Origin of the sequence: Rhodoferax sp. PAMC 29310, assembly GCF_017948265.1 — a bacterium.
Taxonomy (GTDB): Bacteria; Pseudomonadota; Gammaproteobacteria; order Burkholderiales; family Burkholderiaceae_C; genus Rhodoferax.
This window is the reverse complement of the sequence record NZ_CP072852.1, coordinates 2,347,170-2,459,371: the sequence shown is the minus strand read 5'-3', so window position 1 is coordinate 2,459,371 and position 112,202 is coordinate 2,347,170. Positions and strand designations below refer to the sequence as shown.

Sequence of the window (112,202 nt, the reverse complement as noted above, 5' to 3'; positions counted from 1 at the left end):
CCTACCTGGACGAGACCTTCCGCATTGACGAGGGTTTGCGCATTGCCCGGCAGTTGCTGATCGAGATCAATCGCATTGGCTTGCCTGCCGGCAGTGAATTCCTGGACGTGATTTCTCCCCAGTATTTGGGTGATTTGATCTCCTGGGGGGCGATTGGCGCACGCACGACCGAGAGCCAGGTTCACCGTGAACTGGCTTCGGGTCTGTCCGCCCCGATTGGCTTCAAAAATGGCACCGACGGCAATATCAAGATCGCCACCGACGCCATTCAGGCGGCGGCGGGTGGCCACCACTTTTTGTCGGTGCACAAAAACGGCCAGGTTGCCATCGTGCAAACCAACGGCAACCCGGATTGTCATGTGATTCTGCGGGGTGGCAAGGCGCCCAATTACGATGCCGCCAGTGTCGCTGCCGCTTGCAAAGACCTGGAGAAAGCCAAACTGCCCGCCACGTTGATGGTGGATTGCAGCCATGCCAACAGCAGCAAGCAGCACGAAAAGCAACTCGAAGTGGCCCGTGACATCGCCGGACAAATCGCCGGTGGGTCTACCAGCGTGTTCGGCGTGATGGTGGAGAGCCATTTGAATGCGGGTGCGCAGAAGTTCACACCGGGCAAGGATGATTCAGCCCAGTTGACCTATGGCCAGAGCATCACCGATGCTTGTTTGGGCTGGGAAGACTCCCTGGCCTCGCTGGATGTCCTGTCCGAAGCGGTGAAAACGCGCCGCGTCCGGTAAGCAAAGAACCCCGAAGGTGGGGCAGGTTCTACAAGGATTTCAGCCCTGTAGCGCATGCCCTTAATCCGTAAGTAGCTATTCTTTTTGTAGTGAAAGAAGCAGTTTTTGGTGAATGCCACCAAAGCCGCCGTTGCTCATACAAACGATGTGATCACCCGCTCGCGCCTGTGCCGTGACTGAAACCACCAAGTCGTTAATGTTGCCGGACACCACGGCCCGGGCACCTAGGGGCGTGAGCGCCTCGGTGGCGTCCCAGTCCAAGCCGCCACTGTGGCAAAAGGCCATGTCGGCCTGCTCTAGGCTCCAGGGCAACTGGGCTTTCATGGCACCGAGCTTCATGGTGTTGGAGCGGGGCTCGAACACCGCCAAGATACGCTCGTTGGCTTGAAGCCGGCGCTTCAATCCGTCCAACGTGGTTCGAATGGCGGTCGGGTGATGGGCAAAGTCGTCGTACACGGTGATCTGGCCACCTGCTACGGCCACGGTGCCACGCACCTCCATGCGACGCTTCACGTTTTCGAACGATCCCAGGGCCAAACCAGCCGCTTCGGGTGACACCCCCACGTGCTCGGCAGCGGCCACCGCGGCCAGGGCGTTGAGCTGGTTGTGCACTCCGGTCAGCGCCCATTGAACATGCCCTGCTTTTTTGCCGTGCATCAGGATGTCAAAGTCATGCGGCTCGCCAACAGCGGTGAAATCGCTCACCGTGGCGCCAAAGCTGCGCACCTCGCTCCAGCAGCCGACGTGCAATACCCGGGTGAGGCTCTCCTCCAGGCCATTGACGACGATGCGCCCCGTCCCCGGCACGGTGCGAATCAGGTGATGGAACTGCCGCTCAATGGCCGCAAGGTTGTCAAAAATATCGGCATGGTCGAACTCCAGGTTGTTGAGAACCGCCGTACGAGGGCGGTAATGCACAAATTTGCTGCGCTTGTCGAAAAAAGCGGTGTCGTATTCGTCCGCCTCGATGACAAAGGTCTTGCCTTGACCCAGTCGGGCGGAGACGCCAAAGTTCATGGGCACGCCACCGACCAAAAAGCCCGGTTGCAGGCCCGCTTTCTCCAAAATCCAGGCCGTCATGGCGGTGGTGGTGGTTTTGCCATGGGTGCCGGCGATGGCAATCACGTGGCGTCCCTGCAAGACATGCTCGGCCAGCCATTGCGGACCACTGGTATGGGGAAGGCCACCTTCCAGAATGGCCTCCATCAGGGGGAATTTGGCGCTGCCATCGGCCAGGCGGGCCCGGCTGACCACGTTGCCCACCACGAACATATCCGGTTGCAAAGACAGCTGGTCTGCGCCGAAACCCTCCATCAAGTCAATGCCTAGCGCGCGGAGCTGGTCGCTCATGGGGGGGTAGACGCCTGTGTCGCAGCCGGTGACTTTGTGTCCGGCCTCGCGCGCCAGCGCCGCCAAGCCGCCCATGAAGGTGCCGCAAATACCGAGTATGTGAATATGCATGCCCAGATTCTAGGCGGCTGTATTAAAGGCAAAATAGGACGCTATGGAGAGCTTGAAATCGGAGATCGCCGCTGTCGCGGCGCGCATGGTGGTCGAAGAGGGACTGGATTTTGGCGCGGCCAAGCGACGTGCCATCAAGCAAATGGGCTTGCCTGGGCGCACAGCGCTGCCTGGCAATGAGGAGGTTGAAGACGAGGTCATGGCCTACATCGCCTTGTTTTGTGCCGACACCCAGCCGGGCGAGTTGGTGGCCTTGCGCCGCTTGGCACTGGTCTGGATGGAGCGTATGTCGGCCTTCAAGCCTTACTTGGGGGGATCAGTCTGGCATGGCTCGGCGACCCGTTTGTCTGACATTTACTTGCAGTTGTTTTGCGAAGACAGCAAATCAGCGGAAATCGCACTGATTGACCATGGGGTGAACTACATACCCCGCACGGTGACAGGTTTCAACGGGGAATCGGTCGAGGCGTTGAGCGTGCATGCGTTTTGCCCGGAGTTGCGGGAGGAGGTGGGTGTTCACTTGTTGATTTACGACTGGGATGATCTGCGGGGTGCGCCGCGCGTGGATGCCAAGGGACGCACACCCCGCGGTGATGTGACGGCAGTGCGGTGCTTGTTAATCGAATCGGAAGCAGGAAAAACATGACAGAGAAAAATCGCAACGCTGATGTTGACCTTGTTGCAAGCGGGCGCCGCTCTTGGCTGATGGGTGCCGTAGCGGGTGCGGCAGCAATAAGTGGTGCAGGTGTTGCCTGGTGGGTTCATTCACCCGGTGAGGTTGAACCGAGTGCTGAAGAGGCTCTGTGGCTGCTAGACTTCGCCCTCCCCACCGAAGGCTCTCGTTTGGCCATGGCGAGCTTTCGTGGCAAGCCACTGGTGCTGAATTTTTGGGCAACATGGTGCCCTCCTTGTGTAGAAGAGCTTCCCATGTTGAGCGACTTCTATTCAAAGAATGCAGCCAAAGGCTGGCAGGTGCTGGGTTTGGCGGTGGATCAGGCCACGCCCGTGAATCGTTTTCTGGCCAAAGCGCCCGTATCCTTTCCGGTGGCGCTGGCGGGGGTGCCTGGAATGGAGATTGGAAAATTGCTGGGCAATCAGAGCGGCGGCCTGCCGTTCACGGTAGTTTTGGGAGTGGATGGCAAAGTGGCCCATCGTAAAATTGGCCAAATTGCACCTGAAGATTTGCTCGCCTGGGAGGCCGAGACCTAGTGTGGGTTCGTGCCTGGTGGGCAGAGTTCGGTGACTCTACTTTTAAAGTCTTGTAAAATAAGAGAAGATGACTGTGTTTTGGATGAATTTAAAGTAAATTCAGCAGTTGTTGTATAAAAATTCATTGGAGTCCTCATGGATCTGAGAAAGTTGAAGACGTTGATTGACCTCGTGTCTGAGTCCAACGTGTCTGAGCTGGAAATTACCGAGGCGGAAGGCAAAGTGCGCATCGTCAAGGGTGGCGTGCCTATGGTTCAACATTACGCGCCTCAGATGGCAATGATGGCCCCAGCAGCCATGCCGGCCCAAGCCCCCGCAGCGGTGGCTGAGGTCGCCGAACCCGTCGCCAGCGGCCATTTTGTGAAATCTCCCATGGTTGGCACGTTTTACCGCTCTTCTTCGCCAGGTGCCAAGTCGTTTGTCGAAGTCGGAGACGAGATCAAGGCCGGTGAAACTATTTGCATCATCGAAGCCATGAAGATCCTCAATGAAATTGAGGCCGACAAGTCAGGCACGGTCACCAAGGTGATGTGCGACAACGGTCAAGCCGTTGAATACGGACAGCCCCTGTTCGTGATTGAGTGAGGTTGAACCGCAACGCCTATGTTCAAAAAAATTCTGGTTGCCAATCGCGGCGAAATCGCTCTTAGGATTCAACGCGCCTGCAGCGAACTCGGAATCAAGGCCGTCATGGTCTATTCCGAAGCGGATCGGGACGCGAAATACGTCAAACTGGCTGAGGAAGCCGTGTGCATTGGCCCGGCGCCCTCGGGCTTGAGTTATCTGCACATGCCGGCCATTATTTCGGCGGCGGAAGTGACAGACGCTGAAGCGATTCATCCTGGCTATGGGTTTTTGAGTGAAAACGCCGACTTCGCTGAGCGAGTTGAGAAAAGCGGGTTCCAGTTCATCGGGCCTACGCCGGAATCCATTCGAATCATGGGCGACAAGGTCTCCGCCAAACAGGCCATGATCAAAGCAGGCGTGCCTTGCGTTCCCGGATCAGAAGGCGAGTTGCCGGATGATCCGGCGGAGATTCGCCGCGTGGCCAAGTCCGTTGGCTACCCCGTGATCATCAAAGCTGCCGGCGGCGGCGGCGGGCGCGGAATGCGGGTGGTGCACACCGAAGCAGCCTTGATCAACGCGGTGGCCATGACCAAGGCCGAGGCTGGCGCTGCGTTTGGCAACCCGGCCGTGTACATGGAGAAGTTTCTCCAAAACCCGCGTCATATCGAAATTCAAATTCTTGCAGACAAGCACAAGAACGCGGTTTATTTGGGCGAGCGAGATTGCTCGATGCAGCGCCGTCATCAGAAAGTGCTGGAAGAGGCGCCCGCGCCGGGCATTCCTCGCAAGTTGATTGATCGTGTCGGCGAGCGTTGTGTGGCCGCCTGTAAAAAAATTGGCTACCGCGGCGCAGGCACGTTTGAGTTTCTATACGAAGACGGCGAGTTCTATTTCATCGAGATGAATACGCGTGTTCAGGTGGAGCACCCCGTTACTGAGATGGTCACCGGTATTGACATTGTCAAAACCCAAATCATGGTGGCCGCGGGTGAGCGTCTGCCTTTCACGCAGAGACAGATTGAAATTCGTGGCCATGCCATCGAATGCCGGATAAATGCGGAAGACGCCTTCAAGTTCACGCCCTCGCCGGGGCGGATCACCATGTGGCATCCCCCCGGTGGTCCTGGTGTGCGGGTGGACTCCCATGTCTACACCAACTACTTTGTTCCCCCTAACTATGACTCCATGATTGGAAAAATTATTGTGCATGGAGACACCCGGGAGCAGGCTTTGGCACGCATGAGAACCGCGCTGGGAGAAACAGTGATTGAAGGCATTAGTACCAACATTCCACTGCACCGGGAGTTGGTTGTGGATGCGAAGTTTGTGTTGGGTGGCACCAATATTCACTACCTGGAACATTGGCTGGAACAGCATAAGCGTTAAATCAAAAACTGCATGTTTGAACTAAAACTGATGTGCCCGGAGAGTCGGGTCGAAATCGTGAGCGATGCCTTGGACGTGCTGGATGCATTGAGCGTCAGCGTCGAAGACGCAGATGCTCAGACCGACGCCGAGCAGGCACTGTTTGGCGAGCCGGGCATGCCACCGCCCAAAGAGGGCTGGCAGCGCTCCCGCATGATTGCCCTTTACCCGACAGAGGCATCAGCCCGAGAAGCACTTTCACTTTTGAACGCGCAGGATTTCTTTGCTGAATGTGAGTTTCTTGGGGTGCACGAGCTTGCAGAGCAAGATTGGGTGCGCTTGACGCAATCCCAATTTGCGCCGGTGGACATCACTCCCACATTCTGGATTGTCCCGACCTGGCACGAGCCCCCGGCTGAGGCCCAGATTGTTATTCGACTGGATCCCGGACTGGCGTTTGGCACGGGCACGCACCCGACGACCCGCATGTGTCTTCGTTGGTTGGCGCGCCAAGGCGAAGCCAGCCAGTTCCTGGGCCGAGTATTGGACTATGGATGCGGATCCGGTATTTTGGCCATTGGCGCCGCCAAACACGGCGCGGTCGATGTTGACGCCGTTGACATCGACGAGGCTGCGGTTGAGTCGACCGTTCTCAACGCACAGGCGAACGATGTCGCGGTCAATGCAGGCTTGCCGGACGCTGCCTCGGGCCAATACCAAACGGTGCTGGCGAACATTCTGGCAACCCCTTTGAAAGTTCTGGCGCCGCTGTTGTGGTCTCGAGTTGCACCTGGGGGTGCCTTGGTTTTGTCCGGCATTCTCGAGCGACAGGCCGAAGAGCTGAAGTTGGCCTACGCTCCGTATTGCAAGTTGACAGTCTCCGACCAGGAGGACGGCTGGATCCTGATGACCTCCGCGACCTGAGGAGCCGCTCGACGTTGACCATATGAGCATGATCACCCGTTGTCCCGCCTGCGAGACTCTGTTCAGGGTGGTCCCTGATCAACTTCGAATCTCGGCCGGATGGGTTAGATGCGGTCAGTGTGACGAAATATTCGATGCCTCTGCGCATTTGGTGAGTGAGTCGCCAGTGGCCGATTCGACTATGGCGACGACGGAGAGTACCGTTCAGTCAGTCGAAGTGTCGGAAAATGCACCACCTGCACCACCTGCACCACCTGCACCACCTGATCTAGATGGATCGCTCCAGTTGCCTGAGCCATCGGAGATGCCGGCAGGCTATTTGTCTGACTTCTCCGTGGTTGACCTGAACCTGGGGGAGGGGGCAGCAGGCCTTGTTCCAACGGAAGAGCATGGGGCTGTCGCTGACGATGCAGAACCAGGAACGGTTGAGAGTGAAGAACTTGATTCCAACTGGCCAATCAGCGAGCCGCCCCAGGACTTCGAGGAAACCGCGCAGAAAGGCTTTCCAGATGTAGCTGACTCATTCGACCAGGTCTCATTTTTATCAAAAGAGAAAGTCACCCTCAAGCGAGACCGCCCTGCACTGCGCTGGTTGCTGGGGATGCTGAGCTTGGTGTTGTCAATGGGCCTATTCTTCCAGGTGGCTTATCGAGAGCGCAATCAATTGGCGGCATGGGAGCCAGCTTTCACGCCTTGGTTGGAGCGGGCCTGTGAGCTGATCGCTTGCAAGATAGACCCGATTCGGCGTATTGAGTCTATAAGTGTTGAAACATCAACGTTCACCAGGCTACGTGGTGACACCTATCGATTGAGTTTTTTGCTGAAAAGTAGTTCATTGACTCCCATCGCCTTTCCGGCTGTGGAGCTGACATTGACAGATGCCATGGATCAACCGTTTTTGAAGCGAGTATTGCTGGCCTCGGACGTTGGGCCAGCGAGCGGCGTCTTGGCTGCATCCTCGGAATGGCCAGCATCGATTGATATCTCCGTCCAGTCGGCGGCAACACCCGAGCGTGTCGCCGGTTACCGCCTCGTTGCGTTTTACCCATGAATCTGAAGGCCGAGTCGATGGGGCTTGTGCAAGCGCGATAAAAAAGCCCGAATGCGGTGAACATCGGGCTTGTGATCGGGGTAATTCGATCGATTAGGGTTTGTTGCCAGTCGGAAAAGGCCAGGCCGCTTGTGGATTCAATGTGGTTTGCGCCCCAGATGCGGACTTGGCAGCGACTGTTTTTCCAGCAGGTGCTTTTTTGGCTGGCGCTGGTTTCTTTGCCGGTGCAGTGGCTTTCACAGCGGCCTTCTTTGCAGGAGCTGCTTTTTTGGCAGCGACGTCTTTCTTCGCAGGCGCAGCGGCTTTCACAGCGACCTTCTTTGCGGGAGCTGCTTTTTTGGCAGCGACGTCTTTCTTCGCCGGTGCAGCGGCTTTCACAGCGACCTTCTTTGCGGGAGCTGCTTTTTTGGCCGCGACGGCTTTCTTCGCCGGTGCAGCGGCTTTCACAGCGAGCTTCTTTGCGGGAGCTGCTTTTTTGGCCGCGACGGCTTTCTTCGCCGGTGCAGCGGCTTTCACAGCAACCTTCTTTGCGGGAGCTGCTTTTTTGGCCGCGACGGTTTTCTTTGCGGGTGCAGTGGCTTTCACAGCGGCCTTATTTGCCGGAGCTGCTTTTTTGGCAGCAACGGCTTTATTTACGGGTGCAGACGCTTTGACAGCGACCTTTTTGGTTGATTCAGTCTTTTTCACGGGAGCCGCCTTTTTCGGGGCTGATTTTTTTGCAGTTGCCATTGATGTATCTCCTTGATTAATTTGCAAAGAGCACTTCTTGCGCGACGGATGGCAGGAAGCGATGCATGGTGTTGGACCTATTGCCCAGCACCATGAATTCGGAACACAAACCGTCGCCAACAGCGTGTGCTGCGGGCAGCGGTCGTGAGCAGGGAGTCGTCATGTATGACTTAATCCCAAGACAGTGCGCCGCCCGATTGATATTCAATCACTCGGGTTTCAAAGAAGTTTCTTTCCTTCTTCAGGTCAATCATTTCGCTCATCCACGGGAAGGGGTTTTCCTCGTTGGGATACAGCGCTTCCAGTCCAATTTGTGTAGCCCGGCGATTGGCTATGTAACGCAGGTAGCCTTTGAACATCGACGCATTCATGCCCAGTACACCGCGAGGCATGGTGTCCTCGGCGTAGCGGTACTCCAACTCAACCGCCTGCTCGAACAGGGCACGAATTTCTAGTTTGAATTCGGCCGTCCAAAGCTGAGGGTTTTCCAGTTTAAGCTGATTGATCAGGTCAATGCCGAAGTTGCAGTGCATGGACTCATCGCGCAGGATGTACTGGTACTGCTCGGCCGCACCTGTCATCTTGTTTTGACGTCCCAGCGCCAGAATCTGCGTGAATCCGACGTAGAAAAAAAGGCCTTCCATTAAGCAAGCGAAAACAATCAGCGACTTCAAAAGCGTCTGATCAGTTTCTGGTGTGCCCGTCTTGAAGTTGGGGTCCATGATCGCCTCAATATAGGGGATCAGGAACTGGTCTTTGTCGCGAATGGATTGGACTTCGTTGTAGGCGCTGAAGATCTCGCTTTCGTCCAAGCCCAGTGACTCCACAATGTACTGATAGGCGTGAGTGTGAATGGCTTCCTCAAAGGCTTGGCGAAGCAGGAACTGCCGGCATTCCGGCGCAGTAATGTGGCGGTAGGTACCCAACACGATATTGTTGGCAGCCAATGAGTCGGCCGTGACAAAGAATCCCAAATTTCGTTTGATGATGCGACGCTCGTCTTCGGTTAACCCGTTAGGGTCTTTCCACAAAGCAATGTCCCGCGTCATGTTGACTTCTTGGGGCATCCAATGATTGGCGCAGCTGGACAGGTATTTTTCCCAAGCCCATTTGTACTTGAATGGGACGAGTTGATTGACGTCTGTCTTACCGTTGATGATGCGCTTGTCTGCAGCATTGACGCGGCGTGGCGTGGCCGGCGGAGCGTCTGTCGCGGTAGATGTACTCACGGACGGCAGTGAAACCGCTGCCGAGCGACTTGCATTCGAGTCGCTGGACTGAGGTGTTTGCGATGAGGGATTGACTTCTTCGTCCCAGTTCAACATAGGTAATTCCAATCAGCAGATTATGAGAGTAGCGAGGTGAATTGAAAAGGGTTCATCGACTTCGCTCCTCCATTGAGGGGTGTGAGTGTGGTGAATGAACATCGACTCGATGCGAGGCGATGTTCATGGCCTTATTGGCAGGATTCACAGGTGGGGTCGTCGACCCCGCAGAACTTCACGTCTGTTGCCGGTCCCGATGCCATTTGTTCACGGGCGGCGGCGGCTGCGGCGTCAAGGGCGCTCATGCCAGACTGGCTGGAAGGTGATGACTCGCTCCCCGATGAAACAGCATTCATGCGACCCGCAGTCACCGTTGACTTCTCCACGTGGGTGGCAGACATGGTGCGCAAATAGTAGGTGGTTTTCAAGCCACGAATCCAGGCCAGCTTGTACGTGTCGTCCAGCTTCTTGCCTGACGCGCCCGCCATGTAGATGTTGAGTGACTGTGCTTGGTCAATCCATTTTTGGCGGCGGGATGCGGCCTCGACCAACCAGCGGGTTTCCACTTCAAACGCGGTGGCGTAGAGCAGCTTGATATCTGCGGGAACACGATCGATTGGTTTGAGAGAACCATCGAAGTGCTTCAGGTCCATGACCATGACATCGTCCCAAAGTCCCAGACGTTTGAGGTCTTGAACCAGGTAGTTGTTGATAATGGTGAACTCGCCAGACAGGTTGGACTTGACGGACAGATTGCCAAAACAAGGCTCAATTGAGGCGTCGACTCCGATGATGTTTGAAATGGTTGCTGTCGGTGCAATGGCCGTACAATTAGAGTTGCGCATGCCGTCGGTTGCAATTTTCTTGCGCAGCGAATCCCAATCCATGGTCGACGAGCGGTCGACCTCGACATAGCCGCCGCGCTCGCGAGCCAACATGTCTAACGTGTCGATGGGCAAGATGCCTTTGTCCCACAGCGAGCCTTTGTAGCTGGAGTACTGGCCGCGCTCTTTCGCCAGCTCTGTCGATGCCCAGTAAGCGTAGTAGCAAATGGCCTCCATGGAGGTGTCGGCAAACGCGACTGCTGCGTCACTGGCGTAGGGGATACGCAGCTCATACAGGCTGTCCTGGAACGCCATCACACCCAAGCCCACAGGGCGGTGACGCAGGTTGGAGTCGCGGGCTTTCTTGACGGCGTAGTAATTGATGTCAATCACGTTGTCCAGCATGCGCATCGCTGTGGTGATGGTCTTTTGCAGCTTGACGTGATCCACCGCCCCATTCTTCAAGTGTTGCAACAGATTGACCGAACCCAGGTTGCACACGGCGGTTTCTGTGTCGCTGGTGTTGAGCGTGATCTCGGTGCACAAGTTGCTTGAGTGAACGACACCCGCGTGTTGTTGGGGCGAACGCACATTGCAGGCGTCCTTGAACGTGATCCAGGGATGACCGGTTTCAAACAGCATGGTGAGCATTTTTCGCCACAGATCGGCGGCGGGCAGCGCACGGGCTGGCTTGAGTTCGCCGCGTGCAGCCTGCGCCTCATAGGCCACATAGGCTGTCTCGAATTCGGCGCCAAATTTGTCATGCAAATCAGGCACGTTGTTCGGCGAGAACAGGGTCCACTGGCCTTTTTCCATGACCCGACGCATGAACAGATCCGGAATCCAGTTCGCGGTATTCATGTCATGGGTACGGCGGCGATCATCGCCCGTGTTTTTGCGAAGCTCCAGAAACTCTTCGATGTCCAAGTGCCAGGTTTCCAGGTAGGTGCATACGGCACCCTTGCGCTTGCCGCCTTGGTTGACGGCGACTGCAGTGTCGTTGACGACCTTCAGAAACGGAACCACGCCCTGGGATTCGCCGTTCGTGCCCTTGATGTGAGAGCCCAGTGCGCGCACGCGTGTCCAATCGTTGCCCAAACCACCTGCGAACTTGGACAGCAGTGCGTTTTCCTTGATGGATTCATAGATTCCATCCAGATCGTCTGGCACAGTGGTCAGATAGCAGCTCGACAATTGTGAGCGCAAGGTGCCGCTGTTGAACAGCGTTGGCGTGCTGGACATGAAGTCAAATGACGACAGGATTTCGTAAAACTCGATGGCCCGCGCCTCGCGGTCGGATTCGTTGAGCGACAAGCCCATGGCCACCCGCATGAAGAAAGCCTGTGGCAGTTCAATCCGTGTTTTCCCAATGTGCAGGAAATAACGGTCGTACAGGGTCTGGATGCCAAGGTAGTCAAAGTTCAGGTCGCGGTCGGCCTTGAGGGCTGCACCCAGGCGAACCAAGTCAAACTCGAGCAGCTTGGCGTCGAGCAGTTCATTGTCCACACCCTTTTGGATGAACTGAGGGAAGTACTCGACGTAGGCCTGTGCCATGTCAGCCTGCACCACGTCTTTGCCCAATGCTTCTCTGGCCATTGTGTGGAACAGCAGTCGGGCGGTGGCGTAGGTGTAATCAGGGTCTTTTTCGATCAAAGTGCGTGCAGCAAGCACCGATGCTTTGTAGACCTCGTCCATGGGGACGCCGTCATACAGATTTCGCATGGTCTCAGCCATGATCGGTTCGGGTTTGACGTCAGCGCCCAGACCGGCGCAGGCAGCCTCAATCAGCCCCTTGAGGCGGTCAAGGTCAAGCACAATGCGCTGACCGTTGTCCAGCGCGTGCAACTGCGGCGCTTTGGGTGTCGACTGCGTGATCTGTTGAGCGCGCTCTTGTGCATGTTTTTCCCGATACAAGACATAGGCTCGGGCCACCTCGTGGTGACCGTCACGCATCAGTCCCAATTCGACCTGATCTTGAACATCTTCAATGTGAAAGGTCCCGCCGCCCGGGCGCGAGCGCATCAGGGCGCGAATCACGCCTTGCGTCAATCCATCTACTGTTTCGCGGACGCTGGCCGATGCGGCTCCGTGGGTGCCGGTGACAGCCAGAAAGGCCTTCATCATGGCGACCGCGATCTTGGCCGGTTCGAATGGCACGACGGCGCCATTGCGGCGAATGACTTGATACTGGCTCACGCCATTGGCGGTGGTTTGAATCGAGTCATCCCCTAAAGCGGATGTGGACGGACTGGACTGGCGCTCTGAAGGCGTGTTTAAAGCAGTTTGCATGGGGCTCCTCGTCTATGCTGCGTGAAATAGAGTGTCAATGGCGCTGAGCACAAGCCTGGGGCCATAAGATGGCTGGGCTCGGTGGAAAGGCAGGACGCACTATATATGGGGTGTCTGGCTACTGCAAGCCACTACAGGTAGTGTATGTCGAAGGCAGGGTCTTTGTGCCGCCAACGTGTGTTCTGGGGGCCAAATTTTACCCGGGGATTGACCCAGTCAAACTGACGACAGGGCGAAATACGGAGGAATCGAGGCCGGAAAATCTACAACCGTAGCGCTCAAACCAGTGATGGCGGGCGTTTCCGGCGTGTCAATTGATTCACGGTTTATTTTTAAAACTGTCTCATTTACGAAAGTCCGCCTGGCGTGTTGATCTCGACCGCCATAGGGTGAATCCGTTATGTTGACTAAATTAGTCGGGTATTGGGGTGCGAGGCAAATATCGACTGCTCAATCCCAGAGAGTGCTGCAGGCTTGGCCAATCAAACCCGGCACCGGGATCGGCCTTGCGACCCGGTGCAATGTGTTCATGCCCCGCGATGTGTGCAATGGGGTAGTTCGCCATCAGCGCGGCGCATAGGCTGGTCAGCGTTTCGTATTGTTCGGGCTCAAACAGGTCTCCTTCAAGCCCCTCCATCTCGATGCCGATGGAGTCGTCGTTGCAATTGGAGCGGCCACGGTAGCGGGAGGCGCCTGCATGCCAGGCGCGATCATCGCAACTGACGAATTGCGACAGGTCGCCATTGCGTCGAATGTAGAAGTGCGAAGACACCTGCATGCCTTCGATGGTTTTGAAGTAGTGGTGTGCGTCCCAATCAAGCTGGTTGGTGAAAAGTTGCTCAACTTTGTCACCACCGAATTGGCCCGGCGGTAGGCTAATGGAGTGAATGACCAGTAAATCAACGCGGGCGTCCCGGGGACGCACGCCAAAGTTGGGTGAGGCTAGATGGGCGGCAAACCGGTACCAACCCCCTCGCCAAAGTGCATCGTGCACGACGGGGTCAGAACGGGTCATCTGAGTTCTCTCCGCCTTGGGGGGCATCAATATTGAGCCGCGCAATGCGGTAGCGCATTTGTCGCAGGCTGATGCCAAGCCTGGCGGCAGCCGCAGTACGATTGAATCCGGTCTCTTGCAGCGCTTGAATCAGAATCTCCCGCTCCTGGTTGTCCAGGTGGCCCTGAAGGTCGCTGGGAATGGCGTTGGGTTCGCTGTCCAAAGTGCCCCCACCACTGTGGGCGAACGCCGGCTCGTGAGCCAAGGGGCTTGGAGTGGAGGTTTCAATCTGCAGCTCGTCTTCATCGCAAAGGGCGACGGCGCGGTGCAGCAGGTTCTCCAGTTCCCGAACGTTGCCGTGCAATGGATCTTGGGCTAGCTGACTCAATACTGATGCGGGCAAAACCGGAGTGGGCATGCCGGAATCATGGGCAATGCGGTCGAGCAGCGCGTTGCAAAGGGCAGGCAGGTCCTCACGTCGATCGCGCAGCGGTGGGATGGCGATTTCAATCACATTGAGGCGGTAGTAGAGGTCTTGGCGAAAGCGACCTGCTTTCACCTCCTCTGCGAGGTTTTTGTGGGTGGCGCTGACGATGCGCACATCAACGGCCAACTCCTGCGTCGCGCCAAGGGGGCGTACACGCCGCTCCTGGATGGCTCGCAGCAGCTTGGACTGCATGGCCAGAGGGAGATCCCCAATTTCATCCAGAAACAAGGTGCCCCCGGCAGCGGCCTGAAAAAATCCGTCCCGATCCTGCGTTGAGCCGGTGAATGAGCCCTTTTTGGAGCCAAAAAACTCGGCCTCCAACAAGGCCTCCGGAATGGCACTGCAATTGACGGCCACCCAAGGTCCCTCGGCTCGGTGGCTGTTGGCGTGAAGGGCCTGAGCAACCAGTTCCTTGCCGGTTCCAGACTCACCGTTCACCAACACCGGCGCCATGCTTCGCGCCACTTTGACCACGCGCTCCTTGACCAGGCGGAGTCCGCTGGAGTTGCCCACCAGTCGATCAATCGCCTGCTTGCCGCCCAAAATCGGCGTGTCTGGGCTGCCCGGGCGTCCAGCGGCATCAGGGGGCTGGCTGCCAGCGGGTGCAGGAGTGCTCGTGTCACGAACGGCCGATGCCACCACGCTTCGGAATTGTTTCAAATCGACCGGCTTGGTCAGGTAGTCAAACGCGCCAGCTTTCAGGGACTCAACTGCATTCTCAGCGGATCCGTAGGCGGTGATGACGATACAGCGTTCTTTGCGTTTTTCGGCCTTGAGTTGCTGAATTAAGGTCAAACCCAATCCGTCGGGCAGGCGCATGTCGGTAATGAGGACGTCAAAGCGGTGGGCTGCGAGTTGCTGCTGAGCATCCATCACATTTTCGGCGGTTTCCACCTGATACCCGGCACGCAGCAGGGTGAGCTCATAAAGAGTCCTCAGGTCAGGTTCATCGTCAACCACCAGTATTCGAGTCGTGGTCGGCAGGTGCGTTGAGGTCATGGTTGAGGGGAGTCCTTCTGCGATAGCGCGGGGCCACCCTCTCGGGTCACAAAACCGTGAAATGAGACCAGAAACTCATTGCCGTCCACCGGACTGTCGTTGCCATGGCCGGTGTTGCGCTGGTGAATGATAGTCGCGCCGTGCCGCTCACACAATTCCCGGCAGATGTACAGTCCCAGTCCGCTTGAGCGGCTTTCAGACGAGAAAAAGGGTTCGAAAAGGTGGCGTTCCACTGATTTGTCCATGGGTTGCCCGTCGCTCCAGACACTGACAAAGGCCCGCCCGCCCGGGTTCTGACCGACTGACACCTGAATGGCGTTCGGGTTCTGGCTGGCATAGCGCCTCGCGTTGTCCAGCAGGTTGATCAGAACCCGGCGCAGGTGCTCAGGTTCAAACCTTACCTCGGTGGCCCCTTCGGCCTGTGACAGGCACAGCAGATTCTTGCTCCCCGTCTGCGCTTGCCAGTCCCGGCAAGTTTGCATCACCAGTTCATTCAGGCGGATGGCATCAGCCACACCCTGCTCTTCGTGGTGAGTGCGCGCAATGTCCAGGACTTCATCAACAATTCGCTCCAGTCGGCGGGCATTTTGTTGCACCATTTGAGACAACTGTTTGTGGCCCGGTTCGGTCAGGTCCTCGTCCAACAAAGCGTTGGCCTGCGCAATTGCAGCCAAAGGGTTTCGTATTTCATGGGCCACGGCGGCAGACATGCGCCCCATGCTGGCCAGCTTTTCTGTTCGCACCCGGGCTTCCATTTCACGCTGGTCTTGCAAAAACAACACGCAGAGGGCGTCGTTTGCATTGTTGATAGACGTCATTTGGGTCTGTGCGCGCAACCGCCGGGGACCTTGTCCGCTGTGGCGGAGAATAACTTCAGCCTGTTGCGAAGTGAGCTTGTCAAAGCTCAGTTTCATCAGAGCCACCAGACTTTGCCAGCCTGGCTTGGACCGGAGGTTGAAGAACTCGGCATCCAGAAAGCGCTCCGGACCCAGCAAACGTCGAGCCGCCGGGTTGGCGGAGCGCACGGTGCCAGTCCGGTCGATCACCATGATGCCGTCGCTGAGGGATTCGACCACCAGTTCATTGACTTGCCGTTGTACGTCGGCTGCCAGTTGGTTGCGTTCAGCCCGAAGCTCGACGTGCGCCATTCGTGTGGCGAACTGGTTGGCTAAAAACGACAGGGCAAAGCAGCCCGCCCCAGTGAGGGCAGCCTGCAAAAAGTGTGGGGCAGCGTCCCCCGCGCCATGGAGCACAACCCACCCGGCGTACAGAAACAAAAACAAGGTGACCGAGGCAGCGGCCCCCATGGCCAGCAACATCGAGCCGAGAATGGAGGTCATCAGGACCGGCAGGGCAAACAACGGTGCGTAATTGATGCTGGTGTCTTGCGACATCTGCAACAAGGCAAACGCCACCACGTCCACGCCGACGGTGCCAAACCACTGGGCATCGAACGTTTTGCCCATCGGCCGTGGTCGAACCATCAGGCGAACCACCAGCGCGGCAATAAAGTAGGTGGCGCAAATTAGCAGCGGCCCCAAGTCCTTGGTCGAAGACAAAGCAAAGAACACGCTTTGCAAAAGAACCAAAACCAAGCCCAAGGTTACACGGGCAGTCATGAACCCGTGCCAGATGCGGTTGAACTCGTCCGGTCGATCGGCTTGTTCTATGCCGGGCTCAAACAGGTTGGGCCCAAACCAGGAGGGTGCAGCGTCCGGGGGCTGCTTCACTCACGGCTCCGCGATTTGGCGATGATCCACGCTGCAATAGGAGCCGTTTTTTCCCTGAATGGCGTCGTCTGCGGGCACATGCACTGAGCACAAGGTACAACGGACCATGTTGGAAGGCTCATTGCTCTCCGTTTCAGGGTCATCCGGGGCTGATGGGTTTGCCGGCTGGCGATTGCGCCACAACAGAACGCCGATCAAGACCAGCAACACCAACAACGCAAACTTCATGTCGACACCCCCAGGATGATTTCCATCACAAAGCGTGATCCCACGTAGGCTAACAGCAGTAAACCAGAACCCACATAAAGAATGCGCATCGCGCGCTTGCCACGCCAACCAAAGCGGGCGCGCCCAATCAGCAGCAGGGCGAAACACAGCCACGACAGAATGGAAAACGCTGTTTTATGGTCCCAGTGAACCGCTGCCGCCGGCCCATACAAGGATTTCCCAAAAAGAATGCCCACCAGCAGGGTGGCGGTCAGGAGGGCGAAGCCCGCGCCCACAAATCGGAACGTCAGCCGCTCCATGGTTAGCAGTGGCATGCCGCTATGCGACTCAGTGGCGTGGCGAATCTGGTTCTCAGCGCGGTTCATGAACCAGGCATGTACCACTGCCACCCCAAACAGGCCATAAGACGCAATCCCCAGTGCCCAATGCAGGGGGAGCCAAGGTGATGCGTTGGCGTGAAGCCGATTGCCCGGAAAGACCAGCGCCAACAGCACCGCTGCTGCGCCTAAAAAGGACAAGGTCCAGCGGGTTTTCAGTGCCGGGTAAATGTGACTCTCCACCGCGTAGACGGCTGCGATCAGCCAAGCCGTGACAGACAGCGCAGGGGCAAAGCCAAAGCGTGGCTCGTGCCCCAGAAGGCTCCAGGCCAGCAAAGTGCCATGCAAAAGCCAAGCCAGCCAGACCGCTGACCGGGTCATTTTGTCGCCCAGTCGCGAGGCGAAAAGAGCTGATCCCGCATAGGTCACAGCGGCGCCCAACGCCAAGGCGAGACTGAGTGGGGTAGCACTGGCTAAAATCATGACTACAGTTTAGCGTTTTGCTCGTCTCCACAGCCTGTTGGCTCCAACCTGGGTTCCGTTCACCGGAATACTCCCTATGGCATCCGCCCTTACCGACAAACTCTCCCGCCTCGTCAAGGAAATACGTGGCCAGGCCCGTATCACCGAAACCAACGTCACCGAGATGTTGCGCGAGGTCCGCATGGCGCTGCTGGAGGCCGACGTGGCCCTGCCGGTGGTGCGCGACTTTATCGCCCGCGTGAAAGAAAAGGCGCTGGGGCAAGAGGTACTGGGCTCCTTGACCCCGGGCCAGGCGCTGGTCAGCATCGTCAACAAGGAGCTGGCCGCCACCATGGGCCAGGGGGTGAGTGATATCAACTTGGCGGCTCAGCCGCCGGCGGTCATTCTGATGGCCGGCTTGCAGGGCGCCGGCAAGACCACCACCACGGCCAAGCTGGCCAAACACCTGATCGAGAAGCGCAAGAAGAAGGTGTTGACCGTGTCCGCTGACGTCTACCGTCCGGCGGCCATTGAGCAGCTGAAAACCGTGACGGCGCAGGCGGGTGCCGAATGGTTCCCCAGTGCGCCAGATCAAAAACCGGTGGATATCGGCTTGGCCGCCTTGGACTACGCCCGCAAACACTTTTTTGATGTTCTGCTGGTGGATACCGCTGGCCGCCTGGCCATTGACGAAGCGTTGATGCTGGAAATCAAGAGCCTGCACGCTGCCCTCAACCCCATTGAAACCCTGTTCGTGGTCGACGCCATGCAGGGTCAGGATGCGATCAACACCGCCAAGGCCTTCAAGGAAGCGCTGCCGCTAACCGGCATCATCCTGACCAAGACGGATGGTGATTCCCGTGGCGGCGCGGCCTTGTCCGTGCGCCAAGTCACCGGTGCGCCCATCAAGTTTGCCGGCACCAGCGAGAAGATTGACGGGCTGGAAGTGTTTGATGCCGAGCGTCATGCCGGGCGCGTGTTGGGCATGGGCGACATTCTGGCGCTGGTCGAGCAGGTCACCGCCGGGGTGGACATGGCCGCCGCGCAAAAGCTGGCCGCCAAGGTCAAGAGCGGTGCGTCGTTTGATTTGAACGACTTTCTGGCCCAGATTCAGCAAATGAAACAAATGGGCGGACTGTCCAGCCTGATGGATAAATTGCCGGCCTCCATGGCGGCCAAAGCCGGCCAGATGGACATGGGGAAGGTCGAGAAAGACATCAAGCGCAAAGAGGGCATCATCTACAGCATGACGCCTCTGGAGCGCCGCAAGCCCGAACTCATCAAAGCCACCCGCAAGCGCCGCATTGCCGCGGGCTCCGGCGTTCAGGTTCAGGAAGTGAACCGCATGCTCAAGGAGTTTGAGCAGATGCAGGACATGATGAAGAAGATGAAGGGCGGCGGCATGATGAAGATGATGAAGCGCATGGGTGGCATGAAAGGCATGCCCAAAATGCCGTTCTAATTACACCAAAAATTAGTGATTTTTGTGCCTCTGGCGCCTGTATTGTCTGCGGAAGTAGCTATCAATTAAATAGTGTTTTGACCGCTGCTTGGCCTCCTCTGGTGGAAGGCCGGTTCAAAGCAGTTCGGGCGATTGCACCGTGACCACTACGGTTTGCTGGCGCTGACGATTGCGCAGCCACCAGACCGCGCCTTTTTTCACCGAACATGCCGATTCATTCAAGTTCAGCAACTGGGCAATGGTTTGCCCCAGCGTCGGCTGATGCCCAATCACCATCACCACGCCTTTTGCGTCGGGCCACTGGACCAGTTCCAGAAGCTGGGCCACGTTGGCGTCCGGGGCGAGTTCGGGTCTGATTTTGTATTTTCGACTCAGGGCGTCGGCTGTTTGAACCGTGCGCCTGGCCGGACTGGCGAGTATTCGGGTGCCTTCGGGGATCTGGCGGTCCAGCCAGGCGGCCATGCGCGTCGCCTGCTTCTCCCCCCGGGCGGTGAGGGTGCGGGCCAGATCGTCGCACCCATTCACCCACTCCTGGGCTTCCGCGTGGCGCCACAAGATCAGGTCCATGTCAGACGTTCCTCTCGTTGACGTGCCCCGCATAACGAACCATCAACGCCGCTTGTGCTCCATGGGCGGCTTGCGGATTCCCAGGTTTGACCCGCTCGTAGCTGCCGTCTGGCAACAAATCCCAGCCGTCCACACCGTCGTGCAAATAGGCCACCAAGCATTCATCCATGATGCGCTGGCGCTGGACCGGGTCTGTCACTGGCCAGGCCAGCTCAACCCGGCGCATCATGTTGCGATTCATCCAGTCGGCGCTGGACAGAAAGAGTTCCTCCTCCTCATCGCGACCGAAATAGAACACCCGCGAGTGCTCCAGAAACCGGCCAATGACGGAGCGCACCCGAATGTTGTGGGTCACGCCCGGCACTTGAGCGGGCAGCATGCAAGCGCCTCGCACAATGAGGTCAATCTTCACGCCTTGTTGGCCGGCCTTGATCAGGGCGTGCACCAAGGCCTCGTCCGTCAGGGCGTTCATTTTGGCCACAATGCGGCCGCGTCCGCCAGCAGCGGCGCAGGCGGCCGTTTCATTGATCTTGGCAATCAGCTTGCGATGCAGGTAAAACGGCGCCAGCAGGACCCGGTTGAGTCGTGGCAACCGGCTGTGGCTGGCCAGGTGCACAAATACTTTTTCCATGTCCGAAGTCAACAAACGGTCGGCTGTCAGGTGGCTCCAGTCCGTGTACAAGGCCGCGGTTCTCGGGTTGTAATTGCCTGTGGACAAGTGCCCGTAGTGCTTGAGGTGGCGGCCTTCACGGCGCGTGACCAACATCATCTTGGCGTGGGTCTTGAGCCCGACCACGCCATACAACACCTGCGCGCCGATGGATTCCAGCATTTCCGACCAGTTGATGTTGGCTTCCTCATCAAACCGGGCCTTCAGCTCCACCACCACGGTGACTTCCTTGCCGCGCCGCACGCCCTCGCGCAATAAATCCATTAGCTCAGAGTCACTCCCCGTGCGGTAAATGGTCTGTTTGATCGCCAATACATCGGGGTCGTGCACCGCCTCCCTTAAAAACGCCAAAACGCCGCCAAAGCTCTCAAATGGCTGATGAATCAGTACATCACGTTTTTTAAGCTGGTCAAAGAACGACTCGCCAGGGATTAACTGCGTGGGAAAGCACGGGGAATAAGATGGAAAGCACAATTCGGGCGCATCCACCAAGTCCAATAACTGGGTCAGCCGCGCCAGATTCACTGGCCCCGGCACGCTGTACAAGGCCCGAGCGGGCAAATCAAACTGCTTAAGCAGAAACGTCGACAAAAATTCAGAGCAGCCGGCCGCCACTTCCAGCCGAACAGCCTGGCCAAAATGGCGTTGCTCCAGACCCTGGCGCAACGCCGTACGCAGGTTGGTGACATCGTCTTCGTCCACTGCCAGATCGGAGTGCCGTGTCACGCGGAACTGGGAGAACTGGCCCACGTCCCGCCCCGGAAACAACTCGGGCAAGTGAGCGCGCATCACGCTTGAAATAGAGACAAACAGCTGTCCGTCACCGGCCAGCTTGTCGGGTAGGCGAATCATGCGCGGCAGCACGCGAGGAATTTTTACAATGGCAATTTCGTTTTCCCGGCCAAAAGCGTCCTGCCCACCCAACCGGACGATGAAGTTCAGCGATTTATTGGCTACCTGGGGAAACGGGTGCGATGGGTCCAACCCGACGGGTATCAGCAAGGGGCGCACTTCGCGCTCAAAATATTGCCTCACCCATCGATGTTGCTCAGGGGTGCGGTCACCATGCGACACGACCTTGATGCCTTGCTGCGCCAAGGCAGGAATCAGCTCCTCGTTGTACAGGGCGTACTGGCGCGCCACCAGTGCGTGCGCCGCGCTGGCCAGTCGCTCGAAGGATTGAACGGTGAATTGGCCCTGATCCGCTTGGCGCTGGCTGGCGTTCAGGTGGGGTTCGGCCCGTACCTCAAAGAACTCGTCCAGATTGGAGGACACGATGCACAAAAACCGCAGACGCTCCAGCAAGGGCACGTCGGGGCGGCAAGCGCAGTCAAACACTCGCTCATTGAAGGCCAAAATGCTGTGGTCGCGGTCCAGCAGGGTCAGTCCGGGTGGCGTTTGCGCCGTCTCAGGCGGGTGAAAAGGTGAAAGCATGGCGTTTCGCACTAGTTTGTGACAAGGGGGTGACACATTGTTGACCATTCAAATGACAGTCCCGTGACAGGCAAAGCCCCATCCCTTCTAATCAGCGGGACACCAGAGCCGGTCGCTCCGCTGGGGCTGTCTTAATCGCTGGCGCCCAATGTACCAGTTCAAGTCGCCCATCGAGGTGCTCGACCAGGGCTGTGCGGCTTTCCACCCAATCGCCATCGTTGCAATAAAGCGTCCCCTGAATCTCTCGCATCTCTGCGCGGTGGATGTGGCCGCACACCACGCCGTCTTGGCCCCGTCGCCTCGCCTCGGCGGCTACCGCCATCTCAAAGTCAGAGACGTAGGAGACGGCCTTTTTCACTTTGTGCTTCAAATAGGCCGAAAGCGACCAATAGGGCAAGCCCAGCCGGCCGCGCCAATGGTTGAGGTGCCGGTTCAGCCTCAGGGTCAGTTCATACAGGTAGTCCCCCAGGTACGCCAGCCACTTGGCGCATTGGATCACGCCGTCAAAGTGGTCGCCATGGGTCACCCACAGGCTGCGTCCATCGGCGGTGGTGTGCACGGTGTCATGCCGCACGTCAATGCCGCCAAACTGATGGCCAACAAACTCACGGGCAAACTCGTCGTGGTTGCCCGGCACATAGACCACGGCGCAACCCTTGCGTGCGCGGCGCAGCAGTTTCTGAATGACGTCGTTGTGGGATTGGGGCCAAAACCATTTGCGGTGCAGTTGCCAGCCGTCCACGATGTCGCCCACCAGGTAGAGCGAATCGCTGGGGTAAGACTTGAGTAAGTCCAGCAGGGCTTCGGCCTGGCAGCCGGGCGTTCCCAGATGCAGGTCAGAGATAAAAATGGCCCGGTAACGCACCGCACCTGGCTCGTCGTCCGCGTCGTCTTGGGCCTGCGGCGTGCCAGGGGTCCAGGCACCCGTGGCGTCAAAGGCCGCTCGCATCAAGCCCCCAGAAAGTGCTTGCGATAGCGCGGTGGCAAGTCCTGGATGCGCAGCATCATCAGTAAGTCGGCCGAGTTGAAGTCGGGGTCCCAGGCCGGAGCGCCCAAAATTTTGGCACCCAGGCGCAAATACCCCTTGATCAGCGCCGGCGGTGCGACCTCGAGCGAGCCGTCGAGTTGATCAATTGGCAGCGGCAGGCGGGGCCGCACATGGTGCTCGATGGGGGCCAAGTGGGTTTGTTTAAGTTGCTGCCAGATGCTGGCTGCGGCATCGCCACTCACGATGCCGTTGTGCAGCATGGGAATGCTGGCACAACCAATCATGGTGTCGAGCTGATTGCGCGCCATGAACTCGGCCAAGGCTCCCCACAAGGCCATGATCACCCCCCCCCCCCCCATGGCGGTAGTCTTTGTGCACGCAACTGCGCCCCAGCTCCACCATGCGTTCGCGCATGCTGCGCAAACGGGTCAGGTCAAACTCCAGATCGCTGTAGGTGCTGCCAACACGTTTGGCCTGAGCGGGGGTGAGCACCCGGTAGGTTCCCACCACTTCGCGGGTGTGCGCGTCTCGCACCAGCAAGTGCTCGCAATAGTTGTCAAACAGGTCAATGTCGTGGCCTGGCACCTTGGTGGTCAGGCGCGCACCCATTTCGTCGGCAAACACCTTGTAGCGCAAATGCTGGGCCAAGCGAACTTCGTCGTTGTGCTTTGCCCAGGACACCGTGAGCTCAGCGCGCTCCGGCTGAGGGGCGGGCGCCGAGATCACCCTCGCATGGCGGGTATGAATGCGATCCAAAAATCCCTTGGGCAAGGCCAGGGGGGACAGTGGAAACGTTGGGCTGGGCAATTCTTTCATGGGGTTCTCCTTCAGAGGTTCAAAAAGTTCTGAATGGCTGAGATCTTGGGCGCCGTCACCAGTGGTCTCGGCCCGTGTCTTGCCTCTTCTTTTTAGCTAGCCCCTGAATGTTGGCGGGGTGGCGTGACACCTCTATGGCAGATTGATGGCGTTTGTGTAACAGATGCCCGGTGGGCGCGGATGTCGTTGTTTCCTACCTGTCGAATATTGATAAACTGAATTCAATGAGTCGCTCCCCCCGCCATAACCGCTTACGCCAATGGGCTTTGGTGATTGGCGTCTTTTTGCTCGCCTGCAGCGCTGGCGGGTGGATGATCTGGAATGCCCAGCAGGATCAATTGAGGCACGATCGTGCCCGCGCGTCAGAGTTGGCCAATGACCAGGCGCAGGCACTGCAGCGCGGTATCGATCGCTCCTTGTCTGCTTCATACGCGCTGGCGGCCCTGGTTCGACGAGCACGGGGCAGTGTGCCGGATTTTGCGGCCTTGGGCACTGAAATGTTGCCCTTTTACCCCGGTATTGCTGCGTTGGGGCTATCGCCAGCTGGCATTGTCAAAGATGTGGTTCCATTGGCAGGCAATGAAAAACTGATTGGTTTCAATCAGCTGGGCAATGCAGCGCAGGCGTTTGAGTCCTCCAAAGCCCGGGATTCTGGCAAGCTGACGTTGGCTGGGCCGCTTGATCTGGTGCAAGGCGGGTTGGGTGTGGTGGGGCGATTGCCCATTTTTCTGACCAACAGCCAGGGCGGTTCCACGTTTTGGGGATTTTCGTTTGTCACACTGCGTTTTCCCCAAGCGCTGGAGGCCGCCAACCTGGGGCTGATCAATGCGCGTGGCTACGCCTACGAGCTGTGGCGCAAAGTGCCCGAGTCGGGCAAGCGCCAGTCGATTGATTCCTCCAATGCACAAATGTTGACCGACCCTGTCAATGCCGTCCTGGAACTGCCTAACGGGCAATGGACACTGAGTGTGTCGCCCCTTGGCAGGCTGGAATGCCACGCATGACATGGGGTTGCAGGTGGCTGTGGCGCTGCTTTTCAGTCTGTTGGTGACCTATCTGGCTTGGTTGCTGTTTGAAATGCAAATGCGGGATCAACAGCTGGAGATCGAGGTCAGCGACAGAACGGCTGAGATTCTGGTTGCCCAACGGCACCTGGAGGCCACCATGGCCGCCATTCCTGACGCCCTGTTTGAAATGGACTTGGAGGGGCGGCACCTCACTTGCCAAACACCTGTTGATGAGTATCTGGCGCGGCCGGCTGATGTTTTGCTTGGCAAGACGGCGGCTGAGGTGATGCCGCCGGAATCTGCCGCCATCGTGATGTCTGCACTGCAAGAGGCCAATGTGAACGCCCGTTCGACCGGCAAGCAGTTCAAGCTGCCGCTGGCCTCGGGGGAGCACTGGTTCGAGTTGTCCATTTCCCGCAAGGCGGGCGGGGCGAATGACGAGCCGCGATTCGTGGTCTTGTCACGCAACATCACCCAGAACAAGCTGGCGGAGGAACGCATCCGCATGCTGGCGCATTTCGACCCCTTGACCGGCCTGCCCAATCGCTCCATGTTGTCTGACCGCTGCAAACAGGCCCTGGCGACAGCGCATCGCAAGCAGCAGTCGCTGGCGTTGCTGTTTCTGGATTTGGACCATTTCAAAAACATCAATGACTCGCTGGGGCACTTAGTGGGCGACCAACTGCTGATTGCCTTCGCTGATCGCCTGCAATCCGAGGTCCGGGAGCAAGACACGGTGTCTCGCCTGGGTGGGGATGAGTTTGTGCTGATTCTTCCGGACACCGACGCAAAAGGCGCCGCTCACATGGCCGAGAAGCTGCTGAAGTCCTCCATGCAAGCCTTGCAACTGGCGCAGCATGAGCTGACGGTCTCGCCCAGCATCGGGATTTCGATGTTTCCTGTGGATGGCGCTGACCTGGATGACCTGTCTCGCTGTGCCGATGCGGCCATGTGCCGTGCCAAGCAAGAGGGACGAAACGGCTACCGTTTCTTCACCCCTGAAATGCAGTCGCAATCCGAGCGGATACTGGCCATTGAGAACGGCTTGAGAAAAGCGCTGGAGCGCCAACAGTTGAGCCTGTGTTACCAGCCGCAAGTCTGTCTGAACAAACGCACTGTGAGCGGTGCCGAGGTGCTGTTGCGCTGGACGCACCCTGAATTGGGTTCGGTGTCCCCGGCCGAGTTCATTTCCATCGCCGAAAGCAGTGGCCTGATTTTGCCGATTGGAGAGTGGGTGCTGCGCACGGCCGCGCAGCAGTGGACGAACTGGATGGCCGCTGGCATGGCCCCGATCACCCTGTCAGTCAACCTCTCTTCGGTGCAGTTTCGCCATGCTGATTTGCCTGAGATGGTGAGTACGGTCTTGCGGGAAACGGGTCTGGCCCCGCACCTGTTGGAGCTGGAGTTGACCGAGGGCGTGACGATGGACAAGCCCGACTTAGCCGTTGCGGTGATGAACGATTTGCATGGTCGCGGTATCCGGATGTCCATTGATGACTTTGGCACAGGCTACTCCTCGCTGAGCTACCTCAAGAAGTTCAAAATCAGCAAGATCAAGATTGACCAGTCCTTCGTGCGCGACATCACCGTGGACCCGGACGACAAGGCCATCGTCGGTGCCATCATCAAGATGGCAGACAACCTGAGCATGTCCGCCATTGCTGAAGGGGTTGAGACCCAGGCCCAGCTTGACTATCTGCGGGAGCAGGGCTGTGACCAAGTTCAGGGCTACTTTTTCAGCCGGCCCTTGGTGCCCGATCAATTCATCGAGTTCATCGACGAGCATCAAAACCCGGCCTGAGGCCTTTTGTACGTGTCGCGTCCCGTGAGATCATGTTCCCGTCCGCAGCTGGCCCTTATTCAAAGCTCGCCAGTTGATGCGGGGCGTGATTGCGTCCTTACAAGGAGAGAAGACGTCATGAGTCAAGTCCATCCCTGCGCCCGAACCACCCCTCGCACACGCGCTGAGATAAGGACCTCGCCCGCTGGTGCCAGTGCGCTGGCCGACCGATACAACATCACGCCCGCCACCGCTCGCAAGTGGAAAGAGCGCGAAGATTCAGAGGATCGCTCCCACCGCCCGCGTACGCTGAAGACGACGCTCAGTCCAGCGCAGGAGCAACTTGTTGTCGAGCTTCGGCGCACAGTTCTACTGCCCCTGGACGACCTGCTGGCGATCACCCGCGAGTTCATCAATGCCGCTGTTTCACGCTCAGGCTTGGACCGTTGTTTGCGCCGCCATGGCGTCTCCGATCTGAAAGGCCTGCTGCCACAAGTTGAGGGGGAGCCTGCGCCACTGAAAACCTTCAAGGACTACGAGCCTGGATTCATACACATTGACAGCAAGTACCTGCCGCAGATGCCTGATGAGACGAAGAGGCGCTACCTCTTTGTGGCCATTGATCGAGCGACACGGTGGGTCTATTTCCACATTTACAACGACCAGACTGACGTCAGCAGTACCGATTTTTTGTGCCGGTTGAGAAAAGTCTCGCCCATGAGAATTCAAAAGATTCTGACTGACAACGGAAGTCAATTTACCGACCGTTTTACAGCCAAGAGCAAACAAGCCACGGGCAAGCATACGTTCGACATCAGCTGTGCCGAGATGGGTATCGTGCATCGCCTGTCGCCCCCACGCCATCCGCAAACCAATGGCATGGTGGAGCGCTTCAATGGGCGCATCAGCGACTTGGTTAAGCAAACACGTTTCTCATCAGCGGCTGAGCTGGAGACGACTCTGACGCTCTATTTAAAGACCTACAACCACCATATCCCGCAGCGGGCTTTGAAGCACCAAACACCTATTCAAGCTTTGCAGAAATGGCGCGCAGAAAAACCTGATTTGTTTGTCAAGCGAGTTTATGAACAGGCGGGACTTGACATGTACGGACTCAGACCGCCAAAGGCTGCCCTTGAGTGACCACCTCGCCGCGCAGCGAAAACGTGCGTGTCTCGGTGATGTTCACATCCACCATCTGCCCAATCAAGCGCGGCTGGCCGGCAAAGTTAACCACCCGGTTGCATTCGGTGCGGCCCATCAGTTCGCTGCCATCGCGTTTGGACGGACCTTCGACCAGCAGGCGCTGCATCGTGCCCAAGCGGCTCTCGCTGATGCGTTTGATGCTGTCGTTGATGACGCCTTGCAGGTGCTGCAGGCGGCGCAGCTTTACCTCGTGTGGAGTGTCGTCATGCAAGTTGGCCGCAGGCGTGCCGGGGCGGGGGCTGAAGATGAAACTGAAGGAGTTATCGAACCCCACATCGTCAATCAGCTTCATCATCTTTCCAAAGTCTTCTTCCGTCTCGCCGGGAAAGCCCACGATGAAGTCACTGCTCATGGCCATGTCGGGCCGGATCGCGCGTAATTTGCGAACAGTGGATTTGTATTCCATGGCGGTGTAACCGCGTTTCATGGCCATCAAAATGCGGTCCGAGCCGTGCTGCACGGGCAGGTGCAAGTGGCTGACCAGCTTGGGCAGCTTGTCGTACGCGGCGATCAGGGACGGGGTGAACTCGTTGGGGTGGCTGGTGGTGTAGCGAATGCGCTCAATGCCGGGAATGTCAGACACATATTCCAACAGCGTGGCAAAGTCCGCCATCTCAGCGCTCAGCGCCAACTCATCACCAATCATCCGGGCGCGGTAGGCGTTCACGTTCTGCCCCAGCAGCGTGACTTCTTTCACGCCCTGGTCGGCCAGCCCGGCCACCTCCACCAGCACGTCTTCAAACGGGCGCGACACTTCTTCGCCCCGGGTGTAAGGCACCACGCAGTAGCTGCAGTACTTGGAGCAGCCTTCCATGATGCTCACAAAAGCCGAGGCCCCATCCACCTTGGCGGGCGGCAGGTGGTCAAATTTTTCGATCTCGGGGAAGCTGATATCCACCTGCGGGCGGTTGAGCCGCTCGCGCTCGGCCAACAGCTGCGGCAGGCGGTGCAGGGTTTGCGGGCCAAACACCACGTCCACATAGGGCGCGCGCTCGATGATGGCCGCCCCTTCCTGGCTGGCCACGCAGCCGCCCACGCCAATCAGCACGCCTTTTTTCTTCAGGTGCTTGACGCGGCCCAGGTCGGAGAACACTTTTTCCTGGGCTTTCTCGCGCACCGAACAGGTGTTGAACAAGATCAGGTCAGCCTCGTCAACGTTGGTGGTGGGCTCGTAGCCTTGGGCCGCTTTCAGGACGTCGCTCATCTTGTCCGAGTCGTACTCGTTCATCTGGCAGCCGAAGGTTTTGATAAAGACTTTTTTGCTCATGCTTGTGCTCGAAAAAATGCTATGGAATAAATAGCTTCCTGCGCCCTGTTTGTTGAGGCTAGACCGCTATTTGTCATGTTTTTTGGCGCCATGCGCCGCGCTCTGGTGTCAGGGCTTGGAGAACGAGGGAAGTTGGTTGAACGGGGTTTTACCGTCGTCCGTTTTTGGCTTGTCTGCTTCGAAGCCAAAGGTGAAGTTGGTCACCGATTCCATGCCTTTGCGCTCGGCCCGAGCTTCCTGCTCGGTCAAGATCCAGACCTCGTGAATCAAGCCCTGCACGTCGCGCACATAGTTCACCAGCACCGTGCTGCCCACCAGCGAACCCGACATCACCAAGGTGTTGGTCGTGCCTTTGATGCGCGCGCCAGGGGACAGGCGCGCGGCTTGGCCGTTGAGAAGCACATTGGGAGGCGTAATCACTTGCAGCGAGCCGCGCTGGGCCTTGGCGGGAAACTCACGCTCGCCTGGTTGCAGCGCAGTTTGTGCCTGACTGAGCGCGGGCAGCAGGCTGAGGGCGCCCAGAAAACTCAGGGCCAGGGCCGGCAAAAATGACTGGCGGGAGCGGGGGAGGCAGCGGTTCATGGTGTGTGTCCAGAGGCTGTGTTGAAAGTAAAGTGATTGTAGATCAATCACTTAGCGCATCGCCGGGGCTTTGTTGCCGCCGCCATGGGCATAGCCCAACAGGGCGTAAGCTGCTTGCAGTATCTGGCCGCTTGGGTCACGATCAACCCTCTGTCACCCGCAAGGAGCCCTCATGAATTCACCGACCCATCCTTTTTCAGAACTATTTCTGCAGTTGGGCCTGCCCGCCGGCGAGGTCGACATTCAGCAGTTCCTGGCCAGCCATACCCCACTGGCGGCGGACGTGTTATTGCCCAACGCCCCGTTCTGGACGCCTACCCAGTCCGCCTTGCTGCGCGAAGAGGCCTTGAAAGACGCGGACTGGGCCGCTGTTATTGACCAGCTCAACCTCGCCTTGCGCGCCAAGCGCGAATAAGCGAGCGCACTTGAAGCGTGGCTGCCTTGGAGGTGGGGCGGCGCGTGGCTTTACATCGCCTTTGCAAAAAAGGCGGTCGACCCTAGGCACAAAAACAGCAGGCAGAACGTATGCTTCACGGCTTGAAAAACTACCTCGTGCAGGCCATGCCACGGCCCCTGTTCTTGCCGCTCACCGCCATTGAAATCCCCTTTGACCGCTCTGGTGAGCACCGGAGTGGTTTGGTGTGCCCGACCCGACTTTCCCTCTCTTCATATAGACGTCATCCATGAACAAGTTGCCCCTTCTCTCCGTTACGGTGTGCTGTCTGGCCGTGGCCGCTTTGCTGAGTACTTCAGTCGGTGCACAAAACGCGCCTGCCACACCTGCTTCACCGGTTGCCGCCGGGGGTGGGTCGTCATCGGGGGCCCCGGTGTCAGTGACCACCGTGAAGGCCAAAAAAATCGATATGCCTTTGCTGTTGCGGGCGACCGGCACCGTGACGCCGCTGACCAGTGTGGACGTGCGCGCCCAGGTGTCCAGCTTGGTGAGCAGAGTTCATATCAAGGAAGGGCAGTTCGTCAAAGCCGGTGAGCTGCTGTTCACCCTGGACGCCCGTACCGACGAGGCCAATGTAGGCAAGGTGCGCGCCCAACTGGCCAAGGACAACGTCGCTTTGGCAGACGCCCGCCGGCAGTTCGCTCGCTCGCAGCAGTTGTTCTCCCAAAACTTCATTTCCCAAGGCGCACTGGATGCCAGCCAGACCGTGGTCGAGTCGCAATTGGCTGCCGTAGCGGCCTCGCAGGCGTCCGTGTCGGCCAGCCAGGTGGCTTTGTCATACGCCCGCATCGTGGCTCCGCACGCGGGGCGCGTCGGGGCCATCAATGTGTTTCCAGGCAGTGCCGTGCAGGCCAATGTCACCCCGCTGGTCACCGTCACCCAGTTGGACCCGGTGGCGGTCGCTTACAGCATTCCCCAGCGCAATTTGAGCGACGCGCTGGCCGCGCTCAAAGAAGGGGGCTCACCCGTGACGGCCACGCTGGCTGACGGCGCGGGCACGTTTGAAGGGCGCCTCAAGTTTGTGGACAGCGTGGTGGACGCCAGCTCCGGTGCGGTTAAAGCCAAAGCCGTGTTTGCCAACAGCGACCACAAGCTTTGGCCGGGTGCCTTTGTGGAGGTGTCGCAGACCGTGGGCGTGATCAAAGACGCCGTGGTGGTGCCCCAAGCCGCCATCGTGCAAAACGCGCGTGGCACGCTGGTTTACGCCATGGTGGACGGCAAGGCGGAGTCCATGCCCGTCAAAGTGCTGTATTCGCAGGGCGCCGATGCCGCTGTAGAAGGCATCAAACCCGGTTCGGTACTGGTACTGGACGGCAAACAAAACGTGCGTCCCGGCAGCACGTTGGTCGAACGCACCAAAGACGGTGGCAATGGCGGCCGTGACAAAGGTGAAAAAGGCGAAAAGGGCGACAAATCCCCTGGCGCCGACAAAGGCGACAAAGGTGAGAAGGGCGACAAAACCGAGAAAACTGACAAAACCGCTGCCGACGCAGGTGCTGAGCCCAAACGCAAGAGCGCACCATGAACCTGTCTGAACTCTTTATCCGCCGTCCGGTGATGACGGTGCTGCTCAACATTGCCATCGTCGTCGCCGGTGTCATTGGCTTTCGTAGCATTCCGGTGGCGGCGCTACCCAGCTACGACACGCCGGTCATCAACGTGTCTGCCAACCTGGCGGGCGCCAACCCCGAGACCATGGCCAGCTCGGTCGCCTTGCCGCTCGAAAAACAATTTCAGACCGTGCCCGGCCTGAAAACCATCAGCTCCACCAGCACCCAGGGCAGCACCTCGCTCACGCTGGAATTTGAAGAAGGCCGCAACATTGACGCCGCCGCCGTGGACGTTCAAGCCGCGCTGCTGCGCGCCCAGCGCTCCTTGCCGGCCGACATGACCAACACCCCGGCCTACCGCAAGGTGAATCCGGCCGATGCGCCTATTTTGCTGATTGCGCTGACCTCGCCCTCGATGGCGCCTTCCGAGTTGCAGGACTATGCCGGGCATCTGATTTCCCCCACGTTGTCCACCATCGACGGCGTGGCGCAGGTCAACATCTTTGGCCAGAAACGCTACGCGGTGCGGGTTCAGGTCAAGCCGGATTTGCTGGCTGCCCGCAACATGGGCCTGGACGAATTGAGCGCCGCGCTGCGCTCGGCCAACGTGAACACGCCGCTGGGCACGTTTGACGGCCCCCGCCAAACTCTGACCCTGCAGGCCAACCGCCAGCTTAAAAACGCTGCTGACTTTGCGGAGATCATCGTCAGCAACAAAGGCGGCAATGCAGTTCGCCTCAAAGACGTGGCGCGGGTGGAAGACAGCCTGGAAACCCTCAAAAGCTGGGCCACCCTGAATGGGGAAAACTCCATCACCATTGCTATTCAGCGCCAACCCGGTGCCAATACGGTACGCGTGGTGGATGCCGTACGCGCCGCCTTGCCCCAGTTGCAAAGCCAGCTGCCCGACTCCATCACCATGACGGCAGTGAACGACCGCTCCGTGTCCGTGCGCGAAGCCCTGCATGACGTCAGTTTGACTCTGATCGGCACCATCGTGCTGGTCGTCCTGGTCATTTTCTTGTTTCTGCGCCGCTTTGTGGCCACCGTCATTCCGGCGCTGTCCCTGCCCGTCTCGCTGATGGGCGCCGTCGCCTTGCTGTGGGGCATGTCTTACAGCCTCGACAACATTTCCCTGCTGGGCCTGACTCTGGCCGTGGGGCTGGTGGTGGACGACGCTATCGTCGTGTTGGAAAACATCATCCGCCACATCGAAAAAGGCGTGCCGCCGTTTCAGGCTGCCTTGAAGGGCGCGCGCGAGGTGGGCTTCACCATCATCTCCATCTCTACCTCGCTCATCGCGGTGTTCATTCCCATCTTCTTTATGCCAGGCGTCATAGGTCTGCTGTTTCATGAGTTTGCCGTGGTGGTGGCGCTGGCGATTGTGGTCTCGGCCTTCGTGTCTTTGACGCTGGTGCCCATGCTGGCCAGCCGATTTCTGACCGACGAATCTCACAAAAAACCGCCGGGCGTCGTGGTGCGCTCGTTTGAACGCGGCTTTGACGCCGTGCTGGGCGCCTATGCCCGCTGGCTGGACAGGGCTCTTGCCCACCGAAAAACCGTGTTAATGATCGCCCTGGCCACCTTCATCGCCACCGCCTGGTTGTTCATCGTCATTCCCAAAGGGTTTTTCCCTGAAGAAGACATTGGCCAGATTCAGGTCTCCACCGAGGCGTCTGAAGACACCTCCTTCCCCGAGATGGTCAAGCTGCAAGAACGGGCTGCCGCCATCATTCGCCAAGACCCCAATGTCGCGGCGGTGAGCTCCTTTAACGGCGGCACCGGTGCCCAAAACTCGGGCCGCATGTTTGTCACCCTCAAACCTACGGGCGAGCGCTTGCCCATGAAAAAAGTGGTGGAAGGTCTGCGTGGCAAGCTCAAGAGCGTGGCAGGCATCAACGTGTTCCTGCGTCCCACCCAAAACCTGCAATTGGGAGGACGGGCTAGCAAGGCGCAGTACCAGTACATCCTGCAAAGTGTCACCTCTGACGAACTCAATACCTGGGTGGGCAAGCTGCAAGCCAAGCTGCGCGATGACCCGGCCTTTCGGGATGTGAACAGTGACGCCCAGCTCAAAGGCCTGCAAGCGCAACTGAAGATTGACCGCGACCGCGCCAACACCCTGGGCGTGTCCATTGAGGGCATTCGCACCGCCTTGTTCAACGCCTTTGGCGAACGTCAGGTGTCCACCATCTACCTGCCCACCGACAGCTACCAGGTGATCATGGAAGTGGTGCCCGAGGCCAAACAAGACGAAAGCGCGTTGGCCGGCATTTATGTGCGATCGTCCACCGGCGGTCTGGTGCCCCTGTCCAGCTTCACCACCGTGGAGCGTACTGTGGGCGCCACGTCGATCAACCACGTGGGCCAGTTGCAAGCCGTGACCGTGTCCTTCAACCTGGCGCCCGGTGTGGCGCTGGGCGATGCCACTGCCAAGATCGACGCCGCTCGCGAGAGTATTCGCATGCCGTCCTCCATCATTGCCACCTATGGTGGCGACGCAGCGGTGTTTAAAAGCTCGCAGGGCAGCCAGGCGGCGCTGATCATCTCCGCGCTGCTGGTGATTTACGTGTTGCTGGGCGTGCTGTATGAAAGCTTCATCCACCCCATCACCATTCTGGCGGGCTTGCCATCGGCCGCCGTGGGCGCGCTGGCCACGCTGATGCTGTTTGGCCAGGACCTCACCTTGATTGCCACTATTGGCATCGTGCTGCTCATAGGTGTCGTCAAAAAGAACGCCATCATGATGATCGACTTCGCGCTGGATGCGCAGCGCCATGAGGGCATGACGCCCGCTGCCGCCATCCGGGAGGCCTGCCTCATGCGTTTTCGCCCGATCATGATGACCACGCTGGCCGCCCTCATGGGCGCCTTGCCCATCGCCGTGGGTATTGGTGCTGGCGCCGAGCTGCGCCAACCGTTGGGTCTCGCTGTGGTGGGCGGCCTAGTGTTCTCTCAGGCCATTACGCTCTTCATCACCCCCGTGATTTACCTCGCGCTGGACCGTTTCAGCGGCAAAGGCCCGGTGACGACGCCGGAGGTGTTGGCGCCTGTGTGATCGGGGATTCCCGCCTTTTGGAGTTCTCGAGAGGAGCCCCTTCAGGATGGGGCGTCCAAGCTTGCTCACGCTACGTGAATCCCTCAACAACTAGCCACCAATCCGTGTTGCCAGGGCTTCACCCATCGCTGTCGTCGATGCAGTTCCCCCTAAATCAGGCGTCTTCGGCCCTTGCTTCAGGGTGTCCTCGATGGCCCGCACAATGGCATCGTGGGCCTCGCGAAACCTGCCTTGGCCATGCCCGAGAAAATCCAGCATCAGCGCGCCTGACCAGACCATGGCGACTGGATTGGCAATATTTTTGCCGTAGATGTCGGGTGCCGAGCCGTGAACCGGCTCGAACAGTGAGGGGAATTTTCGCTCCGGATTGAGGTTGGAAGAGGGCGCAAGTCCGATGGTGCCCGTTGTTGCTGGCCCCAAATCGGACAAGATATCGCCAAACAGATTGGTGGCCGCAACGACATCAAAACGCCCGGGCTGCAAAACGAATCGGGCAGTCAGGATGTCGATGTGCTGTTTGTCCACCGTCACCTCAGGGTAGGCGCTTCCGACGGCATCTGCCCGACTGTCCCACCAGGGCATGCTGATGGCGATGCCATTTGACTTGGTCGCCAGCGTCAGGTGTTTTCGGGGACGGCTTTGAGCCATTTCAAACGCATACTTAAGCAGCCGGTCTGCTCCGTGGCGAGAAAAGACAGACTCCTGGATCACGATCTCCCGGTCAGTGCCCTCGTACATGATGCCGCCCAGCGACGTGTATTCGCCCTCGGTGTTCTCGCGCACCACCAAGTAGTCGATGTCGCCGGGTTGGCGTCCAGCCAGAGGGCAGGGCACACCCTCAAACAGGCGCACGGGTCGCAAGTTGATGTACTGGTCAAACTCGCGGCGAAACTTCAATAGTGAGCCCCAGAGCGAAATGTGGTCTGGCACCGTTGCTGGCCAGCCGACTGCACCGAAATAAATGGCATCGAAGTCGGACAGTTGCTGCTTCCAGTCGTCGGGCATCATCTTGCCGTGTGCCAGGTAATAGTCACAGTGCGCCCAGTCGAAATGCGTGAACTCCAGTCCCAGATCGAAGCGCTGGTTGGCTGCCTGCAATGCGCGCAGGCCTTCGGGCATGACTTCTTTGCCAATGCCGTCACCGGGGATGCAAGCAATCTTGTAAGTTTTCATCGAGCAGCCTATCGTGTTGGTTAGGCTTGAAATATACCTATTGCCGATTTGGCGGATTCAAACACCTTAACCAGCTCTCAGCGGTCATAACTTTGATTGGGTCACTTTTTCAATGACCTTGCCCCTGGAATCCGTATCCCATAACCGAGATCATGAGTTGGCTTGCTTGGGCTGATTAGCAAGCCAGTTTTGCTCGAACCGCACCGGGCTGACGTAGGCCAGTGTCGAATGCAGTCGAGTCCGGTTATACCAAAGCATCCAAGCAATCGTTTCATCCTTTGCCTCCCGCTGAGTCTTGAACTTCTGTCCGTATAACCGTTCCACCTTCAATGATCCAAACAGCGTCTCGCTGCAGGCGTTGTCCCAACAGTTGCCGCGCCGGCTCATTGAACTGGTGATGTCGTACTCCTTGAGCACTTCCCGGAAGTCCTTGCTGGCGTACTGACTGCCGCGGTCGCTATGGAACATCAGGCCAGCCTGCTTGCCCGGATGCCGCTTGAACCATGCCATGCGCAGCGCATCAATGACGATGTCCCGCGTCATTTCCTCTCGTAACGACCAGCCCACTACTTGGCGGCTGAACAGGTCAATCACCACGGCCAGAAACAACCAGCCTTCGTCCGTGGCGATGTACGTGATGTCACCCACCCAGACCTTGTCGGGTGCTGCCACATCGAACTCCCGGTTGAGCAGGTTGGGTGAGATCGCTAGATCGTGATTGCTATCGGTGGTGACCTTGAAGCGCCGCTTTCCCTTGGCACGGATGCCGTGCAACTGCATGAGCTTTTGCACGCGCTCTTTGCCCACACGGATGCCACGGGCAAGCAGCTCCTTCCAGGTGCGTGGCCAGCCGTAGCCGCCTCGCGTCTCGGCATGGATGGCCTTGATGTGCACCAGCAAGGCGTCATCGCTCAGGTGGCGGAGCTGGGCCGGACTGGCCAGTCGCACAAAGTGTTCGTGGTACCCGGCGATGCTCACCCCCAGTACGCGGCACTGTACCGAGATCGGCCATGTGCTGCGGTGGCGCTGGATGAAGGCGTACTTCAAATCGATCCCTTTGCGAAGTACGCCGTCGCTTTTCCCAGAATGTCGCGCTCCATCTTCACACGCGCCAGCTCGGCCCGCAACCGGCTGATCTCCATCTGCTCGGCGCTGACCAATACCTTGCTGTCAGCTCCCTTGAGCTGGCCCTGGCGCTGCGCCTTGACCCAATTGAACAACGTCTGGTCGACCACTCCCAGCGTGCGTGCCGCGGCTGCAATGCTCTGGCCACCTTCGACCAGTCGAACTGCTTCTTGCTTGAATTCGAGCGTGTAGCGCGCTCTTGCTGTCTTCGTCATTTCCGTTCTCCTTGCGTGAATTTACACACTCAGCAAGAGATACGTTTTTCGAGGGCAAGGTCACAATCTGTTTTCAAGGGTGCCTCTTCTCCCGCTCGCAAAGGGTTTGATAAAGAACCTTGACTGCTCCGTCACTCGTCGCTACTCATCTCGCAAGGGACGCGAAAATTACAACGCCAGCGCTCCCCAGCCTTCATTCGCAGTGAAAATCATCCGCCATGAGCCGACTCTCTTTGACCCGCGACAAAATTTACAAAACTGTGGCGCGCCAGTTGCATGGCGTGGTGCCTTGCTGGGTGTGTGGCGAGCATGTGTTGCCCCATGCGGCCACGCTGGAGCATATTCAGCCGCGCAGCGAGGGCGGTAGCAGCCACCTGGAGAACTTTGCCATCAGCCATGACTTGTGCAACAACCAGCGCCACGCAACAGGGGTGGTGACGCCTTCTGCCACTTTGGCGGGCAAGGTGCAGCGGGGGAGTGAATCCCCGGCGGCAATTCAAAGTGTTTGAGCGGTGAGTCAGCCACCCAAACGCGCGCTGTGCGCCCAGTGTCTTCGCCCCCAGTCCAGCTGTATTTGCCGGTGGGTTAGTCCCATCGCGCACCAGGTGCAGGTGCTGGTGTTGCAACACCCGCTGGAGGTGGCCAATGCCAAGGGCAGTGCGCGGCTCTTGTGCATGAGCCTATCGCACAGCCGCTTGGTCACCGGCGAAGCCTTTGACGAGGATGTGCTGAACGCCTTGTTGAACAAGCCATGGCCGGGTGAAACGGCTGAAGCGCCGTGGCGCCATGTCGTGCTGCTGTACCCGGCCACGCCCTTGAATCCCGCGCCGAATTGGCCGTTAGCTGGCGACGAAGCGCCCACGGATCCGCGCCAATTGCGGCTGGTGGTGTTGGATGGCACTTGGCGCAAAAGCCGAAAAATGCTTCACTTGAACCCGGTGTTGCAGGCGCTGCCGCGGTTGGCCTTGCGCGACAGGCCGCCGTCCAACTACCGCATCCGCAAAGCCCACCTGCCCGACCAGCTCTCGACGCTGGAGGCCACTTGTGCGGCACTGGGGCAGCTTGAGGGCGGCGACACCCCGTTTGAGCCGCTGCTTCAGGCCTTTGACGGTTTTGTGGCGCAGCAAATGGCTTACCGGTCTTTGTGACGATTTTTATAAGCTTTTTAGGCCTCTAGCGCTAGTGCAGGCTGCGCAAGAAGCTATTAAATAAAGAGCATTTTGACCGGAGGGTTTGGTCTGAATGGCCAGCGAGCTAGCGCATTGCGCGCTGCCTGTGGGGCGCGGTGTGGCAATCTCATGACCGCAGGGGGGCTATCGCGCCCATGGCGGGCGCCGCCGCCCCATGGCGCGTATCCTGACGGCCGGCCCCAGACGGGGTGAACGCGGGTGGTCAGCAGGCCACTGGCGACACAACATACATTGGAGATTGAGATGAGCAAAACTGAAACCAGTATTCTGGCCGGCGGGTGTTTTTGGGGCATGCAGGATCTGATTCGCAAGATGCCCGGCGTGGTCTCCACCCGCGTGGGCTATACCGGCGGCGACACGCCCAACGCCACTTATGCCACCGTCAAACAAGGCCAAAGCGGCCACGCGGAGTCGCTGGAGGTGGTGTTTGACCCCGAGCACTTGAGTTACCGCGATCTGTTGGCGGCGTTTTTTCAGATTCACAACCCCAGCACCACAAACCGCCAAGGCAACGACGTGGGCAGCCAGTACCGCTCGGTGATTTTCTACACCAGTGATGCCCAGCGCGACATGGCCTTGGCCACCATTGAAGATGTCAACGCCTCCGGCCTGTGGCCCGGCAAGGCGGTGACCCAGGTGGTGCCCGCCGGTGACTTCTGGCCCGCCGAGCGCGAGCACCAGGACTACCTGGAGCGCATTCCAGAGGGCTATACCTGTCACTTCCCGCGCGCCGACTGGGTCCTGCCCAAAAAGGCCTGAGCCTTTTCGTTCCACCCAACCTGCACGCCCCCCAGAAAGTAAATCGCCGATGACCACAGCTTCTTCCCGCGCCGGTGCCGGATTTATCTTCGACAACAGCTACGCCCGTGACTTGGAGGGCGGCTATGCCCCCTGGCAGGCGGCGCAGGTGCCCACGCCCGTGCTGGTGAAGCTGAACCGCGAACTGGCCACCGAGTTGGGGTTGGACGCGGACGCCTTGGACGGCGATTTAGGCGCCGCCATCTTTTCCGGCAACCAGGCGCCTGAGGGCGCCAAGCCGCTGGCGCAAGCCTACGCGGGCCATCAGTTTGGCGGCTTTTCTCCCCAGCTGGGGGACGGCCGGGCCTTGCTGCTGGGCGAGGTGCTGGACCGCCAGGGGCGGCGGCGCGACATCGCCTTCAAGGGCTCGGGGCGCACCCCGTTTTCCCGCAGTGGCGACGGCAAGGCGGCGCTGGGCCCGGTGCTGCGCGAGTACCTGATTGGCGAGGCCATGTATGCGCTGGGCATTCCCACCACCCGCGCGTTGGCGGTGGCCACCACCGGCGAGTCGGTGCGCCGCGACACGGGCGCCTTGCCCGGTGCGGTGTTGACCCGCGTGGCAGCCAGCCACATTCGAGTCGGTACCTTTCAATTTTTCGCATCCCGCCAAGAGGAAGCCCTGTTGCGCCGCCTGGCCGACCATGTGATTGAGCGCCATGACCCGGCGCTCAAAGGCCAGCCGAACCCTTACCTCGGCTTGCTACAAGCCGTGAGCGAGCGCCAGGCCGCCCTGATCGCCCGCTGGATGGGCGTGGGCTTCATCCACGGGGTGATGAATACCGACAACATGACCGTGTCGGGCGAGACCATTGACTACGGCCCCTGCGCCTTCATGGACCACTATGACCCCAGCACAGTGTTCAGCTCCATCGACACCGGCGGCCGATACGCCTACTCCCAGCAGCCCTTGATCGCCCGCTGGAACCTGGCCCGCCTGGCCGAAACCCTGCTGCCGCTGTTGCATGACGACCCTCAAAGCGCAGTGGATTTGGTGATGCCGATCATTGACGGCTTTCCCGCCCGTTACGAGCACTTTTGGTTGGCAGAGATGCGCGCCAAACTGGGGCTGGAAGGTGAAGAGGCCGGTGACTTGGCGCTGGCGCAAGACTTTCTGGGCAGCATGCAAGGGCAGGGCGTGGACTTCACCCAGGCGTTTCGGGCGCTGGCGAGCGCCGCAAAAGGTCAGCCCGAGAGTCTGCGGGCGCTGTACTTGGATGCGCAGGCGTTGGACGCCTGGTTGCCGCGCTGGCAAGAACGTGCGGTCACATCAAACCGAACCCTGGCGGCACGCGCGCAAGCCATGAACGCCGTCAACCCCGCCTACATTCCCCGCAACCACCGGGTTGAAGAGGCACTGGACGCCGCCGTGAAACGCGGCGACTTCACCCCGTTTGAGCGCTTGCTGGCCGTGTTGCAACACCCATTTGACGAACGTCCAGAGTTCAGCGACTACGCCCAGTCCGCACCTGCTGAGGTGGCAGTCGGGTACCGCACTTTTTGCGGTACTTGAGTGACTTTTGTGCCGCTATCACCCGTGAAATATGGGGGAGCAGCTATTGAATTTGTAGTGCTTAAACCGGCCGCTTGCCGCTCGCATCAAGCACCACTTCACCGTCTTCCTTGGTAAACGCCGCCAGTGGCGCGTCGGGCAACAGCTCCAGCACAGCTTCTGACGGGCGGAACAGGCGCGTGCCTTTGGGGGTGACCACGATGGGGCGGTTGATCAGAATGGGGTGGGCGAGCATGGCGTCGATCAACGCGTCGTCGCTCCATTTGGCGTTGTCCAAATCCAGCTCTTTGTAAACCGCTTCTTTGGCGCGGATGGCCTCGCGCACGGGGGTGCCCATGGCTGCCAGCAGCGCCAGCAGTTCAGCGCGGGTGGGTGTTTGCTCCAAGTAGTGCACCACGCGCGGCTCAATGCCGGCGTGGCGAATCAGCGCCAGGGTGTTGCGGGAGGTGCCGCACTTTGGGTTGTGATAAATCGTGATGTCGGTCATGGCGGTGGCTTTCAGGTCAAACGGTTTGAGGCGGGGAACCAGTGCGTGGTGCGGTTGACGATGGCCACCAGCGACAGCATCACCGGCACCTCCACCAGCACGCCCACCACGGTGGCCAGCGCCGCGCCCGAGTGCAGGCCAAACAGCGAGATGGCCACGGCCACGGCCAGTTCAAAGAAGTTGGAGGTGCCAATCAAACAGGCCGGGCCGGCCACGTTATGCGGCAGTTTCAGCAGACGCGCCGCACCGTAGGCAATGACGAAAATGCCGTAGCTCTGCACAATCAGCGGCACGGCAATCATCGCAATCACCAGCGGCTTGGCAACGATGGTCTCCGCCTGAAAGCCAAACAGCAGCACCACGGTGGCAATAAGGCCGACGATGGACCAAGGCTTGAGGCGGGCCACAAAGTCGGTCACGGCGTGGTCAGAGCGGCGTTGCAGCACCGCACGGGTGGCCATGCCAGCGGCCAGCGGCAGTACCACATACAACACGGTGGAGAGCACCAGCGTCTCCCAGGGCACGGTAATGTTGGTCACGCCCAGCAAAAAGGCGGCAATGGGCGCAAAGGCCACCACCATGATCAGGTCGTTCACCGACACCTGCACCAGCGTGTAATTGGCGTCGCCTTTCACCAGCTGGCTCCAGACAAACACCATGGCCGTGCAGGGTGCCACGCCCAGCAAAATCATGCCGGCGATGTACTCATTGGCCGTCTGCGGATCCACCCACGGGTCAAAAACGTACTTAAAAAACAGCACGCCCAGCGCGGCCATGGTGAAGGGCTTGATCAGCCAGTTGACCACCAGCGTCAAAAAGAGGCCGCGCGGCTTCTTGCCCACATCCTTCACGGCTGACCAGTCAATCTGGATCATCATCGGGTAAATCATCACCCAGATGAACACCGCTACCACCAGATTGACGTGCGCAATCTCCAGCCCGGCAATGGCCTGAAAACCGCTGGGCAGAGCCAGTCCCAAGCCCACGCCAGCGGCAATGCCCAAGGCCACCCAGACGGTGAGGTAGCGTTCAAATAATCCCATGTTCTGCTTTCTGCGAGTTGTGTATTGGTGTGCAAATCTCGGGGCATTGCTCGGGTTGTCCGGCGCAGCACTCTTCGGTCAAATAGGCGATCAACGTCTGCATCAGGGCCAGGTTGGCGCGGTAGCGCTGAAAGCGCCCCTCTTGCACCACCGACACCAGTTGGGCATGCGTCAAAGCTTTGAGGTGAAAAGACAGATTGGTCGGCGGCACAGCCAGCGCACTCCCAATCTCCCCGGCCACCAGGCCCTCAGGCCCGGTTTTGACCAGCAAGCGGTAAATGTCCAAACGCACCGCCGAGGCGAGTGATTCAAAGACGGTGGTGGCAGATAAAGTGTTCATACTTCAATCATACAATATTTATTGAAATATTGATGTGTAATGTTCGTTGCTTGGCCGAGGATGCAGGGGCACGCGCCAGAATTCCTACAATGACCTTCCACTTTGCACCGAAACGAGGGCTGATCCATCGAACCCACTGCCAACACTTCTCCCGCTGTTTTGAGCGTCGACGGCCTGACCTTTAACCACCCCGGTCGCCCGCTGTGGACTCACTTCGACGTGAGCATTCCGCCTGGTGTGACGCTGGTGTGCGGCGGCGACGGTTGCGGCAAAAGCACGCTGCTGCGTCTGCTGGCCGGCGAGTTGCGGGCGCAGGCCGGGCGCTTTGTGCTGAATGGTGCGCCGGTGGCTCCCTCTCACGCCACCTACCAACAACAGGTGTTCTGGACCGACATGCGATCCGAGGCCTTTGAGCAGATCACGCCCCTGGCCTATTTCGACTCTCTGCGCCCGCGCTACCCAAATTGGGATGAAGCCGCTGTGGCGGGCCTGGCCGAAGGCCTGTCGCTCACGCCCCACCTGCACAAACCCATCTACATGTTGTCCACCGGCTCCAAACGCAAAGTCTGGCTCGCCGCCGCCTTGGCCGCGGGCACCCAAGTCACCTTGATTGATGACCCGTTTTCTGCCCTGGACAAGTCGTCGACTCAATTCCTGCTGGCGCGTTTTTTTGAGGCCGCCAGCCACCCCACCCGCGCCTGGGTGCTGGCTGACTACCAAGCGCCGGGGGGTGTGCCATTGGCGGAGTGGATAGATTTGCCGGATTGAGCCTATGGCCAGGGAAGCAGGCCGGTGGCTCAACAATCTCGGCTATAAATCAAACACTTAAAAACGCGGGAGCTGTTGAATGACTCAGGCGACAGATATTGATCCGATAGGCTTAACAAATAGAACTTGTGCTGCTCCATGAGCAAGCTTCCAACCGACCGCCGGGTTCTCCGGTGTATCTATGAGATGTACGAGGCCTCTTATCCAGGGGTTCAGTCGGGAGAGGTTCGAGGTGAGAACGACCCCTATCTGCCAATTGACCTCCAGGCTGTTGCTAAGCGGCTTGGCTGCAAGCCTGAGTTGCTCTTTGGGAGGTTGTATTACTACCTTGATGCCAAGTATCGTTACAAGCAAGATAGCGGCTCACACGTTTCCTTGTTTCACATAAATCTGAACGGGAGGGGGCACTGTGTTCATTTCCCGTATCTTGCTTCGATCCTGGCAGGACACGACTATGATTTTAGGAATCATTCATGGTCGCTGGCTGTTTCAATGCTTGCGCTAGGCCTGTCAGTGGCCTCGATCCTGGTTCAAGTATTGATGGCAAAGTGATCTTGTCGTTGAGTCAAAAAAACGGCATTTTTGTTTGCAGGCGCTCGACGTGGCCGCTGATTGAGTGGCAAGCCGAGGCGCCTCCGTCTGAGGCAGGGCCAAACTTGCGGCAAGTGCGGTGCCGCTTCCAGCCCTGTCAGTGATGACATTCAAAAAAGCGCATCATCCCGTGAAAGAAATTCCACCGGCACACGACAAATCCTCATGAACACATCACTCAAATCCCCCCTTCTTCGCGTGACTGAGCTGGCTGCTGGCGTGTTGGCGCTGACGCTTGGCACATTGTCAATGTCTAATGCGGCCGACAAGGCCGCACCAGCGGCCAAGGCGGCTGTCACGGCCGGGCCAACAGCCAAAGCCATCTTTGCAGGCGGCTGCTTCTGGTGCGTGGAGTCTGACTTTGACAAGATACCAGGGGTACTTTCCACTACCTCGGGTTACACGGGGGGCAAAACGGCCAACCCGACTTACGAAGAGGTATCCGGCCACACCACAGGGCATGCTGAGGCGGTTGAGGTGGTTTATGACCCAGCCAAGGTCAGTTATGAGCGGCTGGTGTCCTATTTCTGGCACACGATTGATCCCACGGTCAAGGACAGGCAGTTTTGCGACATCGGCACGCCCTACCGCACCGCCATTTTTGCAGTGAACGACGAGCAGATGAAAATCGCCCTGGCTTCACGAGCGGCTGTTGAAAAGACCAAGCCTTTTGCTGCACCCATCGTGACCCCGGTTGAGAAAGCCAGCGACTTCTACCCGGCTGAAAGCTACCACCAAGACTATTACCAAAAGAACCCCATTCGCTACAAGTACTACCGCACCAGTTGCGGGCGTGAGGCCCGTCTTGAACAGTTGTGGGGCGATCAGGCCGGCAAGTAGTGCTGGTGGGCCAGGGGCGCGGCGCGCCCGCGGCACTAATCCAGGTCAAATTGCTGTTTGAAGGCGTCGCAAAACTGCGGTGTGCCGCTAATTGAGAGAATGAAGGTGTGCCGGGGTGGCCCGTGCGGGGTGATGTCCAGGTGCTCTTGCAGGTCATAGTCCCACTCGCCCCCGTCGTCCAGCGGGGCTTGCTGATGCGGGAAGGTGGCGTGGGCCCAGTTCAGCATGTGGGCCAGTTCAGCCTGAAGGGCCGGGCGCTGCTGTAGCAACACCGAGGCCATGGCGTCAAAGTTGCCCCAACCTAGCTCGTCTTCACTGTAGTCGAAGTCCAGGTAGCTCAGGGCGGTAGTCAAATCAGGCTTTGTCGGCCTCTTCTTCATCTTCTTCATCGTCGCCGTCTTCAGCAGCAGCAGCGGCTGCGGCCGCCGCTTCGGCGGCTTTCATGTCCGCTGGCTTGGACGAGCGTACGCCGTCTTTGGCCAGCAATTCCAGATAGAACGTCTCGCCACCTGCTTGGACGACGGCGTCAATCTTTTCGGTCAGTTCGGCAAAGTGAATGGTGGCCGCGTTGTCGGCGCTGGTGCCAAATTTGCAGTCGAAATCCCAGAAGTCCACGCCCTCTGGCAGAGGCACGCGGCGCTGGCGTTTCACGTACTTGCGGATCTCGTGCTTGGTGGCTTCGAGGACGCGGTCCCGGTTTTTGCCTTCGATGTTGAGGTTGAATGTCTTGCGCATGGGAGCCCTTAAGTCGGTCATGAATCACGCCTCTTATTCCGTTTCTAAATCATCCGCGTCGTTGTTGCTTCGCCTTGTCGTGCGTCTGCACTGCCTGCGGCTTCGCGCCTAGACACAATTGATTTGGAAACGGAAATAGCCGTGATCGGAAAGCGCTCGATTATGAGGCTTGGGGGCCTAGCGCTTAAACTGCCCCTTCTTTCATCTTATAAAAAGCAGTCGTTCATGCCATTTTCTTCACTGGGTTTGTCGCCCGCTCTCCTGCGCGCGGTCACTGCCAAAGCCTGGCCCACGCCCACGCCGATTCAGGCCGAGGCCATTCCGGCGGCCCTGCAAGGGCGGGATGTGCTGGGCTCGGCGCAAACTGGTTCGGGGAAAACGGCTGCTTTTGCCTTGCCTTTGTTGCAAGCCATTGAAAACACAACGGCAACCCGCCCCCGGCGCCCCCGCGCGTTGGTGCTGGTGCCCACACGTGAGTTGGCCGCCCAGGTGGCGGAGTCGATTAACAGTCTGGCCGAAGGCCTGACACCAACCCCAAAGGTCACCGTGGTGTTTGGTGGCGTGTCCATCAATCCGCAAATGATGGGCCTGCGAAGCGGCACCGACATTGTGGTGGCCACGCCAGGGCGTTTGATTGATCTGGTGGAGCACAACGCCTTGAACCTGGGTGCGGTGAGTACGCTGGTGCTGGACGAGGCGGATCGTCTGCTCGATCTGGGGTTTTCTGAAGAGTTGAACCGCATCCTGGCCTTGTTGCCAGAGCAACGCCAAAACCTGTTTTTCTCAGCCACCTTCCCGCCAGCCGTGACGGCCTTGGCCACTGCCATGCTGCGCGACCCGGTGCGGGTGGATGTGTTGCCCGAAACCAATGGTGAGCCCGACATAGAACAACGAGCCATTGCCGTGGACGTGAGCCGGCGCACCCAACTGTTGAGGCATTTGATTCAGCAAAACAAATGGAGCCGGGTGCTGGTGTTTGTGGCGACCAAATTTGCCGCCGAAATCGTGGCCGACAAGCTGCGCAAAGCCGAAATCAACGCCGAGCCTTTTCATGGTGAGCTGAGTCAAGGCAAGCGCACCCAGGTGCTGGGTGATTTCAAGGCGTCTCGTTTGAGCGTGGTGGTCGCCACCGACGTGGCCTCACGCGGTATCGACATTGCGCAGTTGCCGGTGGTGGTGAACTTTGATTTGCCACGCTCTGCCGTGGACTACACCCACCGCGTGGGCCGCACCGGCCGTGCTGGAGAGCGAGGGCTGGCGGTGAGCTTTGTGAGCGCCAGCACGGAAGCCCATTTCCGTTTGATTGAAAAGCGCCACGGTTTGGCGTTGACGCTGGAGCAGGTGCCCGGATTCGAGCCCGTTGAAACTGCGCCGCCCGCCGCTGAGGGCGCCGTGGCTGGGCCAAACAATGGCGGCGTGAAGGGTCTGCGCCCCAGCAAAAAAGACAAACTCCGCGCCGCTGCGGCAGCCGCTGCTCGCGGGGAATAGGCAAGCGCGGCAAGTTTGCCGCCCCGGGCCACTCAGCGGCGTTGGGCCACGAAACGGGTCAGGTAGGCCGGGCCTTGGTGGCCAGGGCCTTCGCTGAGTTGGTCTGCGCCTTCCCAGGTCAGCACCTCGCTCAGATCAATCTCCAGTGCGGCATGCAGGTCAGCCCGCAAGGTGTGCAGTGAGTACAGCATGGATTCCACCTTGGGTCCGCCACTGCTAAAGCTCAGCTGACGGGGGTGAAACGCCTCCAGAATGAACAGCCCGCCAGGCCACAGCGCTGCCACCAGCCGATGGCGAACGCTGGCACGCAGCGTTTCCGGCAGGTGAACAAAGGTCAGCACCACCGCGTCCACGCTGGAAGGCGCCGGCACCCAGTCCACCAGATCGGCATGTACCACCTCAATCTCGACACCCTTCTGCTGGGCCAAGCGCTGCGCTTTGTCCAGGCCCACTTGGGAGCCGTCCATGGCGGTGACCTGAAAACCTTGTTCGGCCAACCAGACGCTGTTGCGCCCTTCACCGTCGCCGGGCAGCAGCACTCGAGCACCCGCTGGCAATTGCACCGCCTGCTGGCGCAAAAACTGGTTGACCTCGGTGCCGTACTTGAACTCAGCGGCAGCGAACTGTTGGTCCCAAAAATTCATGTGCTGATCCACCCAAAAGCTCTGGCGAGCATCAGCAACGCGACAAGCACGGTGAACCAGGCGAAGGCCTGTTGAAGCCGCGCGGCATCCAGCCGGCTGGCCAGCAGTCGCCCAACTAACAAGGCCACCGCTGCGCCACCCGCAAATGGAATGGCCACCGGCCAAGGCACGGACCCATGCAGGGCCGCCGCTGAGACACCGCTGACCGACACCAGGGCAATCACTGCCAGCGAGGTGACCTGAATGCTGCGCACGTCCAGATCGGTGTAGCGGGTGAGCGCGGGCACGATGACGAAACCGCCGCCCACGCCGAGCAAACCACTGAGCAAACCCGACAGCAAGCCGGTGCCGCCCAGTGCGCGGGCGCAGGGCAGTGTCCAGGCAATGCGGTGGTCGGCGTCGCTGACATGGCAGGGAACGCCCGTCAGGTGAGCCTTGGCGCCTGATTTTTTGCGCAGCAGGCGCCAGGCGGTGTACAGCAGGACCAGCGAAAACGCACCGAGCAAGGGTCGATTGGGCAAGTGTTGGGCCAGCCAGACGCCCAGCGGGGCGACGATCATGCCCGCCACGCCAATCAAGGCCGCTGCGCGATACCGAACAATGCCCTCTTTAAGCCCCAGCGCGGCGCCCAAGGCGGCCGCCAGCCCGACGGCGACCAGCCCAACCGGTGCGGCTTGTTGCAACGGCAGGTGCAAGCCGAACACCAGCAGCGGAATGGCCAGCACGCCACCTCCCGCGCCGGTGAGCGCCAGCACCAAACCAATTAAGGCACCTAAGCCAACAGCCAGAAGCGTGGGGTCCATCGGGCGTGCCGTTGCCGTGGCTTATTCGAACGAAGGCAAGCTGGGCTTGACGACAGGCTTGCCAGCGGCGGCCCAGGCGTCAAATCCGCCTGCAATAGACTGAACCTGCAGGTAGCCCATGTCTTGAAGGGCGCAGGCGGCCAGTGCGGCGCGGCCACTGGTTTTGCAATACAGCACGATCTTTATGTCGCGCGCGCTGAGCTCGGGGTTGTTGCTCAGCTTGAATTCCAGCATGCCGCGCGAGGCGTGAATGGCGCCGGGGAGGTGGCCGGCCGCAAATTCCTCGGCTTCACGCACGTCGATCACGACGTTGGCGGTCTGAATGGCGCGGTCGGCGTCGGCCAGGGCGACTTCATGAATGCGGGTTTTGGCGGCGGCGACGAGATCATGTGCAGTTTTCATGGGAAAGCTCCTTTTGGGTGATTGATTGGGTGACGGGTTGGTGGTGGCCGTGCGCTCAAGGGTGCGGCGCCTCATCGGTGTTGATCATGTGGCTGGCCATCTGCGCAAAGGTGTCGATCAGACTGTCCCTGAAGGCCTCGTCTTCGACCTGCTCGGTCAAAGCCTGAGTCATGCACAGCATCCATTCGTCTCGCACGGAGGTGCCCACAGCATACGGGGCGTGGCGCATGCGCAGCCGTGGGTGGCCTTTTTTGGCGATGTACAAGGAGGGCCCACCAAACCAGCCGGACAAAAACTCAAACAGGCTGGTGGCGCTGCCTTCCAGGCTTTCGGGGTGCATTTGGCGCACCGCGTGCGCCTCGGGCAGTTCGTCCATCAGGGCATAAAAGCGCTGCACCAGGCGGTGCACGCCGGCTTCGCCGCCCAACAGTTCATAGGGAGTGGATGGAGTGCTCATGGTGAATGTGGGGTCGTCAGAAGACAGGCTTTAGACATCCTAATCCGTCGTGATGTTGTTATAAAAATGATAGCTGTTTGCGCAGTTTTAATGGGGGCTAGAGGGTGATTTGGTATGTAATTCAGGGGTTGGTATGCAGTTTGGCGTGAATGCGCCGGGTTGTGCGCCACACCCCCCACAGTACCACTGGCACCAGCGCGCCGGCGGCCATTTCAGGGTTCACGGGCAAGCCGGCGGCTTTCAGCGCTTTGCCTGCATACAGTAACAAACTGATGACGTAATACGAGATGGCGGCAATCGACAGCCCCTCCACCGTGGTCTGCAGGCGCAACTGCATGTCCTGCCCCCGGGTGAGCTTTTCCAGCAGCTGCTGGTTCTGGATTTCGGTGGCAATGTCCACCCGTGTGCGCAGCAGCGCACTGGTGCGTGCCACCCGCTCGGACAGAGAAGTCAGGCGCTGGGCGGTGGCCGCCACCGTGGCCATGGCCGGGGACAAGCGCCTTTGCATGAATTCATCCATGGTCTGGGTGCCGGGAATCGGGCGCTCGCGCAACTCCTTGCTGCGCTGACCCACCAGCGTGTCGTAGGCCCGTGTGGCGGCAAAACGGTAGCTGTGCTCAGCCGTGGCGCGCTCAATGCCCGCTGCCAGCGACACCAGTGTGTCCAGCAATTCCTGGTCAAGGGCTGACTTGCTTTCCAGGCGCGCCGTAATAAGCGCCAGGGACTCTTCGGACTCCGACAGCATGGCGCCCAACTGCTTGGCCACGGGCAGGCCCCGCAGGGCCATCAGGCGGTAGGTTTCCAGCTCCAGCAGGCGTTGGGCAATACGACCCGCGCGGGGCTTGCTGGTGTGGGTGGGCGCAATGACCAGAATGCGCTCGAAACCGTCTGAGCGGATTCGAAAATCCGTAATCGCCACCGAGTGACCCGTGGTTTTGTTGGGGGCGTTGCCCAACTGCGACGCAATCAGCGTGCTGGGCCCGAACCAGGCTTGGGCGTCAGTGATGACGGCGGGGAGGTCATTGAGATCACCGTGCACCATGGCCAATTGAATGGCGGCCACGGTGCGCCCCGGCAGGTTTCGCAACCACTCAGGGGTGACAGCCAGGTTCTTTAGTAAATCGGGCTCTGGCGTCCCCAAAACCACCTCGTCCGGCAAATCTTGCAGAACGGAGTAGCGGGTGAACTCGGTATGCCGCTCCCACTTGATGCTGTAGCCCTCAAAGCGCAAGCGCAGAAAACTGCTCTGAAGGCTGTCCAGCGGCAAGTCGGCCTGGCCTGGCAACAGGCGCAAATGGGCACATTCCTGCTCCCGCGTCACGCCGGCGTTGAGGACCGCCACATAGATAACCATCGCCGGCAATCGCACGCGGGCAGAGGGGCGGGCGTGGACCTCGTTGTGCAGCGTGGCGCGCAGCGGGTCATCGGGCGGCAGCAGAGACAAAGTGCTTGCCGTTGCGGAATGAAGCGATTCGTCGGAAAAGAAAAGGGCGGTCATGCCCGCTATTTTGCAAGGGATTCGCCACAGCTACATTGCGGATGGGCAAGAAAAAACCCGCAAGAGCCGAAGCCGTTGCGGGTTTTTAAATTTTGGTGGTGATAGGTGGATTTGAACCACCGACATCAGCATTATGAATGCTGCGCTCTAACCAACTGAGCTATATCACCAACGAGGCAAGATTATAGCCTTCAGAAATCGTGGTTTTCAGCGGTTGGTGAAAATTGCTTGGCGCTTGTTCACAAAAGCGTCCATGCCTTCCTTCTGGTCAGCCGTGGCAAACAAGGCGTGGAACAGGCGGCGCTCAAAGGTCACGCCGTCGCTCAAGGTGCCTTCAAAGGCACGGTTCACGGATTCTTTGGCGGCCATGGTGGCAATTTGTGAGTACTCACTGATCATGAGGGCGGCGCCCAGGGCTTCGTCCATCAATTTGTCCAGTGCCACCACGCGGCTGACCAATCCGGCGCGCTCGGCCTCGGTGGCGTCCATCATGCGGCCAGTCAAAGCCATGTCCATGGCCTTGGCCTTGCCGACAGCGCGGGGCAGGCGCTGCGTACCGCCGGCGCCGGGAATGATGCCGAGTTTGATTTCGGGCTGGCCAAATTTGGCGTTGTCGGCGGCAATGATGAAGTCGCACATCATGGCCAGTTCACAGCCGCCACCCAGTGCAAAGCCGCTCACGGCCGCGATCACGGGCTTGCGAATGGCGCGAATGTGCTCCCAGTTACGGGTGATGTAGTCGCCCTTGTAGGCATCGGCAAAGCTGTAGTTCGCCATGGCGCCAATATCAGCACCGGCCGCAAAGGCCTTCTCGCTGCCGGTGATGATCATGCAGCCAATGGCCTCATTGGCGTCAAACGCCTTGAGCGCGTCGCCCAGCTCGGTCATCAGTTGGTCGTTGAGGGCATTGAGTTGCTTGGGCCTATTGAGGGTGACGATGCCGACTTTGTCGCCCTCGGTGCGGACGGTGATCATTTCGTAGTTCATGCAGATCTCAATGAGTTGGTTGGTAAAAAGAAATGCTAAGGGCAATCAGGATGGTTTCAGCCATTGATTGACCCGGGTCTTGTCCCGTGCGACGAGCAGCCAGGTGTTGACTGCCGTGGGCAAGGTCAGTTGAAGATTCAGAATGCGCTTGTCACGGGCCACCATGGCGACCAGTTCAGGGCTGGCGTCTGCGTAAAGCAGCAGGTCATCCAGTTTTTTCAGACGCCATTGGGTCGCGGTTTTGCCTTTGCCCACTTGCACGCCCAGCCATTCGTCTCCTGCGGCAAAGCCGGCTTGTTCGGCGGCGCCGCCACGCAAGACTGTTTTGATCTGAACTGCACTGCCTTCGCTCACACGCACGCCCAGGCGCTGCGCCAGTTGCGCGGGTTCGTTCAGCACGGCAACACCGCGCTGCTCCAGCAAGGCTTGAATCGGCAGATCGGTCGTGCTGTGCACCCATTGGGCGACTTCGCTGGCCAGCGAGCGGCCCGCCAGGGTTTCCAGCACGGCCAGCACATCGGCCTCGGTCATGGGACCACCTTGGCAGCGCTGCCACAGCGCGCGCATGACCTCGTCCAATGTCGTCTTGCCCTCACTGCGCAGCGTGAGGTCAAGGCACAAAGCCACCAGTGCGCCTTTGGTGTAGTAACTCACCGTGGCATTGGGGGTGTTCTCGTCTTGCCGGTAGTACTTCACCCAGGCATCAAAACTGGCTTGGGCCACGGTTTGAATCATGCGTCCGGGCGTTTGGTGAACCTGATTGATAGCTTTGTTGAGCAGGCGCAGGTAGGCCGTTTCATCGATCAAGCCGGCGCGGTGCAGCAGCAAGTCGTCGTAGTAGCTGGTGAAGCCTTCAAAAAACCAGAGCAGTTCGGTGTAGTTTTCTTGCCCATAGTCATAGCGAGCAAACTCGGCGGGGCGCAAACGCTTCACATTCCAGGTGTGAAAGTACTCATGGCTGATGAGACCTAACAACTGGGTGTAGCCCTCGTTGACGGCGGGCTTGGCGTCGGGCAGGTTGATGCTGGCGGGGGTAAGTGCCGGATGGCTGAGCCGCGGCAAGTCCTTGCGCATGCAGATCAGAGCCGTGGAGTTGCGATGCTCCAGTCCGCCATAGCCGTCGTCCACCACGTTCAGCATGAACAGGTAGTTGCGGTGCGGTGGCTGATCCGCCTTCTTGCGGCTCTTGGCACCATGCCAGAAACGAATTTCTGTCTCGCAAATCGCTTTTGTGTCGGCCAAAAGCCGTGCGCCGTCAAAGCTGGGCGGCGCGCCAGCGACGACAAAACGGTGTTCAATGCCCGCCGCCACAAAGGTGTCGCTCCAGAATGCGCCCAACTCGACCGGGCAATCCACCAACTCGTCGTAATTGGCGGCCAGGTAACGGCCAAAGCCGTTTTTATCGACCTTGGCAGGGGTCAACCCGGTGGCCACTTGCCAACCGGCTAGTGCTTTGTCGGCCTCCAGCGTCATTTGATGCGGCTCGGATTCTTGTCCGGCAACTTGCAGAAACAAGCTGGTGCCGTTGAAAAACCCGCGCGAGGCATCCAGCCAGGCGGTGCGCACGGAGTTGTCAAACGCGTACACCTCGTAGCTCAGCACCAAAGGCTTGCCGGCGACGCAATCTGCCTGCCAACTGCACTTGTCCTGCTGGGTGAGCGCCACGGACTTTTTGCCTTGGCTGGCCAGAAGGTTTTGCAGCGTCTTGGAGAACTCGCGAATCAGGTAGCTGCCTGGTATCCAAACCGGCAGGCTGACTTGTTGTGCTGCAGCCGGGTTGGCAACAGTGAGGCTGACCTGAAACAGGTGGGCGTGCCGGTCCAGGACCCGCACGCGGAAGGCAAGAGCGGCGCTTGCCATCAGTTCTTGCGTTCCGCCAGGTGTTGCTCGATTTGGTCGGCGTTGATGGCGCCTGGAATACGAGAGCCATCCGCAAAGATCAGAGTCGGTGTGCCGGTGATCTTGTACTTGCGACCCAGTTCGACATTGCGGGCGACGGCGCTGGTATCGCAACTGGCGCTGGCTGGCACTTTTTCTCGCAGCATCCAATCCTGCCAGGATTTGGCTTTGTCTTTGGCGCACCAGATGTTTTTGGATTTTTCAACAGAGTCGGCGCCCAAGATGGGATACAGAAACAAATGGACGGTGACGTCTTTGACCTTTTGCAGGTCTTGCTCAAAGCGTTTGCAATAGCCACAGTTGGGGTCTTCAAAAACCACCATTTTGCGTTTTCCGTTGCCATTGACGGTTGTAAAGGCGTCCTTGAGGGGCAAGGCGTCAAAGTTGATGGCCGTCAGTTTTTCCACTCGCTCTTCCGTCAGGTTGCGACGTTGGCGGGTGTCGATCAGACTGCCGTTGACCAGGAAGTCGCCTTTGGCATCGGTGTAATAGATTTCAGAGCCGTTGACGCGGATCTCGAACAGCCCAGGCATTGGGCTTTTTGTGATTTCGTCAATGGCGGGCAATTGAGGCACCCGCTCGGCCAGATTTTTGCGAATCGTGGCCTCTTGGGCGTTGATGGTCAAGCTGACCAACAGGGTGGTCGCCATCAGCGCCGTTTTCATCAAGTTCATTTTTGTTCCAATCCATCATTGCAGGCCCATGGCCTGACGTGCCACCCACTGCTTGAGCAGGCCGCTTCGTTCAAATCCGTTCATGCCCCAGTTGCGCGCCGACTGCCAAGCGGCACCCTGCTGCGAAAACAACTGCTGCAACCCATCCATCGCGGTGCCGGTAGCCAATACGTCCGCCTTGCGGGATCGTTCGTACCGGCGCATCAGCTTCTCGTCACCCACGGCGCGCCAGTATTCACGCTCGTGCAACACCGTGGCCAAAGCAGCTACATCGGCCAGACCCAAGTTCAGTCCCTGGCCTGCCAAAGGGTGCACGTTGTGCGCAGCGTCGCCAGCCAATACCCACGGTTTCCCCTCGTGTAAGCCGGCCCAACGCTCCGCACGAGCCATTTGCAGGGGCCAAGCCACACGGTCGCTGCTCAGCGTCAGTTGACCGAGGCTGCCTTGGCTGGCTATTGCGAGCTGTTGACAAAATTCCTGCGCATTGGCATCTACCAAGGTTTGCACCCGCGAATCATGAACTGACCACACCAAAGCCAAAGAGTTCCCCTGCGGGCCATCCATGGGCAAAAAAGCCAGAATTTCACCCTGAGAAAACCACTGGCGAGCGGTTTGTCCATGGGGTATCTCGCAGGTCAGGCGGGCGGCAATGGCATGTTGGGGGTAGGGCTTGACGTCAAAGTCAATGCCAAATTCTGCGCGTGTGCTGCTGGCTTTTCCCTCGCAGATCACAGTGAGTTTGGCGGGCTTGGGTTCGCTCAGCACCTCAATTTGAGGCTGGAACCGAACGGCATCTGCCAACTGCGCCTCCAGCACCGGCACGTCCACAATCCAGGTCAGGCCGGGCACATGAAGCTCGGTGGCGGAGAAGTTGACCTCCCCGCTGTCATCGCCGCGGACCTGCATGTTGAGCACTTCTGTGGCGTGCTGTGGGTCTGGCCAACAGCGCACCGACTCCAGTAGGGCGCGCGACTTGGCGTTCAATGCATAGGCACGCACATCCGGCTTGCTCGGTGACGACGCCCCCGGTGTCGGCTGTTGCACCAGTCCGACACGCAACCGCTCCCGGGCCAGGAGCAATGCCAGCGTGCGCCCCACAATGCCGCTGCCGCGGATGCATATATCTAAGGGTTGAGTCATGCACAAGATTGTAGGAGGCAGGGCAAAATCCCTACTTTCCTTCCGACGGGAGTTCTGTGTGAATCCAAGTGACCTGCCTGACGGCGACGTAACCGGTGCCATCGCCCGTTTGTTTGTTTACCCGGTGAAATCCTGCGCTGGTATCGAGGTGCAGGCGGTACGCCTGACTGAAACGGGGCTGGAATGGGACCGGGCCTGGATGGTGATTGATGCTCAGAGTCGTTTTGTGACCCAGCGCGAGCACCCCCGCATGGCGCTGATTGAGCCCAGTCTGATGGCGACCGAGATGGAGTTGCGTGCACCCGGCATGCCGGTATTGGCCGTGCAGTTTGACGCCGAGGGGCCATTGGTGACGGTTCAAGTCTGGGACGATCACGTTCCAGCGCACGACATGGGCGATCAGGTGGCCGAATGGTTCACCCAATTTCTTGGCGGCGGTGCGGCATCGGCCTCTTACCGCTTGGTTCGTTTCGACCCGGCCCATCGGCGGGTGGCCAGCCTGAAATGGACTGATGGCGTACCCGCCTTGAACCAGTTCAGCGATGGGTTTCCCTTGCTGGTGATCAGCGAGTCTTCTTTGGCGGGACTGAATCAGCGGCTGCTTGCTGGTGGGAACGGCGCCGTCAGCATGGCGCGCTTTCGCCCCAATCTGGTGTTGAGCGGCGTGGAAGCGCATGACGAGGATCGGCTCCTTCAGATTCAAGTGGACGCTGGCCCTGATCAGGTGGTGCTCAAACCCGTCAAGCCCTGCCCGCGCTGCCCCATTCCCAATATCGACCCCACCACCGGGCAAAGCAGCCCTGAGGTGAGCGACACCTTGCAAGCCTATCGGCAAGACGCGCGTGTCAACGGGGCGGTGACTTTTGGCATGAACTGCATCACGGTGGATGGGGTCGGGGCCGTTTTACGAGTTGGTCAGACGGTCTTGGCAGACCTGAACTTTGGGTAGGCTGCATTCCCTCTGGTGGTTGGTCGAAGCATGAATGCATCGGGCGCGCACACGCCAACTAGGGCAGTTGAATGAGGCCTGCTGCAAGACGCCCCAGCAAGGACGACAGAAGACGTGGTGCCCATGACTCTGAAAGCAGCGATACTTTGCGGGAGTCAATTGGAGGCTCCTCTTCGACCCATCCTCACCTCTGCCGAACGGATCACACCCAATGAGTAGTAACCCACTAGAGAAAAGCGATTTTGAAACTAAGGGTGAGGTTGAAAATCTGGATGGGTATCCTGTAATGGCGGAGTCAGGGGCCAATGCCGCCCAAGGCAGCTTTCCATTCGAGGCGATGAATCTCAAGGTGGGCGATCGACTTCAAGCGCAACCCCCTAAAAAAGTTTCTGCCGAGCGCTGTTTTGTGCGCCTGATTGGGTATTGCCAAGACCTGAGCTTGCTGCTGACCACGCCGGCAACGGCCAACAATGTCCGCCTGCAACTGATGGAGGGGGATCAGCTCATCATGCGGGTCTTTTCCAGCCAAAATGCGTTCGGATTTGCCTGTGACGTGCAGCGGGTGTGCAAACTGCCCTACAACTATCTTCATGTTTCCTTTCCCAAAGAAGTGCAGGGAACCGTGATTCGCAAAGAGGCCAGGGTTAAGACCAAAATCATTGTCAATATTCGTGCGGCGCCGGAGAACGGCAAAAATTTGACGGGAATCATCTCCAATCTGAGTGCCAACGGCGCCCTGATCGATGGACCACGAAAACTGGCCGAGCCCGGCGAAACAATCCGATTGACCTTTCGCCTCACGCTGCGCAGCATAGAGGCCAGTTTGTCACTGCTGGCAGTTGTTCGCGCGGCGTTTGACGACGAGAAGCTCAAGCAAAGTGGGACTTCATTGACTCATTTCGGCGTCGAGTTTGTTGGTCTCGTCGCCAATGACTAAATGCTTTTGCAAAGCATGGTCTACCAAAAAATGATCGAAAGTCCGCAGTCCTTGGTTTAAACGCCAGAGGCAGAGTGGCTTGAAACGCGTCAAGCCATGAATGATTCGCGCGGCAGGATGCGCGAGACGCCCACTGCCTGCGGTGCTGAGGCGACTCGCTAATCATTACAATTGGAACTACCCCCCAGAACAAAACTTTGCGTTAAGGCCGGGTTTGGCGCGGTTTGCCCCGGTCTTCACGATCTTGCGCCGTTCGCGCGCTCCGCACTTCCACGATGCCCACAATGGGTTCGATAGTGCGTTGATTTCTGGGGATTTTTCATGAGTTTGAAGTGTGGCGTTGTGGGCTTTCCCAACGGTGGTAAATCGACCTTGTTCAACGCCTTGACCAAGGTTGGGGCGTCGCGCCCGAAAACTGTCCCTTAGGCTGGGCGATTTTAAAAGGCCAATGGCCTCAATGGCTTCTGACGGTTTGCGAATTTCAGGCCGCAAAATCAGGACAAAATCGCCGTTGACAGAATCATCAGTTGGCAGGGGCCGTTATCGGGCGGCCTTGGTATTTCGTGGCTGTAAATGCCGCTGATTTGAGCCACCTGGTGGTGGCGCTGTCCACCGAAACCTCATCAATTTTGTCAGCCAAGGAGCTATATGGATTTTTCGGATTTTTTTCAACAATACTGGCCGTTCATGGCCCTGGTTCTTTGGTTTGGGTACAAGTGGTGGAACTCAAAAAGAGTCCTTGCCATGCTGCCAGAACTCAAGAAAAACGGCGCCATCTTGGTTGACGTGCGATCAGCGGGGGAGTTCGCCAGCGCCAACGCGCCTGGAACAATCAACATCCCCCTGCAGGAGTTGGGAAGAAGGCTTGGTGAGATACCCAAGTCCGCCCCGGTTGTCCTTTGCTGTGCCAGCGGGACACGAAGTGGAATGGCAAAACTTCTTCTTTTGAAAAATGGCTACCGAGACGTTCACAACATCGGGACTTGGAACAAGTTCCTGAGCTAATCCGCCACGGGTCGAGGAAGTTGAAGGATTCTTCGGTGGGCAAAGGCTTTCCCCGCCACGCTCGTCGCAATCAGAAAGGTACCTTTGCGCGCATTCAGTCGCACGCCAAAGCCACTTAAGACCCGATCACGCAGGATGCGCCCGCCGCTTGCGGTGCTGCGGCGCAGTAGCGACTCGCTAATCATTACAATTGGCACCATTCCCCCAGGACAAAACGAGGGCAAAGCTTTGCGCTAAAGCAGGGTTTGGTGCGGTTTGCCCCGGTCTTCACGATCTCGCGCCGTTCGCGCGTCTTGCACTTCCCCGATGCCCAGGTTGGGTTCGATAGTGCGTTGATTTCTAAGGATATTTTCATGAGTTTGAAGTGTGGCATCGTGGGCTTGCCCAACGTTGGTAAATCAACTTTGTTCAACGCCTTGACCAAGGCTGGCATCGCGGCCGAAAACTACCCCTTTTGCACCATCGAACCCAATGTGGGCATCGTGGAAGTGCCGGATGCACGCTTGGACGCCTTGGCGGCCATCGTGAACCCGCAAAAAATTCAGCGTGCGATTGTGGAGTTCGTGGATATTGCTGGTCTGGTGGCGGGCGCCAGCACGGGTGAAGGCCTGGGCAACAAGTTTTTGGCCCACATTCGGGAAACCGACGCCATCATCAACGTGGTGCGCTGCTTTGAAGATGACAACGTCATCCACGTGGCCGGCAAGGTCGACCCGATCTCGGACATCGAAGTGATCCAGACCGAGTTATGCCTGGCGGACTTGACGGCTGTTGAAAAGGCCTTGCACCGTGTCACCAAGCTGGCTCGCTCGGGTGACAAGGAGTCCATCAAGCTGGTGGCCATTCTGGAGAAGTGCCAGGCGGCGTTGAATGAAGCCAAGCCCGTGCGGACGTTGGAGTTCAGCAAAGAAGAGATGCCCTTGCTCACCCAGTTTTTCCTGATCACCGCCAAGCCCGCGATGTTTGTGGCCAACGTGTCAGAAGATGGTTTTGAGAATAACCCGTTTCTGGACCGCCTGAATGCCTATGCAGCCAGCCAAAACGCGCCGGTCGTAGCCATTTGCGCCAAGATGGAGGCCGAAATGGCTGACATGGAAGACGAAGACAAGGCCATGTTCCTGGCCGAGTTGGGCCAGGATGAGCCGGGCTTGAACCGCCTGATCGTTGCCGCCTACAAGTTGCTGGGTCTGCAAACCTACTTCACCGCGGGTGTGAAAGAAGTGCGCGCCTGGACTATCCATGTGGGCGATACCGGCCCGCAGGCTGCTGGCGTGATCCACACCGACTTTGAAAAAGGCTACATCCGCGCCCAGACCATTGCGTTTGAAGACTTCATCGCTTTCAAGGGCGAGCAGGGTGCCAAAGACGCGGGCAAGATGCGCGCCGAGGGCAAGGAATACGTGGTCAAGGATGGCGACGTGATGAACTTCCTGTTCAGCTCCTGATCACCTGAGTCGTTGCGGTGGGGTGCCGCCCCTGACCTCTCCGCCGCTTTCGTCGATGAAGCCCTCTTGCACGAGGGCTTTGTTGTTTCTGGTGTCGACCCGTTTGACCGCCTTTTTAGTCCTGGGTTTGATGGTCTATTGCGTCTAAGATATTATGATTGGCTGAATATGGCTACATATTTTATAAAAATGATTTTTCCTGCCGATGTTTTGCGAATTTGAGGTAAATGCGGCAGCACCTGCCACGCCTTCTTGATTACGATGGATTCAAGCGCATGTCGTGCGCCATTGATCAGGAGACTTCGCCATGTTGACCCACCCCGCCACCAAATACCAGGCCTTTGCCCCTATCAACCTGCCGGATCGGCAATGGCCTAGCCGCACCATCACCCAGCCACCGATTTGGATGAGCACCGACTTGCGGGATGGCAACCAGTCGCTGTTTGAGCCCATGGATGCCGAGCGCAAGATGCGCATGTTCAAAACCTTGTGCGCCATTGGTTTCAAGGAAATTGAGGTTGGCTTTCCGTCTGCGTCGCAAACCGATTTCGACTTTGTTCGCGAGTTGATCGAAGGCGGCCACATTCCGGACGATGTGACGATTGAGGTGCTCACCCCTGCGCGCGAGCCCCTGATTCGCCGCACCATGGAGTCGTTGAACGGCGCGCGTCGCGCCATTGTTCATGTGTACAACGCCACCTCCAAGCCATTCCGAGACATCGTTTTTGGCATGAGTAAGCCTGAGGTGGTCCAGATGGCCGTAACCGCTGTGAACCTGGTCAAGCAACTGGCCAGCGAGCAACCCGCCACAGACTGGATGCTGCAATACAGCCCCGAGGCGTTCACCGCCACAGAGCTCGACTTTGCGCTGGAGGTGTGCGATGCGGTGACCGCCGCCTGGGGCGCGACGCCCACCCGCAAAGTTATTTTGAACCTGCCCGCCACGGTCGAGGTCGCCATGCCCAATGTGTACGCCGACCAAATTGAGTGGATGCACCGCCACTTGGCCCGTCGCGACAGCGTGGTGCTCAGCTTGCACCCCCACAACGACCGGGGCACGGGCGTGGCCGCCGCCGAGTTGGGCGTGATGGCGGGGGCCGACCGGGTCGAAGGTTGTCTGTTTGGTAACGGCGAGCGCACTGGCAACGTCGATTTGGTGACCTTGGCGCTCAACCTCTATACCCAGGGTGTGTCGCCCGGGCTGGACTTTTCAGACATCAATGCAGTGGCGCGCACAGCCGAATACTGCACGCAGCTGCCGATTCACCCGCGCCACCCTTACGTGGGGGACTTGGTGTTCACCGCTTTTTCCGGCTCGCACCAGGACGCCATCAAAAAAGGTTTTGCCGCGCAAAAGCCCGATGCCTTGTGGAACGTGCCTTACATGCCGATCGACCCGGCCGACGTGGGTCGCAGCTACGACTCGGTCATCCGTATCAACAGCCAGTCTGGCAAGGGCGGCATTGCCTACTTGCTGGAGTCGTCTTACGGCATCGTCATGCCCCGGCGTCTGCAGGTGGAGTTCTCGGGCGTGGTGCAACAACATACCGACACCCATGGCGGCGAGTTGACGGCGACAGATGTCTGGCAACTGTTTTCACGCACCTACCTGGAAGTGGCGACGCCCGTGCGTTACATCAGTCACCACCTGTTGGAGCACGGCAACCAGCAGGCGATTGAGTTGCAGGTTGAGATCAACGGCGTTGAGCAACGTTTGATGGGCGAGGGCAACGGCCCCATCGACGCCGCGGTGCATGCCCTGGAGCAGGTTGGTCTGTCATTACAGGTGCGCAGTTTTGAAGAGCGCTCCACCAGCGCCAGCCACCAAGCCGGAGACGCCCAGGCTTGCGCGTTTCTGGAACTCGCGCCGGCTGCGGGCGGCAATGAATGCTTTGGCGTGCATATTGACGGCAACATCGTCACCGCGTCGATCAAAGCGCTGGTGAGTGGTGTGAATCGTTTGGGACTGGATGCCTCCCCCGTTTTGATGCCAAAACAGGGTGAAGTCCGAGTGGAGTATGCGTGAGTAGCTATTGAAAAGATAGTGACTTGATGACCGGTGCGCAATGGCCGGTCAGACCCACTCCCTAGGCGCCAAACACCCCGACCAACGCTGCCGTCATCAAGGTGTAGCGCGCCAGTTTTCCGATGGCCATGTAGGCGACGCAGGGCCAGAAGGGCAGCTTGAGCCAGCCCGCCACCGCGCACAAGGGGTCGCCCACCAAGGGCAACCAGGCTAACAAACAGGCTTTGGGCCCAATGCGCTTTAACCAGTCCAGCGCACGCACATGGTGGCTGGAGTAGCTGTAGCGGTCCACCACTTTGTGGGACGCCAAACCCATCGCCCAGGTCACCATGCCGCCCAGTGTGTTGCCGACGGTGGCGACGCCAATGGCCGGCCAAAACAGGTGCGGGTTCAGTTTGACCAGGCCAAACACGGCCGGCTCGGAGCCCAGGGGCAGCAGGGTGGCCGAGATAAACGACACCACAAAAACCGAGCTCAGGCCGTATTCTGGCAGGGCGAGGAGGGTGAGCAGTGAGTTAAGCCAATCTTGCATTGGTCCCAGTGTATCGATTGAAATAAGTTTCAACTGCTGAAATATTAAGCAGTTAGAATCGGTCCCTCCCCGACTTTTCCACCCCTGCCACCGCCCCTTTTGGGCGCTGCAGTGGCCGCTCCTTTTGCCATTGGTTCAATGAACATCGGTCCTTATTCGCTTGCCAACCCGTATTTTGCTGCCCCCATGGCAGGGGTGACAGATCGGCCGTTTCGCCAGTTGTGCAAGCGACTGGGCGCGGGCTACGCGGTGAGCGAGATGGTGACCAGTCGCCCGGATTTATGGGACACCCTGAAAACCTCGCGCCGTGCCAACCATGAGGGTGAGCCCGGCCCGATTGCCGTGCAGATTGCCGGTACTGAGCCGCAAATGATGGCCGACGCTGCCGCCTACAACATCGACGGCGGCGCCCAAATCATCGACATCAACATGGGCTGCCCGGCCAAGAAAGTCTGCAACAAGTGGGCAGGCTCTGCGCTGATGCAGGACGAGGCGCTGGCTTTGTCCATCATTGAAGCCGTCGTGGCGGCCTGTGCGCCGCGCAACGTGCCGGTGACGCTGAAGATGCGCACGGGTTGGTGCCAGACCGAAAAAAATGCTTTGGCGATTGCACTGGCGGCTGAGCAAGCCGGCGTGCAAATGATCACCGTGCATGGCCGCACCCGCGAGCAGGGTTACAAGGGCCAGGCCGAGTACGACACCATCGCCGCCGTCAAGGCCGCGGTGCGTGTGCCAGTGGTGGCCAATGGCGACATCGATTCGCCAGAGAAGGCCCGCGAGGTGTTGGCTGCGACGGGTGCGGATGCGGTGATGATTGGCCGCGCAGCCCAAGGGCGACCCTGGATATTTAGGGAGATCACCCATTTCATGGCCACCGGCACGCATCTCGCACCGCCCTTGGTGGCGGAGGTCAAACACCTGCTGTTGGAGCACCTGCTGGACCACTACTCGCTGTATGGCGAGTACGCAGGGGTACGCACTGCACGAAAGCACATCGGCTGGTATGTGAAAGCGCTGCCGGGAGGTGATGCCTTTCGGGCGGGCATGAATCTGATTGAGGATTGCGAGCTGCAATCCCGGGCCGTGGCCGATTTTTTTGACGACTTGAACACGCGGATGGACCGAATGCCAGCCGTTTTGGACGTGAATTTGAGAGACAGGCAAGAAAAACAAATGGAGAAAGTATGAGCAATATGCACATTGAGGAGACAGTGCGCCACAGCTTGGAAGGCTACCTGAGGGACCTGGGCGAGAGCGAGCCGGACGGCATGTACAACATGGTCGTGAACGTGGTGGAGAAGCCGTTGCTGGAAATCGTCATGCGCCACGCGGACAACAACCAATCCAAGGCCGCGCAGTGGCTGGGGCTGAACCGCAACACCCTGCGCAAGAAGCTGCTGGAGCACAAGCTCATCACCTGATTTCGCCTTGACCCTTGCGTCACACCGCGCAGCGGTAGGCACCCGATTTTTTGACTTCAACTTTGACTACCCATGAACGCACTCCTCTCCGTTTCCGATAAAACCGGCATCCTTGAACTGGCGCAGGCCTTGCACGCCCAGGGCATCAAGCTCCTGTCCACCGGCGGCACCGCCAAATTGCTGGCCGACAACGGCTTGCCCGTGACCGAAGTGGCCGAGATGACGGGTTTTCCGGAGATGCTGGACGGCCGTGTGAAGACGCTGCACCCCCGCGTGCATGGCGGCCTGCTGGCGCGCCGGGATTTTCCAGCCCACATGGCTGCGCTGGCTGAGCACAACATTGACACCATCGACGTGCTGGTGGTGAACCTCTACCCGTTTGAGTCCACTGTCGCCAAGCCCGGCTGCACGCTGGAGGACGCGATCGAGAACATCGACATTGGCGGCCCCGCCATGGTGCGCAGTGCCGCCAAGAACTGGAAAGACGTGGCCGTGCTGACCGATGCGTCGCAGTACGCCACGGTGATTGCCGAACTCAAGGCCGCAGGCAAAGTCAGCGACAAGACCAAGTTTGCCTTGAGTGTGGCCGCTTTCAACCGCATCAGCCAGTACGACGGCGCCATCAGCGACTATTTGTCGGCCGTGCAAATTGGGGATGACGTGCCCGCTGGCGACGCCGCGCCCCAGTTGGACCTGTTCCCAGGTCAGGCCAATGGCCGCTTCGTCAAGTTGCAAGACCTTCGCTACGGCGAAAACTCACACCAACAAGCCGCTCTGTACCGCGACCTGTTTCCTGCGCCCGGTTCGTTGGTCACGGCCGTGCAGTTGCAAGGCAAAGAGCTGAGCTACAACAACCTGGCCGATGCCGATGCGGCTTGGGAATGTGTCAAAAGCTTCAGCGAAACCGCTTGCGTGATCGTCAAGCACGCCAACCCCTGCGGCGTGGCCGTGGGCACCGACCCGTTGAATGCCTACAGCAAGGCTTTCCAGACCGACCCCACCTCGGCGTTTGGCGGCATCATCGCTTTCAATCGCCCGCTGGATGAGCAGGCGGCGCAGCAAGTCTCCAAGCAGTTTGTCGAGGTGTTGATGGCCCCTGACTTCACGCCTGAGGCGTTGGAGGTCTTCAAATCCAAAGTCAATGTGCGCATCCTCAAGATCAGTCTGCCAGTTGGTGGCGACAGCGCCTGGGCGCAGGGGCGCAATGCGATGGATGTCAAACGCATCGGGTCCGGCATGCTGATGCAGACCTCCGACAACCACGAACTGACTCTGGCTGACCTGAAGGTCGTGACCAAGAAGCAGCCCACGCCCGAGCAGCTGCAAGACCTGCTGTTCGCCTGGAGTGTGGCCAAGTACGTCAAGAGCAACGCCATCGTGTTTTGTGCCAATGGCATGACGATGGGGGTCGGTGCTGGTCAGATGAGTCGTCTGGACTCGGCCCGCATAGCCAGCATCAAGGCCCAGCACGCCAACCTGTCACTCGCCGGCACGGTGGTGGCCAGCGACGCCTTCTTCCCGTTCCGCGATGGCCTGGATGTGGTGGTGGACGCCGGTGCAACCTGCGTCATCCAGCCCGGCGGCTCGATGCGTGACCAAGAGGTGATTGACGCCGCCGACGAGCGCGGCGTGGCCATGGTGTTCAGCGGCGTGCGCCATTTCCGCCATTGAGCGAAAGCATGCACCCATGAAAAAAGCGGCCCAGGCCGATTTTTTTACAGAAAATAGGGCTCTAGCCCTTTATAGGTCAGCGTAGATAGCTCTTATTTTGAGAGCAGTTTGAAGACCTCGCCGGCAGCTGAAATGCTGGCAACGATGTCCTCGTCGGTGTGTGCGCCGCTCACAAAGCCCGCTTCGTACAAGGCGGGCGCGATGTAGACGCCGCGGTCCAGCAGGCCATGAAACAGGGTGTTGAACCGGGCGTTGTCGGTGGTCATGACCGTGGCGTAGTTCTGCGGCAAGGTGTTAAACAGGAAGAAGCCGAACATGCCGCCTTCGCTGTCGGTGCAAAAGGGAACACCTTGTGCGTCTGCGGCGGCTTGCAGGCCGCGGGTCAGGGTCTGTGTTTTCGCGGCCAGACACTCGTAAAAACCGGGCTTCTGGATCTCACGCAAGGTGGCCAAACCACACGCGGTGGCCACCGGGTTGCCACTCAATGTGCCGGCCTGGTAGACCTTGCCCAGAGGGGCCATCTGCTCCATCACGTCCCGCTTGGCACCAAACGCTGCCAACGGCATACCGCCGCCAATCACCTTGCCCATGACCGTCATGTCGGGCTCAAAGCCGGGGATGAGCTTGGCGTAGACGCTTTGGGCGCCGCCCAGGGCCACTCGGAAGCCGACCATGACCTCGTCAAACACCAGCAAGGCGCCATAGTCGGTGCACAACTCGCGGCAACGCTTCATGAAGGGCACCGAGGCGCGCACAAAGTTCATGTTGCCGGCAATCGGCTCAATCATCAAACAGGCCAATTCGCGGCCATGCAGCACAAAGGCCTCTTCCAGCTGCTCAATGTTGTTGTATTCCAGCACGATGGTGTGCTGAACCACCTCGGCCGGCACGCCGGCGCTGGTGGCGTTGCCAAAGGTCGCCAGACCCGAGCCGGCTTTCACCAGCAAGGCGTCGGCATGGCCGTGGTAGCAGCCTTCGAACTTGATCAACTTGCTGCGCCCGGTGGCGCCACGGGCCAGGCGAATGGCGCTCATGGCGGCTTCGGTGCCTGAGCTGACCAAGCGCACCATGTCCATGGAGGGAATGATTTTCAAAATTTCCTCGGCCAACTCAACTTCCCGCTCCGTGGGCGCTCCAAAGGAGAAGCCTTCGAGCACGGCGGATTGAACCGCTTCCACCACTGCTGGATGGCCATGGCCCAAAATCATTGGGCCCCACGAGCCGATGTAGTCGATGTAGCGCTGGTCGTTCGCATCCCAGAAGTAGGCGCCTTGAGCGCGCTTGATGAAGCGGGGTGTGCCGCCCACGGCCTTGAAGGCGCGAACGGGGGAGTTGACGCCGCCTGGGATCACGCGCTTGGCGCGTTCGAACAAGGCGAGGTTGAGATCAGTGCTTGGTGTCATTGGGGGTGTGGTCCAAAAATGAAATAGAGGTGGCAGGATCACCTTCGACGCGTTCTGTATCTTCGTCGTCTTCGGGTTGCGCCCAGAAAAGTCGATCCGGCACGATATGGCCCATGCCAGGGCGAAACCCGGCTTCCAGACTGTGGTCCAGATAACTCAAGGCTTCACTGAAGGCTTCGGTCATGTCGCATCCACTGGCAATCAGCGCAGAAAAAGCTGCGGACAGCGTGTCTCCGGCCCCGGAAAAAACAGCCTCGAATCGCTCAAACTTTTCGCTGGCCATGACGGCTTGGGCCGAGGTCAAAACGTTGTCGATGAATTGGTCTGGCAGTGGAATGCCGGTAACGAAGGTGTAGGGCACGCCCAACTCTTCTGCTGCTCTGGCAATGTCACGCGCGCCGGGCGGACGCTCCATGCTCCAGTCTGGCAACAACCAGCGCCAGAGAGTGCTGTGGTTGCCGACCAACACCGAGGTTTGCGGCAATATCAATTCTTTGAACGCGTCCAGGTAGATGTCAATTTGTACCTCGTCCCACCAAGCCAGATTGGGCATGTAGGCGATCACTGGAACATCGGCGTAATCGGCAGAAATACCAGCAATCACCCCCAGGTTCTCGGGTGTGCCAACAAAACCGACTTTAATCAACTGAACAGACACATCCTCCAGTACTGCCCTGGCTTGTTCGGCGACCGCCTCGTCGTCAAACGCAAAATGACCGAAGATGTCAGCCGTGTCGCGGGTGTAAGCACCTGTTACAACCGGGACAGCATGTGCTCCGACGGAGGCCATGGCGGTGATGTCCGCTGAAAGACCCCCTGCGCCACTGGGGTCGCTGGCATTGAAGACCAACACGCAAGCTGGTTGCGCGCTTTCTGGCGATTCGTCATTGGGTGAGGGAGCTATGGGGGATTCCATGGGGGTGGCCCTGGTGTTTCTTAAGGCAGAATGTCGCTGGCCGTTTAGCGCGGCACATTGATAAAACATGTGGACCTGCATCGGTGCATACATTCTAATTGGAAGGCCTTTTACGCTGTGACAGAGATGAAAACTTGGATGTGCCTGATTTGTGGTTGGATTTATGATGAGGCGACAGGAGATCCTGAGCACGGCGTTGCCCCGGGAACAGCTTGGCGTGACGTCCCTGTGAACTGGACTTGCCCTGAGTGTGGCGCCCGCAAAGAAGATTTCGAGATGGTGGCCATCTGAGACCTTCTGTCTCGACAGCCGATATTCATTGTTCCCAATTGCTTGTTCAGGAGTTTTAGCTTGTGACCATGCCCATAACGACTTTTAAAGTGCTGGTCATCGACGACAGCAATACCATTCGACGCAGTGCAGAAATCTTCCTGAAGCAGGGCGGTCATGAGGTCATTCTTGCTGAGGATGGCTTTGATGCGCTTGCCAAGGTCAATGATTGCCAGCCCGACTTAATTTTCTGCGATATTTTGATGCCCCGTTTGGATGGGTATCAAGCCTGCGCGATCATCAAACGCAATGCTAAATTCGCAGATGTTCCCATCGTGATGTTGTCATCCAAGGATGGCGTTTTTGACAAAGCACGAGGGCGAATGGTCGGAGCGCAGGACTATCTGACAAAACCGTTTACCAAAGACCAACTGCTGCATGCGGTGCAGGAATTTGGTCGTGCAATGCAAGGAATAAGTTAATGGCGATTCAAAATGTACTGGTCGTGGACGACTCGAAAACCGAGTTGATGTATTTGACCAATTTATTGCAGAAAAACGGAATGTCCGTTCGGACAGCACAAGGCGCGGACGAAGCGCTTCGTCGCTTGACAGAGCAGAAGCCGGATCTGATTCTGATGGATATCGTGATGCCGGGACAGAACGGATTTCAGTTGACCCGATCAATCAATAGAAACCCGGAGTACACGGACATTCCCATCATCATTTGCACGAGCAAGAATTTGGAGACTGATCGTGTCTGGGGTATGCGCCAGGGCGCCAAGGACTACATCACCAAGCCGGTGGATGCCGCCGAGTTGATGACAAAAATCAAGGCACTGGGCTAAGCCCGGCATTCGAGATGGCGAATCGCGAAGCACTGCGAGAACTCCAGACCCGACTGGCCAGTCGACTGAAGGCCGCGCGGACCGAAGAGGTGTCGGCGTCCTGGTTGGCAGTGACGGTGGGTGATCGGCATTGTCTTTTTCCATTGTCGCAATCAGGAGAGATTTTTCCGGTTAGCTACATTCAGGCAGTCCCCTACGCACAGGCCTGGTTCAAGGGTGTTGCCAATCTGCGAGGCTCATTGTGTGGCGTCGTTGATTTGGCAAGTTTCATGGGCGACTCGTCGAATTTTGGCGGCGCTGACCTTTCGCAGTCAGACCCCAGCGTTGTTACCTTTAATTCTGCGCTCGATATCAACTGCTCGCTGTTGGTCGGCGGCTTGGCTGGTTTGCGTAAAAGAGATGCGTTCGCTTCAGCGCGGCCGCCGCCTGAGGGCGCGCCCGCCTACTTTGGCAATCAGTTTGTCGATCTCGATGGAGTGTCCTGGCAGGAAATTAACCTGCAGACCCTGTCGCAGTTTCCCGAATTCCTCAGCATTAGCGCTTAAGTTCCAACCTAAGGTTTTGATATGTCCGTTGTTGATCAGTTGAAAGCAGTTTTTGGAAAAAAAGCGCCCGAATTGGAGGAGGATTCAAGGATGAGTCTGGGAATGCCGGATGGTGCCATGGGCGCAATGCCTATGGGGAAAATGACCGGTTACGCCGGTCTGCCTGCCGGCGCTCGGGAGTCCGAGGCGGAAAGTGATCTGGTCGCTTTGCCCTTGCTCGGCAAGAAAACGGTGCTGCAGCATCAGCGAGTGCTGTCTATTCTGCTTGGCGTGAGCTTGGTGCTGCTGGCCGGAGTGACGTTGCTGGCCTTGAGTCAGGGCGATCGTGTGGCGCAGCAAATTGAAGCCACCGGCAACTCCTTGATGCAGTCTCAGCGGTTGGCGAAATCGGTGTCTCAAGCCTTGGTCGGCGGCTCACAAGCTTTCCCGGACGTGGCGGAAAGCTCTGGGGTGTTGGTGAAATCAGTTCGCGGATTGCAGGGAGGCGACGAGAAAATGGGTCTGGCCGCCCTCAGCGCCGACTTTGCGGGCGACCTGGGGAAAATTGCTCCACTGATGGAGCGCGCCGAAAAAAATGCCGCAACTGTGATGTCTCAGCAAAAGATTTTGACGCAAGTCGGCGCTGCTCTTCGATTGATCAATCGTCAATCGTCTGACCTGCTCGAGATTGCTGAAACAGTGTCCTCTCTCAAGTTGCAGCAAAATGCGCCGCCTGCCGAAATCTCCGCTGCGGGTCAGCTTGTTATGTTGACACAACGTGTCGGCAAATCGTCCAATGAATTTTTGACAGCGGATGGTGTGAGTCCAGAGGCTGTTTTTCTTTTGGGTAAAGATCTGAACTCCTTCAAGGAAATATCAGTTGGCCTACTGGATGGCAGTCCAGAACTTCGTTTATCGGCCGCAAAAAATCCACAGACGCGTGAGCAACTGGAAGCGCTAATCAAGTTGTTTGACGAAACGCGAACACAAGCAGGCGCTATCTTGGGCAACCTCCAGGGTTTGGTCTCAGCACGTGAGGCGCAGGTTGCCATTTTGGCTGACAGTGAACCTTTGCGTCAGAACCTAGAGACATTGCAGGGCAAGTTGTCCTCGCAAGCGGGACTTGGCGTGGCGCCGCTGTCTACATTGATTGGCTCGGCGTTGTTGGCTTTGCTTTGTGCGGGTGGTCTGTCCTATGTGCAGCTGCTCGATAGCCGCAAACGTCAGCAGGGTGCGGAGGTGCAACGAGTTCGCGCGGAGAACCAGCAACAAGAGGGTAAACGGGTTAATGATGCCAACCAGGCCGCTATTTTGCGTCTGATGAATGAGCTGCAAACGGTTGCTGAGGGTGATCTGACACAAGAAGCCACGGTGACGGAGGACATCACCGGCGCCATTGCCGACTCGGTGAACTATACGGTCGAAGAGTTGCGCTCGCTTGTTGGAAACGTACAAAAAACGGCTGCACGAGTGGCGCAGACGACGGCTGATGTCGACACGACTTCAACTGAGTTGTTGGCCGCATCCAATGAACAACTTCACGAAATTCGGGAAACAGGCCGCTCTGTTGTGGACATGGCGTCGCGAATTAACGATGTGTCAGCCCAAGCGCAAGAGTCGGCTTCGGTGGCGCGTCAGTCGCTTCAGGCCGCAGAGGTTGGCTTGCAGGCGGTGCAGCATGCGATCGGTGGTATGAACGCCATTCGCGACCAGATTCAGGAAACGTCCAAACGCATCAAGCGACTGGGCGAGTCGTCTCAGGAGATTGGAGAGATCACAGAGCTGATTTCCGATATCACCGAGCAAACCAACGTCTTGGCGTTGAATGCGGCCATTCAGGCGGCGTCCGCTGGCGAAGCGGGGCGAGGCTTCTCGGTGGTTGCTGAAGAGGTGCAGCGTTTGGCCGAGCGCTCAGCGGATGCGACGCGTCAGATTTCAGCCTTGGTGAAGGCGATTCAGACTGACACCCAGGATGCTGTGGGCGCCATGGAGCGCTCTACACAGGGTGTGGTTGAAGGAGCCAAGCTGTCCGACAACGCCGGTACAGCGCTGACCGAGGTTGACCTCGTGTCTCGCAAACTGGCTGACTTGATTGAGAATATTTCAACATCAACCTCACGCGAGGCCAGTTTGGCCAATGTGGTGGCGGACAACATTCAACATATTTTTGCTGTGACTGAGCAAACCGGGGAGGGAACACGTTCCACCGCGGCTCAGGTTCGCGAGTTGTCAAAGATGGCTGAGGAGCTGCGTCAATCGGTTGCTCGATTCAAAATTGCCTGACCCTCACCGACTGTCGTCTTTGTTTCCAGGAGTGCACGACCCCATGCAAGTAAACGTTGCCTCGACTGGCGAAAATCAATCCAACGCCCCTGATTTAGGTCCGTTGGCCTGGGTGCTTGATGAGTTGCGAAAGTCTTTGGACGGCGCCACGAAAGCGTTGCGCCGATTTGTCCGTGACGCAGCCCTGTCGCGGGGATCGGATTTAGCCGCGCTGGATGCCAGTCAGCTGCGCATTGCCCGCCAACAATTGCACCAAGCCGTCGGCGCGCTTGAGATGGTGGGAATGCCAGCGCCTGCCAAGGTTCTGCGCGCCATGGAAGCACTGGCGCAGCGCTTTGTGCAACGACCAGAGCAATGCAGTGATGAGGCGACGAACAAAGTGGAGCGCGCCAGTTTCGCATTGATTGAATACCTTGAAGGTGTTCTTAAAGGCAAGCAGGCCTCGTCAGTGGCCTTGTTTCCACAATACCGGGACCTGCAGGAATTGTTGGGTGAGGAGCGAATTCACCCTGCGGATCTTTGGCCACATGACTGGCGATGGGTTGACGTCGATATTCAGAATTGCCCGCCCGCACAGGGCTATGACGCGGTCTCGCGTAGCCGAATTGAGGGCTATGTTCTCAATGTCGTTAAAACGGGCAATGTTTCGACCTCCAAGGCCATGCGGGATGTTTCCCTTGGATTCGCCGCCAATCAGTCGGCGCTTGAGCCACGGGTGTTCTGGAAAATCTGCGCAGCATATTTCGAGGCAGTTGCCAAAGGATTGTGCCCCTCAGACGTCTATGCCAAACGTGTTGCGTCACGGATCTTCCTTCAATATCGGACCTTGATCAAAGGTGACGCTGATCTGTCGATCCGGCTTGCTCAAGATTTGCTTTTCTTTTGCGCGCAAGCGGTCCCCGTCAACGACGAGGACACCCCCGTACTTGCAGCTGTGCGTCGGGCGTATGGTCTGACCGGGGCACTTCCATTTAGCTACGACAAACCGCAGTTCGGGCGGTTTGATCCTGCAATGCTGGTGCAAGCTCGCCGGCGAATCGCGTCTGCGACGGAGACTTGGTCGGCATTGGCAGGTGGTGAGACGAATCGCTTGAAGGCGGCAACTGACCAATTTGCCCTCGTGGCTGACTCTGTGGTTAAGTTGCATCCAGAAAGCAGCGCCTTGGCCCAGGCATTGACAGCGGCAGTTGAGACGACGACTCGTTCCTCAGAGGCGCCTCCGCCTGCATTGGCGATGGAGGTGGCCACAGCAATTTTGTTCCTTGAGGCCGCTTATGAGGACATGGATCCGACCGATTCGAACATGCCGGCACGAAGTGCCGGCCTTGCGCGGCGACTCGTGCACGTCAATGCTGGCGGCGACCCCGAACCGCTTGAGGGGTGGATGGAGGAGCTCTATCGGCGCGTCAGTGATCGACAGATTATGGGAAGCGTTGTCGATGAATTGCGGACCACGCTGTCTGATGTTGAGAAGTCGCTTGATGCTTATTTTCGCGATTCGTCCAGCGCACTGCCTCTTCATGAGGTTCCCAGCCAATTGGCGCAAATGCGGGGTGTCTTTTCCGTGTTGGGACTGGATCAGGCCGCGATCGCATCGCTGCGAATGAGAGCTACGGTAGAGAGATTTCTTGCCGATGGGGGCGACGCATCATTTGACAGAAATACAGCGATTGAAAAGCTGGGGAATAGCTTGGGGGCGCTGGGCTTTCTGATTGATATGTTGAGTTATCAACGCGAACTCGCCAAGAAACTTTTTGTCTATGACGAGGAGGCAGGGGAGTTCAAACCGGTAATGGGCCGTGAACGGCAGCCCGACGTCGGGCCAACCGCATCGCCTGAGATGTCCGCCGTGTTGGAAGATACGGGGCTCGCGGATGCGAATATGACTGGCGCGGTGGAAGAGACTGCGGTGCAAGCAGCGGCAATCAGTATTCCTGCTCCAGAGGTGCAGACACCGACACCGACACGTGAGTCGTCAATAGCTGAGATCGACAATGATGATGAAGAGATTGATCTCAAAGAGATCTTTCTGGAGGAGGCACGGGAGGTCGCCAAAACCGGCCTGGAAGCTGTACACGCATTGGCAGACCAACCTGATGATTTGGGCCAACTGACCACGCTGCGACGCGCTTTTCATACCCTCAAGGGAAGCTCGCGCATGGTCGGTCTCACCGAGTTCGGCGAGGGTGGTTGGGCCATGGAGCAGTTGCTAAACAGTTGGCTGGCCGACCGGTTGCCAGCGAGTCCATCGATGCTCGATTTGTGCGGCGATGCCTTGCAAGGGTTTTCTCGCTGGATCGAAGATATCGCCGTGGACGAGGATGCCGCTTGGGAGGCGCGAGTTTTCAGGGAGGCCGCCGATGCGATGCGCCTTGAGGGGCGTCGAGTTGAGATGTTGCTGCCTGGAGATATTTCAGAAGCATTCAAAACCAATGACGAGGATTCGCAAGAGGGTCAACCCGACTTTGCATCCACCGAGTTGGCTGACGCAGCGACGTCGATGCTAGATTTCAAAGGCCATCTGGTTGCCCAAGAGCAGTCGGACCGTGACGGTGCCGAAAGCCAGTCCTTGAATCTTGACGATTTTGACTTTGGAGAGTTTCCCGATGCGGAAACGGTTCTTTTGGTTCCTGAGGGCGAACGAGAGGACTGCGTGGACTCTGTTCGGGCAGCCACCGAGGTTGACGAAGAAAGCGTTACAACCAGTGGTGCACCATTGGAATCTTTGATAGAACCAGAACCAGAATTGGCCTTTGAAGAGCAGGTCAAGGTGATTGGTGGTTTGCGCATCGACATTCCGCTCTACAACGTCTATTTAAATGAAGCCGATGAATGGTCCCGGCGGCTGTTGACAGAGTTGAGTGAGTGGGCACTGGAGTTGCATAAACCCCTGCCTGAGTCGACCTTGGCGTTGACACATTCATTGGCCGGTAGCTCCGCGACTGTTGGGTTTGGCGCGCTGTCAGAAATCTCCAGAGTGCTAGAACACGCGCTGGACCATGTGCGCCTACATATTGCAGGGACACCCGAACACGCGCAGTTGTTCGTCGAGTCAGCAGAAGACATCCGACGTTTGCTGCACCAGTTCGCCGCTGGCTTTCTCAAAGAACCCAACCCAAGCTTGGTCGAGGCCTTGAAAAAAGTTCTTGAGATTGACGCATCCTCTGGCTACGCCACGATTGACGATGAATTGAGTGCGGTCGAAGTACCGGTTGACGAGGATCCGATCGAACTTGAATCAAACCCACTTGACAACCGGGGCGAAGGCGCTGGTGAGATCGAACCATTGCTAGACGAGTTGCAGGGAGCGGAAGAGTCCGTGAACGGCGACACGGACTCATTCATGGCTGACGAGATTGAGGCCGCTGTTGTCCCCGCGACGTTAGCCACGAAGCCCGTCGAGCAGTTGTTTGCCCATAACCGCTTGGACGACGATGACAGCGACATTGAAGCTACAGATCAACTCGACGTCGATCTGCTCCCTATATTCGAGGAAGAGGCCCTTGAGTTGCTGCCTCAGTTGGGCGGCGCATTGCGCCAATGGGCCGCGCATCCTGGAAATCTAGGCGCTCGCAACGAAGCGCTGCGTGTATTGCACACCCTGAAAGGCAGCGCCCGTCTCGCAGGGGCCATGCAAATGGGGGAGTTAAGCCACCGCATGGAGTCAGCGATTGAGCACATGGGCTCAGACTCATTGGATCAGAGTCAAATTGAGCCACTAATGGCACGTTTGGACACCATCCAAGCCAACTTTGGAAAACTTCGGGCGATACCTGAGCAAGAACTGCTTCATCCTGAGTCCGCACAGGACGACGGGGAGCCACTCTCGTCCGACGCTGAGCCAGAGAGCAGTGATACGACAGAGACTGTGACGCAGCCTGGGGACATGCCTGTTGCACCTTCGGTTCCGACGGGTGCCAGGGTGGCCGCTGCTGCATTGGAAATAGCTCCGTCGCGCAAAGGCTCCAATCAGAGTGTGAGGGTTCGCGCTCAGCTCCTGGATCGTTTGGTCAATCAGGCGGGGGAAGTCATGATCACGCGCTCCCGCTTGGAGGTCCGCTTGGGGCAACTGCGCGGATCCTTGGGCGATTTGACGGGAAATCTGGATCGATTGAGGGGGCAGTTGCGAGACATTGAACTGCAGTCTGAATCGCAGATGCAGTCTCGACTGGCGCAAGCCAAAGACTCGGCACAAGGCTTTGACCCGCTGGAGTTTGATCGGTTCACACGGGTTCAGGAACTGACCCGGATGATGGCCGAGTCAGTGGATGACGTGGCAACGGTGCACCGCAATTTGCAGCGCACTGTTGAGGGAACCGAGGATGACTTGGTGGCTCAGCGACGTCAGGCCCGGGAGTTGCAGCGTGATTTGCTGCGCACTCGCATGGTGGAGTTTGACGGCATCTCAGATCGCTTGTACGGGGTCGTCCGGCAAGCAGCCAAAGAAACAGGTAAACAAGTCAAGTTGGACATCCGGGGCGCCTTGGAGATGGATCGCGGGGTGCTGGATCGAATGGCGCCCGCCTTTGAACACCTGTTGCGAAACTCGGTGGTTCACGGCGTGGAGTCACCAGAGTTGCGACTTGAGGCAGGAAAACCGGCTGTAGGCACCATCGTGGTTCAGTTGCAGCAACAAAGCAATGACGTCACCGTCGAGTTTCAGGATGACGGTGCGGGGCTGAATCTGGATCGCATCCTGGAAAAAGCTCAAGCAGAAGGTTACCTCGCTGAGGGCGCAACCCCGACAGATCTTGAGTTGGCCGACTTTATCTTCACCCCTGGGTTTTCTACGGCGTCACAAGTGACTGAGCTGGCGGGGCGAGGAATCGGTCTGGATGTCGTTCGGGCCGAAGTGAATGCCTTGGGTGGACGAATCGAAACCACCACCAAGCCTGGGCAGGGGACGACATTCAAGTTGGTTCTGCCTTTGACGACAGCCGTGACCCAAGTCGTGATGTTGCGATTGGGCGATAAATTGATCGGCGTGCCTGCAAATTTGATTGAAACGGTGCGTCGTGTGCCTGCAGATAGCGTGGATCAAGCCTATCAAGCTCACGTTTTTGAATCTGGTAGTGAGATGCTCCCGTTTTACTGGGCCGGTGCACTTTTGCAATCATCGCCCGCCAGTGTGGAGGCGCGGACGAAGACGTTGCCGGTGGTGGTGTTCCGAAGCGCAGGCCAAGGATTGGCCATGCACGTAGACGAGGTGCTGGGCAATCAAGAGGTTGTGGTCAAACACTTGGGGCCTCAGTTGTCCCGCCTGCCCGGCCTGACCGGCATGTCTGTGTTGGCCTCAGGTGTCGTCGTGTTGATTTACAACCCAGTCGCGCTGGCGTCGGTTTATGGGAAAAAGGCGCAAGAGTTCAAACGCCAAGGCGAAGAGCAGGCCTCTGCCGCTGGATCGTCAGGCGCGGCGGCATCTGCGTCCCTGTCAAATGGCCCAGGGCAAGCGCCATTGGTTCTTGTTGTTGATGACTCCATCACTGTTCGACGTGTCACGCAAAGGTTGTTGAAACGTGAGGGCTTCCGAGTGGCTTTGGCAGCAGATGGATTGCAGGCGCTTGAGCGATTGCGAGACGAGATTCCTTCAGTGGTGCTGTCGGACATTGAAATGCCTCGAATGGACGGATTTGACCTGGTTCGTAATATTCGCGGCGACACCAAGATGCATGACCTGCCAGTCATCATGATTACCTCACGTATCGCCGAGAAGCATCGTGAGTTGGCGCGTGAGTTGGGCGTGGATCATTACCTGGGCAAGCCGTACTCGGAAGATACATTGGTTGAGTTGGTTCGCACCTATTGCGTCCCGACGATTGACGCCTGAAAAAGCGATTGAATCCCAACCAAACCTCTGGGCCGTTCTTTGACAGGGAACGGCCCTTTTTTATTTCTTTGATAGCGATTTTTTGACCACGGCATAGCGACTGAGGGTGAGTAACCTGGCCTCATCATGGGCCACCACAGGGTGTGGGTAGTTCACCCCCAAAGTCAATTTAGCAGCCTTTAGTTCATCCGGTTTGGTTTTCCAAGGGGCGTGCAGGGCCTTGTTGGTCAATAAGGACAATTGAGGCAGGTAGCGGCGGATGAAATCCCCTTGCGGGTCGAACTTCTCACTCTGACTGATCGGGTTGAAAATTCGGAAATAGGGTTGTGCGTCGCACCCGCTGGAGCTGACCCATTGCCACCCGCCGTTATTGGCGGCCAAATCAAAGTCATTCAAGTGCTTGGCAAAATAGGCCTCGCCTTGACGCCAGTCAATGCCGAGGTCTTTGACGAGAAAACTGCCAACCACCATTCGCAGGCGGTTGTGCATATAGCCTGTTTGGTTGAGTTGCGCCATGGCTGCGTCCACCAGGGGATAACCCGTTTTTCCGTGGCACCAGGCTTCAAACAACGATTTTTCACGAGGCCCGCTTTCCCAGACGATGGCGTCGTACTCTGACTTGTACGCCCGTTGGGCGACATGGGGGAAGTTTGCCAAAATTTGAAAATAAAAGTCCCGCCATACCAATTCACTCAGCCAAACGGCCGCACCTTGACTGCCTTGAATCTGACGCTGCAGGGCCGTCGCCACGAGCTGGCGAATGGAAACGGTGCCAAAACGCAAATGCACGCTGAGATAGCTCGGCCCCTTTTTGGAGGGGAAGTTGCGGGTGTCGTGGTACTCATCCATCCGGTCGAAAAAGTCCTCGAACAACTGCCGGGCACCCGAGGCGCCCGTGGGCAAACGCAGCGTACTCAGATTGCTTGCTTCGAAACCAATCCTCGCAAGCGCAGGCACGTCGTTGCAATATGCCGCTGGGCGCGACGCCAGCTTGGATGCCAGGGCGGAGCAGTCATGGTTGCCCAAGTGAGTTTCTGTCAGCGTGGCCAGCCATTTATTTTTGTAAGGCGTGAATACGCCATAGGGCGTGCCGGTTTGGGTCAGTATTTCCTGGCGCTCAAAGATCACATGGTCTTTGCAGGTTTGAAAGTCAACGCCGGCGCTTGCCAATGCCGCACGTACCTGCTCGTCTCGAATGTCGGATTGGGGTTCATAGTCGTGTGCCGCAAATACCGCCTGGGCACCGAGTTCCTGGGCCAGCGGGGCGATAGCGTCCACGGATTTGGCGTGCCGAATGATCAAGCCGGCATTACTTTTTCCGCTCAATTGGCGCAGATCCGCGTCTAACTCACACAGTGACTCGCGAATGAACTCGACACGACGATCGGCGCGTGGCAGCTCATCAAGAATGTCCCGGTCAAACACGAAAACGCAATGAAGCTGTCGACACGCCTTGAGGGCCATGTGCAGGGCGGCGTTGTCCGCGACGCGCAAATCGCGTCGAAACCACATCAGTCCGGTCTCAAATTGTTGGATCATGTTCACCGTTAAAATTGTTGGATGCATGATGATTTTGCCCTGACTAACTTGACGAATCATTTTCTGATCGCCATGCCCGGATTGCAGGACGAGGTTTTCCATCGCAGTGTGGTCTACCTGTGCGAGCACAGTGACAAAGGAGCCTTGGGGCTGGTAATCAATAAACCGTGTGAAATCAGCATGACCGGCTTGTTCGACAAGCTGAGTTTGCCGCTGCTGCGCAAGGATTTGTTTGACGCGCCAGTGTTCCTGGGCGGGCCGGTTCAAAACGACCGTGGATTTGTGCTGCATGACGCCACGTTCTCCGAAGCGGATCAACCGGAGGAGGCCGTTTATGCCTCGACGATGATGATTCCAGGTGGTATGGAAATGACGACCTCCAAGGACGTGTTGGAGGCGATTTCCACCGGATTTGGACCCGCTCGCGTCCTGGTATCCCTGGGTTATGCCGCCTGGGGAGAGGGGCAGTTGGAGTCAGAGTTGGGCGAAAACAGCTGGTTGACCGTGGCAGCAGACCCGGCCCTGATTTTCGAGACGCCCTTTGCCGAACGGTATGACAAAGCGCTGAAGTTGCTCGGACTGGAGGCATGGATGCTCTCCATGGATGCGGGGCACGCATGAGCACCGCACCTGCGGTAACACCGGCCACCGTTTCCCCCGGCTTGCAGACTTTTTTGGCGCTGGATTTTGGCATCAAGCGAACCGGCTTTGCAGTTGGCAACCGCTTGATGCGCACCGCCCAGCCGCAAGGCACGATTCAAGCCGAAGGCGATGCGCGCTTCGTCAAGATCGCCGAGCGTCTGCGCGAATGGCAGCCCGATGCCTTGGTGGTAGGTGTGCCCTATCACCCGGACGGTGCCGAGCACGAAAACACCCGCAGGGCCCGCAAGTTCTCTCGCCAGTTGCAAGGGCGTTTTAACCTGCCGGTGTTTGAGGTGGATGAGCGCTACACGACAACCGAAGCGCACTCCATGGGCGCTAAAGACGCCGATGCCGCCGCAGCCTGCATTATTTTGGAACAGTTTTTGAGGAGTATTCCATGAGCACACTCGTGCTGGACGCCGAGGCGCTTTATACCGAGTTTTTGGCGGGCGTGCGCGCCCTGTACCGCCCCGGCATGCGCTTGGTGGGTGTGACCTCGGGCGGCGCCTGGCTGGCTGAGCGTATGCACAAGGATTTGGGCCTGACTGAAGACATTGGCATTATTTCTTCGAGCATGCATCGTGATGATTTCGCCCAGCGCGGCATGACCTCGGCGGCGCAGACTCAAATTGGCTTTGACGTGAATGGGGCAGACATTATTTTGCTGGACGACGTGCTGCATACCGGGCGCACCATTCGGGCCGTGTTGAATGAGCTGTTTGACTTCGGTCGCCCGGCCTCCGTCAAGCTGGCCGTGCTGGTAGACCGCAGTGGTCACCAATTGCCCATTCAGGCGGATTACTTTGCCGCGCGGGTGGCCCTGTCGCCCAAGCAGTCACTGGCTCTGGCGCGCAGTGATGCGGGAGTCTTCAGTTTCAACGTGAAAGAGCGCTAAGCCATGCTGTACCGGCGTAACCCCCAGCTGAACAAAAATGGTGAGTTGATTCACCTGCTCTCCATTGAGGGCCTGCCCAAGAGCATCCTGAACCAGGTGCTGGATACAGCGACCAATTTTGTCAGTGTGAACGATCGCGAGGTCAAGAAGGTGCCTTTGCTGCGTGGCAAGAGCGTGTTCAACCTCTTTTTTGAAAACTCAACACGTACCCGAACCACTTTCGAGATTGCTGGCAAGCGCCTGAGCGCCGACGTGATCAACCTGGACATAGCCAAGTCTTCCGCCTCCAAAGGCGAGTCACTGCTGGACACCGTGGCGAATTTGAGCGCCATGGCCGCGGACCTGTTTGTGGTTCGCCACGGTGAGTCTGGCGCCCCCTATTTGATTGCCCAGCACGTGGCGCCTCATGTGCATGTGATCAACGCCGGGGACGGGCGGCACTCGCATCCGACCCAGGGCCTGCTGGACATGTATACGATTCGGCACTTCAAGAAAGACTTCACCAACCTCACCGTGGCCATCGTTGGCGATGTGCTGCACTCACGGGTTGCCCGTTCTGACATTCACGCACTGACTATTCTGGGTTGCGCCGAGGTGCGGGTTGTGGGTCCCAAAACTCTGGTGCCGTCCGACCTGTCGCACATGGGGGTTCGCGTGTTCCACAACATGGAAGAGGGCATTCGCGATTGCGATGTGGTCATCATGTTGCGCTTGCAAAGCGAGCGCATGAGCGGCGCCTTGCTGCCGTCCAGCCATGAATATTTCAAAAGCTATGGCCTCACGCCTGAGAAACTGCAATTGGCCAAGCCGGATGCCATCGTGATGCACCCTGGCCCCATCAACCGGGGGGTGGAGATTGACTCCGCCGTGGTCGATGGCAAGCAAGCAGTAATCTTGCCCCAGGTGACCTTTGGCATCGCCGTGCGTATGGCGGTGATGAGCATCGTCGCGGGCAATGAGGCATAACGCGGCGGCTCCGAGCCACCGCAACTGACGGGTTCATGATGACAATGCAGAAAAACTTACTGATCAAGGGTGGCCGGGTCATCGACCCCGCCAGCGGTTTCGATGAAATTGCCGACGTGGCCCTTGCCAATGGGGCAGTGGTAGCTATTAAAAATATAGCATCTGACTTCCAGGCCGAACAAACGATTGACGCTACGGGCTGCCTGGTGCTACCCGGTTTGGTGGATTTGGCGCTGCGTCTGCGTGAGCCAGGTCATGAACACGAGGGCATGCTGGAATCGGAAATGACGGCGGCAGTGGCCGGCGGGGTGACCAGTCTGGTTTGCCCACCCGACACCGATCCAGTGCTGGACGTACCCGGCTTGGTGGAGATGTTGCGCTTCAGGGCTGAGAAGCTCAACCTGGGCCGCTTGTACCCACTGGGCGCATTAACCCGCAACCTCGCGGGTGAGGCGCTGACTGAAATGTTGGAGCTCACGGAAGCGGGCTGTGTAGGCTTCAGCCAGGCCGATGTGCCAGTGCAAAACACCCAAGTCTTGCAGCGTGCCCTGCAATACGCCAGCACGTTTGGCTACACCGTGTGGTTGCGGCCCCAAGACTACTACCTGGGCAAGGGCGTGGCGGCCAGCGGCGCGCTGGCCACCCGCATGGGCTTGAGTGGGGTGCCCGTGGCAGCCGAAACCATTGGACTGCTCACCATCTTTGAATTAATGAAAACGACGGACGCCCGGGTTCACTTGTGCCGACTCAGCAGTGCCGCCGGCGTTGCTTTGGTGCGGCAAGCCAAATTGGATGGACTGAAAGTCAGTTGCGATATCAATATCAACTCGCTACACCTGACAGACGCCGACATCAGCTACTTTGACAGCCGCGCGCGATTGAACCCGCCGCTGCGTCAGCAGCGCGACCGTGACGCGCTTTCCTCCGGTTTGGCCGATGGCACTATCGACGCCTTGGTGTCTGACCACACTCCGGTGGATGAAGACGCCAAGAACCTCCCCTTTGCCGAAAGCGAACCCGGCGCCACGGGCGTTGAACTCTTGCTGAGCCTGGCCTACAAGTGGAGCGTGGATAAAAAAGTGGACCTGGCCCGTGCTGTGGCCGTGGTCACCAGTGGACCGGCTGATGTCCTGGGGCAGTCGCTGGGTAAGCGCGCGGGCCGTGTCGGGCGCATCGCTGTCGGTGGGCTGGCCGACTTGTGTATTTTTGCGCCGAATGAGGATTGGGTGGTGGAAGCCAGTGCTTTGCGCAGCCAAGGCAAGCACACCCCTTTCTCTGGCTACGAATTACCGGGACGGGTGCGCTGCACCGTGGTCGGCGGTCGCGTCGCTTACCAAGCGCAATGACGGGCGCGGTAGTACGGCTGCTGGCCGTCTGGAGGCTCGTGCGTGTTGTCAGCTACATCCTTTGGGGCGGCTGGCTGGTGTTTACACGGCTGCCCAAGATGACTCCCCAGCAAAAAGAGGCACGAATCAAGAGTTGGTCCCTTTCTTTGCTTGATAAGTTTGCTATCAAAGTAATAGTAAATGGCGTGCCACCCGCTCAGGGTCCAATGTTATTGGCCTCCAACCACATCTCGTGGCTGGATATTGTGGTGATGCTGGCCGCTCGCCCCTGTCGCTTTGTGTCCAAGGCCGACATCAAACACTGGCCGTTGATTGGCGCGATGGCCAGCGCCGGTGGCACGTTGTTTATTGAGCGAGAGTCTCGCCGTGACGCCATGCGCGTGGTTCACCATATGGCCGAGCAGCTCACTGCTGGCGATGTGCTGGCGGTCTTTCCAGAAGGCACGACCAGCGACGGGGTCAGCTTGCTGCCTTTTCACGCCAACCTCTTTCAGGCCGCCATTGCTGTCAATGCGCCGGTGATGCCCGTGGCAATTTCGTTCATTGACGAAGCTACCGGGACCACCAGCCTGGCCCCTTGCTACATCGGTGACGATACCTTGATGCAGTCCATGTGGCGAACGCTCAAGGCGCAGCCGCTGTGCGTGGTGCTCTCCTACGGCGAGGCGCAATATGCGCAAGGCCGGGATCGTCGCACCTGGGCGGCTGATTTGCGAACCGAAGTGAGCCGTTTGCGGACTCCCGCCTAATTCTTGTCGCTCAGGCACCAACGGTGTCGGAGCGCAGCTGGATGGCAATAGGACGCACGGTATTTTCACAAGGCATTTGGCAAACTTTTCCATCCACGCCCGGGCAATCCCGGTTGAAGGTGACCACATGGTCGACCTGGGCGCGAATGCCGATCCACTCCCCGACCTTGTGGTCATGGTGGCTGGGCACGTGGGCCATCACCGTCTCGCCACTGGCCAGACGCAGGGTGTAGAGAAACTCCGAACCCCGAAACGCCTTGCGAACAATTTGCGCCTTCACCGGCGCGTCATCATCGTGCACGATGTCATCAGCCCGCAGCAGAACGTCACAGACGCCACCTGCAAAAGCGCAGGGCAGGGGGCACTCGGCCACATCGGTCAAATCGCCCAGAGGGGTTTGCACCACCACTTGTTGCCCGACCTGGCGGATGACTGCCGGCGCAAACACACCGTGCCCAATGAACTCCGCGACAAAGCGGGTGGTGGGGCGGTGATACAGGGTGTAGGCGTCATCCCACTGATGCAACTCTCCCTCGTGCATCACCCCAATGGTGTCGCCAATGGCAAAAGCCTCTAGCTGATCGTGAGTGACAAACAGGGCGGTGGTTTGGGCCGCCTTGAGGATGGTGCGCACCTCATGGGCCAGGCGTTCGCGCAAATCCACATCCAGATTCGAGAAGGGTTCGTCCAGCAACAACAATCGGGGCTTCGGGGCCAGCGCTCGCGCCAAAGCCACGCGCTGCTGTTGCCCGCCAGACAGTTCGTGCGGAAAACGGGCCTCTTGACCAGCCAAGCCCACCAGCTCCAGTACCTCCGCCACACGAGCGGCGCGTGCCTTTCCGGGTAAGTGGTGAATGCCAAAACCGACGTTGCGTCCAATTGTCAGGTGCGGAAACAACGCGTAGTCCTGAAACACCATGCCAATCTGGCGGTCTTCGGGTGCAAGATTGAACGATGCACTGCTAACGACCTCGTCTGCCAGTTTGATGCTGCCTGCTGACACCGGTTCCAGGCCCGCCACGGCGCGTAGCAAGGTGGTTTTTCCACAGCCGGAGGGGCCAATCAAGACCCCAATGTCACCCGCGTTGAGGCCTAGCGACACCTCGCGGACAGCAGGTTGAGGGCGGCCGGCGTAGGCCACGCGGAGTTGGGAGACCTCTAAGAACATGGGAACAATTGTAGATGCTTACAATTCTCATTTACTTTACGCGCTTGCCTCAAGTCGGGTGATCTTCCTCATGCTGTTTCGCCGGCTTCGCCAAACCCTCTTTTTGCTCTTGACACTGGCTTTCATGCTGCCGGTGTTGGCCGTGTTCTCCTCATGGCTGCCTGGCGGCGATTCGAATGGCGTGGCCGCCCAAATACTGCGGGAAATGCGTAGCACGGTATTGCCAGATTACCTCTGGACCACCTTGCGACTTTGCGTGACGGTCGCAGTCGGCGTGATCGTCGTCGGGCTGACCGCGGCCGCAGCGGTGACGCTGTTTGATTTTCCTGGGCGAAAACTGTTTGAATGGGCCCTGCTGCTTCCAATGGCGATTCCCGCCTATGTGGTCGCGTACGCCTACACCGACTTCCTGCAGTTTGCCGGTCCGTTTCAGACGCTGATTCGCGACGTTTTTGGCTTGGAGGGGCGCGTCTTTCCTGAGGTGCGAAGCGAAGGGGGCGCGGCGCTGGTGTTCATCTTTGCCCTGTACCCCTATGTCTATCTGCTGGCGCGCACCGCGCTGGGCGAGCGCGCCTCACAGCTAATGGAAGCGGCCCGCTTGTTGGGGGCGCCCATGCGCCGGCGAATTTTGGAGGTGGCTTTGCCCTTGGCCCGGCCGGCCGTGGCCGCAGGCACCGCTCTGGCATTGATGGAAACGCTGGCCGATTTCGGTGTGTCAAGTTACTTTGGCATTCAAACCTTCACGGCCGGCATCTACAAAGCCTGGCTGTCGATGGACAACCGAATTGCCGCCGCCCAGTTGGCGACCTTGCTGCTGGCCTTTGTGGCCTTGTTATTGTTTCTGGAGCATCGCGCGGAGAAGCGCATGCGTTTTTCTGCCACGCGGGGGACGCGGGCCGGTTCCCTGGATGCCCGCCCCTTGAGGCTGCACGGGCGGGCCAAATGGCTGGCGTGGTGGGTGTGCAGCGCCCCCATCGTGATGGGTTTTGTGCTGCCTGTGCTGTTCATGCTTCGCCCCTTGGTGGCGGATTGGTCGGTGCTCTCGTGGGGACCGTTTCTGGGCTGGACACTGAATAGCCTGCGTCTGGGCGCGCTGAGCGCGGTGCTGGCCGTGGCGCTGGCCCTGGTGTTGGCCTTCAATCTGCGCCGTCGCTCAGATTGGACGACCCGCTGGACGGTCCAGCTGGTTAGCTTGGGATATGCCGTGCCGGGTGCTGTGATCGTGGTGGGCCTGTTGTTGCCGGTGGGGTGGCTGCAATCGGTGGCACCACAGAGCGGGGTGGGCTATGTCATGACGGCCACTTCCCTGGGCCTGGTTTGGGCCTACCTGGTTCGGTTTTGCGCCGTCGCCTTGCAGTCGGTGCAAAGCGGCTACGCCCGTATTCCCCTGAGTTTTGATGACTCTGCACGGATGTTGGGTACCGGTGACATGGCCTTGCTTCGACGCGTGCATTGGCCCTTGTTAAAGCGCTCAACGGCAGCAGCCACCTTGTTGGTTTTTGTCGATGTGATGAAAGAGCTGCCCGCCACGCTGGTGCTGCGGCCGTTCAACAGCGACACGCTGGCCGTGGTCGCCTACCAGTTGGCACGGGATGAGCGCCTGGGCGAGGCGGCCCTGCCTTCATTGGCACTGGTGCTTGTGGGTTTAATTCCCGTGGTCATGCTCAGTCGCACCTTGCGTGCCCCCGCTCACTGACCCAATTGCGACTGCCGTGAGTGGATGTCGGCGTACTTTTGATGCAGTGCACAATAAAGCCCTCATCCCGCCCATTTTTCACGCAGTTCAAGGAGCCCTGTCATGCCTCTCGTCGTCTTCAACCAGAAAGGTGGGGTTGGAAAATCCACCATCACCTGCAATCTGGCAGCCATCAGTGCCAGCCAGGGGCTCCAAACCCTGGTCATCGATTTGGACCCGCAGGGCAATTCCACCAGCTATTTGCTAGGCGACAGCGCGAGCGACGATCAGCCCAATGTGGCGGGCTTCTTTGAGCACTCTTTGAGTTACAGTTTTCGCCCGGTGCCGCCGACCGAGTTCATTGTGGTCACCCCGCATGAAAATCTCCATGTCATGCCTTCCAGCCCTGCGCTGACAGAATTGCAGACCAAGTTGGAATCGCGCCAGAAAATCTACAAACTGCGTGAAGCGTTGCAAAAGCTGGGCGAGACCTATGACCGCATTTATATCGACACACCACCGGCGCTGAATTTCTTCACCCGTTCCGCCCTTATTGGGGCCAGCGGATGCCTGATCCCATTTGACTGCGATGAGTTCTCCCGCAAAGCGCTGTACACCTTGATGGACAACGTACAGGAAATTCGGGCCGATCACAATCCTGATCTGGTCGTCAAAGGCATTGTGGTGAACCAGTTTCAACCTCGCGCCAATCTGCCCCAGCGCATGGTGAACGAGTTGATCGAAGAAGGCTTGCCCGTGTTGCAGCCCTACCTGCCATCGTCGGTCCGCATCCGGGAATCACACGAGCAGTCTCTGCCCATGATTTACCTCGACCCCAATCACAAGCTGACGCTGGCCTTGGTGGAGTTGCACGAAGCGTTGGCGGACTAACTGGCTTGCTCGGCGTGATGCCGTTGCCGGAGTTGAATCTTTGCTATCAGAAAAGTAGCGTTATGCGCTGACTTCCACTGGACTAATCTTCTTTTTCCCCGGGGAAAAGTGCCGCAGAGTCATGAAGTTGAATCCGGTTCTTCCCCGCCTTTTTCGCGCGGTACATCGCCGCATCCGCCCATTTGAGGATTTCGTCGTGGCAAGCGGCCTCGTTCACAAACAGGGCGATACCGATGCTTGCAGTGCAGTGGTGCTCGACAGTTGAACTCTGCCGTAACTCATCCTGAACTTCTAGCAAATAAGGTTGCTTGAGCGCATGGGCAATCTTCTTCGCGACCGCGTCAGCCAATTCGGCCGCATCCCCTTGATGCCGGCTCAGGGCGGTCAACAACACCACAAATTCGTCGCCACCAAAGCGCACCACCAAATCGGTTTCACGCACGCATTGCTGCAGCCGCCGTGCAACTTCAATCAGCAGAAGGTCACCGGCGGCGTGGCCGTAGGTGTCGTTCAGCGGTTTGAAGTTATCCAGGTCCAACAACAGCAGCGAAGCGTAAAGTTCGCTGCGTTTGCTGGCAACTCGGGCCTGATTGACACGGTCAATCAGCACCCGCCGATTGGGCAGGCCAGTCAACATGTCCTGAAAAGCCAACTGCAGGACGTTGTCCGCCACCTGCATGCGGGCGCGACTCTCCTGTTGGAGCAGGGCGGTTCATTTTTGTTCTGTGACATCGCGCCAAGCGACCTGAATGGCGGGCGCCCCCTCGTGATCGATCAGGGTCGCCTGGGCTTGCACGTCCATGACGGCGCCGTCGAGTTTGATGAACCTCATCTCGGTCAACGGCGCATTCTCTTGCTGGCCAATCAGAGCACTCATTCTGGACAATGCCAGGGGGAGATCGTCAGAATGCACCCGGTCTTTTGACGGTTGACCCAGCAGCTCTTGGGCGGAGTCGGCCCCATACAACTCGATTGCCGCCGGGTTCAGATAAACGAAGTGACCATCGCGAAGAATATGGGTGGCTTCCAGAGACCATTCCACCAGCGCGTAGTTTTTGGACTGGGCCTCCAGCAGTGCCTGGGTCAGTCGCTTGATTTCACTCACGTTGACCAGGTTGATCACCGCGCCCGTTGGTCCGAGGTTCTCGCTGCGACAGGGCCTGACTGTGGCCTCCATCCAGTTGCCGGCAGGCGCCAGCAGGTGAGCCGTCTGGGAGGCGGGATGGTCCAGGACGCATTGCGTGGCAACGATCAAATCCTCGCACCCTTGCATGTTGGCAAAAACATGGGCCAGAGGACGCCCTGCATCCAGCCAAATCAGGTTGGGAATGATGGCCGCATGGTCCGTGAAGCTGGTGACGCGCATATTGGCGTCAACGAAAACAACGGACACTCCGGCGGCATCCATGAGGCGGAGCGCTTCGGTGTGAATGGCAGGCAGTTCGTGCAAGGTGAAGTCCGAAAATTGAGGCCAATAACAGCGAGTCACTCGCTTTACTTCAGGCCACTCTAGCATCCTTGGGACGAGGGTCAATGACCCTGATGGGGGATGGGCCACGCGGCAAGCCACTGAATTCCCTAGCGCGGTTGCTCGATGGGGGTGGTTTTTTGGCCCAATGGAGGTGCCAACAAGAAAAAGGCCAGACGCCTTTTTAGTGTCCAGCTTTTGAAATGGTGCCCCCGACAGGAATCGAACCTGTATCTGAGACTTAGGAGGTCCCCGTTCTATCCGTTGAACTACGACGGCAGCGCCCCGCATTGTAAGGGGGCTGGGCGGTGACTCAGTCGTAGCGATGGGTGAAGATCAGGTCGACTGCACTTTGGTTGCCCGTGGTCGCGCGCAGGGTGAAGCGACGTGACAAGTCGTAAAACACTTGCAAGGTGCCCACCGCACCCGCCAACCCGGTTTCATAGGCCACATAGAAGTCCTGCGACAGGCGCTTCCCCACTGTCAATGTGGCCCCACTGACGCCACCGGTGCCGCCGCCGACGGATAGTTCGTCCAGCCCGATCCGTTGCGCTAGGCTGACCCCGGTGCCATTGTCATTGCGCCCCATCAAGGCCAGCGCCGCCTGTTGCAAAAGGGCGGTTTCTGCCCCGCCCCCGTTGGGTGAGCGGCCCAGCACCAGCCAGGCCAGCTTCTCCGCCTCGGGCAACTCGGGGTCGGCATACAGGCGAACGACCGGCGAGCGCGCCGTGCCATTGATTTGCACACCAACCCGCTGCGACAGCTTGGACCGCAGAGCCAGCACGTTCAAGGACGGGTTGTCGTACGGGCCCGTAAAACGCAACACGCCTTCTTCGATGTCGAGTTCCTGGCCGTAAGCCTTGAAGGTGCCACGGACCGTGCTGACCGTGCCGGTCAGACGGGGCTGGCCATTGGTTTGCGCCGAGCTGGTGAGCGTCAATTTACCCGCCAATCTGGAGGACAAACCGCGGCCTTTGACCTGAAAGTCCGGGCCAAGGTCAAGCGTGACGAGCAAATCTGGCGTGATGGCGTTGGTCGATTCTGCGGTCGGGCGGCTTGCGGGCTCAGTGTCGGTCCGGCCCCGTACGACCACATCCTTGCCCAGTTGGGGGGCGGAGTCATCGGGCAGAATAATCAAAGCCTCATCGGTCGTCAAAGCGCCCCGAATCGCCAATTGGTTGTCCGCCAGTCGCGCAGTGAGTTGGCCGGACATGATCAGGCGGCGGTCCACGCGCGAGCTCATTCGCAGGGATTTCAGCGAGGCATCCAGATCCATTCGCAGACGGGCCAGCGGGCTGGCAGGCGGTGTTTTACCGGCTGGCAGCCACTCCACCAAGCCCTTCATCGACAGCTGACCGCCTTGTGCACCACCGGCGCCTTGCAAAGCGAACTCGTCGATGATCAGGCGCTGCCCATCCAGTCGGGTGGTGAGTGTTCCTTGGCTGAAGTCAATTCCATCCACCACTGAGCGCACTGCCATGTCTTTGGCCTGCAGGCGCCCATGCCAAAGCGGCGTGCCCAATGTGCCAGAGAGTGTGGTGTCCGCGTCCAGCGTGCCGCTGAGTCGCCAGCCTGGCGGGGCCAATAGCGACCAGGCGCCCACCGGCGGCAGTTCAGCGCTGATTTTTCCGGCCAACGGAGCAGTTGGGGTCCAAGTCCAAAGCCCGTCTTTGATCGGCAAGCGTGTGCTCGCGGTGGCATTCAGCCGCCCGGCGCGCTGGCTGTCCCAAATCAGGGTGGCGCCCAGGTTTTCGTTGTTGGCGGTCAGCACCAGGCGTGCATCACGCAAGCCGGCGCTCAGGGCCACGGTTTGGCCGTCTTCTCCCAGCAGCTGCAGGTCACCACTGGAGCGTTCCACAATCAAGGTCAGGTTCAAGGCGTCGGCACTGACGGCGTCCCACTGGCCGCCAAAGACCAGGTCGCCACGCAATCCGAGGTTAACCAACGGGGTTTTACCCAAAAATTCGATCCAGCCCAAAGGCAGTTGGCTGATATTGCCGCGAGTCGCCCATGCAGTTTGTCCCGTCTTGCCGTTGTTGCGGCGGGACCAGTTGGCGGCTTGCCAGTTGAGCTGGGCTGTGCCGGGTACAGGGCCGGTCAAGCTCAAGGCCCCTGCGCCCACCGCCAGCGACTGGCGGGTGGCGTCTTGCTTCAGGTTGAGGCTCACTTTGTTGGTGAGTTGGGCAGTCCAGGTACCGCTGGTACTGGATTCCTTGGCCGTCAACTTCGCGGTGTTGATCTGCGCTTGCCACTGACCATCAACTTGTTGTCCGCCTTGCAGTTGGGACTGCAGGGCCAATTGGTGGGTGGGGGTGTTGAGCTTGGTCTTCACCTGGAGTTCAAGCGCACGCAGGGTGCCAGTCAGGGTCAGTTGGGTGTCACGCAGCCCCAGTGTGGCCTCCGTGGCCTTCGGGCCCGGAAAAAGGTCGAGTTTTTGTGTGTCAATGTTGGCTTTCAGATTCAGTGCCTGGCCTTGTTTCTGCCAGCCTCCCTGCCACCGGGCGGACAGGTCCGCACCGCCCTGGAGGTAAAGGTCGGTCAGCCCTTTCGGCATGCCGGGCAGGCGGGCCAACCATTGAGTGAGCACGGCAGCATTGCCCGCTTTGAACTGCAGTGCCCCATCGCCGTCAGCGCTGGTCATGCGGCCGGCCAAGTTAGCTTGTGCCCCGGGCACGACCAAGGCCAATTGCCCCTGGGTGGCAAGTGTTTGGGTGTGCACGGTGGCTTGGCCGGTCATCTTCGCGTCGTCTGTTTGCACCAGCAGCGAGTCGAGCTGCAGAGTTGGGGCGCGCCAGAGACCACTGGCCTGAACCGCTTTAAGTCGCAAGCCGCGCAAGGTTTTGGAAAGCGGCACGGTCTGCCTGATCGATGGCTGCAGACTGGCCTCAAAACGGATGCCTTGAGGGCCTTGTTCGGCCGTCAAAGCACCATCCAAACTGATGGTGTCCAACCGGGTGTCCAGTGCCGCCGGGTTGATCTGACGGGCGGTGCCCGAGACCTTCCAGTCGGTGGGTGAGGCTGCTCCGTCGGGGCCTTGGGTGGCTTCACCGCGGGCCAGCAATTCACCGCCAGCGCCTTTGGCCTGCAGTGATTTCAACAGCCAGCGACCGCCGTCAAACATAACCTGGGCGTTGATGTCTTGCAGGGGCAGGGACTGCTGGTCCCACGGGCCACTGCGGGAGTTGCGGGCCACTAGCGAGCCTTGCCAGCCGGAGCCGGCTGGCGTGACGCTGGCTTCGCCGCTGAGATCGGTCTTGGGCGCTTGGGGCCAGAGCGCCGCCAGGTTGAGCGACTGCCACCGTCCCTTTGCCTGAGCCAGCGGCTGCGCGTTCCATGGCTGTATTTGGGCGTTTAAAGTGGCTTGCGGGTTGCGCTGAGCTTGGCCGCCCAAGGCGGGAAGTAGTTGGGCTTGCAATGCCAGTTGGGAATCCGCGTGGCTCAATTCGCCCGTTATGTCGGCCTTGGCGGTGACGGTGATGGCTTGGCCGCTGCCCGGTACTTCGGTGCTCACGGTGCCCTGAAGCTTGACCTCCACCGCCATGGGGGCGAGGGCTTCCAGTTTGGCCTGCAAAGCGTATTTGCCAGATGAAATAAGCACTTGGTCCAAGTCAAGAGTGTGGTGAGTGCTATTAAATTGATAGCTTCCCTTGAGTTCTGTCGCTACCAGGGCCGGAGGGCCCATCCATTCGACCGTGTTGACTGCAAACGGCAGACTGACCTTGATGGGCAGGCTGAATCCTGATGGGGGCTCCTTGTCCTCGGAGGGGCTGGGAGGCCGTTGATCGTCAACGCGCAGGTGTTGGACGGTTACTTGACGGATGCGAAGCTCGCCGTCCCACAAGGGGCGCAGTGTCCAGGCCAACTCAACATCTGTGGCCTCCACACTGAGTTCACCTTGGCGCCAGCGCAAGCTGCCAATGCGGCCGCCATCGCGCAGGGAACCGGTCACTTCGCTCACCGAGAGAGACTGATCTGCTGGCAGATAGGGGCCGACACGTGCCAAGAGGGTCGACAACGAGGTGGCCGAACCGCCCCACAACCATGCGCCACCCAGCAAGGCCAGGACAAGTACCACCACTGAAAGCAGCCCCAGCAGGGCATAACGAAACACTTTCATCAGAAATTAAAACCTACGTTCATGTGCAGCCGAAGTCGCTGAGTGTCGAGACCATAGGCCAAGTCGATTTGCAGCGGCCCAATCGGGCTCTTCCAGCGAACACCCGCGCCAACGCCCACTTTGTGATTGAGGTTGGAAGGGGCGTCCGCGACGCCACCTGCGTCCACGAACAAGGCGCCTTCCCAGTCCGTGACCTGTCCGTCGGAGATGAGCGGGCTTTGCCACTCCACGCCGCCGTTCACCATATAGCGCCCAGGGGCCACCAGCCCGCTCGTCTGGGTGACCCCCAGCTCGCGGTAGCTGTAACCGCGCACGGTGGTGTCACCGCCGGTCAAAAACAATTGGGTGCTGGGCAGGGAGATGCCGTCTTTGGCGATCACCGCGCCGCCTTCCGCGCGCAACACGATTCGACCCGAGCGCAGCTGAGTGGCTGCGTTGTCGTTGCTGTCCGCCAGTGAGAAGTAGTACCGCCCGCGGGCCAGCACCCGGCTGAAGGGATCGCGCTGACCCCCCAGGGTGGTTCCGCCGCCGACTTCGACCCCCAGGCCCCAGCCAGATGAGGGGAAGGGCATGCTGTCAAAACTGCGTAGTGTGAAAGCGTAGTTGACACTGAGTGACTGGGCCACGATGGGCAATGCATTGGTGCTGGACGCGGTATCCGCCCGGTCGTATTCGAGGTAGTAGCTGCGGTCGATGCGGTCACTGTCCTGGCGGCGACCACCGCGCCACCGTTGGCTGGTGACATCAACGCCCCCAGTGTTCTGGTTTTGAATCTGGGCGGAGGTGATCCAGCGCCAGTTGTCCATGTCAGGGGGGGCCGTCAGTTCGGTGCTGATGGCACGGGTCTCGTTGTCGAGTGAAATTTTGGACAGGGCGCGCCAACCCAGCCATGGCAATTTGTGATTGGTGTGCTCCAGCGACAAACGGGGCCCGCTGTCGGTGCTGATACCCACTCCCAGCACGATTTTCTTCAACTTGCCTTCGCGCAGTTGCACGACCACCGGTGCGTTTTCAGGGTCGCCGCTGGTATCGATCGAGACATAGGCCGAGTCAAAGTACCCGCTGTTGGCCAGTCGCCGCTGGGCAGCTACCAAGTCCAATTGGTCATAGTCGGCACCGACCGGCAGGCGGGCCAGCCGGGTGACCAGTTCCTCGTCATAGCGCTCCAAGCCGTTGATCTGGAGTTTTCCGAGTCGGTAGTTGGGGCCGGAATCCAGGGTCACGTTAAGGCGGACCAGGTGGGCTGTTGGGTCGATGTCGGCCAAAGACTCGCCCAGTTGCCCGGCAGGAAAGCGCTCATTGGTCAACTGGCGCAACGCCTGCAATTTGGCCGCGTCCCACCGGACCTGGGTAAAGCGCATGCCATTGCGAAAAGACCAGTCGTTTTGAATCTTCTCACGCTGTAGTTGGGTCGTCGGGTCTTGGCTGATGGCGCCAGTGAAGGTCAGGTTGACATCGCTCACAAGCGTGGGCTCGCCCGGCACCACCGTTAACGTGACGGTGCGGCGGCGTTCCCCATCGGTGATGTCCAATTCAGCCTGAATCTCAGGCGAGAAGTAGCCGATCGTGCCAAGCAGCGCGCGGCTGTCTTCCTTGGCGACCAGCATCAGCCGCCTCAGCTCGTTGTCGCTCAAATCGCTGACTTCGCGGTAGCGTTTGATCTCCAGGTGGGTGTTCAGCAGATCGCGAATGGCATCCGGGGCGTCCACCTTCAGTTCAAACGTGGTTGCTGCGGCCACTTCGCTAGTGGGCGCAGCGGCAGGCGGTTCCTGAGCGACAGCCCCAAAGGGGAGCCCGATCATCAGGGCAGAAAGGATGCCCCATTTCATTTGGACAGCAACCGCATGGTGTCCTCGAGGCCTTTCAGCGTGAGGGGAAACATGCGCTGATTCATCAGTTGTTGAACCACACTGATGCTTTGGCGGTACTCCCAGACGCCTTGCGGCTCGGGGTTGATCCAGGCGAACTTTGGGAACGCGCTGGTCAGGCGACCCAGCCATTCGACGCCGGCTTCTTCGTTGCTGTATTCCACACTGCCACCGGGCTGCAGAATCTCATAGGGGCTCATGGTGGCATCGCCCACAAAGATCAGTTTGTAGTCTTTGTTGTATTTGCGAATGATGTCCCAGGTCGCAAACTTCTCGGCAAAACGGCGCCGGTTGTTCTTCCACATGAAGTCATACACGCAGTTGTGAAAGTAATAAAACTCCAGGTGCTTGAACTCTGCTTTGGCGGCTGAGAACATCTCCTCGACCCGCGTGATGTGGTCGTCCATTGAGCCACCCACATCCATCAGCAGCAAGACCTTGACGTTGTTGTGGCGCTCAGGCCGCATCTTTATGTCCAGGTAGCCAGCGTTGGCAGCGGTGGAGCGGATGGTGTTGTCCAGATCCAGCTCGTCTTCGTGCCCCTCCCGGGCAAACTTGCGCAGCCGGCGCAAAGCCACCTTGATGTTGCGCGTGCCCAGTTCCTGTGTATCGTCGTAATCCTTGTAGGCGCGTTGGTCCCAAACCTTCACGGCGCTGCGGTTGCGGCTTTTGTCCTGGCCTATGCGAATGCCTTGCGGATTTTGGCCATAGGCGCCAAAGGGGCTGGTGCCGCTGGTTCCGATCCATTTGCTGCCGCCTTCGTGCCGTTCCTTTTGTTCTTCAAACCGCTTTTTCAGCGTCTTCATCAGCTCATCCCAGCCCATTTTCTCGATCTTGGCGCGCTCCTCAGCGCTGAGATCGAGTTCCAGGTTCTTGCGCAACCACTCCAGCGGCACCTCTTTGGTGAAGTCCGCCACCATCTCGATGCCTTTGAAATAGGCTGAAAAAGCGCGGTCGAACTTGTCGAAGTGTTTCTCGTCTTTCACCAGTGCCGTGCGGCTCAGGTAATAAAAGTCGTCAATCTTGTAGCCTGTGGGGCCGCCCTCAAAGTCTGGTTCAGGCGTATTCGGCCCCACCACACCTTCTTTCAGGGCTTCCAGCAGGGTCAGGTATTCCTTGACGGACACCGGTAACTTGGCCGATCGAAGGGTGTAGAAGAAATCAAGCAACATGATGGGGTCTCTGAGTCATCGCCAGCGGAAATGGTTCCGCCATCAGGTTCGGGGTTTGTCCAACTGGTACAGCAGCTGCGCTTTCACCTCGGCCCACTCGCCACTGCGCAAGCTGTACATGACGGTGTCGCGAATGGTGCCGTCGCGTCGCATGGCATGGCCGCGAATCACGCCGTCCTTGCGAGCGCCCAGTCGTTCTATCGCGGCTTGGGAGGCGAAGTTGAAGTTGTCAGTGCGCCAGCCCACCACGTTGCAGTTCAGCGTCTCAAACGCGTGCGTCATCATGAGCAACTTGTCGGTGGTGTTGACATGGGTGCGCTGGCAGCGCTTGGCATACCAAGTCCAGCCAATTTCCAGTCGTTTCACGGCGGGCACGATGTCGTGAAAGCTGGTGCAACCCAGCACAGTGCCCGTGGAATCGTCCGTCACCGCAAAAGCAAAACGGTTTCCGGCTTCTCGCATGGCCAGTGCGTCCTGGATGTACTGGGCGGTTTGGTCCGGCTCAGGCACCCAGGTGATACGCAGTTTCCACAACTCGCCATCAGCCGCTGCCGAATGCAGGCCCTCTTCGTGCTCGGACGCGAGCGGCACCAGCGTGATACCGCGCGCGGAGAGCGTGACGGGTTGCACAAAAGACATGGCGGGCTCCTGTCGCGGTTCAGCGGTTGTGGCGTTGCATGAACACCAGTTTTTCGAACAGGGTCACGTCCTGCTCGTTTTTCAGGAGGGCGCCCACCAGCGGCGGCACTGCCACCTTGTCGTCTTTGCTCTGCAGGGCTTCGAGCGGCATGTCTTCGGCCACCAGCAGCTTGAGCCAGTCCAGCAATTCACTGGTGGACGGCTTCTTTTTCAGGCCGGGCAAGTTGCGCACATCGAAGAACGTCTTCATGGCCGCGCTCAGCAACTCTTTCTTCAGCCCGGGAAAGTGCACACCGACGATGCTGCGCATTGTGTCGGCATCCGGGAACTTGATGTAGTGAAAGAAGCAGCGGCGCAGAAAAGCGTCAGGCAGCTCTTTTTCGTTGTTGGAGGTAATAAAAACCAAGGGGCGGTGTTTGGCCTTGATCAGCTGGCGGGTCTCGTAACAGTAAAACTCCATGCGGTCGATCTCGCGCAGCAGGTCGTTCGGGAATTCAATGTCGGCCTTGTCGATTTCATCAATCAACAGCGCCACTGGCTCATCGGCCGTGAAGGCCTGCCACAACACGCCCTTGATGATGTAGTTGTTGATGTCCTTCACCCGCTCGCCGCCGGTGACATCGGAGAGCTGCGAGTCACGCAGGCGGCTCACCGCGTCATATTCGTAAAGGCCTTGCTGGGCCTTGGTGGTGGACTTGATGTGCCATTGCAGCAGGGGCAAACCCAGCGCGGAGGCGACTTCTTCAGCCAGCATGGTTTTGCCAGTACCGGGTTCGCCTTTGACCAGCAAAGGGCGCTTCAGGGTGATGGCCGCGTTCACGGACAGCATCAAGTCCTGGGTGGCAACGTAGTTTTCAGTTCCTGTGAATTTCATGGTTCGGGCTCGCTAAGGGGAAACAGCAGGTGAGTCAGAGTCGGGCGTCGATATAATCGAAATCTGATACATCTCAAACAATGGCTGATTGTCTGTTCAAAATGAAAAAACTCCTGTCCTCACTGTCTCTTCTGCTTGTCGCCTATGGGACGGTATTTTCTGCCAATGCCCAAGAGGTCAAGGGTGACATCCAAGCTGGCGAGAAAAAAATCGCTATGTGCATTGGTTGTCATGGCATCAAAGGGTATCAGGCCAGTTTTCCTGAGATCCACAAGGTGCCCATGATTTCTGGACAAGGCGCCAAGTACATTGTGTCAGCACTCACGGCTTACAAAAAAGGCGACCGCAAGCACCCTACCATGCGCGGTATCGCGGAGAGCCTGAGCGATCAGGACATGGCCGACATGGGTGCCTACTATGAGGCTCACGGGAAAGTTGAAGGTGCAACCCTGCCTGAGAAAGCCCCTGAAGGCAACGCTCGTGTGGCGGCCTTGCTGCAAAAAGGCGCTTGCGTGTCCTGCCACGGCGACAACTTCAGCAAGCCCATTGACCCCAGCTACCCCAAAATTGCGGGTCAGCACTCCGACTACCTGTTTGTGGCGCTCAAATCCTATAAAGCCGAGGGCCACGCTTTGTGGGGTCGCTCGAATGGTGTGATGGGTGGCATTGCCAAGCAGTACTCCAACTCGGAGTTGAAAGACTTGGCCGGCTATATCAGCGCCCAACCCGGCGAATTGAAAACCGTGCCGCAAAGCAAGTTCCGCTGAACCTCGCGCAAGTCAAGAAAAAGCCGCTCATTGAGCGGCTTTTTTACGCCCTGTCCTTGTGCGACATGCGTGAGGTGCTATCGAATCTGAAGCAGGTTGAGTGGGCCCGTAGGGCGTGACAGAGTAATCAGTCCCGGGTGGCGTGTTGCTGCACGCAGTCGATGTAGGCATTGCCGTCGGGGGGGCGGCCGGCGCGCTGGCTTTCCCAGATCATTTTTCCGAGGCAGTCCATGGCGTCGTGGTGCGCCAGGTGTAGGGAATTGCGCCGGTGACTCAGCAGCTCCACTGCCTGGCGAATGCCACGGGGCTGATCAATGCTGCATTGCTCGCTGATGGACAAGTGCATCGACAGGTGCAAAAACGGGTTGCTTTTGCCTTCCTCCGCCACCTTCATGCTGGTCAAGGCGGCGTCCACATCCGCCAGTTCGGCGTGGTACTCGGGGTGCTCGTCAATCCAGAGGCTGGCCAGCGTTTCAATGGCTTCCATGGGTTGTCCGGCTTGCGCTTTGGCGTAAACAGAGCAAAAAAACTGGCGAACGTCGGCTTGGGTGGGTGAAAACATAGTGGGTTGTATTGTCGTGTGCTGTCCGCCATGTTGCAGCGGCCGGGCCGCAATCCCGTCAAAATGCGTTTCTTTGTCCAGGAGTTCGCCAACATGTCTCACGCGTTTATTTGCGATGCCATCCGCACCCCTTTTGGTCGCTACGGCGGCGCTTTGAGCAGTGTGCGCGCTGACAACTTGGGGGCACTGCCGATTCAGGCGCTGATGGAGCGCAATCCGGGGGTGGACTGGGCGTCGGTGAGCGATGTGCTCTTTGGCTGCGCCAACCAGGCTGGGGAGGACAACCGCAATGTGGCCCGCATGAGCAGCTTGCTGGCGGGGTTGCCGATTGAGGTGCCGGGCGCCACGCTGAACCGCTTGTGCGGCTCGGGGTTGGACGCCGTGGGCACGGCAGCGCGGGCCATCATGGCCGGCGAAGCCGGCTTGGTGATTGCCGGCGGCGTGGAGAGCATGAGCCGTGCGCCCTTTGTCATGCCCAAGATGGAGGCCGCCTTTGGCCGCCAAAACGCCGTGTACGACACCACCATTGGTTGGCGGTTCATCAACCCGCTGATGAAAGCGCAATACGGCGTGGACAGCATGCCGGAAACCGCCGAAAACGTGGCGACTGAGTTCAACATTGAACGTGAGGCACAAGATCGCATGGCGCTGGCCAGTCAACTCAACGCGGTAGCGGCCCAGAAAGCCGGCCATCTGGCACGCGAGATCATTCCCGTGACGATTGTGCAGAAAAAAGGCGAGCCTTTGCTGGTGACAGACGACGAACACCCCCGTGAGACCTCGTTTCATTCGCTGGCCAAGCTGAAAGGCATTGTTCGCCCCGACGGCACCGTGACGGCGGGCAATGCCAGCGGCGTGAACGACGGCGCTTGCGCGCTGTTGCTGGCGAACGAGGCGACGGCCAAGAAAAACTGGCTCACGCCCCGTGCCCGAGTGGTGGGTATGGCCGTGGCGGGTGTGGCTCCGCGCCTGATGGGCATTGGCCCGGCCCCAGCCACGCAAAAAGTGCTGGCGCTGACGGGGCTCAAGCTGGAGCAGATGGATGTGATTGAGCTGAATGAAGCCTTTGCCGCACAGGGGTTGGCCGTGTTGCGCATGTTGGGCTTGGCGGACGACGACGCCCGTGTCAATGCGTGGGGCGGTGCAATTGCGCTGGGGCACCCATTGGGGGCCTCGGGGGCCCGTCTGGCGACCACGGCAGTGAACCGCTTGCACGCCACCGGGGGGCGCTTCGCCTTGTGCACCATGTGTATTGGCGTCGGGCAGGGCATTGCGCTGGTGCTGGAGCGGGTGTAGGGCTAACCCGCGTCGATCACGCTCAAGGCTCCCAGGTCGGCAGCGTCCAGTTGCGCCACAAAGCCAGGCCTCGCAAGCCCGCGGTGATCAGCACGCAGGCCAGCAGCGCGACCCAACCGGGGGCCTGGGTTTGCCAGAGGCCCACGTATATCCAGCCGCCTGCAAACGCACACACGGTGTAGGGCCGGTGGTCGCTGAAGGCACTGGGAATGTCATTGCACACCACGTCGCGAAGCACGCCGCCAAACACCCCGGTGATCAGTCCCATGAGCACGGCCACGACGGCTGGCATCTGGCTAAGTAACGCTTGGTGGACGCCGGTGGCCGTGAACAGGCCCAGGCCCAAGGCGTCGGGCCACTGCATGGTTTTCTCGGTCAGCTCAAAGTGCCGGTGCTGCAAAAACACCATGGTCAAAACACAGAGCGCAAGCACCACCCACAGCAGGTTCACTTGTTTCACCCAGAAGAAGGGGCGCTGGTCCAGCAGCAAATCGCGCAGCGTACCACCCCCAAACGCCGCCACAAAACCCACCGCACAGACACCTACCGCATCCATTTTTTTGCGGGCCGCCGCCAGCACGCCCGACAACGCAAAGGCAATGGTGGCCGACAGCTCCACCAGCAGTTTGACGGTGTCGCCCCAGAATTGAATGTTGTTCATGGTTAGATTTTGCCTCTGACCTTGGGGTGATACTTGGGCCCTTTGTTTGCAGCGGTGCTTGCCCGCGCCGAACGACCCCGTAATCCCGCTGAGTTGAGCCCCTGAACCGATGATGACGCCTTTGATTTGCCAATTGACCCCCGCGCACGCCAGCGCTTACCGCGACTTGCGGCTCCGCTGCCTTGCCGACCACCCGCAGGCCTTCACCTCCGAAGCCGACGAGGCCAGGGCCCAGCCGCTGGCTTGGTCGGTGCAGCGATTGACGCCGCACCCAAATCAGCCCCATGACTTCTTTCTGGGAGCGTTTGTGAACGGCGAGATGGTGGGAATGGTCGGCTTGCAGGGGCGCTACCGTGCCAAAGAGCGTCACAACGCCACCATCATGGGCCTGTATGTGGCGCCTGAGCACGGCAACCTGGGCCTGGGCGCGGCCCTGTTCATGGCCTTGCTGAACCAGGCCCGCCAACTGCCCGACTTGGAGCAACTCGATTTGACTGTGACACAGGGCAATGAGACGGCGCAAGTCTTGTACAAGCGCCATGGCTTCACCGTGTTCGGGATTCACCCCTGCGCTATCAAAGTGGACGGGGTTGATTACGCCAAAGTGCTGATGCACTTGGATTTGCGCCCCAGCGCTCTGAGAGGCTGAACGCCCATGACTTTTCCTCTGATCACCGACCCCTATTTCTATGCCGTGACGATTCCTGCGGTGCTGCTCCTGGGCGTCAGCAAGAGCGGCTTCGGGGCTGGTTTTGGCTCACTGGCGGTTCCGATGATGGCGCTGGCGGTCACTGTGCCGGACGCGGCTGCCATTCTGATGCCGGTGCTGCTGGTGATGGACATTCTGGGCATGGCGGCGTTTCGCAAAGACTTTGACATGAAGCTGCTGCGCTTCTTGCTGCCCTGGGGCTTGGTGGGCATTGCGATTGGCGCCTTGCTGTTCAAGGTGCTGGATTCACACACAGTGGCCGGTATGGTGGGCGTCTTCACCTTGCTGTTTTTGGCGCAGCGACTATTATTTCCGCCCACGCTGGATAGCCCGCACCCGCCCAAATGGCTGGGCGCGATATTGACGGCCACCTCGGGCTTCACCAGCTTCATTGCGCACGCAGGTGGGCCACCCATCAGCGCCTATGTGATTCCGATGCGCCTGTCGCCGGTCAAGTACACGGCGACCATGGCGTTTTTCTTTTTTGTGATTAATCTGTCGAAATGGATTCCCTACGCCTGGCTGGGCTTGCTGGACACGCGCAATATGGCGACCTCGCTGGTGCTGCTGCCGATTGCGCCCATTGGCGTCTGGATCGGTGTGGGCCTAGCCCGCCGCATCAGTCGGGTGCTGTTTTATCGCTTCCTGTACACCGGCATGGCGCTCACCGGGATCAAGCTGATTTGGGATGCTGTGAAATAGTTGCTATCTATTTAGTAGCTGTTCCCGCAGGTGCATCAAACGCTAGAGCCCTAAAACATTAATATTGTTAGTGATGATTGGCCTCAAAGATCGGCGGGTCACGCAGGCCGTTGGGAGGCCTCCCAAGCCTGGAGGTAGGCGCGGGCTTTGACGCCCACTTCTGCGGCCGTGGTCCCGGGCGAAAACAGCTGCCCGCCAATGCCAAAACCGGCTGCCCCGGCTTTGACCCAAGGCCCCATGCTCTCGGGGGTCACGCCGCCCACAGGCCAGAAGTCAGTGTCTGCGGGCACCACAGACAGCAAGGCTTTCAGCCCGCTGTGGCCGACCATGTCGGCCGGGAAGAGTTTCAGCGCGTGGGCGCCCGCCTGCAGGGCGGCAAAGGCTTCCGTGGGCGTCACTACGCCGGGGGCGCACAACATGCCCAATGACGCGGCGTGGGCAATGACGCGCACATCGCAGTTGGGGGACACCATCAGCCGGCCACCGGCGCCGTGAACCGCGTCTACGTCTGCCTTGCTCAGCATGGTGCCGCCGCCAATCAATGCGTCAGCGGGCAGGGCGCGGGTCAGGACGTCAATGCATTCAATGGCACCGGGGCGATTCAGCGGCACTTCCAGGGCGCGAAAGCCGCCTTCATAGAGCGCGCTTCCGATGGCGGCCGCCTCAGCGGGAACCAGCCCACGAAGAATCGCCACCAAAGGCATGCGGCGGGCTTGTGTCAAGAGGGGGAAGGGGGTGTTCATGCGGATTCCAGTTCAGATTGAAGGTAAGCCATGGCGGAGAGGAAGGCCGCGCGGGCGTCCAGCACCTCAACGTTCAGGCCAAGCAATGCGGCGGCGGCTTCGTAGTGGGTGGCCAGCTCGGGTGAGCCGATGAGTTTGAAGCGGCCTGTGTCGCCAGTGCCGTCGGCGCTGCGATGCACATCATGTAGTTCCGTGCCAATGAGCAGGCCACTCAAATACGCTTTGGTGTGGCTGGCGGGCATGTCGCCTGTCACCACGCGAGCGCGGGTGCCAAACAAGGCGCGGCTCAGGGAGCCGTTGGCAGCGGCTTTGACGCCTTCTGCAAATATCGCGCTGTCCCAGTCCTGCGTGTGGGCGCCAATGGCGGCGGCCAGCGTGCCATGCTGGCCGAGCAGGTTGAACAGCTCACCGGTCATGTAGGTGCGTAGCTGGCGCACTCGTCCTTCTTGCAGTTGAACCCACTTGCTGTGGGTGCCGGGCAGCACGAACCAGCCCGTGGCATGGCCCAGGGTGACGGCGCCCAGCAACTGGGTTTCTTCGCCGCGCATGACATCGGGCTGACCAAACGCATCCCGCACGCAGTAGCCGGGAACAATCAGCGGCCTGGGCCCGCCGGCAGGCGAGGCCACCTCGGTGAGGTGTTGGGCCAAATCAGTCAAGGGCACGTCGTCGCTCACATAGGGCACCTCTTTCCACCCCAGCGCGCTGCCCACCATGCCGGACATCAGCACCAGTTTGGGCGTGGCGTTCATAGCCTGCATGGCGCTTGCCAACGCTTCTGGAAACCGGCCCTTGCAGGCCAGCGCGCCGTCGGCATCGGCATGCTCATTGATGCAGTGCCCGCTCGCATCGAGTGCATAGGCCCGGCGATGGGTGGTGCCCCAGTCGAAGGCGACGGTGTGACAGGTCTCTGTGGTTCGCATGGTGCTCCGTCAAAAAAGAAGATAACGATAACTGAGGATTTAATCATCGCGGTAATCGGATGGATCCTTCAAAGCTAGGCCATGAATCCGTTTGTTCCCTTGTCTGTCTTCACCTACACCGGTCGAAACCTGTATGGACAGGCTATGGAGGAGCTGGGTCAGGCGTCGTTGCGTACTTTTATCCGGCGGGGGTGCTGCTGTCCAATGAGGCGCAGCTTCGGACATTGAGCGGGCTTCAAGGCCACGGAACATGCTCAAAAAAAGAAATTGCTGGGCGTGTATACCCACTCGGTCGAAGGTTTCAAATGCACCCTGGCGGATCGCCAAAAAGTGTGAGTCGCTACGACAGGGCGATCCGCAAATTGCACTACATGGCATGGAAGGACCCCCTGCCTTGATGAATCGAGCCGGTCCCTAACCACCTGTCGCAATTTCTGAAAATTTGCCCTTGATGTTGATCAAGGTTACTCCCCGGTATTTATTGGAACCCATTGGTGTGAAAATTAAATCCGGGCGGATTCACATCAGACGGCTTGGACAGTGCAGCAACCGGAAACCGCTCTTGCGCGACTTGAAAAGCAGTCTGCGAATCAAGCGTTGCACCTGACGACCGCTCAGTGCTTTAACGCTTCAAATCCTGCGACGAGGTCAAACAATTCTTCGTCAATGCCGCTTTGGCGCAAACGGTGAAACGAGCGGTTCAGGTCTTCCAGCAGTTCGTCAATGTTTTTTTCCGCGCGCTGCATGGCGGCCAGTCGGCTGGCGTTTTCGCTAGCCAGGGATTCAGCACAAGCCCTGAAAAGCGAGACAAATAGGTATTCCCGCACGAAGGCCAGCAAGGTCGCCGCCCCACCATTCATGACCTCAGGCAAAATCTTGGTAGGCCAGGCCATCGCAGTCAACTCACGCCGCCAGACCTCGTCGAGCGGCAGCAAGCGCTGGCAGGCGGGGCTATAAATTTCCCCGGCGTGAGGACTGTTGTGAAAAACGTAGAGCTGCGCAACCTCACCTTTTTCACGCAGCGCTTCGAACTCGATGAGGATCAGCCCGACCAACTGTGTAATCGCGCCAATGGAGCCCGGCAGAAGGAAGCTTTTTCCCAGTTCCAAATCCGTTTCCGTCAACCTTGATCGGATGCGCCCGCCAACGGTCCAGACCGTTTTTTGAGCCGGCAAACCGGCCAGGGTTTTGACCACGAAATCGGACATCACGTCGTTGAACTGGCCAACCAGTCCCTGGTCGGAACCTAACACCACGGCGATGATAGGACCCGTTTCTTTGTTCTGTATTTGAGCCGGCGCAAGAGGAGACTCGATCTCGCGCAAGCACGCGACCAGCCCGAGTTGTACCGTCCGGTAGTAGTCGTTCAGGGCGCGCACTGCGCTCTCGTATTGACCGAGGCTGGATGCGGCCACGGCCTTCATCGTGTGAACCACGGATTGAAGGTCGCCGGCCGTGCCAATCTTGCGGCTCAGACTGGCGGTGGTATCGCTCATGACGATTCCGTGCTGGCCGACTTCGGTTGGGTGCTGTCGTGTGTTTCTGCCTTTCGCTCCACCTTGGTTTGAAAGCCGGCAAGCGCTGTACGGGCGATCTCGACAATCGTCGCCCGATCCGCATCGCTCAACTTGGTGGCGGTGTCGAAACGTGCTTGAAGGTCGTCGGGCAGCGTGGCGGACGCTTCACGCACCGCCCGTTCGGCCTCTGGCATCCGGTCAAGCGGCACGCTGTCGAAGAGCTTTTCGGTTAATGCCATCAGCACCGCAATTTGTGCAGCGACAGACACCGGTGAAGATTGCGGCTGCTTGAGGCAGGCCCGAATGCGTCGCCCGTGCTCGATGATCTTGGTGGTGCTTTCATCCAACTTGGCCCCAAAGCGGGCAAACGTTTCCAGTTCCTCGAACTGTGCATAGGCGAGCTTGAGGTCGCCAGCGACCGCGCGGTAGGTGGCGCGTTGCGCCTTGCCGCCAACGCGCGAGACGGACTTACCGACATCGACGGCAGGCAGAACGCCCAATTCGAACAGCGAGGGCGAGAGGTAGATCTGTCCGTCGGTAATGGAGATCAGGTTGGTGGGAATGTAGGCAGAAATGTTCTGTGCCTCAGTCTCGATGATGGGCAGGGCCGTGAGTGAGCCGCCGCCACGCTCCTCACGCAGGCGGGTGGCGCGCTCCAGTAAACGCGAGTGGATGTAGAAAATGTCGCCAGGGAAGGCTTCACGACCGGGTGGCCGACGCAGTAGAAGTGACAACTCGCGGTAAGAGCGGGCGTGCTGCGTGAGGTCGTCATACACGATGAGAACGTCGCGCCCCATTTCCATGAAGTGCTCGGCAATGCTGGTCGCAGCGTAGGGCGCAATGTATTCCAGGCCCGGAGGATCATTCCCCTCGGTGACCACCACGACGGTATAGGCCATCGCGCCGTGGTCCTTCAATACCGCGACTGCCTTCGCCACCGCGGAAGAGCGCTGGCCAATCGCGCAGTAGACGCACACCACATCTTTGTCACGCTGGTTGAGAATGGTATCAATCGCAATGGCCGTTTTGCCGGTCTGCCGGTCGCCCAGCAGTAGCTCGCGTTGGCCGCGTCCGATCGGAATCAAGGCATCGACCACCTTCAGTCCGGTCTGCAGAGGTACCGTCACAGGTGCGCGGTCCATGATGGGCGCTGCCGGACGTTCGATTGGCAACCGTTTGCTGGCCACCACCGGCCCCTGGTTGTCGAGCGGGCGACCCAGCGGATCAATCACCCGGCCCAGCAAACCTTCCCCAACGATGATGTCCATCACCCGGCCGGTGCGCTCGACCTGGTCACCGGCCTGCAGGCGAGAATAGTCGCCAAGCAGAACCACCCCGATCTCGCTCTCATCCACATTGAAGGCGATGCCGAACACATTGCCGGGAAATTTCACCAACTCGTCATAGCCCACCCCAGGCAGTCCCGACACCATGGCGATGGCGGTTGACACGCTGGTGATCGTGCCCACTTCCCGTGGCGCTAGGTTCGGCTCGAAGGCCTCCCGCGCGTCGCGCATACCCGCGAACGCACTGTCAACAATCTTCTCCAGGCCCTCAGCAGGTTCCATGTTCATGGGTTTGCGGTCTCGGACTTGGGTTCTTCAGGCTTCGTTAATCCAGACGCTTTCTTTGCCAGGGGTTCCGCCCCTTTATTCGCTTTCAGAAGCTCGTCGACATCCTTTTCAAGCGAGGCAAGAAAATCCGCGATATTCCAGGCGACCTTCCACCCGTTTGCTGACAGCTCGATGCCGCTGATCAAGTCCGGCGCGGTATCAAACTGAATCTTGATGTCAGACGCGAGCGACTCATTGAGCGTCTGCTGTATGTCGTCTCGTTGCGTTGAGGGTAGTTCCAAGGCGCTGCGCACGAGAACCGAGTTGGACGATGTCTTCAATGCTTTGGCGAGGCCCGCCTTGGCCTCGTCGTCAAGTTCTCGCAAACGCCGCGCGAACACCGCGCCGATGCGTTCTTCAAGGCTCAGCCCCGCCAGAGCGGTCAGTGCCTTTTGTGCAACGGCAAACACTTCCTCACGGCTTCGACGGGCGATGTCCTGATGCTGGGTTTGCAACTCGCGGGCCAACGCCTCTTGTTTCTTGGTGCGCAAATTGTCGGCCACTTGCCGGGCTTCGTCGAGCAAACGTTGGCGTTCGGCCTTAGCCTCGTCTTTTGCCTGTTCCAGCATGTCGTTGCGCTGTCGATCAAAATCCTCATTCTTTTGAAGAAACTCATCGCGCTCTTTTTGCGCGGCGGTTTTTTTCAAGGCCGCATCGGCAAGAGCTGAGGCGATTCGCTTCTCCCTTGCGTCGATGGCGTCGAGGATCGGCTTGTAAAGAAATCGCTTCATCAACCACACCAAGACGAGGAAGTTGAGCGCCTGCGCGCCGACGGTGAACCAGTCGAACAGCATGACTTATTTTCCGGCGGCCATGGCGATGGCGTAATTCCAGAATGGGTTGGCAAAAATCAGAATCATCGACACCACGAAGCAATAGATTGCGGTGGATTCGATCATCGCCAGTCCCACAAACAGGGTTCGGGTGATGGTGGCTGAGGCGTCGGGCTGCTGCGCCAGTGCCGTGAGTGCGGTGGCGACGGCCCGCCCTTCTGCAAATGCAGGCCCCATGGTGCCGAAGCCCGTCGTGATGCCGGCGATGACGATGGAGGCCACCGCGATGATTGTCATGCTGTCCATAGCAAATCCTTGGTACATAAGTTGTTATTCAATTTCTGGCGCCAGCTCAGCGTTGGGCTCGGGCTTGCGCACATGGGTGGCGGCGGCGATGTAAACCGCCGCCAGAATGCTGAAAATATAGGCCTGCACCATGCCCGTGAGCAAGCCCAGCACAGTCATGACGATCGGAAAGATGAAGGGGGTGATGCTCACAAGAATGCCAATGATCATGGCGCCGCTCATCATGTTGCCAAACAGGCGGACGGCCAGCGCCAGCGTGCGGGAGATCTCACTTATGAGGTTGAACGGCAGCATGATCACGGTCGGCTCCAGGTAGGTCTTGAGGTATCCACCCAGGCCTTGGTCCGCAATGCCGAACAGCGGCACGGCCACCATCACGCACAAGGCAAGTGCGGCTGTGGTTGACAGCGAACCAGTCGGCGGCTCATAGCCGGGTATGACAGTGCACAGGCTGGCCATGGCGACAAACAGAAACAGCGTGCCCAGAAATCCGATGTATTTGCGTGGATGACGCAGCCCGACATCTTTAATTTGGTTTTCGATACCGGTCACGATGATCTCAAGCAGGTTCTGCCAGCGCGATCGGCTGTGGCCAGTAGAAAGATGGCGAGTGATGAGTTTGGAGCCAACAGCCATCACCAGCATCAGGGCCCACGTGGTCGCAATGGTGGCGTTGAGCTTGAAAAAACCGTATTGCCAAAAGATGATCGCATCAGGGCTAAGGCGCATGACTGGCCTCCTGTTGTTGGTGCGTCGGGGCCTCGTCAGGCAAGCGCGTCAGCCGTGTCACGAGCTGGCGCGCCATGATAAAACCGACCAGGCAGCTGAGCAACCGCTGCCAGTCGCCGCCTGATACAAAATAAAAACCGGTCATCGTCACGCCCATCCTCAGCAGCAGACTGCCAAACATCCACAGTGCGGGCTTGGTTGAAGCAAGCCCCTTTCTAACCGTCCACCACAGGCCGCCGAAAAAAAACGCGCCGAGCGACCCACCCGCGATCCATGCCAGTACCAGGGCCAGTGTTTCATTCATCATCATTTTCCTGTTCTTCCCGCATGGCTTCGTCTTCCTTGCTCACCCAGTGCCACGCATTCAGACAGCCCAATGTCAGCCCGGCCATCAACAGTGCCAGCGTCCAGGTGCGTCCACCGGGATAGCTGCGGTCCAGCCAGAGGCCGAGCGCAGCGCCCAGCAGGGTAGGCACCACCACCGACCAGCCAACGACCCCCATCAACCCCAGGCCAAACCAGACGCCCGGCGTGGCGTTGCGCTGTGCCTTGAGCTTGCGCGCCGCTTTGGCCCCGATCTGCTCGGCCAGGCTCGGTTCCACTTTAGAGACGATCTTGGTTTCTTCAATCATGTTGAAAAGTCGCGAAGCGACGCAAAAAACCAGTTTCCAGTTTGGCCATGACAGAGCGCACGTTTTGTTCGTGCTCGTCCAGCGCCAAAAACTCTTTTTCCACCGCATGGCGCAATTGCCCGAGGTTCGCGCCGCTCATGGCCCGCCGCACAGAAATCAGCACGTTTGGCCCGGTTTTGACCAGCACGCCGGCATCGACGGCCACAAAAACCTCGCCGTCAACTTCGGTCTCATAGACCAAGATGCCGGGTGCCAGCGCCGCCACGCAATCGCGTCGGTGTGGCAGCAAGCCAAACGAGCCAGCATGGGTTTCCGAGACGATGCGCGACACGCCTGATTTTTCGGCAAACACCTTGGAGGGCAGAAGAATCTTAAGGTGCATGAGTGTCGGCCGTCTCTGCTTGCTTGGTCAGGGCTTCGTCAATCTTCCCGATCATGTAAAGCGCACTCTCCGGGACATCTTTGAATTCATCGCTCAGGATTCGCGCGCAGCCGTCAAGCGCATCTTCCAAGCTGACCAGCTTGCCCTGCATGCTGGTGAATTGCTCGGTCGTGAAAAATGGCTGGGTTAAAAACCGCTCCAGCCGACGTGCCCGGCCGACGACATTGCGATCTTCTTGCGACAACTGCTCCAGGCCAAGCATGGCAATGATGTCTTTGAGCTGGGCATATTGGGCCAGGGTACGTCGGATTTCCTGAGCCAGGGCGTAATGCCGCTCGCCAACAATGCCAGGGGTCGCCATCTTGGAACTTGATTGGAGTGGGTCAATGGCGGGGTAAAGACCTTCGCTGGCACGCTTGCGCGAAAGGACGATGGATGCCGAGAGATGCGAGAAGGTGTGCACCGCCGCCGGATCAGTGAAATCGTCCGCCGGGACATACACCGCTTGAATGGACGTGATGGCGCCGGTCTCAGTGTTGGCAATGCGCTCTTCCAGTGCCGACAACTCGGTCCCCATCGTCGGTTGGTAGCCCAACCGCGAGGGCATCTGCCCCATCAGGCCAGATACTTCCGCGCCAGCCTGGATAAACCGGAAGATGTTGTCGATCAGAAGCAGCACATCACGGTGCTCGTCGTCGCGAAAGTACTCGGCCATGGTCAGTGCCGCATGACCGACCCGAAAACGGCTGCCGGGCGGCTCATTCATCTGGCCAAAGATCATCACCATATTGGGCAGCACGCCGGCGGCTTCCATTTCCCGGTGAAGCTCTTCGCCTTCGCGGCAACGTTCGCCAATGCCGCAAAAAATGCTGACACCCTCCTGGTGCCCAACCATGTTGTGAATCATTTCGGTCAGCAACACCGTTTTTCCAACCCCGGCGCCGCCGAACAGGCCGGCCTTGCCGCCGCGCTCCAGCGGTAGCAGCACATCGATGACCTTGATGCCGGTCTCGAAGATTTCAGATTGGGTTGAGCGCCTGGCCAGCGCTGGCGGTGCTCGGTGCACGGAACGCCATTGCACATCTGACGGCGCCGGTTGCCGGTCGATCGCATTGCCAAACACGTCGAACATGCGGGAAAGAATGCCCTTGCCCACTGGCGCCTTCAGCGGCCCACCGGTGTCCGTCACCGTCATGCCGCGTGCGAGGCCTTGGGTTGGCGTCAGTGCAATTGCACGCACATGATGCGCATCGCGCTGCGCAAACACCTCTATGACCACGCGTCCTTCATCCGCCTTGAGAATCGAGTGAATGGGGGGCAGCAGCTTCTCAAACCGCACATCCACAACGCTGCCGCGCACCGACACAACCTTTCCTGAATTGGTCAGATTTGGTGTGGCGTTCATATTTTTTTCATTCCCCTGAGCATCAGTTGGGGCGTCCGATGGTCGCCGAATGATGTTCACGGCCATTGTGCGCTCGTCATGGGCCAAGGCGCCCATCGGTGGATCGAACTATTGATTTAGGTCAATTGCTTGACAGGCACTGCAGCCCTATTCAGGTTTGACGCTGCCTGCGCGCAGGGCACGCTCCTGCGCCATTTGCGCTTCCAGTGTTTGGCGCCCTTGCTTGGCGACGGCGATCAACTTGGCGCGGTCCTGGTGGAAGGGGTACATCTGCTCAATCAAAGCCAGGTTGTGCTCGCGAAACCGGGCTGTGATCTCTTGTGCCGAGGTTTCACTGTGGCCCATCAACTCCAGCACACAGCGACCGCTGCGCAGACTGGACTCAAACACCTCGCGCTCAACGCGTGTGACCTGCAGGTCGCGGAGTTGGTTCCAGTGCGTCATGTCCCGCGCGCGGGCGACAATTTGAAGCTGGGGGAAGTGCTCGCGCGCGATAGCCACAATTTTGAGCGACTGGGCCACATCATCTACTGCCACGACCAGAATGCGGGCAGTGCCCGCGCCAGCCGTGCGCAGCAGGTCCACGCGAGTGGCGTCCCCGTAAAAAACCCGGTAACCGAAACTGTGCGCGGCCTCGATCATGTCGGCGTCATGGTCGAGCAAGGTGCAGGGCACCCCTTGTGCCAGCATCATGCGCGCCACGATTTGACCGTAGCGACCAAACCCGGCAATCAAGATGGGAGCATCCTGGGGCTCGGAAATCTCGGGCAATTTGGTTTTTCTCAGACGCGCATAGCGGGGCAACAAGAACCGGTCCACCGCAACCAGCAGCAAGGGACTCACCAGCATGGATACGGCCACGGCACCCAGCAGCAGGGAGGCGGTTTGCGCCGGCAGCACGTGGGCGCCCACGGCGGCCTGAAACACCACAAACGCAAATTCGCCGCCTTGCGTCAGCAAGAGGGTGAACACCGGGCGCTCCTGAAACGGCAGTTTCATGGCGCGGGCCACGGCAAAGATCATCAGCCCTTTCACAGTCAGAAAACCCAGCACGATCAGGGCCATCCACCCCGGTGACTCGCGCAATACCCCAAAGTCAATACTCATACCCACCGCAATAAAGAACAGGCC

General features: G+C 58.9%; 103 protein-coding genes, 2 tRNA genes and 3 pseudogenes (2 of these 108 cut by a window edge). 49 read left to right on the top strand and 59 right to left on the bottom strand.

Annotated elements, in window-relative coordinates; all coding sequences use genetic code 11:
- A protein-coding gene (locus J8G15_RS11270) for a 3-deoxy-7-phosphoheptulonate synthase (protein ID WP_210542043.1) crosses the window boundary here: on the top strand, positions 1-737 show its 3' portion. The gene continues 403 nt to the left of window position 1, outside the view; 737 of the gene's 1,140 nt are visible here — the last part of the coding sequence; its start codon lies off the left edge, out of view; the stop codon is at positions 735-737.
- A gap of 75 nt (positions 738-812) precedes the next feature.
- Here J8G15_RS11270 and mpl read toward each other — a convergent pair whose 3' ends face one another.
- Positions 813-2,198, bottom strand: a complete 1,386-nt coding sequence (mpl, locus tag J8G15_RS11265) for a UDP-N-acetylmuramate:L-alanyl-gamma-D-glutamyl-meso-diaminopimelate ligase (protein WP_210542042.1) — start codon at positions 2,196-2,198, stop codon at positions 813-815.
- A gap of 43 nt (positions 2,199-2,241) precedes the next feature.
- On the opposite strand from mpl, the gene J8G15_RS11260 reads away from it, so the two are divergent.
- From J8G15_RS11260 to J8G15_RS11235, 7 genes and pseudogenes are all read left to right on the top strand, one after another.
- A complete protein-coding gene (locus J8G15_RS11260; protein WP_210542040.1) occupies positions 2,242-2,844 on the top strand; it encodes a hypothetical protein in 603 nt (200 codons plus the stop codon).
- A complete protein-coding gene (locus J8G15_RS11255) occupies positions 2,841-3,407 on the top strand; it encodes a TlpA disulfide reductase family protein (protein ID WP_210542037.1) in 567 nt (188 codons plus the stop codon). The genes J8G15_RS11260 and J8G15_RS11255 overlap by 4 nt, the downstream gene beginning before the upstream one ends.
- Before the next feature lie 135 nt (positions 3,408-3,542).
- On the top strand, positions 3,543-3,992 hold the full coding sequence (gene accB / locus J8G15_RS11250) for an acetyl-CoA carboxylase biotin carboxyl carrier protein (RefSeq protein WP_210542035.1): 450 nt from the start codon (positions 3,543-3,545) through the stop codon (positions 3,990-3,992).
- Positions 3,993-4,010: 18 nt separating this feature from the next.
- Entirely contained in the window at positions 4,011-5,360 is a 1,350-nt protein-coding gene (gene accC, locus J8G15_RS11245; protein WP_210542033.1) for an acetyl-CoA carboxylase biotin carboxylase subunit, read from the top strand.
- A gap of 12 nt (positions 5,361-5,372) precedes the next feature.
- Complete coding sequence (gene prmA, locus J8G15_RS11240) at positions 5,373-6,263, top strand: 50S ribosomal protein L11 methyltransferase (RefSeq protein WP_210542031.1); 891 nt, start codon at positions 5,373-5,375, stop codon at positions 6,261-6,263.
- 22 nt (positions 6,264-6,285) lie between these two features.
- A pseudogene (locus tag J8G15_RS22125) lies at positions 6,286-6,351 on the top strand (zinc-ribbon domain-containing protein); the annotation flags it as partial.
- Positions 6,352-6,597: 246 nt separating this feature from the next.
- Entirely contained in the window at positions 6,598-7,314 is a 717-nt protein-coding gene (locus tag J8G15_RS11235) for a DUF3426 domain-containing protein (protein ID WP_240538250.1), read from the top strand.
- 93 nt (positions 7,315-7,407) lie between these two features.
- On the opposite strand, the gene J8G15_RS11230 is transcribed toward J8G15_RS11235, so the two are convergent.
- From J8G15_RS11230 to J8G15_RS11195, 8 genes are all read right to left on the bottom strand, one after another.
- Positions 7,408-8,043, bottom strand: a complete 636-nt coding sequence (locus J8G15_RS11230) for a histone (RefSeq protein WP_210547557.1) — start codon at positions 8,041-8,043, stop codon at positions 7,408-7,410.
- 170 nt (positions 8,044-8,213) lie between these two features.
- Positions 8,214-9,368 (bottom strand): ribonucleotide-diphosphate reductase subunit beta, encoded by a 1,155-nt coding sequence (locus J8G15_RS11225; protein WP_210542028.1) that lies wholly within the window; start codon positions 9,366-9,368, stop codon positions 8,214-8,216.
- A 131-nt stretch (positions 9,369-9,499) separates the two neighbouring features.
- The gene (locus J8G15_RS11220) at positions 9,500-12,421 is read right to left on the bottom strand and encodes a ribonucleoside-diphosphate reductase subunit alpha (RefSeq protein ID WP_210542027.1); all 2,922 of its coding nucleotides are present in this window, start codon (positions 12,419-12,421) and stop codon (positions 9,500-9,502) included.
- Positions 12,422-12,833: 412 nt separating this feature from the next.
- A complete protein-coding gene (ampD, locus tag J8G15_RS11215; RefSeq protein WP_210542026.1) occupies positions 12,834-13,436 on the bottom strand; it encodes a 1,6-anhydro-N-acetylmuramyl-L-alanine amidase AmpD in 603 nt (200 codons plus the stop codon).
- Positions 13,423-14,901 carry a sigma-54 dependent transcriptional regulator gene (locus J8G15_RS11210; protein WP_210542025.1) on the bottom strand — a complete coding sequence of 493 codons (1,479 nt, stop codon included), beginning with the start codon at positions 14,899-14,901 and terminating at the stop codon, positions 13,423-13,425. Before J8G15_RS11210 ends, ampD begins: the two co-directional genes overlap by 14 nt.
- Complete coding sequence (locus J8G15_RS11205; protein ID WP_240538249.1) at positions 14,898-16,631, bottom strand: PAS domain-containing sensor histidine kinase; 1,734 nt, start codon at positions 16,629-16,631, stop codon at positions 14,898-14,900. The genes J8G15_RS11210 and J8G15_RS11205 overlap by 4 nt, the downstream gene beginning before the upstream one ends.
- Positions 16,632-16,859, bottom strand: coding sequence for a PP0621 family protein (locus J8G15_RS11200; protein ID WP_210542024.1), 228 nt, complete (start codon positions 16,857-16,859; stop codon positions 16,632-16,634).
- Positions 16,856-17,659: an inner membrane protein YpjD gene (locus J8G15_RS11195; RefSeq protein WP_210542023.1), complete on the bottom strand. Its 804-nt coding sequence runs from the start codon at positions 17,657-17,659 to the stop codon at positions 16,856-16,858. The genes J8G15_RS11200 and J8G15_RS11195 overlap by 4 nt, the downstream gene beginning before the upstream one ends.
- Before the next feature lie 76 nt (positions 17,660-17,735).
- On the opposite strand from J8G15_RS11195, the gene ffh reads away from it, so the two are divergent.
- Positions 17,736-19,100: a signal recognition particle protein gene (ffh, locus tag J8G15_RS11190; protein ID WP_210542022.1), complete on the top strand. Its 1,365-nt coding sequence runs from the start codon at positions 17,736-17,738 to the stop codon at positions 19,098-19,100.
- Positions 19,101-19,214: 114 nt separating this feature from the next.
- Here the strand turns inward: ffh and sixA are convergent, their stop codons facing one another.
- The 4 genes and pseudogenes from sixA to J8G15_RS11170 form a co-directional block, all read right to left on the bottom strand.
- Positions 19,215-19,667 carry a phosphohistidine phosphatase SixA gene (gene sixA / locus J8G15_RS11185; RefSeq protein ID WP_210542021.1) on the bottom strand — a complete coding sequence of 151 codons (453 nt, stop codon included), beginning with the start codon at positions 19,665-19,667 and terminating at the stop codon, positions 19,215-19,217.
- Between the two features lies 1 nt (position 19,668).
- On the bottom strand, positions 19,669-21,771 hold the full coding sequence (ppk1, locus tag J8G15_RS11180) for a polyphosphate kinase 1 (RefSeq protein WP_210542019.1): 2,103 nt from the start codon (positions 21,769-21,771) through the stop codon (positions 19,669-19,671).
- 91 nt (positions 21,772-21,862) lie between these two features.
- Positions 21,863-22,720 (bottom strand): UDP-2,3-diacylglucosamine diphosphatase, encoded by an 858-nt coding sequence (locus J8G15_RS11175; protein ID WP_210542017.1) that lies wholly within the window; start codon positions 22,718-22,720, stop codon positions 21,863-21,865.
- Positions 22,720-23,575 (bottom strand): annotated as a pseudogene (locus tag J8G15_RS11170) (GNAT family N-acetyltransferase). The gene J8G15_RS11175 and the pseudogene J8G15_RS11170 overlap by 1 nt, the downstream one beginning before the upstream one ends.
- 224 nt (positions 23,576-23,799) lie before the next feature.
- Between J8G15_RS11170 and J8G15_RS22120 the strand changes: the two are divergent.
- From J8G15_RS22120 to J8G15_RS11160, 3 genes are all read left to right on the top strand, one after another.
- Positions 23,800-24,579 (top strand): CHASE domain-containing protein, encoded by a 780-nt coding sequence (locus J8G15_RS22120; protein WP_370627415.1) that lies wholly within the window; start codon positions 23,800-23,802, stop codon positions 24,577-24,579.
- Positions 24,542-26,383 (top strand): putative bifunctional diguanylate cyclase/phosphodiesterase, encoded by a 1,842-nt coding sequence (locus J8G15_RS11165; protein WP_370627414.1) that lies wholly within the window; start codon positions 24,542-24,544, stop codon positions 26,381-26,383. Before J8G15_RS22120 ends, J8G15_RS11165 begins: the two co-directional genes overlap by 38 nt.
- 117 nt (positions 26,384-26,500) lie before the next feature.
- Positions 26,501-27,505, top strand: a complete 1,005-nt coding sequence (locus tag J8G15_RS11160; RefSeq protein WP_210542015.1) for an IS481 family transposase — start codon at positions 26,501-26,503, stop codon at positions 27,503-27,505.
- Here J8G15_RS11160 and miaB read toward each other — a convergent pair.
- Both miaB and J8G15_RS11150 read right to left on the bottom strand, forming a co-directional pair.
- Entirely contained in the window at positions 27,477-28,835 is a 1,359-nt protein-coding gene (gene miaB, locus J8G15_RS11155) for a tRNA (N6-isopentenyl adenosine(37)-C2)-methylthiotransferase MiaB (RefSeq protein WP_210542014.1), read from the bottom strand. The genes J8G15_RS11160 and miaB overlap by 29 nt on opposite strands.
- 108 nt (positions 28,836-28,943) lie before the next feature.
- Positions 28,944-29,417: a hypothetical protein gene (locus J8G15_RS11150; protein WP_240538247.1), complete on the bottom strand. Its 474-nt coding sequence runs from the start codon at positions 29,415-29,417 to the stop codon at positions 28,944-28,946.
- Positions 29,418-29,589: 172 nt separating this feature from the next.
- Between J8G15_RS11150 and J8G15_RS11145 the strand changes: the two genes are divergently transcribed.
- The 3 genes from J8G15_RS11145 to J8G15_RS11135 all read left to right on the top strand — a co-directional run bounded on the left by J8G15_RS11145 (position 29,590) and on the right by J8G15_RS11135 (position 34,479).
- A complete protein-coding gene (locus J8G15_RS11145) occupies positions 29,590-29,832 on the top strand; it encodes a DUF2789 domain-containing protein (RefSeq protein WP_210542012.1) in 243 nt (80 codons plus the stop codon).
- A 268-nt stretch (positions 29,833-30,100) separates the two neighbouring features.
- Positions 30,101-31,396: an efflux RND transporter periplasmic adaptor subunit gene (locus J8G15_RS11140; protein WP_210542010.1), complete on the top strand. Its 1,296-nt coding sequence runs from the start codon at positions 30,101-30,103 to the stop codon at positions 31,394-31,396.
- Complete coding sequence (locus J8G15_RS11135; RefSeq protein ID WP_210542008.1) at positions 31,393-34,479, top strand: efflux RND transporter permease subunit; 3,087 nt, start codon at positions 31,393-31,395, stop codon at positions 34,477-34,479. The genes J8G15_RS11140 and J8G15_RS11135 overlap by 4 nt, the downstream gene beginning before the upstream one ends.
- Positions 34,480-34,569: 90 nt before the next feature.
- Here the strand turns inward: J8G15_RS11135 and J8G15_RS11130 are convergent, their stop codons facing one another.
- Entirely contained in the window at positions 34,570-35,652 is a 1,083-nt protein-coding gene (locus J8G15_RS11130; RefSeq protein ID WP_210542007.1) for a tartrate dehydrogenase, read from the bottom strand.
- A 150-nt stretch (positions 35,653-35,802) separates the two neighbouring features.
- Positions 35,803-36,992 (bottom strand): IS3 family transposase gene (locus J8G15_RS11125; RefSeq protein ID WP_210542005.1). Its coding sequence is split into 2 segments (ribosomal slippage): positions 35,803-36,734 and positions 36,734-36,992, totalling 1,191 coding nucleotides; the frame shifts between segments, so codons are not numbered across the junction.
- A gap of 218 nt (positions 36,993-37,210) precedes the next feature.
- On the opposite strand from J8G15_RS11125, the gene J8G15_RS11120 reads away from it, so the two are divergent.
- The 4 genes from J8G15_RS11120 (at position 37,211) to J8G15_RS11105 (ending at position 40,490) form a co-directional block, all read left to right on the top strand.
- Entirely contained in the window at positions 37,211-37,501 is a 291-nt protein-coding gene (locus tag J8G15_RS11120; protein ID WP_210542003.1) for an HNH endonuclease, read from the top strand.
- 3 nt (positions 37,502-37,504) lie between these two features.
- Positions 37,505-38,140: a tRNA-uridine aminocarboxypropyltransferase gene (locus tag J8G15_RS11115; protein ID WP_210542001.1), complete on the top strand. Its 636-nt coding sequence runs from the start codon at positions 37,505-37,507 to the stop codon at positions 38,138-38,140.
- Between the two features lie 285 nt (positions 38,141-38,425).
- Complete coding sequence (gene msrA / locus J8G15_RS11110) at positions 38,426-38,941, top strand: peptide-methionine (S)-S-oxide reductase MsrA (protein WP_210541998.1); 516 nt, start codon at positions 38,426-38,428, stop codon at positions 38,939-38,941.
- Positions 38,942-38,990: 49 nt separating this feature from the next.
- On the top strand, positions 38,991-40,490 hold the full coding sequence (locus tag J8G15_RS11105; protein WP_210541996.1) for a YdiU family protein: 1,500 nt from the start codon (positions 38,991-38,993) through the stop codon (positions 40,488-40,490).
- Between the two features lie 61 nt (positions 40,491-40,551).
- On the opposite strand, the gene arsC is transcribed toward J8G15_RS11105, so the two are convergent.
- The 3 genes from arsC to J8G15_RS11090 are packed head-to-tail and all read right to left on the bottom strand — an operon-like array spanning position 40,552 to position 42,360.
- Positions 40,552-40,977 (bottom strand): arsenate reductase (glutaredoxin), encoded by a 426-nt coding sequence (gene arsC, locus J8G15_RS11100; RefSeq protein WP_210541994.1) that lies wholly within the window; start codon positions 40,975-40,977, stop codon positions 40,552-40,554.
- Positions 40,978-40,988: 11 nt separating this feature from the next.
- Positions 40,989-42,020 carry an ACR3 family arsenite efflux transporter gene (gene arsB, locus J8G15_RS11095; protein WP_210541992.1) on the bottom strand — a complete coding sequence of 344 codons (1,032 nt, stop codon included), beginning with the start codon at positions 42,018-42,020 and terminating at the stop codon, positions 40,989-40,991.
- A complete protein-coding gene (locus J8G15_RS11090; protein ID WP_210541991.1) occupies positions 42,007-42,360 on the bottom strand; it encodes a helix-turn-helix transcriptional regulator in 354 nt (117 codons plus the stop codon). Before J8G15_RS11090 ends, arsB begins: the two co-directional genes overlap by 14 nt.
- A gap of 159 nt (positions 42,361-42,519) precedes the next feature.
- Here J8G15_RS11090 and J8G15_RS11085 point away from each other — a divergent pair, with 159 nt between their 5' ends.
- A complete protein-coding gene (locus J8G15_RS11085; protein ID WP_240538246.1) occupies positions 42,520-43,128 on the top strand; it encodes an ATP-binding cassette domain-containing protein in 609 nt (202 codons plus the stop codon).
- Between the two features lie 756 nt (positions 43,129-43,884).
- On the top strand, positions 43,885-44,559 hold the full coding sequence (gene msrA, locus J8G15_RS11080; RefSeq protein WP_210541989.1) for a peptide-methionine (S)-S-oxide reductase MsrA: 675 nt from the start codon (positions 43,885-43,887) through the stop codon (positions 44,557-44,559).
- A 35-nt stretch (positions 44,560-44,594) separates the two neighbouring features.
- On the opposite strand, the gene J8G15_RS11075 is transcribed toward msrA (J8G15_RS11080), so the two are convergent.
- Together J8G15_RS11075 and J8G15_RS11070 are read right to left on the bottom strand one after the other, a co-directional pair.
- Positions 44,595-44,912 (bottom strand): hypothetical protein, encoded by a 318-nt coding sequence (locus tag J8G15_RS11075; RefSeq protein ID WP_240538245.1) that lies wholly within the window; start codon positions 44,910-44,912, stop codon positions 44,595-44,597.
- Position 44,913: 1 nt separating this feature from the next.
- Positions 44,914-45,315 (bottom strand): DUF6172 family protein, encoded by a 402-nt coding sequence (locus J8G15_RS11070; protein ID WP_370627413.1) that lies wholly within the window; start codon positions 45,313-45,315, stop codon positions 44,914-44,916.
- A 204-nt stretch (positions 45,316-45,519) separates the two neighbouring features.
- Between J8G15_RS11070 and J8G15_RS11065 the strand changes: the two genes are divergently transcribed.
- Entirely contained in the window at positions 45,520-46,782 is a 1,263-nt protein-coding gene (locus tag J8G15_RS11065) for a DEAD/DEAH box helicase (protein WP_210541987.1), read from the top strand.
- A 32-nt stretch (positions 46,783-46,814) separates the two neighbouring features.
- On the opposite strand, the gene J8G15_RS11060 is transcribed toward J8G15_RS11065, so the two are convergent.
- The 10 genes from J8G15_RS11060 to J8G15_RS11015 form a co-directional block, all read right to left on the bottom strand.
- On the bottom strand, positions 46,815-47,426 hold the full coding sequence (locus J8G15_RS11060) for a bifunctional 2-polyprenyl-6-hydroxyphenol methylase/3-demethylubiquinol 3-O-methyltransferase UbiG (RefSeq protein ID WP_210541985.1): 612 nt from the start codon (positions 47,424-47,426) through the stop codon (positions 46,815-46,817).
- The gene (locus tag J8G15_RS11055; protein ID WP_210541983.1) at positions 47,423-48,229 is read right to left on the bottom strand and encodes a sulfite exporter TauE/SafE family protein; all 807 of its coding nucleotides are present in this window, start codon (positions 48,227-48,229) and stop codon (positions 47,423-47,425) included. Before J8G15_RS11055 ends, J8G15_RS11060 begins: the two co-directional genes overlap by 4 nt.
- Positions 48,230-48,250: 21 nt before the next feature.
- Positions 48,251-48,631: a rhodanese-like domain-containing protein gene (locus tag J8G15_RS11050; RefSeq protein WP_210541982.1), complete on the bottom strand. Its 381-nt coding sequence runs from the start codon at positions 48,629-48,631 to the stop codon at positions 48,251-48,253.
- 55 nt (positions 48,632-48,686) lie between these two features.
- Positions 48,687-49,088 carry a group II truncated hemoglobin gene (locus J8G15_RS11045; protein ID WP_210541981.1) on the bottom strand — a complete coding sequence of 134 codons (402 nt, stop codon included), beginning with the start codon at positions 49,086-49,088 and terminating at the stop codon, positions 48,687-48,689.
- Positions 49,089-49,209: 121 nt separating this feature from the next.
- Positions 49,210-50,586, bottom strand: a complete 1,377-nt coding sequence (locus tag J8G15_RS11040; RefSeq protein ID WP_210541980.1) for a DUF3422 family protein — start codon at positions 50,584-50,586, stop codon at positions 49,210-49,212.
- Positions 50,587-50,679: 93 nt separating this feature from the next.
- Positions 50,680-50,756 (bottom strand) — tRNA-Met (locus tag J8G15_RS11035).
- A gap of 37 nt (positions 50,757-50,793) precedes the next feature.
- Positions 50,794-51,573 carry an enoyl-CoA hydratase gene (locus J8G15_RS11030; RefSeq protein WP_210541979.1) on the bottom strand — a complete coding sequence of 260 codons (780 nt, stop codon included), beginning with the start codon at positions 51,571-51,573 and terminating at the stop codon, positions 50,794-50,796.
- A gap of 45 nt (positions 51,574-51,618) precedes the next feature.
- On the bottom strand, positions 51,619-53,433 hold the full coding sequence (locus J8G15_RS11025; protein WP_210541978.1) for a M61 family metallopeptidase: 1,815 nt from the start codon (positions 53,431-53,433) through the stop codon (positions 51,619-51,621).
- A complete protein-coding gene (locus J8G15_RS11020; RefSeq protein ID WP_210541977.1) occupies positions 53,433-54,146 on the bottom strand; it encodes a DsbC family protein in 714 nt (237 codons plus the stop codon). Before J8G15_RS11020 ends, J8G15_RS11025 begins: the two co-directional genes overlap by 1 nt.
- Positions 54,147-54,161: 15 nt before the next feature.
- On the bottom strand, positions 54,162-55,286 hold the full coding sequence (locus tag J8G15_RS11015; RefSeq protein WP_210541976.1) for an FAD-dependent monooxygenase: 1,125 nt from the start codon (positions 55,284-55,286) through the stop codon (positions 54,162-54,164).
- Positions 55,287-55,344: 58 nt separating this feature from the next.
- Here J8G15_RS11015 and J8G15_RS11010 point away from each other — a divergent pair, with 58 nt between their 5' ends.
- The 6 genes and pseudogenes from J8G15_RS11010 to leuA all read left to right on the top strand — a co-directional run bounded on the left by J8G15_RS11010 (position 55,345) and on the right by leuA (position 61,648).
- Complete coding sequence (locus J8G15_RS11010) at positions 55,345-56,235, top strand: MOSC domain-containing protein (protein WP_240538244.1); 891 nt, start codon at positions 55,345-55,347, stop codon at positions 56,233-56,235.
- 211 nt (positions 56,236-56,446) lie between these two features.
- On the top strand, positions 56,447-57,172 hold the full coding sequence (locus tag J8G15_RS11005) for a flagellar brake protein (protein ID WP_210541973.1): 726 nt from the start codon (positions 56,447-56,449) through the stop codon (positions 57,170-57,172).
- A 321-nt stretch (positions 57,173-57,493) separates the two neighbouring features.
- Positions 57,494-57,571 (top strand): annotated as a pseudogene (locus tag J8G15_RS11000) (GTPase); the annotation flags it as partial.
- 249 nt (positions 57,572-57,820) lie between these two features.
- Complete coding sequence (locus tag J8G15_RS10995; RefSeq protein WP_210541972.1) at positions 57,821-58,177, top strand: rhodanese-like domain-containing protein; 357 nt, start codon at positions 57,821-57,823, stop codon at positions 58,175-58,177.
- 353 nt (positions 58,178-58,530) lie between these two features.
- On the top strand, positions 58,531-59,622 hold the full coding sequence (ychF, locus tag J8G15_RS10990; RefSeq protein WP_210541969.1) for a redox-regulated ATPase YchF: 1,092 nt from the start codon (positions 58,531-58,533) through the stop codon (positions 59,620-59,622).
- A 307-nt stretch (positions 59,623-59,929) separates the two neighbouring features.
- Entirely contained in the window at positions 59,930-61,648 is a 1,719-nt protein-coding gene (leuA, locus tag J8G15_RS10985; protein ID WP_210541967.1) for a 2-isopropylmalate synthase, read from the top strand.
- A gap of 61 nt (positions 61,649-61,709) precedes the next feature.
- On the opposite strand, the gene J8G15_RS10980 is transcribed toward leuA, so the two are convergent.
- On the bottom strand, positions 61,710-62,180 hold the full coding sequence (locus J8G15_RS10980; RefSeq protein WP_210541966.1) for a YqaA family protein: 471 nt from the start codon (positions 62,178-62,180) through the stop codon (positions 61,710-61,712).
- Positions 62,181-62,318: 138 nt separating this feature from the next.
- Between J8G15_RS10980 and dusB the strand changes: the two genes are divergently transcribed.
- The 3 genes from dusB (at position 62,319) to purH (ending at position 65,272) form a co-directional block, all read left to right on the top strand.
- Complete coding sequence (dusB, locus tag J8G15_RS10975) at positions 62,319-63,368, top strand: tRNA dihydrouridine synthase DusB (RefSeq protein ID WP_210541964.1); 1,050 nt, start codon at positions 62,319-62,321, stop codon at positions 63,366-63,368.
- Complete coding sequence (locus tag J8G15_RS10970) at positions 63,365-63,601, top strand: helix-turn-helix domain-containing protein (protein ID WP_210541963.1); 237 nt, start codon at positions 63,365-63,367, stop codon at positions 63,599-63,601. The genes dusB and J8G15_RS10970 overlap by 4 nt, the downstream gene beginning before the upstream one ends.
- Before the next feature lie 72 nt (positions 63,602-63,673).
- Positions 63,674-65,272 (top strand): bifunctional phosphoribosylaminoimidazolecarboxamide formyltransferase/IMP cyclohydrolase, encoded by a 1,599-nt coding sequence (purH, locus tag J8G15_RS10965; protein ID WP_210541962.1) that lies wholly within the window; start codon positions 63,674-63,676, stop codon positions 65,270-65,272.
- 92 nt (positions 65,273-65,364) lie between these two features.
- Here purH and hemL read toward each other — a convergent pair whose 3' ends face one another.
- Together hemL and J8G15_RS10955 are read right to left on the bottom strand one after the other, a co-directional pair.
- Positions 65,365-66,675, bottom strand: coding sequence for a glutamate-1-semialdehyde 2,1-aminomutase (hemL, locus tag J8G15_RS10960; RefSeq protein WP_210541961.1), 1,311 nt, complete (start codon positions 66,673-66,675; stop codon positions 65,365-65,367).
- Entirely contained in the window at positions 66,659-67,591 is a 933-nt protein-coding gene (locus J8G15_RS10955) for a bifunctional hydroxymethylpyrimidine kinase/phosphomethylpyrimidine kinase (RefSeq protein WP_210541960.1), read from the bottom strand. The genes hemL and J8G15_RS10955 overlap by 17 nt, the downstream gene beginning before the upstream one ends.
- A gap of 126 nt (positions 67,592-67,717) precedes the next feature.
- On the opposite strand from J8G15_RS10955, the gene J8G15_RS10950 reads away from it, so the two are divergent.
- From J8G15_RS10950 to J8G15_RS10925, 6 genes are all read left to right on the top strand, one after another.
- Positions 67,718-67,882, top strand: coding sequence for a rubredoxin (locus J8G15_RS10950; protein WP_210541959.1), 165 nt, complete (start codon positions 67,718-67,720; stop codon positions 67,880-67,882).
- A gap of 68 nt (positions 67,883-67,950) precedes the next feature.
- Positions 67,951-68,343, top strand: coding sequence for a PleD family two-component system response regulator (locus J8G15_RS10945; protein WP_210547551.1), 393 nt, complete (start codon positions 67,951-67,953; stop codon positions 68,341-68,343).
- A complete protein-coding gene (locus J8G15_RS10940; protein ID WP_210541958.1) occupies positions 68,343-68,708 on the top strand; it encodes a PleD family two-component system response regulator in 366 nt (121 codons plus the stop codon). Before J8G15_RS10945 ends, J8G15_RS10940 begins: the two co-directional genes overlap by 1 nt.
- Positions 68,709-68,722: 14 nt before the next feature.
- Positions 68,723-69,253 (top strand): chemotaxis protein CheW, encoded by a 531-nt coding sequence (locus J8G15_RS10935; RefSeq protein WP_210541955.1) that lies wholly within the window; start codon positions 68,723-68,725, stop codon positions 69,251-69,253.
- A 21-nt stretch (positions 69,254-69,274) separates the two neighbouring features.
- Positions 69,275-71,515 (top strand): methyl-accepting chemotaxis protein, encoded by a 2,241-nt coding sequence (locus J8G15_RS10930; protein WP_210541953.1) that lies wholly within the window; start codon positions 69,275-69,277, stop codon positions 71,513-71,515.
- A gap of 43 nt (positions 71,516-71,558) precedes the next feature.
- Positions 71,559-77,342, top strand: coding sequence for an Hpt domain-containing protein (locus tag J8G15_RS10925; protein ID WP_210541951.1), 5,784 nt, complete (start codon positions 71,559-71,561; stop codon positions 77,340-77,342).
- 60 nt (positions 77,343-77,402) lie between these two features.
- On the opposite strand, the gene J8G15_RS10920 is transcribed toward J8G15_RS10925, so the two are convergent.
- On the bottom strand, positions 77,403-78,881 hold the full coding sequence (locus J8G15_RS10920; RefSeq protein ID WP_210541950.1) for a deoxyribodipyrimidine photo-lyase: 1,479 nt from the start codon (positions 78,879-78,881) through the stop codon (positions 77,403-77,405).
- 21 nt (positions 78,882-78,902) lie between these two features.
- On the opposite strand from J8G15_RS10920, the gene J8G15_RS10915 reads away from it, so the two are divergent.
- The 6 genes from J8G15_RS10915 to J8G15_RS10890 are packed head-to-tail and all read left to right on the top strand — an operon-like array spanning position 78,903 to position 83,479.
- Positions 78,903-79,502, top strand: a complete 600-nt coding sequence (locus tag J8G15_RS10915; protein ID WP_210541948.1) for a YqgE/AlgH family protein — start codon at positions 78,903-78,905, stop codon at positions 79,500-79,502.
- A complete protein-coding gene (gene ruvX, locus J8G15_RS10910) occupies positions 79,499-79,924 on the top strand; it encodes a Holliday junction resolvase RuvX (protein WP_210541947.1) in 426 nt (141 codons plus the stop codon). Before J8G15_RS10915 ends, ruvX begins: the two co-directional genes overlap by 4 nt.
- Positions 79,921-80,418, top strand: a complete 498-nt coding sequence (gene pyrR / locus J8G15_RS10905; protein WP_210541946.1) for a bifunctional pyr operon transcriptional regulator/uracil phosphoribosyltransferase PyrR — start codon at positions 79,921-79,923, stop codon at positions 80,416-80,418. The genes ruvX and pyrR overlap by 4 nt, the downstream gene beginning before the upstream one ends.
- Positions 80,419-80,421: 3 nt before the next feature.
- Positions 80,422-81,384 carry an aspartate carbamoyltransferase catalytic subunit gene (locus tag J8G15_RS10900; RefSeq protein ID WP_210541945.1) on the top strand — a complete coding sequence of 321 codons (963 nt, stop codon included), beginning with the start codon at positions 80,422-80,424 and terminating at the stop codon, positions 81,382-81,384.
- Between the two features lie 38 nt (positions 81,385-81,422).
- Complete coding sequence (locus J8G15_RS10895; protein ID WP_240538243.1) at positions 81,423-82,730, top strand: dihydroorotase; 1,308 nt, start codon at positions 81,423-81,425, stop codon at positions 82,728-82,730.
- Positions 82,727-83,479, top strand: a complete 753-nt coding sequence (locus tag J8G15_RS10890; protein WP_210541944.1) for a 1-acyl-sn-glycerol-3-phosphate acyltransferase — start codon at positions 82,727-82,729, stop codon at positions 83,477-83,479. The genes J8G15_RS10895 and J8G15_RS10890 overlap by 4 nt, the downstream gene beginning before the upstream one ends.
- Positions 83,480-83,489: 10 nt before the next feature.
- On the opposite strand, the gene J8G15_RS10885 is transcribed toward J8G15_RS10890, so the two are convergent.
- Entirely contained in the window at positions 83,490-84,647 is a 1,158-nt protein-coding gene (locus tag J8G15_RS10885; RefSeq protein WP_210541943.1) for an ABC transporter ATP-binding protein, read from the bottom strand.
- A gap of 70 nt (positions 84,648-84,717) precedes the next feature.
- Between J8G15_RS10885 and J8G15_RS10880 the strand changes: the two genes are divergently transcribed.
- Positions 84,718-86,343 carry an iron ABC transporter permease gene (locus J8G15_RS10880; protein WP_210547549.1) on the top strand — a complete coding sequence of 542 codons (1,626 nt, stop codon included), beginning with the start codon at positions 84,718-84,720 and terminating at the stop codon, positions 86,341-86,343.
- A 102-nt stretch (positions 86,344-86,445) separates the two neighbouring features.
- Positions 86,446-87,213 carry a ParA family protein gene (locus J8G15_RS10875; RefSeq protein ID WP_210541942.1) on the top strand — a complete coding sequence of 256 codons (768 nt, stop codon included), beginning with the start codon at positions 86,446-86,448 and terminating at the stop codon, positions 87,211-87,213.
- 82 nt (positions 87,214-87,295) lie between these two features.
- Here the strand turns inward: J8G15_RS10875 and J8G15_RS10870 are convergent, their stop codons facing one another.
- The 8 genes from J8G15_RS10870 to J8G15_RS10835 form a co-directional block, all read right to left on the bottom strand.
- Positions 87,296-87,892, bottom strand: coding sequence for a GGDEF domain-containing protein (locus J8G15_RS10870; protein ID WP_210541941.1), 597 nt, complete (start codon positions 87,890-87,892; stop codon positions 87,296-87,298).
- A gap of 33 nt (positions 87,893-87,925) precedes the next feature.
- On the bottom strand, positions 87,926-88,663 hold the full coding sequence (locus J8G15_RS10865; protein WP_210541939.1) for a PAS domain S-box protein: 738 nt from the start codon (positions 88,661-88,663) through the stop codon (positions 87,926-87,928).
- A 222-nt stretch (positions 88,664-88,885) separates the two neighbouring features.
- Positions 88,886-88,960 (bottom strand) — tRNA-Arg (locus tag J8G15_RS10860).
- A 34-nt stretch (positions 88,961-88,994) separates the two neighbouring features.
- Positions 88,995-92,798 carry a translocation/assembly module TamB domain-containing protein gene (locus J8G15_RS10855; RefSeq protein ID WP_210541937.1) on the bottom strand — a complete coding sequence of 1,268 codons (3,804 nt, stop codon included), beginning with the start codon at positions 92,796-92,798 and terminating at the stop codon, positions 88,995-88,997.
- A complete protein-coding gene (locus J8G15_RS10850; protein ID WP_210541935.1) occupies positions 92,798-94,627 on the bottom strand; it encodes an autotransporter assembly complex family protein in 1,830 nt (609 codons plus the stop codon). The genes J8G15_RS10855 and J8G15_RS10850 overlap by 1 nt, the downstream gene beginning before the upstream one ends.
- Entirely contained in the window at positions 94,624-95,838 is a 1,215-nt protein-coding gene (locus J8G15_RS10845; protein ID WP_210541933.1) for a VWA domain-containing protein, read from the bottom strand. Before J8G15_RS10845 ends, J8G15_RS10850 begins: the two co-directional genes overlap by 4 nt.
- Positions 95,839-95,880: 42 nt before the next feature.
- Entirely contained in the window at positions 95,881-96,477 is a 597-nt protein-coding gene (locus J8G15_RS10840; protein WP_210541931.1) for a GNAT family N-acetyltransferase, read from the bottom strand.
- Between the two features lie 19 nt (positions 96,478-96,496).
- Positions 96,497-97,351, bottom strand: a complete 855-nt coding sequence (locus J8G15_RS10835; protein ID WP_210541929.1) for a MoxR family ATPase — start codon at positions 97,349-97,351, stop codon at positions 96,497-96,499.
- A gap of 101 nt (positions 97,352-97,452) precedes the next feature.
- Between J8G15_RS10835 and J8G15_RS10830 the strand changes: the two genes are divergently transcribed.
- On the top strand, positions 97,453-98,118 hold the full coding sequence (locus J8G15_RS10830) for a cytochrome c (protein ID WP_210541928.1): 666 nt from the start codon (positions 97,453-97,455) through the stop codon (positions 98,116-98,118).
- A 127-nt stretch (positions 98,119-98,245) separates the two neighbouring features.
- Here J8G15_RS10830 and J8G15_RS10825 read toward each other — a convergent pair whose 3' ends face one another.
- Positions 98,246-98,680: a DUF1841 family protein gene (locus J8G15_RS10825; RefSeq protein ID WP_210541926.1), complete on the bottom strand. Its 435-nt coding sequence runs from the start codon at positions 98,678-98,680 to the stop codon at positions 98,246-98,248.
- A gap of 93 nt (positions 98,681-98,773) precedes the next feature.
- Between J8G15_RS10825 and pcaF the strand changes: the two genes are divergently transcribed.
- The gene (pcaF, locus tag J8G15_RS10820) at positions 98,774-99,976 is read left to right on the top strand and encodes a 3-oxoadipyl-CoA thiolase (RefSeq protein WP_210541923.1); all 1,203 of its coding nucleotides are present in this window, start codon (positions 98,774-98,776) and stop codon (positions 99,974-99,976) included.
- A 22-nt stretch (positions 99,977-99,998) separates the two neighbouring features.
- On the opposite strand, the gene J8G15_RS10815 is transcribed toward pcaF, so the two are convergent.
- A complete protein-coding gene (locus J8G15_RS10815) occupies positions 99,999-100,637 on the bottom strand; it encodes a trimeric intracellular cation channel family protein (protein WP_210541921.1) in 639 nt (212 codons plus the stop codon).
- Between the two features lie 112 nt (positions 100,638-100,749).
- Here J8G15_RS10815 and J8G15_RS10810 point away from each other — a divergent pair, with 112 nt between their 5' ends.
- Together J8G15_RS10810 and J8G15_RS10805 are read left to right on the top strand one after the other, a co-directional pair.
- Positions 100,750-101,286 carry a GNAT family N-acetyltransferase gene (locus tag J8G15_RS10810; RefSeq protein ID WP_210541919.1) on the top strand — a complete coding sequence of 179 codons (537 nt, stop codon included), beginning with the start codon at positions 100,750-100,752 and terminating at the stop codon, positions 101,284-101,286.
- Between the two features lie 6 nt (positions 101,287-101,292).
- Positions 101,293-102,048, top strand: coding sequence for a sulfite exporter TauE/SafE family protein (locus tag J8G15_RS10805; RefSeq protein WP_210541917.1), 756 nt, complete (start codon positions 101,293-101,295; stop codon positions 102,046-102,048).
- 98 nt (positions 102,049-102,146) lie between these two features.
- Here J8G15_RS10805 and J8G15_RS10800 read toward each other — a convergent pair whose 3' ends face one another.
- The 12 genes from J8G15_RS10800 to kefC all read right to left on the bottom strand — a co-directional run.
- Positions 102,147-102,791 carry a 2-dehydro-3-deoxy-6-phosphogalactonate aldolase gene (locus tag J8G15_RS10800; RefSeq protein ID WP_210541916.1) on the bottom strand — a complete coding sequence of 215 codons (645 nt, stop codon included), beginning with the start codon at positions 102,789-102,791 and terminating at the stop codon, positions 102,147-102,149.
- The gene (locus J8G15_RS10795) at positions 102,788-103,714 is read right to left on the bottom strand and encodes a 2-dehydro-3-deoxygalactonokinase (protein ID WP_210541915.1); all 927 of its coding nucleotides are present in this window, start codon (positions 103,712-103,714) and stop codon (positions 102,788-102,790) included. The genes J8G15_RS10800 and J8G15_RS10795 overlap by 4 nt, the downstream gene beginning before the upstream one ends.
- A gap of 614 nt (positions 103,715-104,328) precedes the next feature.
- Positions 104,329-105,210 (bottom strand): F0F1 ATP synthase subunit gamma, encoded by an 882-nt coding sequence (locus J8G15_RS10790; RefSeq protein ID WP_210541914.1) that lies wholly within the window; start codon positions 105,208-105,210, stop codon positions 104,329-104,331.
- Positions 105,207-106,799: an alternate F1F0 ATPase, F1 subunit alpha gene (locus tag J8G15_RS10785; protein WP_210547548.1), complete on the bottom strand. Its 1,593-nt coding sequence runs from the start codon at positions 106,797-106,799 to the stop codon at positions 105,207-105,209. Before J8G15_RS10785 ends, J8G15_RS10790 begins: the two co-directional genes overlap by 4 nt.
- A 2-nt stretch (positions 106,800-106,801) precedes the next feature.
- Positions 106,802-107,638 (bottom strand): F0F1 ATP synthase subunit B, encoded by an 837-nt coding sequence (locus J8G15_RS10780; RefSeq protein ID WP_210541913.1) that lies wholly within the window; start codon positions 107,636-107,638, stop codon positions 106,802-106,804.
- Between the two features lie 3 nt (positions 107,639-107,641).
- The gene (locus J8G15_RS10775) at positions 107,642-107,923 is read right to left on the bottom strand and encodes a F0F1 ATP synthase subunit C (protein WP_210541912.1); all 282 of its coding nucleotides are present in this window, start codon (positions 107,921-107,923) and stop codon (positions 107,642-107,644) included.
- A 24-nt stretch (positions 107,924-107,947) separates the two neighbouring features.
- Positions 107,948-108,652 (bottom strand): F0F1 ATP synthase subunit A, encoded by a 705-nt coding sequence (locus tag J8G15_RS10770; protein ID WP_210541911.1) that lies wholly within the window; start codon positions 108,650-108,652, stop codon positions 107,948-107,950.
- Positions 108,642-108,956: an ATP synthase subunit I gene (locus J8G15_RS10765; RefSeq protein ID WP_240538242.1), complete on the bottom strand. Its 315-nt coding sequence runs from the start codon at positions 108,954-108,956 to the stop codon at positions 108,642-108,644. Before J8G15_RS10765 ends, J8G15_RS10770 begins: the two co-directional genes overlap by 11 nt.
- The gene (locus J8G15_RS10760) at positions 108,949-109,284 is read right to left on the bottom strand and encodes an AtpZ/AtpI family protein (RefSeq protein ID WP_210541908.1); all 336 of its coding nucleotides are present in this window, start codon (positions 109,282-109,284) and stop codon (positions 108,949-108,951) included. The genes J8G15_RS10765 and J8G15_RS10760 overlap by 8 nt, the downstream gene beginning before the upstream one ends.
- On the bottom strand, positions 109,277-109,666 hold the full coding sequence (locus tag J8G15_RS10755) for a F0F1 ATP synthase subunit epsilon (protein ID WP_210541906.1): 390 nt from the start codon (positions 109,664-109,666) through the stop codon (positions 109,277-109,279). The genes J8G15_RS10760 and J8G15_RS10755 overlap by 8 nt, the downstream gene beginning before the upstream one ends.
- Positions 109,656-111,071: a F0F1 ATP synthase subunit beta gene (atpD, locus tag J8G15_RS10750; RefSeq protein ID WP_210541904.1), complete on the bottom strand. Its 1,416-nt coding sequence runs from the start codon at positions 111,069-111,071 to the stop codon at positions 109,656-109,658. Before atpD ends, J8G15_RS10755 begins: the two co-directional genes overlap by 11 nt.
- Positions 111,072-111,218: 147 nt before the next feature.
- Positions 111,219-112,202, bottom strand: the 3' portion of a protein-coding gene (kefC, locus tag J8G15_RS10745) for a glutathione-regulated potassium-efflux system protein KefC (RefSeq protein ID WP_210541902.1). The gene runs 834 nt beyond the window's last position; only the last 984 of its 1,818 coding nucleotides appear in the window; its start codon lies beyond the right edge, outside the window — the gene reads right to left on this strand; its stop codon occupies positions 111,219-111,221.

What these genes read in the sequence shown, in the direction of transcription:
- mpl (WP_210542042.1), bottom strand. Translation starts at nt 2,198, where the DNA reads ATGCATATTCACATACTCGGTATTTGCGGCACCTTCATGGGCGGCTTG.
- J8G15_RS11260 (WP_210542040.1), top strand. Translation starts at nt 2,242, where the DNA reads ATGGAGAGCTTGAAATCGGAGATCGCCGCTGTCGCGGCGCGCATGGTG.
- J8G15_RS11255 (WP_210542037.1), top strand. Translation starts at nt 2,841, where the DNA reads ATGACAGAGAAAAATCGCAACGCTGATGTTGACCTTGTTGCAAGCGGG.
- accB (WP_210542035.1), top strand. Translation starts at nt 3,543, where the DNA reads ATGGATCTGAGAAAGTTGAAGACGTTGATTGACCTCGTGTCTGAGTCC.
- accC (WP_210542033.1), top strand. Translation starts at nt 4,011, where the DNA reads ATGTTCAAAAAAATTCTGGTTGCCAATCGCGGCGAAATCGCTCTTAGG.
- prmA (WP_210542031.1), top strand. Translation starts at nt 5,373, where the DNA reads ATGTTTGAACTAAAACTGATGTGCCCGGAGAGTCGGGTCGAAATCGTG.
- J8G15_RS11230 (WP_210547557.1), bottom strand. Translation starts at nt 8,043, where the DNA reads ATGGCAACTGCAAAAAAATCAGCCCCGAAAAAGGCGGCTCCCGTGAAA.
- J8G15_RS11225 (WP_210542028.1), bottom strand. Translation starts at nt 9,368, where the DNA reads ATGTTGAACTGGGACGAAGAAGTCAATCCCTCATCGCAAACACCTCAG.
- J8G15_RS11220 (WP_210542027.1), bottom strand. Translation starts at nt 12,421, where the DNA reads ATGCAAACTGCTTTAAACACGCCTTCAGAGCGCCAGTCCAGTCCGTCC.
- ampD (WP_210542026.1), bottom strand. Translation starts at nt 13,436, where the DNA reads ATGACCCGTTCTGACCCCGTCGTGCACGATGCACTTTGGCGAGGGGGT.
- J8G15_RS11210 (WP_210542025.1), bottom strand. Translation starts at nt 14,901, where the DNA reads ATGACCTCAACGCACCTGCCGACCACGACTCGAATACTGGTGGTTGAC.
- J8G15_RS11200 (WP_210542024.1), bottom strand. Translation starts at nt 16,859, where the DNA reads ATGAAGTTTGCGTTGTTGGTGTTGCTGGTCTTGATCGGCGTTCTGTTG.
- J8G15_RS11195 (WP_210542023.1), bottom strand. Translation starts at nt 17,659, where the DNA reads ATGATTTTAGCCAGTGCTACCCCACTCAGTCTCGCCTTGGCGTTGGGC.
- ffh (WP_210542022.1), top strand. Translation starts at nt 17,736, where the DNA reads ATGGCATCCGCCCTTACCGACAAACTCTCCCGCCTCGTCAAGGAAATA.
- sixA (WP_210542021.1), bottom strand. Translation starts at nt 19,667, where the DNA reads ATGGACCTGATCTTGTGGCGCCACGCGGAAGCCCAGGAGTGGGTGAAT.
- ppk1 (WP_210542019.1), bottom strand. Translation starts at nt 21,771, where the DNA reads ATGCTTTCACCTTTTCACCCGCCTGAGACGGCGCAAACGCCACCCGGA.
- J8G15_RS11175 (WP_210542017.1), bottom strand. Translation starts at nt 22,720, where the DNA reads ATGCGAGCGGCCTTTGACGCCACGGGTGCCTGGACCCCTGGCACGCCG.
- J8G15_RS22120 (WP_370627415.1), top strand. Translation starts at nt 23,800, where the DNA reads ATGAGTCGCTCCCCCCGCCATAACCGCTTACGCCAATGGGCTTTGGTG.
- J8G15_RS11160 (WP_210542015.1), top strand. Translation starts at nt 26,501, where the DNA reads ATGAGTCAAGTCCATCCCTGCGCCCGAACCACCCCTCGCACACGCGCT.
- miaB (WP_210542014.1), bottom strand. Translation starts at nt 28,835, where the DNA reads ATGAGCAAAAAAGTCTTTATCAAAACCTTCGGCTGCCAGATGAACGAG.
- J8G15_RS11150 (WP_240538247.1), bottom strand. Translation starts at nt 29,417, where the DNA reads ATGAACCGCTGCCTCCCCCGCTCCCGCCAGTCATTTTTGCCGGCCCTG.
- J8G15_RS11145 (WP_210542012.1), top strand. Translation starts at nt 29,590, where the DNA reads ATGAATTCACCGACCCATCCTTTTTCAGAACTATTTCTGCAGTTGGGC.
- J8G15_RS11140 (WP_210542010.1), top strand. Translation starts at nt 30,101, where the DNA reads ATGAACAAGTTGCCCCTTCTCTCCGTTACGGTGTGCTGTCTGGCCGTG.
- J8G15_RS11135 (WP_210542008.1), top strand. Translation starts at nt 31,393, where the DNA reads ATGAACCTGTCTGAACTCTTTATCCGCCGTCCGGTGATGACGGTGCTG.
- J8G15_RS11130 (WP_210542007.1), bottom strand. Translation starts at nt 35,652, where the DNA reads ATGAAAACTTACAAGATTGCTTGCATCCCCGGTGACGGCATTGGCAAA.
- J8G15_RS11120 (WP_210542003.1), top strand. Translation starts at nt 37,211, where the DNA reads ATGAGCCGACTCTCTTTGACCCGCGACAAAATTTACAAAACTGTGGCG.
- msrA (WP_210541998.1), top strand. Translation starts at nt 38,426, where the DNA reads ATGAGCAAAACTGAAACCAGTATTCTGGCCGGCGGGTGTTTTTGGGGC.
- J8G15_RS11105 (WP_210541996.1), top strand. Translation starts at nt 38,991, where the DNA reads ATGACCACAGCTTCTTCCCGCGCCGGTGCCGGATTTATCTTCGACAAC.
- arsC (WP_210541994.1), bottom strand. Translation starts at nt 40,977, where the DNA reads ATGACCGACATCACGATTTATCACAACCCAAAGTGCGGCACCTCCCGC.
- arsB (WP_210541992.1), bottom strand. Translation starts at nt 42,020, where the DNA reads ATGGGATTATTTGAACGCTACCTCACCGTCTGGGTGGCCTTGGGCATT.
- J8G15_RS11090 (WP_210541991.1), bottom strand. Translation starts at nt 42,360, where the DNA reads ATGAACACTTTATCTGCCACCACCGTCTTTGAATCACTCGCCTCGGCG.
- msrA (WP_210541989.1), top strand. Translation starts at nt 43,885, where the DNA reads ATGAACACATCACTCAAATCCCCCCTTCTTCGCGTGACTGAGCTGGCT.
- J8G15_RS11070 (WP_370627413.1), bottom strand. Translation starts at nt 45,315, where the DNA reads ATGACCGACTTAAGGGCTCCCATGCGCAAGACATTCAACCTCAACATC.
- J8G15_RS11065 (WP_210541987.1), top strand. Translation starts at nt 45,520, where the DNA reads ATGCCATTTTCTTCACTGGGTTTGTCGCCCGCTCTCCTGCGCGCGGTC.
- J8G15_RS11060 (WP_210541985.1), bottom strand. Translation starts at nt 47,426, where the DNA reads ATGAATTTTTGGGACCAACAGTTCGCTGCCGCTGAGTTCAAGTACGGC.
- J8G15_RS11055 (WP_210541983.1), bottom strand. Translation starts at nt 48,229, where the DNA reads ATGGACCCCACGCTTCTGGCTGTTGGCTTAGGTGCCTTAATTGGTTTG.
- J8G15_RS11050 (WP_210541982.1), bottom strand. Translation starts at nt 48,631, where the DNA reads ATGAAAACTGCACATGATCTCGTCGCCGCCGCCAAAACCCGCATTCAT.
- J8G15_RS11045 (WP_210541981.1), bottom strand. Translation starts at nt 49,088, where the DNA reads ATGAGCACTCCATCCACTCCCTATGAACTGTTGGGCGGCGAAGCCGGC.
- J8G15_RS11040 (WP_210541980.1), bottom strand. Translation starts at nt 50,586, where the DNA reads ATGACCGCCCTTTTCTTTTCCGACGAATCGCTTCATTCCGCAACGGCA.
- J8G15_RS11030 (WP_210541979.1), bottom strand. Translation starts at nt 51,573, where the DNA reads ATGAACTACGAAATGATCACCGTCCGCACCGAGGGCGACAAAGTCGGC.
- J8G15_RS11025 (WP_210541978.1), bottom strand. Translation starts at nt 53,433, where the DNA reads ATGGCAAGCGCCGCTCTTGCCTTCCGCGTGCGGGTCCTGGACCGGCAC.
- J8G15_RS11020 (WP_210541977.1), bottom strand. Translation starts at nt 54,146, where the DNA reads ATGAACTTGATGAAAACGGCGCTGATGGCGACCACCCTGTTGGTCAGC.
- J8G15_RS11015 (WP_210541976.1), bottom strand. Translation starts at nt 55,286, where the DNA reads ATGACTCAACCCTTAGATATATGCATCCGCGGCAGCGGCATTGTGGGG.
- J8G15_RS11005 (WP_210541973.1), top strand. Translation starts at nt 56,447, where the DNA reads ATGAGTAGTAACCCACTAGAGAAAAGCGATTTTGAAACTAAGGGTGAG.
- J8G15_RS10995 (WP_210541972.1), top strand. Translation starts at nt 57,821, where the DNA reads ATGGATTTTTCGGATTTTTTTCAACAATACTGGCCGTTCATGGCCCTG.
- ychF (WP_210541969.1), top strand. Translation starts at nt 58,531, where the DNA reads ATGAGTTTGAAGTGTGGCATCGTGGGCTTGCCCAACGTTGGTAAATCA.
- leuA (WP_210541967.1), top strand. Translation starts at nt 59,930, where the DNA reads ATGTTGACCCACCCCGCCACCAAATACCAGGCCTTTGCCCCTATCAAC.
- J8G15_RS10980 (WP_210541966.1), bottom strand. Translation starts at nt 62,180, where the DNA reads ATGCAAGATTGGCTTAACTCACTGCTCACCCTCCTCGCCCTGCCAGAA.
- dusB (WP_210541964.1), top strand. Translation starts at nt 62,319, where the DNA reads ATGAACATCGGTCCTTATTCGCTTGCCAACCCGTATTTTGCTGCCCCC.
- J8G15_RS10970 (WP_210541963.1), top strand. Translation starts at nt 63,365, where the DNA reads ATGAGCAATATGCACATTGAGGAGACAGTGCGCCACAGCTTGGAAGGC.
- purH (WP_210541962.1), top strand. Translation starts at nt 63,674, where the DNA reads ATGAACGCACTCCTCTCCGTTTCCGATAAAACCGGCATCCTTGAACTG.
- hemL (WP_210541961.1), bottom strand. Translation starts at nt 66,675, where the DNA reads ATGACACCAAGCACTGATCTCAACCTCGCCTTGTTCGAACGCGCCAAG.
- J8G15_RS10955 (WP_210541960.1), bottom strand. Translation starts at nt 67,591, where the DNA reads ATGGAATCCCCCATAGCTCCCTCACCCAATGACGAATCGCCAGAAAGC.
- J8G15_RS10950 (WP_210541959.1), top strand. Translation starts at nt 67,718, where the DNA reads ATGAAAACTTGGATGTGCCTGATTTGTGGTTGGATTTATGATGAGGCG.
- J8G15_RS10945 (WP_210547551.1), top strand. Translation starts at nt 67,951, where the DNA reads ATGCCCATAACGACTTTTAAAGTGCTGGTCATCGACGACAGCAATACC.
- J8G15_RS10940 (WP_210541958.1), top strand. Translation starts at nt 68,343, where the DNA reads ATGGCGATTCAAAATGTACTGGTCGTGGACGACTCGAAAACCGAGTTG.
- J8G15_RS10935 (WP_210541955.1), top strand. Translation starts at nt 68,723, where the DNA reads ATGGCGAATCGCGAAGCACTGCGAGAACTCCAGACCCGACTGGCCAGT.
- J8G15_RS10930 (WP_210541953.1), top strand. Translation starts at nt 69,275, where the DNA reads ATGTCCGTTGTTGATCAGTTGAAAGCAGTTTTTGGAAAAAAAGCGCCC.
- J8G15_RS10925 (WP_210541951.1), top strand. Translation starts at nt 71,559, where the DNA reads ATGCAAGTAAACGTTGCCTCGACTGGCGAAAATCAATCCAACGCCCCT.
- J8G15_RS10920 (WP_210541950.1), bottom strand. Translation starts at nt 78,881, where the DNA reads ATGATCCAACAATTTGAGACCGGACTGATGTGGTTTCGACGCGATTTG.
- J8G15_RS10915 (WP_210541948.1), top strand. Translation starts at nt 78,903, where the DNA reads ATGCATGATGATTTTGCCCTGACTAACTTGACGAATCATTTTCTGATC.
- ruvX (WP_210541947.1), top strand. Translation starts at nt 79,499, where the DNA reads ATGAGCACCGCACCTGCGGTAACACCGGCCACCGTTTCCCCCGGCTTG.
- pyrR (WP_210541946.1), top strand. Translation starts at nt 79,921, where the DNA reads ATGAGCACACTCGTGCTGGACGCCGAGGCGCTTTATACCGAGTTTTTG.
- J8G15_RS10900 (WP_210541945.1), top strand. Translation starts at nt 80,422, where the DNA reads ATGCTGTACCGGCGTAACCCCCAGCTGAACAAAAATGGTGAGTTGATT.
- J8G15_RS10895 (WP_240538243.1), top strand. Translation starts at nt 81,423, where the DNA reads ATGACAATGCAGAAAAACTTACTGATCAAGGGTGGCCGGGTCATCGAC.
- J8G15_RS10890 (WP_210541944.1), top strand. Translation starts at nt 82,727, where the DNA reads ATGACGGGCGCGGTAGTACGGCTGCTGGCCGTCTGGAGGCTCGTGCGT.
- J8G15_RS10885 (WP_210541943.1), bottom strand. Translation starts at nt 84,647, where the DNA reads ATGTTCTTAGAGGTCTCCCAACTCCGCGTGGCCTACGCCGGCCGCCCT.
- J8G15_RS10880 (WP_210547549.1), top strand. Translation starts at nt 84,718, where the DNA reads ATGCTGTTTCGCCGGCTTCGCCAAACCCTCTTTTTGCTCTTGACACTG.
- J8G15_RS10875 (WP_210541942.1), top strand. Translation starts at nt 86,446, where the DNA reads ATGCCTCTCGTCGTCTTCAACCAGAAAGGTGGGGTTGGAAAATCCACC.
- J8G15_RS10870 (WP_210541941.1), bottom strand. Translation starts at nt 87,892, where the DNA reads ATGCAGGTGGCGGACAACGTCCTGCAGTTGGCTTTTCAGGACATGTTG.
- J8G15_RS10855 (WP_210541937.1), bottom strand. Translation starts at nt 92,798, where the DNA reads ATGAAAGTGTTTCGTTATGCCCTGCTGGGGCTGCTTTCAGTGGTGGTA.
- J8G15_RS10850 (WP_210541935.1), bottom strand. Translation starts at nt 94,627, where the DNA reads ATGAAATGGGGCATCCTTTCTGCCCTGATGATCGGGCTCCCCTTTGGG.
- J8G15_RS10845 (WP_210541933.1), bottom strand. Translation starts at nt 95,838, where the DNA reads ATGTTGCTTGATTTCTTCTACACCCTTCGATCGGCCAAGTTACCGGTG.
- J8G15_RS10840 (WP_210541931.1), bottom strand. Translation starts at nt 96,477, where the DNA reads ATGTCTTTTGTGCAACCCGTCACGCTCTCCGCGCGCGGTATCACGCTG.
- J8G15_RS10835 (WP_210541929.1), bottom strand. Translation starts at nt 97,351, where the DNA reads ATGAAATTCACAGGAACTGAAAACTACGTTGCCACCCAGGACTTGATG.
- J8G15_RS10830 (WP_210541928.1), top strand. Translation starts at nt 97,453, where the DNA reads ATGAAAAAACTCCTGTCCTCACTGTCTCTTCTGCTTGTCGCCTATGGG.
- J8G15_RS10825 (WP_210541926.1), bottom strand. Translation starts at nt 98,680, where the DNA reads ATGTTTTCACCCACCCAAGCCGACGTTCGCCAGTTTTTTTGCTCTGTT.
- pcaF (WP_210541923.1), top strand. Translation starts at nt 98,774, where the DNA reads ATGTCTCACGCGTTTATTTGCGATGCCATCCGCACCCCTTTTGGTCGC.
- J8G15_RS10815 (WP_210541921.1), bottom strand. Translation starts at nt 100,637, where the DNA reads ATGAACAACATTCAATTCTGGGGCGACACCGTCAAACTGCTGGTGGAG.
- J8G15_RS10810 (WP_210541919.1), top strand. Translation starts at nt 100,750, where the DNA reads ATGACGCCTTTGATTTGCCAATTGACCCCCGCGCACGCCAGCGCTTAC.
- J8G15_RS10805 (WP_210541917.1), top strand. Translation starts at nt 101,293, where the DNA reads ATGACTTTTCCTCTGATCACCGACCCCTATTTCTATGCCGTGACGATT.
- J8G15_RS10800 (WP_210541916.1), bottom strand. Translation starts at nt 102,791, where the DNA reads ATGAACACCCCCTTCCCCCTCTTGACACAAGCCCGCCGCATGCCTTTG.
- J8G15_RS10795 (WP_210541915.1), bottom strand. Translation starts at nt 103,714, where the DNA reads ATGCGAACCACAGAGACCTGTCACACCGTCGCCTTCGACTGGGGCACC.
- J8G15_RS10790 (WP_210541914.1), bottom strand. Translation starts at nt 105,210, where the DNA reads ATGAGCGATACCACCGCCAGTCTGAGCCGCAAGATTGGCACGGCCGGC.
- J8G15_RS10785 (WP_210547548.1), bottom strand. Translation starts at nt 106,799, where the DNA reads ATGGAACCTGCTGAGGGCCTGGAGAAGATTGTTGACAGTGCGTTCGCG.
- J8G15_RS10780 (WP_210541913.1), bottom strand. Translation starts at nt 107,638, where the DNA reads ATGCTGTTCGACTGGTTCACCGTCGGCGCGCAGGCGCTCAACTTCCTC.
- J8G15_RS10775 (WP_210541912.1), bottom strand. Translation starts at nt 107,923, where the DNA reads ATGGACAGCATGACAATCATCGCGGTGGCCTCCATCGTCATCGCCGGC.
- J8G15_RS10770 (WP_210541911.1), bottom strand. Translation starts at nt 108,652, where the DNA reads ATGCGCCTTAGCCCTGATGCGATCATCTTTTGGCAATACGGTTTTTTC.
- J8G15_RS10765 (WP_240538242.1), bottom strand. Translation starts at nt 108,956, where the DNA reads ATGAATGAAACACTGGCCCTGGTACTGGCATGGATCGCGGGTGGGTCG.
- J8G15_RS10760 (WP_210541908.1), bottom strand. Translation starts at nt 109,284, where the DNA reads ATGATTGAAGAAACCAAGATCGTCTCTAAAGTGGAACCGAGCCTGGCC.
- J8G15_RS10755 (WP_210541906.1), bottom strand. Translation starts at nt 109,666, where the DNA reads ATGCACCTTAAGATTCTTCTGCCCTCCAAGGTGTTTGCCGAAAAATCA.
- atpD (WP_210541904.1), bottom strand. Translation starts at nt 111,071, where the DNA reads ATGAACGCCACACCAAATCTGACCAATTCAGGAAAGGTTGTGTCGGTG.